At 66.4% G+C, this 115,343-nt stretch carries 101 protein-coding genes, 4 tRNA genes and 2 pseudogenes (1 of these 107 running past the window's edge); 49 read left to right on the forward strand and 58 right to left on the reverse strand.

Annotated features, from left to right (window positions below):
- Positions 1-57: 57 nt before the first annotated feature.
- The 5 genes from guaD to CV023_RS16195 form a co-directional block, all read right to left on the reverse strand.
- The gene (guaD, locus tag CV023_RS16175) at positions 58-1,341 is read right to left on the reverse strand and encodes a guanine deaminase (RefSeq protein ID WP_230747760.1); all 1,284 of its coding nucleotides are present in this window, start codon (positions 1,339-1,341) and stop codon (positions 58-60) included.
- Between the two features lie 41 nt (positions 1,342-1,382).
- The gene (gene xdhC, locus CV023_RS16180; RefSeq protein WP_230747762.1) at positions 1,383-2,168 is read right to left on the reverse strand and encodes a xanthine dehydrogenase accessory protein XdhC; all 786 of its coding nucleotides are present in this window, start codon (positions 2,166-2,168) and stop codon (positions 1,383-1,385) included.
- Complete coding sequence (xdhB, locus tag CV023_RS16185) at positions 2,165-4,540, reverse strand: xanthine dehydrogenase molybdopterin binding subunit (protein ID WP_230747765.1); 2,376 nt, start codon at positions 4,538-4,540, stop codon at positions 2,165-2,167. Before xdhB ends, xdhC begins: the two co-directional genes overlap by 4 nt.
- Positions 4,537-6,021 (reverse strand): xanthine dehydrogenase small subunit, encoded by a 1,485-nt coding sequence (locus tag CV023_RS16190; protein ID WP_230747768.1) that lies wholly within the window; start codon positions 6,019-6,021, stop codon positions 4,537-4,539. The genes xdhB and CV023_RS16190 overlap by 4 nt, the downstream gene beginning before the upstream one ends.
- 211 nt (positions 6,022-6,232) lie before the next feature.
- Positions 6,233-7,708, reverse strand: coding sequence for an NCS2 family permease (locus CV023_RS16195; protein WP_230747770.1), 1,476 nt, complete (start codon positions 7,706-7,708; stop codon positions 6,233-6,235).
- A 321-nt stretch (positions 7,709-8,029) separates the two neighbouring features.
- Between CV023_RS16195 and CV023_RS16200 the strand changes: the two genes are divergently transcribed.
- Together CV023_RS16200 and CV023_RS16205 are read left to right on the forward strand one after the other, a co-directional pair.
- Positions 8,030-9,727 carry a sodium:solute symporter family protein gene (locus CV023_RS16200; protein ID WP_230747772.1) on the forward strand — a complete coding sequence of 566 codons (1,698 nt, stop codon included), beginning with the start codon at positions 8,030-8,032 and terminating at the stop codon, positions 9,725-9,727.
- Positions 9,728-9,744: 17 nt separating this feature from the next.
- A complete protein-coding gene (locus tag CV023_RS16205) occupies positions 9,745-10,065 on the forward strand; it encodes a hypothetical protein (protein ID WP_230747774.1) in 321 nt (106 codons plus the stop codon).
- A 232-nt stretch (positions 10,066-10,297) separates the two neighbouring features.
- Here CV023_RS16205 and CV023_RS16210 read toward each other — a convergent pair.
- Positions 10,298-10,388: transfer RNA gene (locus CV023_RS16210), tRNA-Ser, on the reverse strand.
- Between the two features lie 42 nt (positions 10,389-10,430).
- The gene (locus tag CV023_RS16215; protein ID WP_230747775.1) at positions 10,431-11,888 is read right to left on the reverse strand and encodes a serine hydrolase domain-containing protein; all 1,458 of its coding nucleotides are present in this window, start codon (positions 11,886-11,888) and stop codon (positions 10,431-10,433) included.
- A 35-nt stretch (positions 11,889-11,923) separates the two neighbouring features.
- Here CV023_RS16215 and CV023_RS19055 point away from each other — a divergent pair, with 35 nt between their 5' ends.
- Positions 11,924-12,553 (forward strand): TetR/AcrR family transcriptional regulator, encoded by a 630-nt coding sequence (locus tag CV023_RS19055; RefSeq protein WP_230747777.1) that lies wholly within the window; start codon positions 11,924-11,926, stop codon positions 12,551-12,553.
- Here CV023_RS19055 and CV023_RS16225 read toward each other — a convergent pair.
- Positions 12,550-12,984 carry a nucleoside deaminase gene (locus CV023_RS16225; protein WP_230747780.1) on the reverse strand — a complete coding sequence of 145 codons (435 nt, stop codon included), beginning with the start codon at positions 12,982-12,984 and terminating at the stop codon, positions 12,550-12,552. The two genes, CV023_RS19055 and CV023_RS16225, sit on opposite strands and share 4 nt — an antisense overlap.
- A 14-nt stretch (positions 12,985-12,998) precedes the next feature.
- On the reverse strand, positions 12,999-13,553 hold the full coding sequence (locus CV023_RS16230) for a tRNA adenosine deaminase-associated protein (RefSeq protein WP_230747781.1): 555 nt from the start codon (positions 13,551-13,553) through the stop codon (positions 12,999-13,001).
- An 80-nt stretch (positions 13,554-13,633) separates the two neighbouring features.
- Between CV023_RS16230 and upp the strand changes: the two genes are divergently transcribed.
- The 3 genes from upp to CV023_RS16245 all read left to right on the forward strand — a co-directional run bounded on the left by upp (position 13,634) and on the right by CV023_RS16245 (position 16,436).
- Positions 13,634-14,272, forward strand: a complete 639-nt coding sequence (gene upp, locus CV023_RS16235; protein WP_230747784.1) for a uracil phosphoribosyltransferase — start codon at positions 13,634-13,636, stop codon at positions 14,270-14,272.
- A 364-nt stretch (positions 14,273-14,636) separates the two neighbouring features.
- Positions 14,637-15,404 (forward strand): winged helix-turn-helix transcriptional regulator, encoded by a 768-nt coding sequence (locus tag CV023_RS16240; RefSeq protein WP_230747794.1) that lies wholly within the window; start codon positions 14,637-14,639, stop codon positions 15,402-15,404.
- Positions 15,405-15,494: 90 nt separating this feature from the next.
- Entirely contained in the window at positions 15,495-16,436 is a 942-nt protein-coding gene (locus CV023_RS16245) for an endonuclease/exonuclease/phosphatase family protein (RefSeq protein ID WP_230747799.1), read from the forward strand.
- A gap of 39 nt (positions 16,437-16,475) precedes the next feature.
- Here CV023_RS16245 and CV023_RS16250 read toward each other — a convergent pair whose 3' ends face one another.
- On the reverse strand, positions 16,476-17,663 hold the full coding sequence (locus CV023_RS16250; RefSeq protein ID WP_230747806.1) for a MarP family serine protease: 1,188 nt from the start codon (positions 17,661-17,663) through the stop codon (positions 16,476-16,478).
- An 8-nt stretch (positions 17,664-17,671) separates the two neighbouring features.
- A complete protein-coding gene (locus CV023_RS16255; protein ID WP_230747808.1) occupies positions 17,672-18,997 on the reverse strand; it encodes a PrsW family intramembrane metalloprotease in 1,326 nt (441 codons plus the stop codon).
- A gap of 841 nt (positions 18,998-19,838) precedes the next feature.
- Here CV023_RS16255 and CV023_RS16260 point away from each other — a divergent pair.
- Positions 19,839-21,818 carry an LPXTG cell wall anchor domain-containing protein gene (locus tag CV023_RS16260; protein WP_230747810.1) on the forward strand — a complete coding sequence of 660 codons (1,980 nt, stop codon included), beginning with the start codon at positions 19,839-19,841 and terminating at the stop codon, positions 21,816-21,818.
- Between the two features lie 3 nt (positions 21,819-21,821).
- Here CV023_RS16260 and CV023_RS16265 read toward each other — a convergent pair whose 3' ends face one another.
- The 6 genes from CV023_RS16265 to CV023_RS16290 are packed head-to-tail and all read right to left on the reverse strand — an operon-like array spanning position 21,822 to position 28,224.
- On the reverse strand, positions 21,822-22,610 hold the full coding sequence (locus CV023_RS16265) for an HpcH/HpaI aldolase family protein (RefSeq protein WP_230747812.1): 789 nt from the start codon (positions 22,608-22,610) through the stop codon (positions 21,822-21,824).
- Positions 22,595-23,380, reverse strand: coding sequence for a fumarylacetoacetate hydrolase family protein (locus tag CV023_RS16270; protein WP_230747817.1), 786 nt, complete (start codon positions 23,378-23,380; stop codon positions 22,595-22,597). Before CV023_RS16270 ends, CV023_RS16265 begins: the two co-directional genes overlap by 16 nt.
- Positions 23,381-23,392: 12 nt before the next feature.
- Complete coding sequence (gene hpaD / locus CV023_RS16275; protein ID WP_230747822.1) at positions 23,393-24,505, reverse strand: 3,4-dihydroxyphenylacetate 2,3-dioxygenase; 1,113 nt, start codon at positions 24,503-24,505, stop codon at positions 23,393-23,395.
- A gap of 13 nt (positions 24,506-24,518) precedes the next feature.
- Positions 24,519-26,024, reverse strand: a complete 1,506-nt coding sequence (gene hpaE / locus CV023_RS16280) for a 5-carboxymethyl-2-hydroxymuconate semialdehyde dehydrogenase (protein WP_230747829.1) — start codon at positions 26,022-26,024, stop codon at positions 24,519-24,521.
- Positions 26,021-26,743 (reverse strand): GntR family transcriptional regulator, encoded by a 723-nt coding sequence (locus CV023_RS16285; protein WP_442859947.1) that lies wholly within the window; start codon positions 26,741-26,743, stop codon positions 26,021-26,023. The genes hpaE and CV023_RS16285 overlap by 4 nt, the downstream gene beginning before the upstream one ends.
- Positions 26,740-28,224, reverse strand: coding sequence for a fumarylacetoacetate hydrolase family protein (locus CV023_RS16290; protein ID WP_230747833.1), 1,485 nt, complete (start codon positions 28,222-28,224; stop codon positions 26,740-26,742). The genes CV023_RS16285 and CV023_RS16290 overlap by 4 nt, the downstream gene beginning before the upstream one ends.
- Before the next feature lie 148 nt (positions 28,225-28,372).
- Here CV023_RS16290 and CV023_RS16295 point away from each other — a divergent pair, with 148 nt between their 5' ends.
- Positions 28,373-29,713, forward strand: coding sequence for an MFS transporter (locus tag CV023_RS16295; protein WP_230747835.1), 1,341 nt, complete (start codon positions 28,373-28,375; stop codon positions 29,711-29,713).
- A 76-nt stretch (positions 29,714-29,789) separates the two neighbouring features.
- Positions 29,790-31,745: an FAD-binding monooxygenase gene (locus CV023_RS16300; protein WP_230747836.1), complete on the forward strand. Its 1,956-nt coding sequence runs from the start codon at positions 29,790-29,792 to the stop codon at positions 31,743-31,745.
- A 19-nt stretch (positions 31,746-31,764) separates the two neighbouring features.
- Here the strand turns inward: CV023_RS16300 and CV023_RS16305 are convergent, their stop codons facing one another.
- The 5 genes from CV023_RS16305 to CV023_RS16325 form a co-directional block, all read right to left on the reverse strand.
- Positions 31,765-32,316, reverse strand: a complete 552-nt coding sequence (locus CV023_RS16305; RefSeq protein WP_230747838.1) for a hypothetical protein — start codon at positions 32,314-32,316, stop codon at positions 31,765-31,767.
- Positions 32,313-32,645 (reverse strand): hypothetical protein, encoded by a 333-nt coding sequence (locus tag CV023_RS16310; RefSeq protein WP_230747840.1) that lies wholly within the window; start codon positions 32,643-32,645, stop codon positions 32,313-32,315. The genes CV023_RS16305 and CV023_RS16310 overlap by 4 nt, the downstream gene beginning before the upstream one ends.
- Before the next feature lie 115 nt (positions 32,646-32,760).
- Positions 32,761-33,288, reverse strand: a complete 528-nt coding sequence (locus CV023_RS16315; RefSeq protein ID WP_230747842.1) for a hypothetical protein — start codon at positions 33,286-33,288, stop codon at positions 32,761-32,763.
- Positions 33,289-33,350: 62 nt separating this feature from the next.
- Entirely contained in the window at positions 33,351-33,899 is a 549-nt protein-coding gene (locus tag CV023_RS16320) for an HNH endonuclease (RefSeq protein ID WP_230747844.1), read from the reverse strand.
- Positions 33,900-33,908: 9 nt separating this feature from the next.
- The gene (locus CV023_RS16325) at positions 33,909-34,853 is read right to left on the reverse strand and encodes a DUF222 domain-containing protein (RefSeq protein ID WP_230747846.1); all 945 of its coding nucleotides are present in this window, start codon (positions 34,851-34,853) and stop codon (positions 33,909-33,911) included.
- Positions 34,854-35,118: 265 nt separating this feature from the next.
- On the opposite strand from CV023_RS16325, the gene CV023_RS16330 reads away from it, so the two are divergent.
- Entirely contained in the window at positions 35,119-36,315 is a 1,197-nt protein-coding gene (locus CV023_RS16330; protein WP_230747848.1) for an IS110 family transposase, read from the forward strand.
- 78 nt (positions 36,316-36,393) lie between these two features.
- Here the strand turns inward: CV023_RS16330 and udk are convergent, their stop codons facing one another.
- A complete protein-coding gene (gene udk, locus CV023_RS16335; RefSeq protein ID WP_230747850.1) occupies positions 36,394-37,005 on the reverse strand; it encodes a uridine kinase in 612 nt (203 codons plus the stop codon).
- Positions 37,006-37,090: 85 nt separating this feature from the next.
- Positions 37,091-38,629, reverse strand: a complete 1,539-nt coding sequence (locus CV023_RS16340) for an FCD domain-containing protein (RefSeq protein WP_230747852.1) — start codon at positions 38,627-38,629, stop codon at positions 37,091-37,093.
- A 151-nt stretch (positions 38,630-38,780) separates the two neighbouring features.
- Here CV023_RS16340 and CV023_RS16345 point away from each other — a divergent pair, with 151 nt between their 5' ends.
- Both CV023_RS16345 and CV023_RS16350 read left to right on the forward strand, forming a co-directional pair.
- Positions 38,781-42,233 (forward strand): proline dehydrogenase family protein, encoded by a 3,453-nt coding sequence (locus CV023_RS16345; RefSeq protein WP_230747853.1) that lies wholly within the window; start codon positions 38,781-38,783, stop codon positions 42,231-42,233.
- A gap of 260 nt (positions 42,234-42,493) precedes the next feature.
- Positions 42,494-45,379, forward strand: a complete 2,886-nt coding sequence (locus CV023_RS16350; protein WP_230747854.1) for an ExeM/NucH family extracellular endonuclease — start codon at positions 42,494-42,496, stop codon at positions 45,377-45,379.
- Positions 45,380-45,391: 12 nt separating this feature from the next.
- Here the strand turns inward: CV023_RS16350 and CV023_RS16355 are convergent, their stop codons facing one another.
- From CV023_RS16355 to mdlC, 4 genes are read right to left on the reverse strand one after another with little or no spacing between them, the layout of a single operon-like run.
- Complete coding sequence (locus CV023_RS16355) at positions 45,392-46,549, reverse strand: PrpF domain-containing protein (protein ID WP_230747858.1); 1,158 nt, start codon at positions 46,547-46,549, stop codon at positions 45,392-45,394.
- A gap of 23 nt (positions 46,550-46,572) precedes the next feature.
- Positions 46,573-47,862, reverse strand: coding sequence for an MFS transporter (locus CV023_RS16360; protein ID WP_230747859.1), 1,290 nt, complete (start codon positions 47,860-47,862; stop codon positions 46,573-46,575).
- A 10-nt stretch (positions 47,863-47,872) separates the two neighbouring features.
- Positions 47,873-49,336, reverse strand: a complete 1,464-nt coding sequence (locus CV023_RS16365) for a benzaldehyde dehydrogenase (protein WP_230747861.1) — start codon at positions 49,334-49,336, stop codon at positions 47,873-47,875.
- A gap of 8 nt (positions 49,337-49,344) precedes the next feature.
- A complete protein-coding gene (gene mdlC, locus CV023_RS16370) occupies positions 49,345-50,940 on the reverse strand; it encodes a benzoylformate decarboxylase (RefSeq protein WP_230747863.1) in 1,596 nt (531 codons plus the stop codon).
- Between the two features lie 151 nt (positions 50,941-51,091).
- On the opposite strand from mdlC, the gene CV023_RS16375 reads away from it, so the two are divergent.
- Positions 51,092-51,862, forward strand: coding sequence for an IclR family transcriptional regulator (locus tag CV023_RS16375; RefSeq protein WP_230747864.1), 771 nt, complete (start codon positions 51,092-51,094; stop codon positions 51,860-51,862).
- Between the two features lie 24 nt (positions 51,863-51,886).
- Here CV023_RS16375 and CV023_RS16380 read toward each other — a convergent pair whose 3' ends face one another.
- Both CV023_RS16380 and CV023_RS16385 read right to left on the reverse strand, forming a co-directional pair.
- Entirely contained in the window at positions 51,887-52,273 is a 387-nt protein-coding gene (locus CV023_RS16380; RefSeq protein WP_230747865.1) for a DUF1304 domain-containing protein, read from the reverse strand.
- Positions 52,270-52,533 carry a DUF2277 domain-containing protein gene (locus CV023_RS16385; protein ID WP_230747866.1) on the reverse strand — a complete coding sequence of 88 codons (264 nt, stop codon included), beginning with the start codon at positions 52,531-52,533 and terminating at the stop codon, positions 52,270-52,272. Before CV023_RS16385 ends, CV023_RS16380 begins: the two co-directional genes overlap by 4 nt.
- 103 nt (positions 52,534-52,636) lie before the next feature.
- Here CV023_RS16385 and CV023_RS16390 point away from each other — a divergent pair, with 103 nt between their 5' ends.
- Positions 52,637-53,380, forward strand: coding sequence for a GTP pyrophosphokinase (locus tag CV023_RS16390; protein ID WP_230747867.1), 744 nt, complete (start codon positions 52,637-52,639; stop codon positions 53,378-53,380).
- Between the two features lie 3 nt (positions 53,381-53,383).
- Here CV023_RS16390 and CV023_RS16395 read toward each other — a convergent pair whose 3' ends face one another.
- Positions 53,384-53,947, reverse strand: coding sequence for a dihydrofolate reductase family protein (locus CV023_RS16395; RefSeq protein ID WP_230747868.1), 564 nt, complete (start codon positions 53,945-53,947; stop codon positions 53,384-53,386).
- Positions 53,948-54,148: 201 nt separating this feature from the next.
- On the opposite strand from CV023_RS16395, the gene CV023_RS16400 reads away from it, so the two are divergent.
- A complete protein-coding gene (locus CV023_RS16400; protein WP_230747870.1) occupies positions 54,149-54,907 on the forward strand; it encodes an SDR family NAD(P)-dependent oxidoreductase in 759 nt (252 codons plus the stop codon).
- A gap of 2 nt (positions 54,908-54,909) precedes the next feature.
- Here CV023_RS16400 and CV023_RS16405 read toward each other — a convergent pair whose 3' ends face one another.
- The 3 genes from CV023_RS16405 to CV023_RS16415 all read right to left on the reverse strand — a co-directional run bounded on the left by CV023_RS16405 (position 54,910) and on the right by CV023_RS16415 (position 56,755).
- Entirely contained in the window at positions 54,910-55,272 is a 363-nt protein-coding gene (locus CV023_RS16405) for a VOC family protein (protein ID WP_230747872.1), read from the reverse strand.
- A gap of 11 nt (positions 55,273-55,283) precedes the next feature.
- Positions 55,284-55,817, reverse strand: a complete 534-nt coding sequence (locus CV023_RS16410) for an O-acetyl-ADP-ribose deacetylase (protein WP_230747875.1) — start codon at positions 55,815-55,817, stop codon at positions 55,284-55,286.
- A 25-nt stretch (positions 55,818-55,842) separates the two neighbouring features.
- Positions 55,843-56,755 (reverse strand): IS5 family transposase gene (locus CV023_RS16415; protein ID WP_230747877.1). Its coding sequence is split into 2 segments (ribosomal slippage): positions 55,843-56,382 and positions 56,384-56,755, totalling 912 coding nucleotides; the frame shifts between segments, so codons are not numbered across the junction.
- A 140-nt stretch (positions 56,756-56,895) separates the two neighbouring features.
- Here CV023_RS16415 and CV023_RS16420 point away from each other — a divergent pair.
- Entirely contained in the window at positions 56,896-57,675 is a 780-nt protein-coding gene (locus CV023_RS16420) for a class II glutamine amidotransferase (RefSeq protein ID WP_230747878.1), read from the forward strand.
- Between the two features lie 3 nt (positions 57,676-57,678).
- Here the strand turns inward: CV023_RS16420 and CV023_RS16425 are convergent, their stop codons facing one another.
- The 3 genes and pseudogenes from CV023_RS16425 to CV023_RS18895 form a co-directional block, all read right to left on the reverse strand.
- A complete protein-coding gene (locus CV023_RS16425; protein WP_230747882.1) occupies positions 57,679-57,903 on the reverse strand; it encodes a sulfurtransferase TusA family protein in 225 nt (74 codons plus the stop codon).
- Positions 57,900-58,400 carry a YeeE/YedE family protein gene (locus tag CV023_RS18890; protein WP_284934818.1) on the reverse strand — a complete coding sequence of 167 codons (501 nt, stop codon included), beginning with the start codon at positions 58,398-58,400 and terminating at the stop codon, positions 57,900-57,902. Before CV023_RS18890 ends, CV023_RS16425 begins: the two co-directional genes overlap by 4 nt.
- 56 nt (positions 58,401-58,456) lie before the next feature.
- Positions 58,457-59,005: pseudogene (locus tag CV023_RS18895) on the reverse strand (YeeE/YedE family protein); the annotation flags it as partial.
- A 149-nt stretch (positions 59,006-59,154) separates the two neighbouring features.
- On the opposite strand from CV023_RS18895, the gene CV023_RS16435 reads away from it, so the two are divergent.
- Together CV023_RS16435 and CV023_RS16440 are read left to right on the forward strand one after the other, a co-directional pair.
- Entirely contained in the window at positions 59,155-60,558 is a 1,404-nt protein-coding gene (locus CV023_RS16435) for an MmgE/PrpD family protein (RefSeq protein WP_230747883.1), read from the forward strand.
- A gap of 70 nt (positions 60,559-60,628) precedes the next feature.
- A complete protein-coding gene (locus CV023_RS16440; RefSeq protein WP_230747885.1) occupies positions 60,629-61,471 on the forward strand; it encodes a phosphosulfolactate synthase in 843 nt (280 codons plus the stop codon).
- Between the two features lie 131 nt (positions 61,472-61,602).
- Here CV023_RS16440 and CV023_RS16445 read toward each other — a convergent pair whose 3' ends face one another.
- Genes CV023_RS16445 through CV023_RS16460 form a run of 4 tightly spaced genes read right to left on the reverse strand, consistent with a single transcriptional unit; the run spans position 61,603 to position 64,939 of the window.
- Positions 61,603-62,148 (reverse strand): hypothetical protein, encoded by a 546-nt coding sequence (locus CV023_RS16445; RefSeq protein ID WP_230747887.1) that lies wholly within the window; start codon positions 62,146-62,148, stop codon positions 61,603-61,605.
- On the reverse strand, positions 62,145-63,455 hold the full coding sequence (locus CV023_RS16450; protein ID WP_230747889.1) for a signal peptidase I: 1,311 nt from the start codon (positions 63,453-63,455) through the stop codon (positions 62,145-62,147). Before CV023_RS16450 ends, CV023_RS16445 begins: the two co-directional genes overlap by 4 nt.
- Positions 63,452-64,168, reverse strand: a complete 717-nt coding sequence (locus tag CV023_RS16455; protein WP_230747891.1) for a SipW-dependent-type signal peptide-containing protein — start codon at positions 64,166-64,168, stop codon at positions 63,452-63,454. The genes CV023_RS16450 and CV023_RS16455 overlap by 4 nt, the downstream gene beginning before the upstream one ends.
- A gap of 15 nt (positions 64,169-64,183) precedes the next feature.
- Positions 64,184-64,939: a SipW-dependent-type signal peptide-containing protein gene (locus CV023_RS16460; protein WP_230747893.1), complete on the reverse strand. Its 756-nt coding sequence runs from the start codon at positions 64,937-64,939 to the stop codon at positions 64,184-64,186.
- Positions 64,940-65,070: 131 nt separating this feature from the next.
- On the opposite strand from CV023_RS16460, the gene CV023_RS16465 reads away from it, so the two are divergent.
- The 12 genes from CV023_RS16465 to CV023_RS16525 all read left to right on the forward strand — a co-directional run bounded on the left by CV023_RS16465 (position 65,071) and on the right by CV023_RS16525 (position 77,634).
- On the forward strand, positions 65,071-66,255 hold the full coding sequence (locus CV023_RS16465) for a 4-hydroxybenzoate 3-monooxygenase (RefSeq protein ID WP_230747895.1): 1,185 nt from the start codon (positions 65,071-65,073) through the stop codon (positions 66,253-66,255).
- A 60-nt stretch (positions 66,256-66,315) separates the two neighbouring features.
- Positions 66,316-67,176: a protocatechuate 3,4-dioxygenase subunit beta gene (gene pcaH, locus CV023_RS16470; protein WP_230747897.1), complete on the forward strand. Its 861-nt coding sequence runs from the start codon at positions 66,316-66,318 to the stop codon at positions 67,174-67,176.
- Positions 67,169-67,753: a protocatechuate 3,4-dioxygenase subunit alpha gene (gene pcaG, locus CV023_RS16475; protein WP_230747898.1), complete on the forward strand. Its 585-nt coding sequence runs from the start codon at positions 67,169-67,171 to the stop codon at positions 67,751-67,753. The genes pcaH and pcaG overlap by 8 nt, the downstream gene beginning before the upstream one ends.
- A gap of 25 nt (positions 67,754-67,778) precedes the next feature.
- The gene (locus CV023_RS16480) at positions 67,779-69,152 is read left to right on the forward strand and encodes a lyase family protein (protein ID WP_230747901.1); all 1,374 of its coding nucleotides are present in this window, start codon (positions 67,779-67,781) and stop codon (positions 69,150-69,152) included.
- A gap of 34 nt (positions 69,153-69,186) precedes the next feature.
- The gene (pcaDC, locus tag CV023_RS19185) at positions 69,187-70,479 is read left to right on the forward strand and encodes a bifunctional 3-oxoadipate enol-lactonase/4-carboxymuconolactone decarboxylase PcaDC (RefSeq protein ID WP_442859948.1); all 1,293 of its coding nucleotides are present in this window, start codon (positions 69,187-69,189) and stop codon (positions 70,477-70,479) included.
- Between the two features lie 144 nt (positions 70,480-70,623).
- Positions 70,624-71,832: an MFS transporter gene (locus CV023_RS16495; protein WP_230747903.1), complete on the forward strand. Its 1,209-nt coding sequence runs from the start codon at positions 70,624-70,626 to the stop codon at positions 71,830-71,832.
- A gap of 34 nt (positions 71,833-71,866) precedes the next feature.
- On the forward strand, positions 71,867-72,589 hold the full coding sequence (locus CV023_RS16500; protein WP_230747905.1) for a peptidylprolyl isomerase: 723 nt from the start codon (positions 71,867-71,869) through the stop codon (positions 72,587-72,589).
- A gap of 234 nt (positions 72,590-72,823) precedes the next feature.
- Complete coding sequence (locus CV023_RS16505) at positions 72,824-74,260, forward strand: MFS transporter (RefSeq protein ID WP_330166666.1); 1,437 nt, start codon at positions 72,824-72,826, stop codon at positions 74,258-74,260.
- A 232-nt stretch (positions 74,261-74,492) separates the two neighbouring features.
- On the forward strand, positions 74,493-75,290 hold the full coding sequence (locus CV023_RS16510; RefSeq protein WP_230747906.1) for a transporter substrate-binding domain-containing protein: 798 nt from the start codon (positions 74,493-74,495) through the stop codon (positions 75,288-75,290).
- A gap of 240 nt (positions 75,291-75,530) precedes the next feature.
- Complete coding sequence (locus tag CV023_RS16515) at positions 75,531-76,325, forward strand: amino acid ABC transporter permease (protein WP_230748049.1); 795 nt, start codon at positions 75,531-75,533, stop codon at positions 76,323-76,325.
- Positions 76,322-77,104, forward strand: a complete 783-nt coding sequence (locus tag CV023_RS16520; protein ID WP_284934816.1) for an amino acid ABC transporter ATP-binding protein — start codon at positions 76,322-76,324, stop codon at positions 77,102-77,104. Before CV023_RS16515 ends, CV023_RS16520 begins: the two co-directional genes overlap by 4 nt.
- 53 nt (positions 77,105-77,157) lie before the next feature.
- Entirely contained in the window at positions 77,158-77,634 is a 477-nt protein-coding gene (locus CV023_RS16525) for a phosphatase domain-containing protein (RefSeq protein WP_230747908.1), read from the forward strand.
- A 97-nt stretch (positions 77,635-77,731) separates the two neighbouring features.
- Here CV023_RS16525 and CV023_RS16530 read toward each other — a convergent pair.
- Together CV023_RS16530 and CV023_RS16535 are read right to left on the reverse strand one after the other, a co-directional pair.
- Positions 77,732-78,730, reverse strand: a pseudogene (locus CV023_RS16530) (proline racemase family protein).
- Positions 78,731-78,736: 6 nt separating this feature from the next.
- The gene (locus CV023_RS16535) at positions 78,737-81,598 is read right to left on the reverse strand and encodes an aminotransferase class I/II-fold pyridoxal phosphate-dependent enzyme (protein ID WP_230747911.1); all 2,862 of its coding nucleotides are present in this window, start codon (positions 81,596-81,598) and stop codon (positions 78,737-78,739) included.
- Between the two features lie 140 nt (positions 81,599-81,738).
- Between CV023_RS16535 and CV023_RS16540 the strand changes: the two genes are divergently transcribed.
- The gene (locus CV023_RS16540) at positions 81,739-83,451 is read left to right on the forward strand and encodes a thiamine pyrophosphate-dependent enzyme (RefSeq protein ID WP_230747912.1); all 1,713 of its coding nucleotides are present in this window, start codon (positions 81,739-81,741) and stop codon (positions 83,449-83,451) included.
- Between the two features lie 24 nt (positions 83,452-83,475).
- On the forward strand, positions 83,476-85,107 hold the full coding sequence (locus CV023_RS16545) for an amidohydrolase (protein WP_230747914.1): 1,632 nt from the start codon (positions 83,476-83,478) through the stop codon (positions 85,105-85,107).
- 82 nt (positions 85,108-85,189) lie between these two features.
- Here CV023_RS16545 and CV023_RS16550 read toward each other — a convergent pair whose 3' ends face one another.
- The gene (locus tag CV023_RS16550) at positions 85,190-86,551 is read right to left on the reverse strand and encodes an aspartate aminotransferase family protein (RefSeq protein ID WP_230748053.1); all 1,362 of its coding nucleotides are present in this window, start codon (positions 86,549-86,551) and stop codon (positions 85,190-85,192) included.
- A 92-nt stretch (positions 86,552-86,643) separates the two neighbouring features.
- Here CV023_RS16550 and CV023_RS16555 point away from each other — a divergent pair, with 92 nt between their 5' ends.
- Complete coding sequence (locus tag CV023_RS16555; RefSeq protein WP_230747916.1) at positions 86,644-87,255, forward strand: IMPACT family protein; 612 nt, start codon at positions 86,644-86,646, stop codon at positions 87,253-87,255.
- A 22-nt stretch (positions 87,256-87,277) separates the two neighbouring features.
- Here CV023_RS16555 and ybaK read toward each other — a convergent pair whose 3' ends face one another.
- Both ybaK and CV023_RS16565 read right to left on the reverse strand, forming a co-directional pair.
- Positions 87,278-87,781 carry a Cys-tRNA(Pro) deacylase gene (gene ybaK / locus CV023_RS16560; protein ID WP_230747917.1) on the reverse strand — a complete coding sequence of 168 codons (504 nt, stop codon included), beginning with the start codon at positions 87,779-87,781 and terminating at the stop codon, positions 87,278-87,280.
- Positions 87,782-88,012: 231 nt separating this feature from the next.
- On the reverse strand, positions 88,013-88,360 hold the full coding sequence (locus CV023_RS16565; protein WP_230747918.1) for a metallopeptidase family protein: 348 nt from the start codon (positions 88,358-88,360) through the stop codon (positions 88,013-88,015).
- 162 nt (positions 88,361-88,522) lie between these two features.
- Between CV023_RS16565 and CV023_RS16570 the strand changes: the two genes are divergently transcribed.
- The 8 genes from CV023_RS16570 to CV023_RS16600 all read left to right on the forward strand — a co-directional run bounded on the left by CV023_RS16570 (position 88,523) and on the right by CV023_RS16600 (position 91,893).
- Positions 88,523-88,595: transfer RNA gene (locus CV023_RS16570), tRNA-Glu, on the forward strand.
- Positions 88,596-88,635: 40 nt separating this feature from the next.
- Positions 88,636-88,709 (forward strand) — tRNA-Asp (locus CV023_RS16575).
- A 68-nt stretch (positions 88,710-88,777) separates the two neighbouring features.
- Positions 88,778-88,853 (forward strand) — tRNA-Phe (locus tag CV023_RS16580).
- A gap of 95 nt (positions 88,854-88,948) precedes the next feature.
- Positions 88,949-89,149, forward strand: a complete 201-nt coding sequence (locus CV023_RS19190) for a hypothetical protein (protein ID WP_442859949.1) — start codon at positions 88,949-88,951, stop codon at positions 89,147-89,149.
- Positions 89,150-89,509: a dihydrofolate reductase family protein gene (locus tag CV023_RS19195; protein ID WP_442859950.1), complete on the forward strand. Its 360-nt coding sequence runs from the start codon at positions 89,150-89,152 to the stop codon at positions 89,507-89,509.
- 104 nt (positions 89,510-89,613) lie between these two features.
- A complete protein-coding gene (locus CV023_RS16590; protein ID WP_230747919.1) occupies positions 89,614-90,498 on the forward strand; it encodes an SDR family oxidoreductase in 885 nt (294 codons plus the stop codon).
- Between the two features lie 98 nt (positions 90,499-90,596).
- On the forward strand, positions 90,597-91,340 hold the full coding sequence (locus CV023_RS16595; protein ID WP_230747920.1) for a TSUP family transporter: 744 nt from the start codon (positions 90,597-90,599) through the stop codon (positions 91,338-91,340).
- Between the two features lie 97 nt (positions 91,341-91,437).
- Entirely contained in the window at positions 91,438-91,893 is a 456-nt protein-coding gene (locus CV023_RS16600) for a hypothetical protein (protein WP_230747921.1), read from the forward strand.
- 10 nt (positions 91,894-91,903) lie between these two features.
- Here the strand turns inward: CV023_RS16600 and CV023_RS16605 are convergent, their stop codons facing one another.
- Together CV023_RS16605 and CV023_RS16610 are read right to left on the reverse strand one after the other, a co-directional pair.
- The gene (locus CV023_RS16605; RefSeq protein WP_230747922.1) at positions 91,904-92,710 is read right to left on the reverse strand and encodes an isocitrate lyase/PEP mutase family protein; all 807 of its coding nucleotides are present in this window, start codon (positions 92,708-92,710) and stop codon (positions 91,904-91,906) included.
- The gene (locus tag CV023_RS16610; protein WP_230747923.1) at positions 92,707-93,417 is read right to left on the reverse strand and encodes an ArsR/SmtB family transcription factor; all 711 of its coding nucleotides are present in this window, start codon (positions 93,415-93,417) and stop codon (positions 92,707-92,709) included. Before CV023_RS16610 ends, CV023_RS16605 begins: the two co-directional genes overlap by 4 nt.
- Positions 93,418-93,490: 73 nt before the next feature.
- Here CV023_RS16610 and CV023_RS16615 point away from each other — a divergent pair, with 73 nt between their 5' ends.
- The 4 genes from CV023_RS16615 (at position 93,491) to CV023_RS16630 (ending at position 98,082) form a co-directional block, all read left to right on the forward strand.
- A complete protein-coding gene (locus CV023_RS16615; protein WP_230747925.1) occupies positions 93,491-94,918 on the forward strand; it encodes a sugar porter family MFS transporter in 1,428 nt (475 codons plus the stop codon).
- Positions 94,919-94,934: 16 nt separating this feature from the next.
- A complete protein-coding gene (locus CV023_RS16620) occupies positions 94,935-95,309 on the forward strand; it encodes a universal stress protein (RefSeq protein ID WP_230747927.1) in 375 nt (124 codons plus the stop codon).
- Between the two features lie 70 nt (positions 95,310-95,379).
- Positions 95,380-96,747: a magnesium transporter gene (gene mgtE, locus CV023_RS16625; protein ID WP_230747929.1), complete on the forward strand. Its 1,368-nt coding sequence runs from the start codon at positions 95,380-95,382 to the stop codon at positions 96,745-96,747.
- Positions 96,748-96,813: 66 nt separating this feature from the next.
- Positions 96,814-98,082 carry a C45 family autoproteolytic acyltransferase/hydolase gene (locus CV023_RS16630; RefSeq protein ID WP_230747931.1) on the forward strand — a complete coding sequence of 423 codons (1,269 nt, stop codon included), beginning with the start codon at positions 96,814-96,816 and terminating at the stop codon, positions 98,080-98,082.
- 28 nt (positions 98,083-98,110) lie between these two features.
- On the opposite strand, the gene CV023_RS16635 is transcribed toward CV023_RS16630, so the two are convergent.
- Positions 98,111-99,886: an ABC transporter ATP-binding protein gene (locus CV023_RS16635; RefSeq protein ID WP_230747933.1), complete on the reverse strand. Its 1,776-nt coding sequence runs from the start codon at positions 99,884-99,886 to the stop codon at positions 98,111-98,113.
- Positions 99,883-101,580: an ABC transporter transmembrane domain-containing protein gene (locus tag CV023_RS16640; protein WP_230747935.1), complete on the reverse strand. Its 1,698-nt coding sequence runs from the start codon at positions 101,578-101,580 to the stop codon at positions 99,883-99,885. Before CV023_RS16640 ends, CV023_RS16635 begins: the two co-directional genes overlap by 4 nt.
- 49 nt (positions 101,581-101,629) lie before the next feature.
- Here CV023_RS16640 and CV023_RS16645 point away from each other — a divergent pair, with 49 nt between their 5' ends.
- The gene (locus CV023_RS16645) at positions 101,630-102,529 is read left to right on the forward strand and encodes an oxidoreductase (protein ID WP_230747937.1); all 900 of its coding nucleotides are present in this window, start codon (positions 101,630-101,632) and stop codon (positions 102,527-102,529) included.
- Positions 102,530-102,568: 39 nt separating this feature from the next.
- On the forward strand, positions 102,569-103,639 hold the full coding sequence (locus CV023_RS16650) for an amidohydrolase family protein (RefSeq protein WP_230747939.1): 1,071 nt from the start codon (positions 102,569-102,571) through the stop codon (positions 103,637-103,639).
- Here the strand turns inward: CV023_RS16650 and CV023_RS16655 are convergent.
- From CV023_RS16655 to CV023_RS16670, 4 genes are read right to left on the reverse strand one after another with little or no spacing between them, the layout of a single operon-like run.
- Positions 103,632-104,828: an acyl-CoA dehydrogenase family protein gene (locus CV023_RS16655; RefSeq protein WP_230747942.1), complete on the reverse strand. Its 1,197-nt coding sequence runs from the start codon at positions 104,826-104,828 to the stop codon at positions 103,632-103,634. The two genes, CV023_RS16650 and CV023_RS16655, sit on opposite strands and share 8 nt — an antisense overlap.
- A gap of 1 nt (position 104,829) precedes the next feature.
- Positions 104,830-106,083 (reverse strand): CaiB/BaiF CoA transferase family protein, encoded by a 1,254-nt coding sequence (locus tag CV023_RS16660; protein ID WP_230747944.1) that lies wholly within the window; start codon positions 106,081-106,083, stop codon positions 104,830-104,832.
- A gap of 26 nt (positions 106,084-106,109) precedes the next feature.
- Entirely contained in the window at positions 106,110-107,813 is a 1,704-nt protein-coding gene (locus tag CV023_RS16665; protein WP_230747945.1) for an acyl-CoA dehydrogenase family protein, read from the reverse strand.
- Positions 107,814-107,848: 35 nt separating this feature from the next.
- Positions 107,849-109,219, reverse strand: a complete 1,371-nt coding sequence (locus tag CV023_RS16670; protein ID WP_230747947.1) for an MFS transporter — start codon at positions 109,217-109,219, stop codon at positions 107,849-107,851.
- Positions 109,220-109,387: 168 nt separating this feature from the next.
- Between CV023_RS16670 and CV023_RS16675 the strand changes: the two genes are divergently transcribed.
- On the forward strand, positions 109,388-110,290 hold the full coding sequence (locus tag CV023_RS16675; protein ID WP_230747949.1) for a LysR family transcriptional regulator: 903 nt from the start codon (positions 109,388-109,390) through the stop codon (positions 110,288-110,290).
- Between the two features lie 61 nt (positions 110,291-110,351).
- Here the strand turns inward: CV023_RS16675 and CV023_RS16680 are convergent, their stop codons facing one another.
- From CV023_RS16680 to CV023_RS16695, 4 genes are all read right to left on the reverse strand, one after another.
- A complete protein-coding gene (locus tag CV023_RS16680) occupies positions 110,352-111,767 on the reverse strand; it encodes an aldehyde dehydrogenase family protein (RefSeq protein WP_230747951.1) in 1,416 nt (471 codons plus the stop codon).
- A gap of 91 nt (positions 111,768-111,858) precedes the next feature.
- Entirely contained in the window at positions 111,859-113,358 is a 1,500-nt protein-coding gene (locus CV023_RS16685) for an APC family permease (RefSeq protein WP_230747953.1), read from the reverse strand.
- 109 nt (positions 113,359-113,467) lie between these two features.
- Positions 113,468-114,496, reverse strand: coding sequence for a helix-turn-helix domain-containing protein (locus CV023_RS16690; protein WP_230747955.1), 1,029 nt, complete (start codon positions 114,494-114,496; stop codon positions 113,468-113,470).
- 34 nt (positions 114,497-114,530) lie between these two features.
- On the reverse strand, positions 114,531-115,160 hold the full coding sequence (locus tag CV023_RS16695) for a TetR/AcrR family transcriptional regulator (RefSeq protein ID WP_230747964.1): 630 nt from the start codon (positions 115,158-115,160) through the stop codon (positions 114,531-114,533).
- A 101-nt stretch (positions 115,161-115,261) separates the two neighbouring features.
- Between CV023_RS16695 and CV023_RS16700 the strand changes: the two genes are divergently transcribed.
- Positions 115,262-115,343, forward strand: partial view of a primary-amine oxidase gene (locus tag CV023_RS16700; RefSeq protein WP_230747965.1) — the start only. It continues 1,868 nt past the right edge of the window; only the first 82 of its 1,950 coding nucleotides appear in the window; it begins with the start codon at positions 115,262-115,264; the stop codon falls past the right edge of the window.

Below are 115,343 nucleotides of genomic sequence, written 5' to 3' on the forward strand. Positions count from 1 at the left end.
CCCAGCACCCTCGCGCGAGGGTGCTGGGCCGCCGTCAGGTAGCAGTGGGGTGGGCGGTCAGGCCTTGACGAGGGCTCCGTCGATCCAGACCTGGGTGATGTCGGCCGGGGTGCCGAGGGCGAAGATCTTCGCCAGCGCATCCTCGTCGGAGGCCGCATGGGTCAGGCCCACGTCGAGCGGCTGACCTTCGGTCGGACGCAGATAGGCGGCGTCGAAGCGCTTGCCGACCGACAGATCGCCGACCTCGTCGAGTTCGAGCGCCTCGGCGCCGGCGGCGGTGGCCAGGTGCAGCAGGTGGGCCCCGGAGAGCGGGACTCCCCCGGCGGGATCGAGCTGCTGCATGAAGTAGGCCTGCGCCCCCTCCTTGAGCAGGGAGAATCCGGTTCCCGCACCGACGTCGGAGCCCAACGCCACGCGCACGCCCGCCTCGATGTGTCTGCGCAGCGGGAAGAATCCGCTGGCCAGGGCCGAGTTCGAGGTCGGGCAGTGCGCCGCGGCGGCTCCCGCTTCGGCCATCCGCGCGAGCTCTCGGCCCCCGGGGTGGACATTGTGGGCGAGGATCGTGCGCCGGCCCAGCAGCCCGGCCCGGTCGTAGGTGTCGAGGTAGTCCTGGGACTCGGGGTGGAGCTCGGCGACGCCGGCGATCTCGTCGCGGTTCTCGTTCAGGTGCGAGGTGACCCAGATGCCCGGGTTCTCGGCCACGAGCTGCCCGCCCGCGGCGAGCAGCTCAGGTCCCGCGGAGAAGGAGAAGCGCGGGGTCACGGCATAGCGCAGCCGCCCCACGCCGTGCCAGCGGTCGATGAGCGCCTGGCCTTCGGCGTGCGAGCGCTCCACGTTCGTCAGCAGCGCCTCCGGGAGGTTGACGTCGCTGGTGACGAGGCCGGAGGTCACGCGCAGCCCCACCTCGGCGGCGCGGGAGAAGAGGACGTCCATGGCGGTCGCGAAGTGGGAGCCGAAGACCATCGCCGAGGTGGTCCCCGCCGAGGTCAGTCCGGTGAGGAATTCGCCGGCCACGGCCCGGGCGTAGGTCTCCTCGGCCAGCTTCGCCTCCTCGGGCAGGGCACTGTGGTCGAGCCATTCGAGCAGGGGTTTGCCGAGATGCCCGATCGCCCTGACCTGCGGGTAGTGGACATGGGTGTCGACGAGGCCGGGAATGAGGACTCCCGCGCGCAGGTCGACGACCTCGGCCTCGGGATGGGCCGCCGTCGCGGAGGCGAAGTCGGTGCGGTCGGTGATGAGACCGTCGTCGACGACGAGGGCGACATCTGACTCCGCGCGCAGCTCACCGCCGGTGAAGGGACTCTCGGGGGTGTCGAACACGCGGGCGCGGTAGATGATCATGGTGATGCTCCTGTTTGCAGTGAAATTCGTGGCTGGGCTGCTCAGCCCATGGTGGAGATGAGTTTGGCGGCGACGCTGAGCGCGATCGTGGCCGGGCTCTTGCCCGTGAGTTCGGGCAGGCCGATGGGGCAGTCGATTGTGTCGACGAGAGCGGGTTCGTGGCCGTCGGCGATGAGGTTCTTCCGGAAGCGCTGCCATTTGGCGCTCGAGCCGATGAGTCCGATCGAGCCGAGGTCTCCCCGCCGCAGGGCCGCATCGCACAGATGCAGGTCCTCGGCATGGTCGTGGGTCATGATGAGCACGTGGGTGCCGGCCGGCAGTCCCACGAGCACCTCTTCGCCGACCATGGAGAAGGACCTCGCGATGTTCGCCACGCCGGCCTCGAGGCGGTCGAGTTCGGCGAGGAGCTCGGGCCGGGAATCGGACAGGTGGAGGTCGATGTCGTGGCGGCTGAGTATCCGCGCGAGTTCGAGCCCGATATTGCCGACGCCGAAGATCGCCACCGCTGCGGGCACCGGCAGGGGTTCGAGCAGCAGGTTGACCTCTCCCCCGCAGCATTGGCGGCCGTACTTCGCCGGAGCCTTGTCGTTGAGTCGCAGGGTCAGCATCTCCGGGGCCCGAGCCTCGGCATCGAGTAATTCGCGGGCGCGGGTGAGGGCCGTCATCTCGAGATTGCCTCCGCCGATGGTTCCATGCAGCCCATCGGCGGTGACGATCATCTTCGCTCCGGCCTCACGCGGGGCGTGCCCGCGCACGGAGGCAAGAGTGACGAGGACGGCCGGCACCCGAGCCCCGCGGAGCTCGGCTGCGGTGTCCATCCAGGTCATGACGGTACTCGTTCGCCTTCCCGGTGGTCGGCTGTCGCGGGCGAGGCGGCACGCACCGACTCGATCGCCCAGAACACCTGCTCCGGGGTCGCAGGTGAGGCCAGCTCCACGCCGGCTCCGCCCGGCCCGAAGGCGGCGACGGCCTCCCGCAGGGCTTCGCGCACGGAGAAGGCGAGCATCAGCGGGGGCTCACCGACGGCCTTGGACCCGTAGACGGCTCCCTCTTCGTGGGCTTTGTCCAGCAGCGAGACGTTGAAGACCTCCGGTGCTTCGGAGAAGCTCGGGATCTTATACGTGCTCGCCGCCTGGGTGGCCAGGCGTCCGCGACTGGGCCGGTCGGAGTCATCCCAGCGCAGATCCTCCAGGGTCAGCCAGCCGGCACCCTGGACGAAGCCGCCCTCGATCTGGCCGAGGTCGATGAGCGGGGACAGCGAGTCTCCGACGTCGTGGACGATGTCGACCCGACGCAGCGAGTAGGAGCCGTCGAAGCGGCTGACCTCGACCTCGGAGGCCGCCACCCCGTAGGCGAAGTACTTGAAGGGCTCCCCGGTCATCGTCGACAGGTCCCAGTGCAGTCCCTCGGTCCGATAGAACCCGGAGGCCGAGAGCTGGATCCGCTGGAAGTACGCGGTGTTGATCAGCTCTTCCCAGGTCACGGTCTTCTTCGACGACAGCGCGGAGACGATCCCGCGGTTGACGCTGACCTCGTGTGCCGGGGCCCCGAGCAGACCGGCCGCGACCTGCCGCAGGCGGCCGAGGATCTGCTCGCAGGCGTCCTTGACAGCGCCGCCGTTGAGGTCGGAGCCGGAGCTCGCCGCCGTCGCCGAGGTGTTGGGGACCTTGTCCGTGCGGGTGGGCGCGAGCCGCACCGTCGACAGGGGCACCCCGAGGGTGGTGGCCGCGACCTGCAGCATCTTCATGTGCAGGCCCTGGCCCATCTCGGTCCCGCCGTGGGTGATGAGGACGGATCCGTCCTTGTACACGAGCACGAGCGCCCCGCCCTGGTTGAAGGCGGTGAGGTTGAAGGAGATCCCGAACTTCACCGGGGTCAGCGCCAGGGCGCGTTTGACGTCGGGGCTGCCGGCGTTGAACTCGGCGATCTCGGCTTCCCGGGCCGCCACCTCGGCGTCGGTGAGGACCTGGTCCCAGGCCGCACCCATCCGCTCGGGATGGCGCACCGGCTGATAGTAGGGCGTGTCCTGACCCGCGGAGTAGAAGTTGCGGCGGCGCAGCTCGCGGGCGCTGAGCCCCAGTTTCGGAGCGACCCGACCGAGGATGTCCTCCATGACGAGCATGCCCTGCGGTCCGCCGAATCCGCGGAAGGCCGTCTGCGAGGTCTTGTTGCACTTGGCGATGCGGCCGTGGACGCGGATGTTGGGCACCCAGTAGGCGTTGTCGATGTGACACATCGCGCGGGTGAGCACGGGCTCGGACAGGTCGAGGCTCCAGCCGCCGTCGGCGGTCAGGGTCGCATCGAGGGCGAGGATCTTCCCCTCCTCGGTGAACCCGATCTTCCACGTCGAATGAAAGCCGTGGCGCTTGCCGGTCATGGTGATGTCGAGGGTCCGGTTGAGCCGCAGCCGCACCGGTCGACCGGTCAGCTTCGCGCCGAGGGCGGCGAGCGCGGCATAGCCGTGGGGCTGCATCTCCTTGCCGCCGAATCCGCCGCCCATCCGCAGGCACTGCACGGTCACCTCGTGGGCGGGCACCCCGAGGACATGGGAGACGATGTCCTGGGTCTCGGTCGGATGCTGGGTCGAACATTGGATGAAGATCTGGTCGTTCTCGTCGACGTGGGCCAGGGAGGCCTGCGTCTCGAGGTAGAAGTGCTCCTGCCCGGCGAACTCGAATTCGCCTTCGAAGACGTGAGCGGCATCGGCGAAGGCATCGTCGACCTGCCCCTTGTCGATGACCGGTTGGACGCCGTGGAAGCTGTTCGCTGCGATCGCCTCGGGCACGGTGACCAGGGAGGGCAGCTCTTCGGTTGCGACGACGACGGCGGCGGCTCCGGCCTTCGCGGCCTCGAGGTCCTCACCGAGCACCCAGGCGATGGGCTGGCCGAAGAACATGATCTCGTCGACAGGCAGCATCGGCTCATCGTGCTTGACGCCCTGGTCGTTGACGCCGGGGATGTCCGCGGCGGTGATCACCCGGACGACGCCGGGCACCGCGTAGGCGGGGTCGACGTCGATCGCCTCCAGCTTCGCATGCGCCTGGGTCGACTGCACGGGGAAGGCATGGAGGACGCCGGTGAGACGACCGACGAGGTCATCGGTGTAGAGGGCCTTGCCGGTGACATGGCCGAAGGCGCTTTCGTGGTGGTGGCTCTCGCCGACGATCGGGTCGACGGGGCGTTGGGAGAGCTGGCTCATCGCGTGGCCTCCTGGTTCATCGCGCCGAGCTGCTCGGCGAAGAAGCGTTCCAGGGAGGACCGCAGCATCGCGGTCCGATACTTGGCACTGGCCCGGTGGTCGTCCATCGGGGTGCCTTCGGCGGCGAGGGTCTCGGCCGCGGCGTGCACGGTCTCGAGCGTCCAGGGCCGCCCCTCGAGCATCGCCTCGGTGGCGCGTGCCCGCAGGGGGGTGGCCGCGACCCCTCCGAGGCCGATCCGCGCCTTGGCTACGGTTCCGTCCACGACGTCCACGGCGTAGCCGATGGCGACCGAGGAGATGTCGTCGAAGCGGCGTTTGGCGATCTTCTGGAAGGAGGTCAGAGGGGCCAGGGGCAGCGGGATGCGGATCGCTGAGATGAGCTCACCCGCTTCGCGCACCGTCTGCCGGTAGCCGGTGAAGTAGTCGGCCAGTTCGACCGTGCGACTCCCCCGCGCCGAGGTGAGCACGAGCTCGGCCTCGAGCGCGAGCAGAGCCGGCGGGGTGTCCCCGATCGGTGAGCCCGTGCCGAGGTTGCCCCCGATGGTCGCGGCGTTGCGGATGAGGCGGGAGGCGAACTGCGGGAACAGCTTGCCCAGCAGCGGGATCGACCCGCCGAGTTCGCGTTCGAGTTCGCTCAGGGTGCTCGCGGCGCCGAGTTCGATGTGCTCGTCGGTGCGGGTGATGCCGCGCAGTTCGGGCAGCCGGTCGAGCGCGAGCAGGGATTTGGCGCGGGCGCCTTTGATGTTGACCTCGACGCCCCAGTCGGTGGTCCCGGCCACGGGGACGACCTCGGGTTCGGCGGCGAGGATCTCGCCCGCCTCGGCGAGGGTGGCGGGACGACGGTACCGTCCCATTTGACCGGTCGCGGTGTCGGCGCGGTGGATGTCCGTGGTCGCCGAGGCGGGGGCGGGTCGGTCTCGACGCTGGGCGAGCACGTCGCCGGGTTCGGGCTGGCCGAGGGCGTAGGCGGCATCGCGGATCGGGCGGTAGCCGGTGCAGCGGCAGAGATTGCCGGACAGGGAGTGGATGTCGAAGCCGTTGGGACCGCAGTGCTCGCCCGGGTCGACGGCGTCGCCGGCGCGTTCGGGGCGGTAGTATTCGGCGGCCATGGAGGAGATGAATCCGGGGGTGCAGTATCCGCATTGGGAGCCGCCGCGCACTGCCATCTCCTCTTGGACGGGATGGATGTGTTCGTCGGCGGCGAGGCCTTCGGCGGTGACGACCTCCTGACCGTCGAGTGCGGCGGCCGGCAGCAGGCACGAGTTGACCGAGGTCCAGCGTGTGGAGTCCTCGGTGTCGGGGCGGGCGACGAGAATCGCGCAGGCCCCGCATTCGCCTTCGGCACAGCCTTCCTTGGAGCCGGTCAGGCCCTGCCCGCGGAGAAAGTCAAGGGCGTTGGTGTGAGGCGGGCCGTGGAATTCATGGGCCCGTCCGTTCACAGAGATCTCGGCGGTGGCCCGTTGTGTTGTCGGTGCGGACATTGCACTTACCTCCTGCGCCTCGTCGATGTGGCGCACAGTGCATGGTTGGAGCAGTTGCTTCGTTCTTCGTACTTCTGGTTATCCATGCGAACAGCAGCGAAGAACGTGGTGTCGGCTCGGGATCGGTTCGGATCCGGCATCGACTGTGCAGCTACTCAGTCGCCGTGGGCGATCCGGCCCTTTCCCCAAGCTGTGATCTCAGACATATTCGTCATGCTCCCAAGATAGCCGAAATCGGTCCGCGAACGAAGTAGAGGATGAATCCGGCGGAGACGACCCACAGCAGCCAGTGGACGTCCTTGCCGCGGCGGCTCATCGAGTGGATGAGGGTCCAGGTGATGAATCCGACGCCGATGCCGTTGGCGATCGAGTACGTCAGCGGCATCGTCACCATCGTCAGGAACACCGGCAGGGAGGTGCGGAAATCGCTGAGATCGATCTCGCGGATCTCGGCGACCATCATCGCGCCGACGACCACGAGGGCGGCGGCACCGGCCTCCATCGGAATGACGGCGATGAGCGGGGCGAAGAACATCGAGAGCAGGAACAGGATGCCGGTGACGATGGCCGCCAGCCCCGTTCTCGCACCCTCCGCGATGCCCGCTGCGGAGTCGACGAAGACCGTGTTCGACGACGCCGAGGCGCCACCGCCGGCCACGGCCCCCAGGCCTTCGACGATGAAGGCGCCGCGGATGCGGGGGAACATTCCGTCGGAGGTCTGCAGACCCGCGTTGCGGGCCAGGCCGGTCATCGCACCCATCGCGTCGAAGAAGTTCGTGAACACGAGGGTGAACACGAGCATCGTCGCGGCCAGGACGCCGATGCGCTCGAAGGAGCCGACGAGGTCGAAGGCGCCGATGAGCGAGAAGTCGGGCACGGCCACGAGCTGGCTGGGGATCTCGGGAGCCGAGAGGTTCCAGCCCTTCGGATCCGGGCTGACCGGGTCGCCGACCGTGCCGAGCTTCGTGATGGCCTGCACGATGATCGCGGCGATAGTAGCCACGATGATGCCGATGAGGATGGCGCCGGGGACCTTCCGGGACACGAGCACACCGATGAGGATGAGCGCGAAGAGGAAGATCACCGTCGGCAGGGAGGCGATCGAGCCGTCCTGGCCCAGCTGGACGGGCGGGCCGGACGGGGTGCGGGTGACGAATCCGGAGTTGACGAATCCGATGAATGCGATGAACAGGCCGATGCCGACCGTGATCGCGATCTTCAGCGCGTGCGGAACCGCGTGGAAGATAGCCGTGCGGATGCCGGTGGCGCCGAGCACGACGATGATGATGCCGTTGATCACCACGAGGCCCATCGCCTCGGCCCAGGTGACTTCCTGGACGACGGCGACGGCGAGGAAGCTGTTCATGCCGAGTCCGGCGGCGAGGCCGAAGGGCAGTCGGGCGACGACGCCGAAGAGGATCGTGATGGTACCGGCGACGAGGCCGGTGACCGCCGTCAGCTGGGCGAAGTCGAGGGCGCCGCCGACGACGTCCTGCGAGCCTCCGAGGATGAGCGGATTGAGCACGACGATGTAGGCCATCGCCACGAAGGCCACGAGGCCGCCGCGGATCTCCTGTTTGATCGTCGAGCCGCGACGAGTGATCTCGAAGAACCGGTCGAGCACGCCGTGGCCGCCCGTCTCCTCCGAGGCGGGACTCTTCTCCCGCTGTTGATTGTTGTCAGCCATTTTCATGGACCACCTCAGGTTGTTCGATTTGATCGGTCGGGAACATCGTCGTTCCGACCCCGCGCCTTGAACCTGCGCAATGAAATTCGACCGATCTCCGCAGCGCAATCCTCCCACACGGGGATGATTTCGCTATACGGAAAAAGGTTTCTGATTTCATCAGCACAGTTTCGCCGCTCCGTGCGAACGTGTCAAACATCACAATCGATCAAAACTTTTCATGTTCGTTCACTAGCTATCATTCACACAGTCATCTAGAGTGTCCGACTGTGGTGCACGACACCACCGAAGGACCATTCACCGAAGAAGTTGGAGTTACCCGTGGAAGACATCCGCCTGGACGCCCAGTGGGTCGATTATCTGCTGATCGCGATCTACTTCGCCTTCGTCCTCGGCATCGGCTGGTTCGCCAAACGCGGGATCTCGTCGAGCATCGAATTCCTGCTGTCCGGACGGAGCCTTCCCGCCTGGGTCACCGGTCTCGCCTTCGTCTCGGCCAACCTCGGCGCCGTCGAGATCATGGGCATGTCGGCCACGGGCGCCCAGTACGGCATGCCGACGATGCACTACTTCTGGATCGGTGCGATCCCGGCGATGCTCTTCCTCGGCGTGGTGATGATGCCCTTCTACTACGGGTCGAAGGTCAGATCCGTCCCGGAATTCATGCGCAAGCGCTTCGGCACAGGGGCCCACCTGGTCAACGCCCTGTCCTTCGCCATCGCGCAGATCCTCATCGCCGGCGTCAACCTGTTCCTGCTCGGCACGATCGTCAACCGGCTGCTCGGCTGGCCACTGTGGGTGGCACTCATCGTGGCCGCGGCGATCGTCCTGTCCTACATCACCCTCGGCGGTCTGAGCGCCGCGATCTACAACGAGGTCCTTCAGTTCTTCGTCATCGTCGCCGCACTGCTGCCACTGACGCTCATCGGCCTCCACCGCGTGGGCGGCTGGGACGGACTCGTCGAGCGGGTCAGCGGGGACGGGATGCTCGGTGCAGAGCAGCTCAACAGCTGGCCCGGTCAGCAGCTCTCCGGATTCGACAACCCCGTGCTCTCCGTCGTCGGCATCGTCTTCGGCCTCGGCTTCGTGCTCTCCTTCGGCTACTGGACGACGAACTTCGTCGAGGTGCAGCGAGCGATGGCCTCGAAGAGCATCAACGCCGCCCGCCTGACCCCGATCATCGGCGCCTTCCCGAAGATGTTCATCCCCTTCATCGTCGTCATTCCCGGCATGATCGCCGCCGTGCTGGTCTCCCAGCTCTCCGAGTTCAAGCAGATCTCGAGCACCGCCGGCGAGGCGGCCGCGCAGGCTCAGACGGGCGTGAACTACAACGACGCCCTCCTTCTGCTCATGCGCGAAGTCCTGCCCAACGGTCTCCTCGGCATCGCGATCGCCGGCCTGCTCGCGGCCTTCATGGCGGGCATGGCCGCCAACATCTCCGCGTTCAACACCGTCTTCAGCTACGACCTGTGGCAGCAGTACGTGGTCAAGGACCGCCCGGACGACTACTACCTCAAGGTCGGCCGCTTCGCCACGGTCGGCGCCTGCATCGTCGCAATCTTCACCGCGCTCATCGCCGGGAACTTCTCCAACCTCATGGACTACCTGCAGACGCTGTTCGGTTTCTTCAACGCGCCGCTGTTCGCGACCTTCATCCTCGGCATGTTCTGGAAGCGGATGTCCGCGACCGCCGGTTGGGTCGGCCTCGTCGGCGGAACCCTGTCCGCGGTCATCGTCTTCATCCTCGCCGAGACCGGAGTCCTCGACCTGCCGGGCCAGGGCGCGGCGTTCCTCGCCGCCAGCACCGCCTTCGTCGTCGACATCGTGCTCTCGGTCATCGTCACCTTCATGACCACGCCGAAGCCGGCCGCCGAGCTGCGCGGCCTCGTGTACTCGGAGACGCCGAAAACCGACTTCGATGATCCAAACGAACCGAAGCCCCCGATCTGGAAGCGCCCGGCCCCGGTGGCCGGCGTGGCGCTGATCATGGTCATCATCCTCAACGTGGTCTTCAGCTGAAGGAGCAACCGAGAACAATGAGCAGAAGCAACGAACTCACCAAGACCGCCGGCGCCTTCGACATCCGCAATGTCATCGGGGTGCTGCTGGGCATCTTCGGCATCATCCTGACCATCGCCGGCATCATCGGCCTGTCCCCCGACGAGGCGGAGCGGACCGGAGGCATCGATGCGAACCTGTGGACGGGGATCGGCTTGGTCGTCGCGGCGCTCGTCTTCCTCGTGTGGGCCCGCCTGCGCCCGATCCGCATCGTCGATGACGCCGCGGCCTCAGGCTCCGTCGGCAGCAGCGGAAGCGGAAGCGGAAGCGGCAGCGGCAGCGGCGCTGAGGCGGACTGACCGCCGCTGCTGACGTCCGGCGTCAGTCAACACTTAGCTCGAAAACATCGTCTCGTGCGACGTTGTTGTCGAGCTAAGTGTTGATCGACAGTACTGAGCACCGAGCAAAGGCGACATTTTCGGAATTCGCGTTGATCGAGCGCTTCCCTGACCGGTTCGATGTTGTGATCCTCCGGACGATAGAGAAAGCCCCGGAACTCTTGATTCATCAAGGATTCCGGGGCTTTTTCGCTGGCGGTGGCGGTGGGATTTGAACCCACGGTACGGGGTTACCGTACACAACATTTCGAGTGTTGCACCTTCGGCCGCTCGGACACGCCACCGCCGACAACTGTACAGTCTGGCGCACTCGGCGGCCAAATCGCTCAGGGGTGAGCTGAGCCACTCCCGACCGCTCCCCTCCGCTGCTGCCCACGCCCGGTTCGAGCCCGTGGCCGACCCCTTTCTCTGGACCGAAATGCCGACCAGACGCCGACGCCGAACAAGGCGATCGGAATGAGAGTGAAAGCGATCGCCACCTCCGGGACCCACAGCCAGAGGTAACGGGCGGGAACCTCGAGCAGGGCCGGGAGCAGCCACCACCCACACAAGCCGACGCCGAGCGACCCCACCAGCCAGAATGCCGCACGGACTCGACCTCCTCGCAGCCGAATGCCGAGCCCGACCACCACGAGTACGACTACCGCGACACCGAGGAGGATCAGCAGCCCCACCGGCGAGCTCCCGAAGTCCCCGCCGTCGCCCTCGTTCCCTCGGACCTCCTCGAACAGGCCCTCGGTGATGCCGAGAAGCTGTTCCTCATGCAGCAGCCCCGAGGCATTCATCGTCACCACCACAGCGACCTGCCGCTCACGATCAATATGGACGGCGCTGAAATAGCCGGGAACCGTGCCGGTATGCCAGACGACTCCGTCGCCCCGCACGCGCCACCCGAGTCCCATCGATCCTCCCCCGCCGGAATCGACCGGCTCTTCGATCATCTCGTCGATGCCGCCGGCGCCCCCCTCCCCGAAGGAGTCCTGGACGAAGCCGGCCAGAGCCCCGACCGACCCGCCCTGATAGCCGTAGCCCAGACCGGCGCCATCGCGCGGAGTCCGCCACGACAGCGCTCGGTTCCCCACGAACCGCGCACCCGGACTCACGTCATCGAGTTCTCCCACACCGGGGAAGAGCCTCGACTCCACTTCGGCCAGACCTTCGCCTTCCACCTCCTCGATGACGGCTTGGACGAAGACGAACCCCACACTGCTGTACGAATACGCACCGCCCGGATCACCGACGAGCTCAAGATCCTCCATCGCCGCAATGACGTCGCTCGCACGTCTTCCGGGGGCGTCGACGTCGAGGAATTCGGCACCGAAGGGCAATCCGCTCGTGTGAGTGAGAAGCTGCCGAATGGTGACCGACCGCAATCTAGGGTCCGTCGCCGGCATCTCCTGCAGATACTCCGACACCGGATCATCGAGCGCGAGGCGGCCCTCCTCGACCAGCCTCATCACCACCGTCGCGGCTATCGGCTTCGACACGGACCCCCAGAGCATCGCGGCATCGGGCTCGAGTGCCTCTCCCGCGGCATCCTCACCGACCGCGCGCACATCCACAGACTCGGGCGTCACCACGGCGACGGTCGCCCCCGGCACCCCCGCCTCGTCTATCGCCTCCGCCAGATCCCCTTCGATCCGGTCACAGGCCGCCTGAGCCCCGGGTTCGCCGTTGCGCAGCTCGGCAACCGCCGGCGCCGCCCACAGCTGGCCGGCAGCTACGACCGCCAGGGCCGCAGTGAGGATTCGACGGAGCGCGCTCGAAGATTCCCGTATATCCATACGGTTATTAAACCATATGCTGATACGGTAATGCCGTGCCACGAACCTCAGACCACGCCCAGCGACGCGAGCAGATCGTCGACGCCGTCCTGCGCACCGCCACGGAGTCCGGACTCGGTGCCGTCACGATCGCCCGCGTGGCCTCCACCGCGCAGGTCTCGGTCGGACTCGTCCAGCACTACTTCGACTCCAAGGACGCACTTCTGCGATCCTCCTACGAGGCCTGCCTCGACCGAATCGGCGCACGAGTCGAAGCCCTGGTCGAGCAGGGGGAACATGCGAGACTGCCGATCCGTGACATGATCGCCGCAGGCCTCGCCCAGCTCCTCCCCCTCGACGCGGAACGAGAGGCCGAGTGCCGCCTCCGTCAGGAGTTCCTCGGCATGGCGGCGCGAAACCCGCAGCTCACTACGACAGCGCGAGACCGCGAAGCCGAACTCGTCCACCAGGTGGAGACCGCTGTCACCAACGGAAAGGAATGCGGGGAGGTCGCGCCCGATCGCGATGCCGCCGCCTCCGCACGAGCGATTCTCGCTCTCTGCCACGGGATCATGGTCCGCTCCGCTCTCGGGATGACACCCGACCCGGCCCCGCTCGAGGCCGCGATCGACTCGGTCTTCGACGGGGACTGCTCGAGGAGCGTCTCCTCCGAGCGATCCGGCTAGCCGCGCTTGGCCGCGAAGAACTCGCCCAGCAGCGCACGGCATTCATCCGCGCGCACCCCGGAGACGACCTCCGGGTGGTGGAGGGCCGCGCGGTCGCGCAGCAGATCCCAGACCGAACCGGCCGCCCCGGCCTTCTCATCGAAGGCCCCATAGACGACCCGGGCGACCCGGGCTCCGACGATGGCCCCGGCGCACATCGCACAGGGCTCAAGGGTGACCACGAGGGTCGCGTCCTCGAGCCGCCAACGGCCGAGCGCCTCGGCGGCGGACCGCAGCGCGATGAGCTCGGCATGGCCGACGGGATCCCGATCGACCTCACGGCGATTGTGACCGCGCCCGATCACCCGCCCCGCGGCATCGAGGACCACGGCTCCGACGGGAACGTCGTCATGCGCGGGGGCCAGGACCGCCTCGGCGAGGGCGAGGTCCATCCAGGTCTGCTCGTTCAGCGGGCCGCCTCGAGCTGATCGGCGAAGCCGACGGCTTCACCGACATGGGCGACGACGCGCGCCGGGTCGGAGCGGTAGGACTCGACCTGGTCGATGAGGGTTGCGGCAGTGACCCCGCGGTCGGCGTAGATATCGGCATCACCGCCCCATTCGGCGTCGGGATCGAATTCGAGCATCTCGACCTCGTCGTCATCCTCCTCGTCATCGTCCTGGCCGTCCTCGTCCTCGTCGATCCCGAATTCCTCCTCGGGTTCGGACTCGTAGGCATCGGGCTGGGAGTCGAGGAAGTCGGAGAAGATATCGGCGAAGGGACTGAGCTCGACCGCCCTGAGGTCGGAAAGGAAGACCTTGACCTCATTGTCGGCGCACAGTCGGACGAGGCCGAACCACTCGTCCTCGTGTTCGATCACGGCCACGGCCTCCCCGTCCTCGGAGCCAGACGAGCGCATCATGTCGACGAGGCTGTCGAGGTCGGAGGCGTCCCGGACGTCGACATCGAGGGCACGGAAGCCGTCGGCGGATTCGGCAAGGATCTCAGTGAAGTACGACATGCCTCCATTGTGAACTCTCCCCCGGTCGTTGACCACAGTTGGACACGCGAAGTCGGAAACTTCTCCCGTACCATTTGGGTATGCGACTTCACGTAGCCGATCACCCGCTCATCGCCCACAAACTCAGCGTCCTGCGCGATCGCGACACCGACTCCGCCCGCTTCCGCCAGCTCACCGAAGAGCTCGTGATGCTCTTGGCCTATGAGGCCACACGCTCGGTCGCCGTCGAGGACAAGGAGGTCACGACCCCGGTCTCGACTTTCACCGGCACCACCCTGGCCGAACCCCGCCCGATCGTCGTCCCGATCCTGCGCGCCGGCCTGGGCATGCTCGACGGGATGCTGCGCATCCTCCCCACAGCCGAGGTGGGCTTCCTCGGCATGGTCCGCGATGAGGAGACGTTCCAACCCAGCGCCTATGCCGATCGCCTGCCCGATGATCTGCGCGGTCGTCAGATCTTCGTCGTCGACCCGATGCTGGCCACGGGCGGCACCCTGGCCATGGCCATCGACTTCCTGCTCGCGCGCGGTGCCCGCGACGTCACCGCCGTCTGCCTCGTCTCCGCCCCCGAGGGCGTCCAGCGCATCGAGGCCGACTACGGGGACTCGGCCGACGTCGAGATCTACACCGCCGCCCTCGACGAGAAGCTCAATGAGAAGGGCTACATCGTTCCGGGCCTCGGCGATGCCGGGGACCGCATGTACGGAATCGTGGACTAGAGGCTCACCGACCAGAAGCTCACCAGGGACGCGGCACCTCGGCGTGTGACGTCATATTTCGTCACAGTCGTCTCATTTTCGCGTCCATCATTGCAGTTCGACTTTTGTGTGACGAATAATGAAGCCATGACTTCTTCGACTCACTCGCTGCGAATGCGCATGGCACAGATGTGTATGCCCTGCGTTCGTGGCCGGTGATCGCCCTCCCGCTGTTCGGCCTCGAACGAGTACACGCCCATTCCGCAGCGGACTCTTCCAGTCACATCGGCCTCGAAGGTCGGAGCAAAGGACAGTCATGTCGAACCCAGAACCCGCGTACGTTCACCCCCGCAGTGCAGTCGCCGTCCGTCGCGCAGGAGCTCGCTTGAGCGCAGTCGATCCGCAGAATCCCCCGCATACCTACGGTCCCGCCGGTGTGGTCCCCTCACCGAAGGCCGCCCGCGGCATCATCGTCTACATCGGACTCGATGAGTCCAAGGCCGCCGCCGACGGCACCAATCTCTCGGCGATCGCCGGGGAACTCCAGGCCTATGCGAAGGAACTCGCCAGTCAGGCCGAGACCCAGGCCGTCATCGCCCTGGCCCCCGAAGGCCGCGGCAGCGACATCGATGCCGTCCGGGCCGTCGCCACCGGCTCCCCCGCCGCCACCGGAACACCGGCAGGAACACACGGCCCTGTGCGTTCGCGCATTCCCAACCGCATCCACCCTCCTGCACTCCGCGAAGAGGGCGAAGCGGCCGGCGCTCAGCGCGCCGGTGGCGGGCCCACGGGGGCCTTCGGCTCCCGTCTGGGTGAGAGCTTCCAGGGAACTGCGACCGAACGCCTGCGCATCGACATCCCTCGTCGCGAGGTCCGCATCGACGGCGAGCTCGTCGATGTGACGACGAAGGAGTTTGACCTGCTCGCCACCCTCGTCTCCCACGCCGACACCACCCTGCCGCGCGAAGACCTCATCGACGCCGTCTGGTCCGGAGGCGAAGTCCCCGATGAGCGGACCGTCGACGTGCACATCCGACGTCTGCGCCGCCGCCTCGGCGAATACGCTTCGGTGGTGCGCACAATGAGGGGATCGGGCTACCGCTACGACACCCACCCGGACGTCACCGTGTGGAGTGCCACCGCCCATCGCTGAGCCGGACCGCCTCGGCGAATCCGGGGTGTGAGGCGCATCGCAGGCCCCACCCAGCCCGGAGCCAGACTTCACGGTTAAGATTCTTAATCGATGAACCAGGCATATCCGCGCGCCCGACGAGCGCACAGTCCCGCGAAGGGAATCACCGCACTGATCTTCGGGATCCTCTATGCGGCATTCCTCCTGCTCCACGACCTGCTGCCCAACAGAATGGGCATCGCACTCCTCGTTGAGTCGATCCTGCCGTGGACCGGAGTATTCCTCGCCCTCGTGCTGCTCATGCTCCTCTTCCGGTTCTCGATCCTCTCGCTCATCGGCTTCCTCGTCCCCACGGTCGTCTGGGCCGCGATGTTCGGCGGCGCACTGCTGCCCTCGAGCGACGAATCCGATCCGGACCTCACGGTCGCCACCCACAATGTCGGCGCCCGCATGCCCGAGCCCACCGCCGCGGCGAAGAACCTCGTGGCCGCGGACCCGGACATCGTCACGATCCAAGAGCTCGAGTCCCTGTCGGGAAAGATCATCCACAAGGAGCTCGACAGCTCCTTCGAGCATTCGCAGGTCGTCGATACGATCGGCGTCTGGTCGAAGTGGCCGATCTCGAACGCCGAGGAGGTCGATCTGGGGCTGCAGTGGCCACGTGCCTTCGCCGCCACCATCTCAACCGACCACGGCGACATCCGGTTCTATGCCGTGCACATGCCCTCGGTGCGCCCCGGGCATGAGGCGATGCGCAATGCGGCGATCCGCCGCCTGGCCACGGAGGTCTCCACCGACGAAGCCGACCACGTCATCGTCGCCGGTGACTTCAACACCGCGTCGACCGATTCCAACATGTCCGCCCTGGTGCCCCCGCTCGAGGATTCGCGTGCAGAGGCCCACGGAGGCTTCGGCTACACCTGGCCGGCACGATTCCCGGTCACCCGGCTCGACCACATCCTCTACCGCGGCTTCGACGCCACCTCCGACGAGGTGCTCAACCGCGGATCGAGCGACCATCGTGCTGTCATCGCCGGCCTCGACCTGAAGTAGTCTTCAGTTCGTGCACGCATCTCAGCTCGTGCTCGCGTCTCAGCTCGTGCACTGACCCGTCGGCTGCGGGGTGTTGGTGTTCGCTCCGGCTTCCAGCTCATCGGCGATCTCGGCGCGGGTGAGCGCATAGCCGGTCTCGCCGTCTGTGGCCGAACGCGCGAAGACCATGCCGACGACATCGCCGTTCGCGTCGATGAGCGGGCCGCCCGAATTGCCCTCCCGAACGATTCCGCGCAGCGAGTAGACCTCGCGCACTACAGAATTCTCGTCATAGATATCGAGGCCGCGGGCATCGATCTTGTCCCGCACTCGCGAGGGTGAGATTGTGTAGGGGCCGTTGGCGGGGAATCCGACGACCACGGAGTCGTCGCCGGTGGCCAGCCCATCACCGAAGTCCAGGGCAGGGGCACTGAGCTCCGGAACTCGCAGCACGGCCACGTCGGCCTGCTCGTCGAATTCGACCACCTCGGCGGCGTAGGGCCTGCCCTTGCCTCCGACCTGCACGGCGAGTTCGGTGGATCCGGCGACCACATGGGCGTTCGTGGCCACGAGGCCGTCACGGTAGACGAAGCCCGACCCCTCGGATCCGGCCGGGCAGGTAGTGGCGGTGGTCGTGATCTTGACGACCGAGTCCTCGACCTTGCGGCCGACATCGACCATCGCCGAATCCGGTTCGCCGACTCCCCGGATCTGCTCCGTCTGACCGGAGAACACCTGCGGGAACCCCGTCGCCTTGAGTCCCTGGGAGATATCGCCGAGGGCGAGCTGCGAGGAATACGGGATCGTCCGGTCGACGGCGGCGATGATCGTCGAGTCGGCGACCCACCGGTTCGGTTCGACCCAGGGCGTGGTGCGGATGAACCCGGCGGCCAGCCAGATGACGAGGACGCAGACGATGCCCCCGGTGACGGTTCCGCCGATCGCGTCGATGCCCTGCCCGAGCTCGGAGTCCATCGACTTCTTGATCCACGCGCCGATGCCGCTGCCGGCGAAGGCGAAGAGCACGCTGAGGACCAGCGGCATCGACGCCAGCAGCATCACCACACCGGGGTTGTCCATCGCGGAGGTGCCCTCGCTCAGGGATTCCACCAGCGGCGAGAGCAGCCGTCCCAGGATCCATCCGACGACGAAGCCTGCGGCGGTGCCGAGGCCGGTGATGAATCCCTGCCGGAATCCGGTGAAGAGCGCGGCGATTCCGACGAGGACGATGATGATGTCGACGAGCATGGTGGCGGCTATCCGGCCGTTCGTCTCGAGGCGGCGAGCAGACGGTCGCGGGCGGAGGAGAACTTCTTCAGCTGGAAGCGCTCGAGCGCGCGTTCGGTCTCCCCGCCGAGGCCGGCCAGCAGCCGCATGCGGGTGGTCGAGAGCTCACCCGAGGTGCGGATCATCGTGCGCATCTCCTGCTTGCCACCGGGGAAGGAATCCGCCCATTGACGGCCGAACTTCCGGCCCTTCCAGGTGCCGAGCATGTCGACCTCGGCATGGGTGAGCCATCCGGTGTTCGCATAGTCGCCGAGCATGTTCAGAGTATGCAGCCGCTCGCTGCGGCGCAGAATCAGGCCGAGTGTGACCCAGCAGCCGGTGAGAATGAAGCTGAGTACGATGAGGCCCGCGATCTGGGCAAACGGATGGATCTGTCCGAGCCCGGTCATTGTGCCGTTCCAGACTCCGTGCAGAATCATGCCGACGATCAGTCCCGGGAACCACATGAGGACGACGGCCCACCACGGCCATTTGCGGGCGGCGAGACCGATCGTCACACCGGCACAGGTGGAGAATGTGGTGTGCAGGAGAGGCGAACCGATGCAGCGCATTGCGAAGGTCAGGAACAGTCCTCCCAGCTGTCCGCTGTCCCAGGCCTGTGCGAGATAGAGGACGTTCTCTGTAAAGGCGAAGCCGGCACCGATGAGCGCCCCGTAGACGAGCCCGTCGAGGGGGCCTTCGAAGTGCCGTCTGGCGGCGAGGACGATGACGACGAGGAGGACGGTCTTCGTCGTCTCCTCGACGATCGGGGCTTGGATGACGGCGCCGACCGTACTGGGCATCCCGCCGACTCCGATCATATAGAGCGCGACCTCACCGACCAATGAGACGAACAGGGTGAGGATGACCGCGGCGACGGCGCCCCAGAGCAGACAGATGCCGAGCAGGAGCTTCGGCTGGGGTTTCCACCGGTCGAGCCAGAGGACGTAGGCGATGATTCCGATCAGTGGGATCGCGGAGAGTCCGATCAGGGCGAAGAGTCGCACGCCGAAGGCGATCCCGCCGATCAGGGCGAGGAGCAGAAGCCCGCCGACCAGGGCGACGAGCACGACGATGGCAAGGACGAGGCGGATGATATTGCCGGTCGAATCCGGAGCTTCCTCGACCGGCTGGGACTGGCGCACGGCCCCGGTCCACGGCGTCTCGGTGACCATCTGCTGGGGAGCCTGGACGCCGGCCCGGGTCCGCATCTCCTGGGTGACCGTGGGAGCGAAGCGCGGCTGAGCGTACACGCGCGGCTGCATCGGCGGGGCGTACAACTGCGGCTGGGCGGGCACCTGCGGTTGACCATACATCTGTGGTCCGCCGGGCATCGGCTGGCCCTGCATCGGTTGGCCCTGCAACGGAGGTTGTCCGGGGCCGTTCCCCATTCCCCCGCCGAGGTGGTTCTGCGCAGCCGTCCCCGGCTGAGGGATCGGGCGCTGGGGCTGCTGGGTTCCCGGACCGGGCCCCTGTTGCGGCCGCGGACGGAACCGATCGTTGCTCGGCTGCTGCGGCGGAATCGGCTGTTGATGCGGGGGCATTCCCTGTTGGGGCGGGCGTTGCATCGGCGGCTGCTGGGACGGCATTCCCGACTGCTGCGGTGGTCCCTGCGGCCGGACCTGCTGAGGTGGTCCCTGCTGCGGTCCGGGCTGCGGTACTCCCGACTGCTGGCCGTTGGGCTGCCTCGTGTCCGCGACTTTCGGAGGCTGCGCGCGGTGGGGTCCGGGGTTGTTCGGACCCTGCGAGCCAGGGCCGTTCTGTGCCGACATAGAGCTATCGTCCTTCTTTGTGGGGAATGACCGCAGTGCCAAGTTTACGGTCGAACGCTGACATCCCGCGCAGAATGATGTATCTGTCCAGCAACAGTTGAGTACTTCGAAAACTCACTCGCGCTCGATTCCCTGTGGACAACCCGCCGACTCAGCGGCCACCTCGGCGGGCAGATTTGGATCGTCGAAACCCGGGTCCAAAACGAACCGCGCTCGCACTGCTCTCACCTCGTCTTTCGTCAAGGACCGTGCGCCGACTTCGCTCCACAGCTCCGACGCGCTGCATTTCGACTCGCGTGCGATTTCCTGTGGACGGCGACAGGTGAATTCACAGGCACATTTTCGACCCTGGTCAGACTCACCCGGCCCAGCGTGAAATCGTGCCATGACTACTCACAGACGAATCGCGCTCCGCTCAGCCCTCCTCCTCATCGTCGTGGCTCTGGCCTCGCTCATCGGTCTCGGCCCGGCTATGGCCGCGGGACCGCCGGCGGCACTCGGCGAGGTCCCGATGCTCAAGTCCTCGGACACGTACGGTCCGGGAATCTGGCACCATGCCAAGGAAGGCAAGACCTGGTACGGCGCCTACCGGACGTTCAAGGACCGGCCCGCATACTGCATCGATGCGGGCAAGCAGTCGCCGCTGCCGAAGTACTTCACGAACGCGAAATCGACGGCGGTCACAAGTCCGGAGACCGCATGGGCGCTGCACACCCACTCCGGGTCGAAGTCCGATGACGTCCAAGCTGCGCTGAGCGCGCTGGCCAGGCTCGACAAGAAGGTCCCCCACGATCACACCGTTCCCGCGGAGAAGCCGAGCGATCTCGGCAAGAAGTTCGCCGGAGCGGCGAAGGAGTACTCTCGGATCTCAGCCGAGGCGAAGAAGTTCGCCGGGCCCTATTCTCTCGATGTCGCCCTCGAACCGGTGCTCGACCTGCCCGTGCTTGAACCCTATGACCAGGCGCAGAAGTCCGCCCCGGTGCCCGATCCTTCTCCTGGCCCCGGTGATGGTGACTTCGCGAAAGTCGAGGACCCCGGATCCGATGACGATTCGACATTGCGCATTCCCCGCACCGGGGAAGTGACAATGACGGTGACTCTCACCAGCGCCTCCGGTGCCCGAGTCCCCGACGTCCCGATCGGTCTGAAGATCAGCGGGGTCGAGGATGCCCCGAAGTCCCTGACCACCGGAACGAAGGCCACGGTGAAGAGGCTCAAGCTCACGGAACCGGGAACGGTCAGTGTGAAGGCGTCCGCGCAGGTGGCACCGGAGTCGGTGCTCCTCTACAAGCCGAACACATCGAAGCGGGTCCAACGGGTGATCACTCCGGACAAGCCCGACGCTCTCGAGGCGAAGGCTTCGGTGGACATGACCTCACAGCCGCGGGTGACCACCGAGATCTCGAACCAGAAACCTCAGCCCGGGGAATCGGTGACCGATGAGTTCACGGTCTCCGGTCTCATCGGCGACCACAAAGTCACCGTCGAACACGAGCTGTGGCAGACCGCGTCGAAACCCGAGCTGGGCAAGAAGAACGACGACGCCCGCGTCATCGGCTCGGTGACCTCGAAGAACATCGGCAACGGCACGCATACCTCCGAGGCGATCACTGTGCCCGATGACTTCCGCGGATGGATGTACTTCACGGAGACCATCACCGGAGACAAGGCGACGAAGGAGTGGAAGGGCGTCCACGGCCAGCCCCGGGAGACCGGATTCACCCCGTGGACGCCGAGTGCCGACACCGAGGCGGTCTACGAAGGCAGCACCACCCACGACGAGGTGCGGGTGTCGGGCCTGCGACCCGGGGCCGAAGCCGTGATCACCGTGACCGCCTACCACGTCGAGGAGGAGCCGAAGCAGTCCGCGGAGCCCTCGGGTGAGGAACTGTCGAGCCAGGACGTCACCGTCGTCGCCGACCAGGAAGGCACCGCGGAGATCGCGACCGAACCGGTGGAGATGCCGGTCGGCTGGGTCACCTACGTGACCTCGATCGCCGAAAGCGACGTGCACACGGCCTGGACGAGCGAGTGGGGCATCCCCGCCGAGACCGTGCATCGTCCGCCGGAGGAGAAGCCGAGCACGCCGCCGGCCCCGCCCGAAGAGCCGAGTGCACCGCCCGAGCAACCGAGCACACCGCCTGCCCCGCCGGAGCAGCCCAGCGCCCCACCGGCTCCTCCGGAACAGCCCGAGACCCCGCCGGTCGCACCCGTCGCCGAGGCGCCTGAGGCTCCCGCTCCCCCGGCCGAGCTGCCGCGGACCGGAGCCACCGGCAACGGGATGCTCATCGGAGCCGGCATCGTCCTCGTCGGTCTCGGCACCACGGTGCTGCTGATCACCGGTCGACGCCGCGGCGAAGAGTGATCCTCAGTCGTGCACCCAGGTCTGCGCCCACGCCCGGGCCCCGTTCATCATCAGTCCGACATCGGCGCCGACGAGGACGAACGAGGCTCCAGCATCGAGGTACTTCCGTGCCTGTTCAGGGTCGAAGGCGTTGACACCGACAGGCTTGCCGGCGGCCCTGACCGCCTCGAAGGTGGCCAGCACCGCCTCGGTGACCTCAGGATGGGTCTGCTGACCGAGCAGACCCATCGAGGCGGCCAGGTCCGAGGGACCGACGAACACGGCATCGATCCCGTCGACCGCAGCGATCTCAGCGGCATTCTCGACGGCGGTAGCCGACTCGATCTGCACTGTCAGGGACACGAGTTCCTCGGCCCGACCGAGATAGTTCTCCACGGCGTTCCACCGCGAAGCCCTGGACAGAGCCGATCCGACCCCGCGCACACCCCGCGGTGGGTAGCGCACGGCACGCACGGCCGCCTCGGCGTCGGCTTTCGTGTCGACCATCGGCACGAGCAGATTCTGTGCGCCGAGGTCGAGGTGCTGTTTGATGAGCACCTGGTCGTTGACGGGCACCCGGACCACAGGAGTCGCCGGGTAGCCATTCATCGCCCGGAGCAGGCTCGTCGTGGTCTCGAGACCGATCGGCGAGTGCTCGGCGTCGATGAGGACCCATTGCATCCCCGAGGATGCGGCGATCTCCGCGGCCACGGGCGATCCGGAACACACCCACATTCCGGTCAGGTACTCCTCCGCGCCCAACTCAGCCACCCGGTCGGTGAAGGTCTGCGGCAGGTCTACTCGAAACGGCATGTGATGACTCCCAACTCTCCGTAGTCGGCGTGGACGGTGTCTCCCGGGCTCACCCACATGGGTCGGGTGAACGATCCGGCCAGGACGGTCTCCCCTGCCTGCAGCACGTCGCCGTGTTCGGCGAGTTTGTTCGCCAGCCAGACGATGCCGCGGGCCGGATGGTCGAGCACGGCGGCGGCCAGCCCCGAGTCCTCGACGGACTCATTGCGGTAGAGCAGCGCCCCGACCCGGCGCAGGTCGAGAGCATCCACGGCCACGGGACGACCGCCGAGGACCATCGCCCCCAGGGCCGCATTGTCCGAGATCGTATCGACGATGGTCCGACCCTCCATTTCGATCCGCGAGGACAGCACCTCGAGCGCGGGCACCACGTATTCGGTGGCCCGCAGAACGTCGAAGAGGCTGACGTCGGGCCCGCGCAGCTCGTCCTTGAGCACAAAGGCGAGCTCGACCTCGACCCGAACACCCGAATACCGGGAGTGGTCGATGACCGAACCGGTGTCATAGACCTGGTCGGCGAAGATCGTCCCGTAGTCGGGTTCGGTGATGCCGGTGGCCTGCTGCATCGGCTTCGAGGTCAGGCCGATCTTGTGTCCGAAGAGTCGGCGGCCGGCCGCCTCACCTCGCCGGCGCCATTCGTTCTGCACGGCGTAGGAGTCCTCGACGGTCATCTCGGGGTACTTCGCGGTGAGCAGGCCGATCTTCGACCGGTTCTTCTCCGCGGTCGCCAGATCGTCGGCGATCGCTGCGATCGTTGTCTCATCGAGCATGTCTGCTCCTCCTCAGAGCTGGTGACCCAGCTTGAACTCGTCTTCGCCGTCGTCGGCACCCGAGTGCTCGCCGAACCGGCTGGAGGCATCCTCGCGCCGGGTGTAGGAGAACCCGTCGGCGCCGATCGTGACATCCATTTCGGAGGTGTCGGTGCGGGTGACGATCGGCACCGGGTTGCCGTCGAGGTCGAGGACGGTGGAGGCGTCGGTGTACCAGGAGGGCACGACCGGGTTGCCCCACCAGTCGCGGCGCTGATTGTCGTGGACGTCCCAGGTTACGCGCGGGTTGTCCGGGTCGCCGGTGTAGTAGTCCTGGGTGTAGACCTCGATCCGGTGGCCGTCGGGGTCGCGCAGGTAGAGGTAGAAGGCGTTCGAGACGCCGTGCCGTCCGGGCCCGCGTTCGATCGTGTCGGAGAGGCGCAGTGCGCCGAGCTTGTCGCAGATGGCGAGGATGTTGTGCTTCTCGTGCGTGGCGAAGGCGACATGGTGCATGCGCGGTCCGTCCCCGCCGGTCATCGCCGTATCGTGGACGGTCGGTTTGCGGCGCATCCAGGCGGCGTAGACGGTGCCTTCGGCATCTTGGATGTCCTCGGTGACGCGGAAGCCGAGGTTCTCCATGTAGTCCACGGCCTTCGGCACGTCAGGGGTGACCTGGTTGAAGTGATCGAGACGCACAAGTGCGCCCGGCGAGTAGAGGTCGTAGCGCCAGGCGAGACGTTCGACGTGCTCGACCTCGTAGAAGAACTCGTAGGGGAAGCCGAGCGGATCCTGGACGCGCACCGAGTCGCCGATGCCGCGCACGAACCCGTCCTTCTTCCGCACGACCGGGCAGCCGAGCTCGCGGTAGTAGGCTTCCGCACGGTCGACGTCCTCGGGAGTGCGCACCCGGTAGGCGAATGTGGCCGCCGCGGCCACGGGCCCCTGCCGCAGCACGAGGTTGTGGTGGATGAACTCCTCCATCGACCGCAGGTAGACGGTGGACTCGTCCTCCTCGGTGACCTGCAGGTCGAGCACATCGACGTAGAAGTCACGCGACTTCTTCAGGTCCGTGACGACGAGTTCCATATAGGCGCAGCGCAGAACGTCCGGAGCCGGGACGGAGGGAGTTGGGATTGTCTGAGTCATGGGTGAAGACCTTTCACTGCTTCCCGAAGACGGGATTGTGGACCTCGCCGAGGTTGATGTGCACGGACTGCTGTTCCGTGTAGAAGTCGATCGACCGGTAGCCGCCCTCGTGGCCGAGGCCCGAGGCCTTGACGCCGCCGAAGGGGGTCCGCAGATCGCGGACGTTGTTCGAGTTCAGCCACACCATTCCGGATTCCACGGCCTGCGAGAAGTTGTGTGCGCGTTTGAGGTCGGAGGTCCAGATGTAGGCGGCGAGACCGTACTTGGTGTCATTCGCGAGCTGCAGCGCTTCCGCATCGGACTTGAACGGGGTGATCGCGACGACGGGACCGAAGATCTCCTCCTGGAAGATCCGGGCGTCGGGGGCGACATCGGCGAAGACGGTCGGAGCGACGAAGTTGCCGGTCTCGAATCCCTCGGGACGTCCGCCTCCGGCGACGAGGCGAGCCTCCTCCTTGCCGATCTCGACGTAGGACATGACCTTCTCGAAGTGCTCGGGGTGGACCAGCGCGGCCACCTCGGTGTCGGGATCCGAAGGCAGACCGACCTTCACGCGCTTGGCCTGGGCGGCGTAGCGTTCGACGAATTCGTCATAGACGGATTCCTCGACGAGGATGCGCGAACCCGCGGTGCAGCGTTCCCCGTTGAGGGAGAAGACGCCGAAGATCGTGGCGTTGATCGCCGCGTCGAGATCGGCATCGGCGAAGACGACGGCCGGGGATTTGCCGCCGAGCTCCATCGACAGGCCTTTGAGCCAGGGAGCGGCGTTCGCGAAGATCGTCTGACCGGTGCTCGATTCGCCGGTGAAGGAGATGAGCGGAACGTCGGGATGTTTGACCAGCGAATCCCCGGCGAAGCCCTCCTCGCCGAAGCCGTTGACCATGTTGAACACGCCCGTGGGCAGTCCGGCCTCCTCGAAGATTCCCGGCCACAGGGAGGCCGAGAGCGGGGTGAACTCGGCGGGTTTGAGGACCACGGTGTTGCCGGTCGCGATCGCCGGGGCGAGCTTCCAGGACTCGAGCATGAACGGGGTGTTCCAGGGGGTGATGAGTCCGGCCACGCCGATCGGCTTGCGGTTGACGTAGTTGGCCTGGCGGCCGGGAACTTTGAACGCATCGTCGACCTGGGCGACGATGAGGTCGGCGAAGAACCGGAAGTTCTCCGCGGCGCGGGCGGCCTGCCCCCGGGCCTGGGTGATCGGCAGACCGGAATCGAAGGACTCCATCTCCGCGAGCTCCTGATTCCGGGATTCGGCGATATCGGCGATCTTATTCAGCACGCGTGCCCGCTCACGTGGCAGCATCCTCGGCCAGGGGCCTTCGTCGAAGGCCTGCTTCGCCGAGGCGACTGCCGAGTCGATGTCGGCCTTCTTTCCCGAGGCGGCCTTGATATAGGGCCGGTTGTCCACGGGGTTGATGACGTCGAATTCATCGCCGTCGATGGAGTCGACGAATTCGCCGCCTATGTAGTGGCGGATCTTCTCCGGAATTCCGGTGGGAGCAGCGGTGGTGTCAGTCATGACTTGTCCTCTTCTCTCTCTGTGGTCTTGGCTTGGGCTTCTTGATAGCTGTGCAGGGTCGCGGACCGATGGCCGCGCACCACCCGTTCGATCTCGTCCGCCGAGGCGCGGGCCCGGATCAGGGCGACGATGCGGGCGTGCTCGTCGACCGAGCCCAGTGCCCTTTCGGGCACGAAGGAGAAGGTCGAGTTCCGCAGATGGGCCAGCCGGTCCCATTCCACGGCGACCAGCGAGTGGAGCCGCTCGTTGGGGCAACGCCGGAAGAGCGCTGCGTGGAACTCGTGGTTGAGGCGGGTGAACTCCGTGGCGTCGAAGTCGTCCAGGAGCGCGCGCATGCGTTCGTTGATCGCTTCGGCCTCGGCGAGGTCGTCCTCGGTGAGGAACTCCAGCGCCTGGGCGGTTGCGGCTCCTTCGAGAATGGCCACGGCCTCCATGGACTGGGCGTAGGAGCTCTGATCGACCATGGCCACCCGGGCTCCGACATTGCGTTCGAAGGTGACGAGCCCGTCGGCCTCGAGACGCCGGATCGCCTCGCGGACCGGGACGACGGAGGTGTCGAGCTCGAGCGCGATCTGGGCGAGGACCAGCTTGTGGCCGGGGTCGAAGGTCTGGTCGGCGATGCGTCGGCGAAGCCAGCGGTAGGCCGTCTCCGCTTTGCTCAGCGAACCGGATTCTGCCGAGAGCTCGGCCTCGGAGGTCTCCCCGTCTGCGGTCTTCACTGAGTGTCCTTCCATGCCTCGAACTTCTCTTTCCATTCGCCCTTGGGTGGGAACAGGTTCTCGATGGGGTTGCCGGCCGCGACCTGCTCGGCGACCCAGCCGTCCTCGGTCTCCTTGGCCAATGCGGCGTCGACGACGTCCTCGACGAGGTCGCGGGGGATGACGATGACTCCGTCGTCGTCGCCGACGATCACATCGCCGGGCAGAACGGTGGCGTTTCCGCAGGCCACGGCCACTTCGGACTCCCAGGGCACGTGCTTGCGCCCGAGCACGGCGGGGTTGCGGGAGGTCGCGAACACGGGGAGGATCTCGGCCACCTCGGCGGAGTCGCGGACTCCCCCGTCGGTGATGACTCCGGTCGCGCCCAGGGCCTTGGCTCGCAGGGCCAGCACATCGCCGAGGGTTCCCGATCCGGCCTCGCCGCGGGCTTCGATGACGATGACCTCACCGTTCGAGATCGAATCGAAGGCCCGCTTCTGGGCGTTGTAGCCGCCGCCGTGGGATGTGAACAGATCCTCGCGGTTGGGTACGAATCGCAGGGTCTTCGCGGTGCCGACGATCTTGCTGCCGGGTTTCAGAGGTGCGACTCCCTCGATGACGACGTTGTTCAGCCCCCGGGAGCGCAGCTGCGCGGACAGGCCCGCGGTCGGGGCTGCGGTGAGTTTGGCACGCAGCTCCTCGCTCAGTGATGCGCTCGCGTCGGTCTCGGCTTCCGGCGGCAGGCCCGCTTCCTCACGCGATCCCCAGGCGTCGATGGCCAGAGCCTCGTTCACGGCGGGGGTGCTGCCGAGAGTTTCGTCGAAGTCGCCCGGGCCTTCGATCACAGTGGTGACGAGTCGTCCCGAACTGAGTTCGGAACCGCTCGCCGAGGTGGCCGTGACCTTGACCTCGACAGTGTCCCCGGGGGCGACGACGCTCGAGCCCGCCGGGGTTCCGGTGAGGATGACATCTCCGGGTTCGAGGGTCATGTGCTGGCTGAGATCGGCGACGATCTGGGTCAAGGGGAAGATCAGCTGCTCGGCTGACGTACCGTCGTCCTGCTTGACCTCGCCGTTGACCCAGGTGCGGATGCGCAGGGACTGCGGGTCCGCCTCGGCGGCGGGGATGATGTTCGGCCCCAGCGGGGTGTAGCCGTCGCGGCTCTTCGACCGCAGGTTCGAACCCTTGTCGGGCGTCTTCATGTCGTAGAGACCGAAGTCGTTGGATGCGGTCACGCCCTCGACGTGGTTCCAGGCGTCCTCCATGCTCACGCGGTGTGCGAGGGTGCCGATGACGACGGCGATCTCACCTTCGAAGGCGAGCAGCGAGGTGCCGGCGGGACGTTCGATGGTCTCCCCTGTGCCGGCGATGGAGCTGGCGGCCTTGAGGAAGTAGGACGGCTGGTCGGGCCGCTTGCCGCGCTGGGCGGAACGGGATTCGTAGGCCACATGGACGGCGATGACTTTGCCCGGTCGGGCCGGAGCACCAGCTGGAGTCGACATCGATCTCACACCTCATTTCGGTTGAACTTCACTCAGATCGTATATGATACGGTTCCGGAGGACAAGTAGTCCGCGTCACATCCTCGGAGCCGAGTTGACGGTGACGGCAGGACTCGGACACACGCCGAATTGCGACAGAGGAGTCATGATGAGCAGACCGCACACCCAGGGCCGAGTGGCCTTCGCAACCGTCGTGGGGACCAGCATCGAGTGGTACGACTACTTCCTCTACGCGGCAGCCTCCGGACTGATCTTCAACCAGCTGTTCTTCGGCCCACTGGGACCGACGATGTCGACCATGGTCGCCTTCGCCACGGTCGGCATCAGCTTCCTGTTCCGCCCTCTGGGAGCGTTCCTCGCCGGACATTTCGGGGACAAACTCGGGCGCCGCGTCATCCTCATCATCACCCTCATCGCGATGGGCGCCGCCACGGCGCTGATCGGCTTCCTGCCGACCTTCGATTCGATCGGCATCGCCGCCCCGATCCTCCTCATCGTCCTGCGCATCATCCAGGGCATCTCGGCCGGCGGCGAATGGGGTGGCGCGGTCCTCCTCGCCGTCGAGCACGCCGAACCGAGACGCCGCGGACTGCGCGGGTCCTACCCGCAGATCGGCGTGTCCATCGGGCTCATCCTGTCCTCGGGCGTCCTCGCCCTGATGACCGCGATCGCACCGGGCGACGCCTTCCTCGAATGGGGCTGGCGCGTGCCGTTCTTCCTCTCGATCCTCCTCGTCGCGGTCGGCTACTGGATCCGCCGCGGAGTCGAGGAATCGCCCGTCTTCCATGAGATCGCCGAGCGCAAGGAGCAGGTCAGCAATCCACTGGGCAAGCTCTTCCGGAACCACTGGCTGCTCGTCATCCTCGCCTCCCTCGTCTTCGTCGGCAACAACGCCGCCGGCTACATGACCACCGGCGGCTACATCCAGAACTATGCCACCGACCCCACCGGACCGATCGGACTCGACCGCGGCCCCGTCCTCTGGGCGGTGTCCGCCTCGGCAGTCTCCTGGCTGATCTTCACGATCGTCGCCGGAGCAGTCTCGGACAGGATCGGCCGGAAGAACACCTATCTGCTCGGGTGGGCCCTGCTGCTCATCGGCATCTTCTCCCTCTTCCCGCTGGTCAACACCGGCAGCATCTGGCTGCTCTTCACCGCACTGGTCGTCCTCAGCGTCGGCCTCGGCTTCACCTACGGCCAGCAGCCGGCGATGTACGCCGAGCTCTTCCCCTCCAGCGTGCGCTTCTCCGGAGTCTCGGTCTCGTATGCGATCGGATCGATCCTCGGCGGGGCCTTCGCCCCGACCATCGCGAAGGCGCTCGTGTCCGCGACCGGCACGACCACCTCGGTGGCCGCCTATCTGGCGCTGATGACGCTGATCGCTCTGGTCGCGACCCTGTGCCTCAAGGATCGCTCCGGCATCCCGCTGGGACCCGACCACGAGGAGGAGCAGTCCGTCAGCCCCCTTGTCGGACATCACACCAGATGAGCCGAGCAACACCAGATCGTATATGAACTGTTAGTATTGAGAAGTCACGAAGACGTGTGATGGACCGGAGGTTGACATGCATTTTCACCAGCACGGCTATGTGTCCGCGGACCCGCGGATCGAAGCAGCGGCAGGCTGCGGAATCGATCGTCCTGAGGAGCTGCCCGATGAGGTCGATGTCCTCATCGTCGGCAGCGGCCCTGCGGGCATGATCGCGGCGGCACAGCTGTCCCAGTACCCGGAGGTGAACACCCGCCTCATCGAGAAGCGCGATTCACGCCTGGTCATCGGTCAGGCCGACGGCATTCAGGCCCGCTCGGTGGAGACCTTCCAGGCGTTCGGCTTCGCCGAGGAGATCATGCGCGAGGGATACCACATCGTCGACATGTCCTTCTGGAATCCCGACCCGGAGAACCCCGAGCACATCATCCGCACGGGGCGGCCGAAGGACGACGAAGCCGGCATCAGCGAATTCCCGCACCTTATCGTCAACCAGGCTCGGGTCCTCGACTACTTCGCCCAGTTCGCGAAGCAGTCCCCCGGCCGCATCACTCCCGACTACGGCATCGAGTTCGTCGACCTTGCAGTCGACAGGGACTCCGGCTCAGAGCATCCCGTTGCTGTCACCGTCCGTTACACCTCAGGTGAGCGTGCAGGTGAGGAGCGCACCATCCGCGCGGGCTACGTCGTCGGCTGCGACGGTGCCCGTTCCGGTGTGCGCAGATCGATCGGCCGCACGATGACCGGCGATCAGGCCAACCACGCCTGGGGGGTCATGGACGTGCTCGCGAACTCGGACTTCCCCGATATCCGCACGAAGTGCGCCATCTCCTCTAAGCACGGCAACATCCTCCACATCCCCCGCGAGGGCGGGCATCTCTTCCGCATGTACGTCGACCTCGGCGAGGTGCCGGAGGGCGATCAGCGCAAAGTGCGCCAGACGAGCATCGACGACATCATCGCCAAGGCCAACGCGATCATCACGCCCTACAGCCTCGACGTGAAGAACGTCGCCTGGCACAGCGTCTACGAGGTCGGCCACCGACTCACCGATGCCTTCGACGACGCCGACGACACGACTCCCGGTGCACCCTCCCCGCGGGTGTTCATCACCGGCGACGCCTGCCACACGCACTCGGCCAAGGCCGGTCAGGGCATGAACGTCTCGATGCAGGACGGCTTCAACATTGCGTGGAAGCTCGGGCAGGTACTCTCCGGCCGCTCCTCGCAGGAGCTGCTGCGCACCTATTCTGCCGAACGGCAGGTGGCGGCGAAGAACCTCATCGACTTCGACAAGGAATGGTCGACGCTGATGGCGACTCCGCAGGAGGAGCTGCCGGATGCGAGCTATCTCGAAGACTTCTACGTCAAGACCGCCGAATTCCCCGCCGGGTTCATGACCGAGTACGCCGAGTCGATGATCACCACGTCGACCGAACACCAGGAGCTGTCGACCGGATTCCCGGTGGGCAAGCGATTCAAATCGGCCAGGGTTCAGCGCAATTGCGATGGCAACTTCATCCACCTCGGGCATGAGGCGCGCGCCGACGGCCGCTGGCGGGTCTATGTCTTCGCCGATGCCGCGGCACCGACGCTCGCCGGGACAGACGCCGACGGTGCGGACACGGCGGGCGCTGCGGACGAGACGGACGCGACGCCGTCGAAGGTCGCGGCCCTCGCTGCCTGGCTCGAGTCCGATCCGGCTTCCCCTCTGGTGAAGTTCCGCCGTGAGGGCGAGGATCTCGACAGCCTTCTCGAACTCAGCGTCATCTACCAGCAGGGCCACACCGAGTTCTCCTTCCCCGATGTGCCGACGGCCTTCCGCCCGCACGTGGGAGAGTTCGGACTCGAGTATGTGGAGAAGATCTACGCGACGCTTGACGAGGAGGACATCTTCGAAGCCCGCGGCATCAGCCGCGACGGAGCGGTCGTCGTGGTCCGTCCGGACCAGTACGTCTCGGGCGTCTTCCCTCTGGACGCACACGAAGAGATCGGCCGCTTCTTCGACGGAGTGTTCTTACCCGAGCAGTGAGCTTCTGCCCTCGGTCCGGTCAGACGTCCGGGTCGAGGGCACCTCTGTGTCGCAGCGCTGCCGTACTCCCAGACGAAGAGATCCACCCGCAGATGCCCGCTGCCGTGAGGGCGAGAGCTCCGATGGCGTACACAGCAAAGCCGGGTGCCGGGCGGCCGACCTCCATGCCGCCCGTCGGCGTTCCGTCCTCGGTCTGACCGTCCCACATCATGATCGGCGGCGTGATGAGATACGAGCTCAGCATCCACAGGAGGGCGGCACCGAACAGGACTGCAGCAGCCGACCACCACTTCGAAGCGCCCACCAACCAGGGCAGGATCGCCAGGGTGAGGATGCCGATCCAGATGCTGATGGCCTCATGATCGAGGTATTCCAGCAGCACCGGTGAGTGTCCCAGGGAGGTGATGGTGAGGCTCGGACCTTCCTCGTTGCCGCCGTCACTGGTGTTGCTGTCGATGATGGGAACGACGATCGTGATGATCCACGCGACGACCGTTGCCAACGGCAGGAGTCTGGCCGCCAGCAGGAGCTTGTGTCGGCTTCGGGCCTTACGTTGGTCGACTGTGCTCACGGCTGATCTCCACTGCCGTCGACCGATAGCCGGTTGTGCCAGTTGTGCCGCCGGCGATTCCGCCGGCGCTGTTCGACAAGACCGCAGATGCCGGCCGCGATCAGGCAGAGGCTGCCTGCGGTCCACAGCAGAGCACCGGGAGCGGGCACAGCGACGACCTCGGCGGAAGCCCGACTGCCGTCATCGGCGGCGCCGTCCCACATGATCCTCGGCGGATCGCCGATCATCGTGATCAGACGGATGAGGGCGAGGGCTCCGAGCGCGGTGACGGCCGCGGACCAGATGACGAGCGACCGGACCAGCCACACGGTTACCGCGGCCGTGAGCACCCCGATCCAGATGTGCAGGAACGCCGGTCGGGCCGACTCGAGGTCGAGGACGTTCCCGCCGAGCGAGGTGATGACGATGCCGACCCGGACGCCGTCACCAACGGCAGCAGCCGGGTCATGTCCCTGTCTTCACACACCGCGAGGCTGCGGCTTCCCGGTCTTCGGCGATGAGGCCGCAGAAGCCGGCCGTTCCGAGTGCTCCGACTCCCAAGATCCAGAAGATGAAGCCCGGCCCCGGATAGGCAACCTCCATGCCTCCCGTGGGCCGACCGCCCGGAGTCTGCCCGTCCCACATGAGAAACGGTGGTTCGACGACCAGATACATCAGACAGATGAGCAGCAGCGCGGCAACGATGATAGCCACCCCGGACCACCACTTCGGGGCGCGGAAGACCCACGCCAGAGCGGCGATCGCGAGGATGATGAGCCACAGGGCCGCGAATCCGGGATTCTCAGTGACCCTGCCCCCGCTGTCCGCATCCCCCAAAGAGGTGATGACGATTCCGGGTCCCGTGGACGTGCGACTGTCGAGCACGGGCACGAAGATCGTGATGATCCACGCGGCGACCGTCACCAGTGGCAGCACCTGCGCGAGCAGTCTCAACCGTCGATGCTCTGCCGACAGAGCTCTCTTCGTGTCCATACGAAGAATTCTTCGCCGCGCGGCTGCCCCGCCGGTATCAGCGATGTGTCAGACTCGACACCTCATCCGACCTCGGCAAGGGCTTGGCGCAGGCACGCTTCGATCGCACTGTCCACAGCCTCCGCCGATACGGCGACCTGTTCCTCCCAGTCCCTGGCCTCGGCGGAGGTCAGCGGCAGGTACGGGAGCTCGACCTCTGTCTCCGGAGGCGATTCGTCCGGTTCAGCCCTGGACGGTTCAAGCAGTCCGGCCAGCTGCAGTCGCCAATCGTCCTCTCTCGGCGATGCCCGTGAACCTCCCTCGGCCCGGGGGTAGCGCATGCGCTTCATCAACGGCGGAGACACAGTCTCATAGGTGCTTCCGCTCGGCGTGGTGACGCTCAGTCCTTCGGCAGTGGCCTCGTGTTTCCAGCCGGGGTGCTCTTTTGTGTAGTTGCAGGCCGCGCACAGTCCCGAGCCGTTCTCCCACGAGGTGTCTCCGCCCGCCGCGTGAGGGTCCGCGTGATCGGCGTGCCGGATCGGGGCATCGCACCAGGGTGTCCGGCAGACATCGTCGCGGAAGACCACCATCTGTCGCAGCTGCCCGGTGAAGGCGCGTCCGCGCGCTTCCATTCCCACCAGCTACCCGTCGGCGGCCCTGGTGAAGAGGCGTCGGATGAGCACCTTCGCCTCGGTGGCGGCGAGGAAGTTCCGAGCCGTCTTCGCCGGGAGCGGTCCGAACCCGGGCAGCCAGGCAGGAACGAGTCCGTCGGCGAGCAGAGATTCGGCTTCCATGACGATATGCACCTTGGCGGGCACAGCCTGGGCAGAGTCCTGCCCGGTCAGCCGTTCGACGAAGGCATCGGCGAGCACCTGCCGTCGGCCCCGCCCATTGGCCCCGCCGGCGGCGATCACGGCCTCGGCCGCGGCAGTCAGCCCTTCGAAGACGGCGACGGCCTGCGGCAGAGGCAGGATCGCGGAGACTCGTCCCATGCCGTCGGCGATCGGGGTCATCGTCACCCGCCGATTCGCCGCGGCCTTCTCGGCTCGCTCGGCGGCGGACCGGGCGTCCATCTCCTCGGCCAGTGCCCGTGCCTCAGCGCGCAGACTGCGCAGCCCGGCCGGCCCGAGGCTGCCGCGCATACGGGTGTCGACCTTCCGACGGTCTTCGGGCTCGAGTACCGCGGTCTCCTCGACCATGATGCGGGCCTTGTCCTCGGAGATCTCGCCCGAGTTCAGCGCCTTGAGCGTGTTGGGCATGTCGGTCACGACCGCCCGGGCCGTGGTCAGGAACTTCCGCCCGGCGGCCGGTGAGACCTTCTTCGCGAGTCCGATCTCCTCACCGGAGCGGACGCCGCAGTCGCGTTCGGGAATCTGGTTCGCCCGATCCCTGGCTCGGCGAAGCTCGGCGAAAGCGACGGATTCCCGGGCCTGGGCCGCGACCACTGTCGCCTTCAGCTCTTCGAGCGCCGCGATCCGTGCGAGCGTCCCCGCCTCCGTCCACCCCACCTCGGCGTGACGGAGCATGTCTGAGAACCGAGCCAGCTCAGTCAGCAGATCGGGTTCCGCATCGACATCGGTGTCCATGCTCAACAGACTACGACTCGCCCCTGACGTAGAGAATGATAGGGACGAGTTTCCCGGTGTGACTCAGCCCCTGACTGACCCTCTCAGTGATGTCTTTTTCGTGATCTGTCCACCGGGGTCCTCGTCGTCCATCGAAGGAACCAGCCGGTGGGGACATGACCTCATAGGAGCGTGACTCCGTAGCACCGAAGTCTCGTCTACGTCCTGTCTGCCCGACCGACTGGCCCTTACCCCACCCAATCCAAGGGAAGAGGCAGTCACCATCATGACACCAACACAGGCGAATGTGTACGTCGGCATCGACACCCACCAGAACACGAACCACGTCGGCATCATCAACGAAGTCGGCAAGAAGCTCGGCGACAAAGAGTTTCCCACCACCAGCACCGGCTACCAAGCCCTCCTGACCTTCATCCTGTCCTTCGGCACCCTCCTCGCAGTCGGCATCGAGGGAACCGCTTCGTACGGCGCAGGCATCACCGCGTATCTGCGATCCCAGGAGGTACTCGTCAAGGAAGTCATCCGCCCCAACCGACAAACCCGCCGCGGCGGGAAATCCGACCCCATCGATGCCTACGCAGCGGCAAAAACCGTCGCCGCTGACCTCGATGACCTCCCGATACCCAAACTCCTCGGTGGAGCCATCGATGGACTCCGCATGACATTGAAAGCCCGAGCCTCCGCGCTGAAGGCCCGCACAGCTGCGATTTGCCAGATCAAGAACTTCCTCACCACCGCCCCAGCTCAGCTCCGGGAGACATATGCGCGCTACAGTGACACTGAACTGGTCCCTGCTCTGGCACGAATACACCCCTCTGGCGAGGACGACCTCGGTATAGTGCTGCGCCGCCTGGCGTTGAGGATCGAATTCCTCACCGACGAGATCGACGAAGCACAATCCCGCCTCGATGACCAGACCACCGCAATAGCTCCAGCCCTACGAGCAACGAAGGGCGTTGGTTCCATCACAGCGGCCAGACTACTCAACACCGTGGGCGAGAATCCCGAACGGATCACGTCGAAAGAAGCATTCGCGGCACTGTGCGGGACCAGCCCATTGCAGGCGTCATCTGGTAAGACCAGTCGACACCGATTGAACAAAGGCGGGGACAGGCAAGCCAACTCAGCCTTGTACGACATCGTCAAGAACAGACTAAATTGGGACCCGCGAACCCGGGCCTACAAAGCGAAACGAGAAGCCCAGGGCAAGAACACGAAAGAAATCATGCGATGTCTCAAACGCTACGTCGCGAACGAGATATTCACCCTGATCACCAGGCCACCCGCTGTTCCTGCTGTCGATGATCTGCGGCCCTTACGACAATCAAAGAAGATCACCCTGCAACTCGTGGCCCAACATTTCGGCATCTGGCCGATGAAGGTCTCAACCATCGAGCGTGGGAAATCCCGCGATGACGAATTTGCCTTGGCCTATCGAGAATTTCTCCTTCAAGCGGCTTGACAACCTATAGGAGCATCACGAGATTCTCACCGGCCTGACACGAGGCCCGTCACAAGGCTTCCGACAAAGAGAGTCGGCCTAGCTCACACCCCGTTGGATCCGGTTGAGGATCATGTCCATGGCGACGATATTGTGCCCGCCATCAGGGATGATGAGGTCCGCATTGCGCTTCGAGGGTTCGACGTAGAGTTCGTGCATCGGCTTGACCGTGCCCAGATACTGGTCTTCCACCGACTGCAGGGTCCGACCTCGTTCGACGACATCGCGCTTGATCCGCCGCAGCAGCCGGACATCGGCATCGGTGTCGACGAAGAGCTTGATGTCGAGCAGATCGCAGATCCGCGGTTCGGCGAAGATGAGGATGCCTTCGACGATGATCACCGGCGCCGGTTCGACGAGGGTCGTCTCGTCGCTGCGGTTGTGGATCGAGAAGTCGTAGACCGGGCTGTCGACGGGCTCGGAGGCCCGCAGCGCCGTGAGATGATCGACGAACAGGTCGTTGTCGAAGGCGTCGAGGTCGTCGTAGTTGACCTTCTCCCGCTCCTCATAGGTCAGCTCGTCGCGCCTGCGGTAGTAGTTGTCGTGGAACAGCACCGAGGGCGGCCCTGCGCATTTGTCGAGCAGCGCCTGGGTCAGCGTCGTCTTCCCGCTGCCGGTTCCGCCGGCCACTCCCACAACCAATGTCTCCACTGTTCGTTCTTCCTTCTCGGCGTCGACCTCCCTCAAATCTATACCACCCACCCGCGCCGAGGCGGTCCCCCGTGACCGTCGACACTCAGTCGAGGCGTCGGGTCAGCTGGGTCCACAGCTCCTGGTCGAAACGACGCCGTCCGAGCAATCCGGACATGTGCCGGACCGCATTGTCGACCTTCGCCCGCCACGGTTCGATGGCGGCTCGGGCGTCCCCGCGGCTCAGGGCGGCGAACATCGCTCGATCATCGCTGAGGATGCGGTCGCTGGCCGGGGAGTAGTCGAGTTGGAGGACGGAGATGAACAGACGCAGACGCAGGGTCAGGGATTCGAAGGTCCGTGCGGACTCGCGCAGCCCGGAGGCGCGTGCGAGCTCCTGCTGGAAGTGGAGGTCGGCATCCTCGACGTCGATGCCGCTCTTCGTCGCGGCCGAGGCTTCGACCTGTCGCAGAGCGATCCCGACGGAGACGAGATAGCGCTTCGGCCGCAGGGCCAGAGACCGCAGCACGACTTCGCCCACGGCCATGCGCGCGGCATAGAGATCGAGGACGTCGACGGTGGTGATGAGCGGGATCCGGGCACCGCCGCGGGAGCCGTCGAGGAGTTTGTCATCGACCATCCGGCGCAGGGCCGCGTCCACAGAGGCGCGTGGGACCTGCATCCGGGCCGAGAGCAGCCGGGGGTTGATCCTGTCCCCGGGCTGGTAGCCGGAGTCGATGATCTCCTCGCGCAGCGCGATCGCGAGGTGCTCGGTGATCGAGCGGGTCTCCTTCGGAAGCCAGGACGAGATCTCCATTGAGTCAGAAGTATTGGAACTTCTCGGACTCTCACCCTGCGACGTCGACCGCCACATGACCCCTTCGAGACCGTGGCGGACGCGCGCGGCGAGCAGGTCGAGCAGCGAGCCCGGGATGTCCCGGCAGGAAGCCAGATCGGCTCGCAACGCGGAAGTGAACTCGGCGAAGTCCCGATGCACCTCGACGGAGCTCACCGTGGAGGGCACCTCGGACAGGGGGTCGAAGACGAGGAAGCGCGTGCGGGCGCCTGTCCCGGCCGAAGTGTCATGGAGAAGTGCGAGCAGTTCGCCCGGATCCGCCTGCCGGTGCTCGCTGCCGAAGCGCTGGGGCCAGTTCCGGACTCCTGCGGAGCGCAGCGCCGCAACCACACCGGCGATGCGACGTTGGATGCGCCGAGGCGGGACCGCCTGCCGTGAGGCCGACTCCGCACCGCCGTCGGCCGTCCGGAACCCGACGACGATGAGCGGGAAGCCGGCGGCCACGACCGTGACCTCGTCACCTCCGGCCACCTCGGCGGTGGGGACAGTCATCCCCCGCACGGCCCGCGAGACGATGCTCTGACTCAGCCCCGTCGCCTCGGCGAGCGCCCGGGTCGAGTAGTCGCTTCCGGAGATGCGCGCACCCGCCGTGCCCACGAGCGCTTCGATCACTTGATCGGCCGTGGACTGGATCGGCGGACGTCCGTTGCGGGGACGATCGGCCAGGTCGTTCCTGCCCACCCAGCGCCGCAGACTCGACGCGGACACACCGAAGTCGACGGCCGCCTCGGCGATGGACGACTCACCCGCCGCGGCCACCGCCGCACGCCTCGTCTCTGTCGAATACATCACTCAATTCTATTACTTCTGACTCATGGTGTCTTCGCCGGGAACATCGACTCTTCACCGCCGAAAACCTGCGGCGCATACTGAGGGGAACGAATTCCGCGGCGGTTCGACGACGACGCTGCGGTCCGACCTACCGAAGGGGAACGAGCACGTGCTGCACACCGACACCGACCTCGACCAGCTGACCACCCGCTCGATCGACACGGTCCGCCGCTGGCTGCGCGTGGCGACGACGATGAGCGGGGCGAAGAACCCCGCCGCGGAACGCCTCTCCGCGGTCCTCTCGGATCCCAACGGCCTCGACTTCACGGTCGGCTTCGTCGACCGCGTCGTGCGCACCGATGACGTGCACGCCGCCGCCGATGCCCTGGCGGAGGTCGGCAAGCTCGCACCCGAGACCATGTCCGCCCTCGACCGGGCGCAGATCAAGACCGGCGCTGCCCTGGCGAAGATCGCCCCGCAGGTCGTCGTGCCCGCCGCCCGCACCCGACTGCGCCAGATGGTCGGGCACATGGTCGTCGACGCCCGCGACAAGCAGTTCGGCAAGGCCGTGTCGACGCTGACCGCCGACGGTCACCGCCTCAACATCAATCTCCTCGGTGAGGCCGTGCTCGGTGACGGGGAGGCCGACCACCACCTCGAGGAGACCCACCGTCTGCTCGCCCGCGAGGACGTCGACTATGTCTCCGTCAAGGTCTCCTCGGTCGCTTCGCAGATCTCGATGTGGGCCTTCGACGAGACCGTCGACTACGTCGTCGAGCGCCTCCGCCCCCTCTACAGCCAAGCTGCGAAGGCCCCGACCGGGGCGAAGTTCGTCAACCTCGACATGGAGGAGTACCAGGACCTCGAGCTTACGATCGCGGTGTTCACGCGCCTGCTCTCCGAACCGGAGTTCGCTGACCTCGAGGCCGGCATCGTCATTCAGGCCTACCAGCCCGATGCGCTCGGGGCGATCCAGCGGCTGAGCGAATTCGCCGCCCGCCGGGTCGAGAACGGCGGAGTCGGGCTCAAGGTCCGCCTCGTCAAGGGCGCGAACCTCGCCCTCGAGACCGTTCATGCCGAGATCGCCGGCTGGCCCGCCACGACCTGCGACTCGAAGCAGTCGACGGATGCCAACTACAAGCGCGTGCTGCACTGGCTGTTCACCCCTGAGCGGATGAAGGGCCTGCGCATCGGCGTGGCCGGCCACAATCTCTTCGACATCGCCTTCGCCCACCACCTCTCCGTCGACCGGGCCGTGACCGACCGGGTCGAGTTCGAGATGCTGCAGGGCATGGCCAGCGAGCAGGCCGCCGCCGTGACCGAGGACGTCGGGGACCTCCTGCTCTACGTTCCCGCCGTCCATCCGAAGGAGTTCGACGTCGCGATCTCCTACCTCGTGCGCCGCCTCGAGGAGAACTCCGCTTCGGAGAACTTCATGTCCGGCATCTTCGACCTCGCCAACGGCAATGAGGTCTTCACGCGCGAAGCCGATCGCTTCACCGCCGCCGTGCACCAGCTCGAGGGCATCCTCGCCGAGGACGGGGAAAGTGCACCGCGGCCGAACCGGAAGCAGGACCGGGCCGCCGAGGCTGATTCCTCATCTGCCGCGGCCGAGACCGTCGTGCCCACCGAGTTCCGCAACGAACCCGACACCGATCCGTCGCTGCCGGCCAACCAAGCCTGGGTGCGGAAGATCATCGCCGAGGCGACCGCCCCCGGATACCTCGATGACCGCCCGCAGACGCCGACGATCGAATCGACCGCGCAGCTCGATGGGATGATCGCCGCGGGTCGCGCCGCAGCCAAGGACTGGCGCGCACTCGGTGCCGCCGGCCGCGCCGAGATCCTCCACCGGGCCGCCGACATCTTCGCGGCCCGCCGCGGCGAGTTCATCGCCGTCGAGGCCGCCGAGGTCGGCAAGATGCCCTCCCAGTCGGATCCCGAGGTCTCCGAGGCCATCGACTTCATCCGCTACTACGCGCTCAACTCCCTCGAACTCGAGAACCTCGAGGGAGCCACGTTCACACCCGACGAGATGGTCGTCATCACTCCCCCGTGGAACTTCCCCATCGCCATCCCGACGGGCGGAACGGTGGCCGCGCTGGCGGCCGGTTCGGCCGTGATCCACAAGCCGTCGAAGCCGACACCGTACTGCTCGGCACTCATCATCGACTGCCTCTGGGAAGCCGGCGTCCCCCGCGAGGTGCTGCAGCTGTGCGCACCGATCGAACGGGAACTCGGCCAGCACCTGGTCTCCCATCCCGATGTCGACCGCGTCATCCTCACCGGCGCTTCGGAGACTGCGACCCTGTTCAAGTCCTTCCGCCCCGAACTCCACGTCAATGCGGAGACCTCGGGAAAGAACGCGCTGGTCATCACCCCCGCGGCCGACCGCGACCTGGCCGTGGCCGACCTCGTCCACTCGGCCTTCGGCCACGCCGGGCAGAAGTGCTCTGCGGCATCCCTGGGCATCATGGTCGGCTCCACCTACGACTCCGAGCGCTACCGTCGTCAGCTCATCGATGCCGCCGCCTCGATGGTCGTGGACTGGCCGGCCAACCTCTCTGCCACGATGGGGCCGCTGACCGAGGATCCCTCGGACAAGCTGCGCCGAGCCCTGACCAGCCTGGAGCCCGGCGAGTCCTGGCTGCTCGAGCCCAAGCAGCTCGACGACACCGGACGCCTGTGGAGCCCGGGCATCAAGGACGGGGTCAAGCCCGGTTCGTTCTTCCACCTCACCGAGGTCTTCGGACCCGTCCTCGGGCTCATGCATGCTGATGATCTCGATGAGGCGATCGAGTTCCAGAACGCCGTGGACTTCGGTCTGACCGGCGGCATCCACTCCCTCGACCCCGACGAGGTCGAGACCTGGCTCGACCGGGTCCAGGTCGGCAACGCCTACGTCAACCGCGGCATCACCGGAGCGATCGTGCGTCGGCAGTCCTTCGGAGGTTGGAAGCAGTCCTCGGTCGGTCTGGGCTCGAAGGCCGGCGGACCGAACTACCTCATGCTCTTCGGCCACTACTCCGATGATCCGGCTTCCCTGCCGGGCGTCTCTGGTGAGCAGGCCCAGAGCCTCGAGGCCGCGCAGGCCGATGATCGGCGCTGGCTCGAGCGCGAATTCGGCGCGGCCAAGGACCACACCGGTCTGCGCTCGGAGGCGAACATCTTCCGCTACCGTCCGCGTCCGGTGACTCTGCGCGTGACTTCGGCTGCGAGCCTCTTCGACCTCGAACGTTCGCTGCATGCCGCACGGACCGCAGGATCGACGGTGCAGCTCTCCGTCGCCGAGGATGTGCCCGCCGAGGTGAAGATCGCCGTGACGAACGCCGGTGTGGCCGCCCGCACCGAGTCCGCCGAGACCTTCGCCGAGATGGTCGCCGGGGGCAGCTACGACGACACCGTCGGCGCCCGCATCCGCGTGCTCGGGGAGCAGGAACCGGAGCTGCTGGCGGTCGCCGCGAAGCGTCCCGAGGTCGCGGTCATCGATGAGCCGGTGACCTCCTCGGGTCGGGTCGAGCTGCGCTACTACGTGCAGGAGCAGGCGGTGTCGATGACTCTGCACCGCTTCGGCAACCCCAGCCGCGACTTCCACGACCTAGCGGCCCGCCTCAGGTCCTGAGGCTTCCCCTCCCACTGCTACCTGGCGGCGGCCCAGCAACCTTGCGCAAGGGTGCTGGGCCGCCGCCAGGTGTTTGGGGGCGTGTCCGGGGTGACGTGTAAGCTCGGTCACATCTGCATCGCACAGCGGACTGCTCGAGTGTTCACAACGTGTTCACATCTTCGCCGCCGTGGCCGTCGCTCGCGAGGCTAGGGTGGATTGCGTTCTTGCCTGGGTGCGCTCGATGCGTGTGCCCGAATCGGACCTTTCGAAAGGCCTTCATGAAAGTCACGCCCACCCTCTCCTCGGCCGCCGCCCTCAGCCTCGTGACCGCTCTCGGTCTCGCCGCACCGGCGACGGCCGCCACCATCTCGGATGCCGCAGACGCCGTCCGGATCAGCGAGATCGCCTACACCCTCGATACCGACTTCATCGAGATCGCCGCCGACCCCGGCACCGACGTCTCCGGGTGGACGATCGGTTCGGTCACCCGCGGCGGCAGCGTGCAGGCCGAAGAGAACACGACGACTCTGCCGGAGAACACTACCGTCGGCGACTCCGGGGCGCTGGCTGTCGAGGTGCCGATCACGAATTCCGTGAAGTCCGGCAATGCCGCCGACGGGGACTACGGATCCAGCGCCTACGCGATCGACTCCGAGGACAGCCTCGTCGACTTCGAGCAGATCGGCGGAACGGTCGGCGGCAAGGGTGTCACGGGGACAAAAGGGAAGCACACCCCCGAGCCTGTCGTCGGTCAGGAGGCCGAACCCACCGGAACCACCGCCTCGACGGGTCAGTCGATCCAGCTCATCAACGGAGTCTGGAAGTCCCAGGCACCGACCCCAAATGCGCTTCCCGGCGATGACGGCGACGATGATGACAACGACGGTGACACCCCGGACGATGTCACCCCGATCGCCGAGATCCAGGGAACCGGCGCGGAGAGCCCGCTGCAGGGTGAGAGCGTCCGCACCCGCGGCGTCATCACCGCCGCCTATCCCGAGGGCGGGCTGAACGGCTACTACATCCAGACCCCGGGCACCGGCGGTGCGGAGGATGAGACCCCAGGCGCCTCGGACGGCGTCTTCGTCTACTCCCCCGACACCGTCGACGAGGTGAACATCGACGATCACGTCGAGGTCACCGGCACCGTGTCCGAGCGCTACGGCCAGACTCAGATGTCGGTGAGTGCGAAGAACTTCGAGGTCCTCAGTGAACCCGCCGAGGCGGTCAAGCCCGTCGAGGATGAGTTCCCCACCGATGCTGCCGAGCGGGAAGCCCTCGAAGGCATGCTCCTGCAGCCCGGCGGCGAGCTGACCGTGGCCGACAACTACAACACGAACACCTACGGCGAGGTGGTCCTGGCTCCCGGCGAGGGCACGCTGCCGCAGGCTACCGATGTCGCTCGCCCCGGCACCGAGGAGGCTAAGGCCATCGAGGCCGAAAACCTCGAGCGTGAGGTCGTCCTCGACGACGGTGCGACCGTGAACTTCCTCAACGACGACAAGGACGTTCCCCTCCCCTACGTCTCCAAGGATGAGCCCGTGCGGGTCGGTGCCACCGCGACCATCACCTCACCGGTCGTGCTCGGGTTCGATCATGAGAAGTGGCGGTTCCAGCCGACCACCCGCCTGACCGGTGAGAACGCCGAGGCGATCCAGCCGGCGAGCTTCTCCGACACCCGCACCGAGGCTCCCGAGGAGATCGGCGGGCAGGTCAGCCTCGCCAGCTTCAACGTCCTCAACTACTTCACCACCACCGGTGATCAGCTCGAGGGCTGCCAGTACTACGACGATCGCGAGGGCAACCACATCACCGTCCGCGGCGGCTGCGATGCCCGCGGCGCGGCGAACGCGGAGAGCCTCAAACGTCAGGAGACGAAGATCGTCACGGCGATCAACAAGCTCGACACCTCCGTCGTCTCCCTCATGGAGATCGAGAACTCGGCGGCCTTCGACGAGGACCGCGATGCCGCCCTGGCCACCCTGGTCGAGCGACTCAACCAGGCGGCCGGGTCCGAGAAGTGGGACTTCGTGCCCTCGCCCGCCGAGGTGCCTGCCGATGAGGACGTCATCCAAGGCGCGCTGATCTACCAGCCCGCCGAGGTGGCCCCGCAGGAGGACTCGACGATCCTTGACGATGAGGACGCGTTCTCGAATGCGCGCGAACCTCTGTCACAGGCCTTCGCTCCGAAGGATGAGGCCGGTGAGGTCGAGGAGGAGAAGACCTTCGTCACCCTGTCGAACCACTTCAAGTCCAAGGGATCGGGCGAAGGTCCGGGCAATGAGGACAACGGCGACGGTCAGGGCGCCTCGAACGCCGACCGCGTCAAGCAGGCGAAGTCCCTCGTGAAGTTCGCCGGCGAGCAGCAGAAGGCCGCGGACAGCGACTATGTCTTCATGCTCGGCGACTTCAACTCGTACACGCAGGAGGACCCGATGCAGGTCTTCTACGAGGCCGGGTTCAAGGATGTCGCCGCGGAGAAGACCGAGAAGTCGACCTATGTGTATCAGAGTCGGACCGGCAGCCTCGACCATGTGCTCGCCCTCGACACCTCCGGCGGCCGGAGTCAGGCGACCGGCGCCGAGGCAGACCTGCCGACGAGCGCGTTCGACGCGATCACGGGTGCCGATGTGTGGAACATCAACTCGGTGGAGTCCCTCGCTCTCGAGTACAGCCGTTTCAACTACAACGTCGCCGATCTCTACGCTCCGGATCAGTTCCGGGCCTCGGATCATGACCCGGTGGTCGTCGGACTCTTCGACGACGACTCGGACGGCGGAGACGACGAAGGTTCGGAGAACGCTGGCGGCTCGGATGACGCTGACGGGGCCGAGGGGTCCGCGGATTCCGCGGGCTCGGACGACGCTGATGGCGTCGAAGCCGATGCCGATGTTGGGGATTCCGGCAGCAGCTCGGCCGGCAGCGGCTCCGATGCTGACAGTGCTGGCTCCGACGGTGGAGATTCCAGCGGCAGCAACGCTGACAGCGGCTCGTCCTCGTCCGACGGATCGTCTGCATCGAGCGACGGCTCCTCGGACAGTGAGGCCGGAGGAGATCTGCCCCGGACGGGCACCGATCTGACGATCATGATGGCGATCGCTGCAGGCCTCATCGCGATTGGCGCGACCGTCGTCCTCATCGTGCGCCGACGCCGCCTGAGCTGACCAGCAGGCCGGCTACCGGGCCTCGACGGCGACCTTTCCCTGCATGAGCACCCGCGCGGTGCGGAACAGGGAGGTCGCCGTCGCTGTCTTCTGCGACGAGTCCCAGACGGCCGAGGCGGTGACCACGCCCGAGGGAGTCCCCAGGCGCACCTCGGGGCCGGTCCAGTCCGGGTTGTTCCGTGTGATGATGGCCCGCACGTACGAATCGTCGCTCGGTATGAGCGCCGCCGCGGCCAGGCACATCGCCGCGGTTCCCGGCACCGCTCTGTGTGCCTGCCCCATCGAGATGACGCGGACGAGCAGGTGGACGTCGCCGGCGGGAAGCTCGGTGCCGTCGAGCAGCGCGCTCGACTGCGGTTGGCTGACGACCGCGACTTTGGGCACGACCTGCGGCGCCGTCTCCGGGGTCTCGCACAGCCCCATGCGCACGGCGGCCTTACGCCGCAGTTCCTCGATGTGGCGCAGCGAATGGGCATTCGCGTCGATGGCCTCCGGAGATTCCGTGTCCTTGAGCGAGACCAATGTCGACGGCACGATGACCAGCGGCAGGGTCGCATCGACGAGTGAAGCTTCGAATCTCTGTCCGTCCACGTCGAAGTCATCGCGCGCCGCTGCCGTCGGCAGCAGCGCACCGGTTCGGCTGCCGGCAGGGTCGGGGTAGATGAGTTCGATCGGTGCACCTCGCCCGCTGACTCCGGGCAGTTCGAAGTCCCCCTCGACGGCCGCGCGCCCGTCGATGACGGTCAGCCCCACGTCGACGAGCTTGCCTGTGTTCGTATTGAACAGCCGGAACACGTGCCAGCCGTCGGAGGCCGAGAGCAATCCCGCCTCCAACGCGAAGGGAACGACACCCGAGGACAGATTTCCGCAGTTGCCCGAGTAGTCGACGACCGCCTCGGCGACGGCGACCTGCCCGAAGGTGTAGTCGAGGTCCACGCCCTCCCGCGCCGAGGCGGACACCACCATCACCTTCGACAGGGAGGAGATGCCGCCGCCCATTCCGTCGAGCTGACGAGCGAAGGAGTCCGGTGACCCCATCGCCGAGCTGAAGACGGAGTCCCTCGCGGACGTGTCCCCATCGTCGCCGAGCGGCGGCAGCGCGTCGGCACGGAAGAAGAGGCCTTTGCTTGTCCCGCCGCGCACGAAGGCGGCGTCGATCCAGCGAGTCATGATCCCGCCCTAGCGAGCGGAGTTCACCGTCCGGCGGCGCTGACCGCCTTCGGCACGATCGCCATCGCTGCGAAGCCGAGCACGGCGACGACTGCGAAGAGGTAGAAGCCCCACGGGTAGGCGATGCCGGCGGTGACCAGGGTGCCGGTGATGAAGGGGCCGAGGATCGCGCCGAGGCGGCCGACCGCAGAGGCCATGCCGAGTGCCGAACCGCGGACCTGAGCGGGGTAGATCGCGGAGACGAAGGCATAGACGAGGACCTGGGCGGAGAACACGAAGACTCCGGTGATGAACACGGCGATGTTGAGCAGGACCTGGCTGGTCATCGGAATCGAGAGCGCGGCGAGGAACACGGCGGCGAGGATGAACCACATGAGCACGATCGGCTTCGTCCCGTGCTTGTCCGCCAGCCAACCGGCGATGATGAGCCCGACCACGGCCCCGACGTTGAGGACGAAGAGCATGACGAGAGAGTCGGAGACCTCGTACCCGGCATCGGCCATAATCTTCGGCAGCCAGGTGTTGAGTCCGTAGACCAGCAGCAGGCCCATGAAGCTCGCCGCCCAGACGCCGATGGTCACGAGTGCGAAGCGGCCGACGAAGAGGCCGGCCAACCCGGTCTTCTCGGCGACTTCGGTGTTCGTGACCGCATCCACGGCCCCGGCCTCGGCATTCGCCGGGGCACCGATCTCGGCCTGCCCGGCGGCCTTCGCGGCCTGCGCGTCGAGGAAGGCCTGGGATTCGGGGAGCTTCCACCACAGCAGGGGAACCATGAGCAGGCCGGCGATGCCTCCGGCGGCGAAGAGCAGGTGCCAGTTGTGGGAGTAGAAGACCGCGAGCAGGGAGATCGCCACGGCACCTGCGTGGTAGCCGGTCATCGTCAGCGTCGTCGCCTTGCCGGTCTTGCCGGACTTGTTGTACTCGCTGATGTAGGCCAGGCAGCTGGGCATGACAGCGCCGAGGGCGAGGCCGGCGATGAAGCGGAAGATCGTGAACAGTGCGACGTTCGGGGTGAAGGCCACAAGCAGGGTGAAGATGCTGAAGACGAGCACGCAGATGATGATCGACCAGCGCCGCCCGAAGCGGTCGACGACCGGTCCGACGGCGGCCGCGCCGAGGCCGACGCCGACGAGGCTCATCGTCGCCACGAGCGTGGCGGCTTCAGGGGTGAATCCGATGGCGCCGGTGGCGATGAGTTCGGGGATCACCGCCCCGAGGACGACGAGGTCGAAGCCTTCGAGGGCGACGGCGAGCCAGCAGAGTACGGCAGGCCAGCGGGTGGTGGCCGCGCGTGCGGCGGTGGAAGCGGACATGGGTGTCTCCTCAGAAGGGGTACGGTGCGATCGTCGAGCGCATCGTGATCCATTGGGTCTCGGTGAAGGCCTCGATGTTCGCCTCGGCCCCGCCGAAGCGAGAGCCGTTGCCCGAGTCCTTCATGCCCCCGAAGGGCACGTTCGCCTCATCGGAGACGGTCTGTTCGTTGATGTGGACCTTGCCGGTGTCGATGAGGTCGGCGAGTTCGAGGGCCATGCCGACATCGCCGAGGATGCCCAGGGACAGCCCGTATTCGCTGGCGTTGACGAGTTCCGCGGCTTCTTCGAGGCTCGAGAATCGGCTCACCGGGGCGACAGGTCCGAAGATCTCCTGAGTCCAGGCAGGGTTCGAGGGGCTGAGATCGGCGAGCACGGTGGGCGGTACGAATGCTCCCTCGCCCACTCCCCCGGCGACGACGCGTGCCCCGTCGGCGGCTGCCTTGTCGATGATGTCACGGACGCGGGTGCGCTGGGTCTCATCGATGATCGGACCCAACGCGACCTCCTCGGCGGCGGGGTTCCCGACCGGCAGGTTCCGGGCACGCTCGGCCAACTGGTCGACATACTCCTCGTAGATCGATTCGTGGACGAGGTGACGGCCGGTGGTCATGCAGATCTGACCCTGATGCATCCAGGATCCGAAGGCCCCCGCCGAGGTGGCCGGACCGACCTCGGCCCCGGGCAGGACGACGAGTGCGTTGTTTCCACCGAGTTCGAGGTGGCAGCGTTTGAGCAGCCGTCCGGCGGCCTCTCCGACCTTGCGGCCCGCTGCGGTCGATCCGGTGAAGGAGATGACCGAGACTTCGGGAGCGGCGACGACGGCTTCGCCGGCGTCCCGGCCGCCGGGCAGGACCTGGAGGAGTCCTTCGGGCAGTCCCGCCTCGGCGAAGATCTTCGCCAGCGCCACTCCGCCGCAGACCGCGGTGCGTGGGTCGGGTTTGAGCAGGACCGCGTTGCCCAGGGCCAGCGCGGGGGCGACCGAGCGGATGGAGAGGATGAGCGGGAAGTTGAACGGGGCGATGACGGAGACCACGCCGGCGGGCACGCGGCGGGAGAAGGACCAGCGGGGTTCGTTCGAGGTCAGCACCTGCCCCTTGGGGTGGCTGGGCAGGGCGGAGGATTCAAAGCAGATCGCTTCGGCGCTGCTGACTTCGAGGCCGGCCTTGGCGGGGATGGCACCGGATTCGCGGACGATCCAGTCCGAGATCTCCTCGGCGTGTTCGGCCCACAGGGCTCCGGCCCGGCGCAGCACCGCGGCACGCTCGGCCGGGGTCTGCTTCACCCAGGCTTTCTGGGCTGCGGCGGCTCGGGTGGCGGCGGCGTTGACGTCGTCGGCGCTCGCGGCTCCGAGCCTGCCGAGGACGTTCCCTGTGGCGGGTTCGATCACCTCATAGGATTCGCCTTCGCCGGCGGTCCAGTCGCCGGTGAAGATCAACTCGTGCCAATCGGTGCCGAGGAAACTGTGCTCACTCATGATGATTCCTACTTCTTCTCGGGTCGGGTCTTCTCGGTGCTGATCTCGATGAGCATCGGCTCTCCGCGGTCGCGGGCACGCTCGGCCGCCTCGGCGAGCAGTCGCTCCAGTTCCTCTCGCGAGTCCGCATGCTCGGCGGACATTCCGTAGCCGCGGGCGATCGAGACGAAGTCGACCTCGCCGAGGTCGAGTCCGGGTGCCTTGTCCACGCCGAGCATTCCGGCGAACCAGTCGAGGGCACCGTAGGTGCCGTTGCGCAGCAGCACGATGACCACGCCGATGTTCTCCTCCACTGCGGTGCGCAGCGCAGAGATCGAGTAGTGGGCGGAGCCGTCGCCGATGATGGCGAGGACCGGACGGTCCGGGTCGGCCAGGGCCACGCCCAGCGAGGCGGGCAGTCCCCAGCCGAGGCCGCCCGAGGCCGGGAAGAAGTAGGAGCCGGGGTGGCGGAGGTCCATCTGCGACCAGAAGGCGGCGTTCGTCGAGGTCGATTCGACGACGAAGCGTGTGTCGGCGGGCATGGTCTCCCGCAGGCTCGCGAAGACCTCCTCCGGGTGGAGGAAGCCCTCCGTCGCCGAGGCGGTCGGGGGTTCGATCTGCGTGTGGGCCTCGCGTGGGGCGGGGTTCAGGCCAGCGGCCAGGGCGATGATCGTCTCGACGGGGTCGGCGATGAGCGCATCGCCGAAGGGAGCACGGGCCGCGGCGGCGGTGTCCTCACCGATCTGGATGAGTTCGGTGCTCGGCGGCAGATATTCGCCGGGCTGCCACTGGTGGTAGCGGAAGACCGGTGCGCCGATGACGAGGGCGAGGTCGTGGGCACCGAGGATCTCGCCGATCGGGGCGATGCCGGCGGGCAGGACGCCGCGGAAGTTCGGGTGCTGGTTGGGAAACGGCAGGCGGGGCAGGGACGGTGCCGCCCAGACCGGGAGGTCATACGCCTCGGCGAGGGCGATCGAGAAGTCCCAGGCGCGTTCGTCGTCGACGTCGGGGCCGAGCACGAGGACGGGTGATTGCGCGGTGCGCAGCTTCTCGGTGAGTTCGGTGATGATCTCGAGGTCGACTCTCTGTGCCGGCCGCACGGTTCGGGAGAGTTGGTCGATCAGGCTCGCGGGCACCTCGACGTCCCAGTCGTCGTAGGGCACGGAGAGGTAGACGGGCCCGTGCTCGGCGGCGAAGACCGATTGGGAGAAGGCACGAGGGACGTCGGCGGCGGACAGCGGTTCGAGCGATTGGTGGACGAGCGGTTTGGCCAGGGCCGTGGCTTCGACGTTGGCGAGCATGACCTCGGGCCCGACCATGTCGCGGATCTGCTGGCCCGCGGTGATGACGAGCTTCGAGCGCGAGATCGTCGAGTTCGTCAGCGCGCCGAGGCCGTTGCCTGTCCCAGAGGCGGCGTGGAGGTTGATCAGGGTCGGCCGGTCGGTGATCTGCGAATAGCCGTCGGCCATGGCGACGACCGTGGATTCGCCCAGGCCGAGGATGTAGCGGGCGGGCAGATCCCTGAGGAACGGGAGTTCGTTGGAGCCGGGGTTGCCGAACATCGTCGTCATGCCGTGGAAGGCCATGAGTTCGTGGACCGCCCGACGGACGGAGATCGCTGTCATTGGCTCCCGCTTCTTTGAGGTCGACCGTTTCCGGCACTGATCTTGCACGTGGTGGCCACGCCTTCTCGAAAGAATAGTGATCGGGAACACGGTGTGCCATCGGTGATCCATTGATTGAGAAATCTCAGTGTCGGCGGCTACGATTGCGGCCATGGCGAACTCTCAATCGGGCGATTCGATGATCGATCGGCTGGTGCGTGTGCTCGGCTCGTTCGATCCCGAGCATCCGAGCCTGAGCACCGAGGAGATCGCCGACCGGGCGCAGCTGCCGAAGTCCACGGCCTACCGGCTGATCTCCGATATGACGCGCCACGATCTGCTTCAGCGCGACCCGAGCGGTCGGATTCGCATCGGCGTGGGAATGTGGGAGTTATCGAACCGAGCTTCGGACGCGGTCGATCTCGCATCGGTGGCCAGGCCGCACATGACGGCCGTCCACGACTTCGTCGGGGAGAACACGCAACTGGGGATCCTTCGTGAGCGCGAAGTCCTCATCATCGAGCGGATGTCGAAGCCGAGTGCGGTCATCCACCGCTCGAAGACCGCGGGGCGACTGCCGGCGCACGCGTCCTCGTGCGGGCTGGTGCTGCTCGCCCATGCGCCGAAGCATGTGCGGGAGGCCTATCTGCGAGGACCGCTGGCGGCGATCACGGAGCGGACGACGACGGATCCGACCGAGCTGCGCAGGATGCTCGCGACGATTCGGACCTATCATTTCGCGGAGCTCGTCGGCCATATCGATGACGGCACGACCGGCATCGCCGTCCCCGTCTTCGACGGTTCGGGGCTGACGATCGCCGGCCTCGGGGTCGTCGTCGACTCCGAACATCACGTCGGGGTGCCGGCGATCATGCAGGCTCTGCGGACCGCCTCGGCGGGGATCACCCGCGATCTCGAGGCGCAGGGACGCACCGTAGTCTGAGAGTGCCGACGACCCGCCCCGTTATCAGAGAGCCAACCCGATGAGAAGGGCGGCGACAGCGAGGAGAGGCAGAGTTCCCTGTTTGATCGCCGAGGCGCGCAGCGCGCGACTCGAGAGCAGCAGGACGAGGGCGGCGGCGAGCATCGATCCGGTGCCGGTGAGCACGAGGGTGAGGCCGACCGCGGTCGAGCTCGTCGCATAGACGATGATGCCGATGAATGCCGCGAGGGCGAGGAACAGGTTGTAGAAGCCCTGGTTGAAGGCCAGCGACTTCGTGGCCTCGGCTTCCTCTGCGGTGGTTCCGAAGGTGGCGCGCGCCCGTGGGCTGGTCCACGCGATCGATTCCATGAAGAAGATGAATACGTGGAGGGCAGCGGCGAGGCCGGCGAGGATGAGTCCGACGACCGTCATGCGCGGGCCGCGTATCTGGCACGTCGCTTCTCGGCTTCGACCTCACGGTTCTTCGGCGGGGCGTTCGTCACCAGGGCATCGAGCAGATGCTGAGTAACATGCGCGATCTCGTCGACGGCGGTGTCGAAGGCTTCCTGGTTGGCCTGGGACGGCTTCGTCGTTCCGGCGATCTTGCGCACGTACTGCAATGCCGCGGCATTGACTTCGTCCGAGGTGGCCTGGGGTTCGAAATTATGAAGGGTTCTGATGTTCCTGCACATGATCAAACGGTACCCCGCGGTCCTGACATGAGGTAGGGGGTGGCGCGGTGCGGCCGTCGATAGAATGACCGAGCACCCCTCAGCCTCACTCTCCTGGAGAACCATGACCGACGAACCGCAGCCTCAGGGCCTCCCCCTGTCGCCGAAGCAGATGGCGAGCGTCCGGTCCCTGCGGAATGACTTCTCACGTCTGCTCATGGAGCATCGCTTCGTCATCGATGAGCTGCTGACGAAGATCTCGATCCTGCGCGAAGAGTCCCTGCACACGCACAGCTACAATCCGATCGAACACATCACCTCACGGGTGAAGTCGCCGCGGAGCCTGCTCGAGAAGGTCAATCGGCGAGGTCTGCCCCTCGACATCGACGTCATCCGGCAGTCGATCACCGACATCGCCGGAATCCGCATCACCTGCAGCTTCATCGCCGACACCTATCACGTGCTTGAGACGCTCACCTCGCAGGACGATGTGCGGGTCGTGGAGATCAAGGACTACATCGCCCAGCCGAAGCCGAACGGCTACAAGAGCCTGCACGCGATCCTCGAGGTGCCGATCTTCCTCAGCCAGGGTCCGACGCCGGTGATCTGCGAGGTTCAGATCCGCACCATCGCGATGGATTTCTGGGCGAGCCTCGAGCACAAGATCAACTACAAGTTCGCCGGCGAAGTTCCCGACCGGCTCCTCGAGGAGCTCACGCAGACCGCCGAGGTGGCCAGCCAGCTCGATCGTCGGATGGAGCAGCTCCATGCCGAAGTCCACGACGGTGAACCCGACGATCAGTCCGATGAGGACTTCGATGGCGAGTCCCTGCGCATCCTGTGGGAGCTGAGCGCTCGCGAGAGCTGAGTCCTAGTGTGTTGTCGGTCTGAACCGACGGAACCAGGCGCCGGTGTTCGCCTCGTCGACTTCCGTAAGTTCCCAGTCGACGCGTCTGCCGCCGGGGACGTCGAAGATCCGTGTCCCGTCCCCGAGGAAGACCGGTACGACGAAGATCTGCAGCTCGTCGATGAGGTCGACCTCGAGGGCCTGCCGGGCGATGTCGGCACTGATGATCTGGATGTCCCGGTCTCCGGCGATGGACCGGGCACGGTCGACCGCCTCGGCGATGGAGCAGTTGAGGGCGGTCACGGAGGTGTCATCGGCCAATTCCTCGGGACGGTGGGTGAGGATGAACTCGGTGCCCGACCACGCTCCCCCGTAGGCTTCGGAGGTGAGTTCGTCACGGTCGGCAGCCTGGGCCTTGGCGGCGTCGTAGCCACGCCGGCCGGAGATGATGACGTCGACCTGGGAGGCCAGGTCCTCGACGGTTCCCTCGGCCAACGATCCGAGGCCGGACATCCAGGACATGTCGTGGTTCGGGCCGGTGATGAATCCGTCGAGTGATGCCGTGAAACCCCATGTGACTCGTGCCATCGCGCCCCCTTGAGCCTCAGTGGTTGCAGATTGCAACTGCAATGATTTAAGCATCACGCATCACGATGCGCAAGGCCCCAGCCGCACCGGGCTGTGAGCGAGGGAACCGATTCGGCCGGAATGGACCGCGCGATGACAACGTTGTCCCTGATGAGGGCCGGAGAGTCCGACCCGAACTCGGACAGGAAGCAGGTCATCTCAATGTCAGATTTCACCGGCAAGGTCGCACTCGTCACCGGCGGCGGCTCGGGACTCGGCGAGGCCATCAGCAAGGATCTCGCAGCCAAGGGCGCGAAGGTCGTCGTCACGGACATCAACCTCGACGCCGCCGAGCGGGTCGTCGGCGAGATCACCGGAAACGGCGGAACCGCCTCGGCGATCAAGCAGGACACGAGTAGCAAGGACGACTCGGAGAAGGTCGTGCAGTTCGCGGTCGACACCTACGGCGCACTCAACTACGCGATCAACAATGCCGGCATCGGGGGCAAGCAGCTGCCGGTCGGCGAGACCGACCTCGATTCGTGGGACAAGGTCATCGACGTCAATCTCAACGGCGTCCTCTACGGCATGCGCTATCAGATCCCGGCCATGCTGGAGGCTGGCGCGTCGGAGTCGGCGATCGTCAATATGGCCTCCGTCCACGGTTCGGTCGCCGCGATCAACAACGGCGCCTACACCGCAGCCAAGCACGGCGTCGTCGGCATCACGAAGAACGCCGCCGCCGAATACGGCGCTCAGGGACTGCGCATCAACGCCGTCGGCCCCGGCTACATCACCACCCCACTGCTTGAATCGAGCCTCGACGCCGACACCCTTGAGGGCCTCAAGGCCAAGCACCCGCTGGGTCGCCTCGGCACCGCCGAGGAGGTCGCCAAGGTCGTGAGCTTCCTGCTCTCGGGTGACGCATCCTTCGTCACCGGCGCCTACTACCTCATCGACGGCGGCTACACCGCGGTGTGACGTCAGTCCACCGGCTCCCGATGTGCAGCGATATTGATGACGTTGCCATCGGGGTCACGGACGAAGAATCGTCGGACGCCCCACGGTTCCGTGGTGAGCGGATGGACGATGTCGAGCCCGCGCCCGACCGCCTCGGCGAAGGCGGCATCGACATCGTCGACCTTGATCGAGACGACAGGGCTCTCCGGGGCCGCCGCATCCTCAGTGACGAGTTGGACGTGGGCACCGGTCTCCGGTGAGGTGAAGCGGGCGACCCAACCGAGGTTGAACTCTTCGGTTCCGAGTCCGAGGAAGCCTTCGTAGAAGTCCCTGGCTCCCTCGAGGTCGGAAACATGGATGTCGGCAATGACCTCATGGACCTTCACTATTCTTCCTCTCACCACTGATCGTGGTCGAAAACCTGGCAGAACACACTCGTCATCGAGTCGCTGAAGAGGACGAAGACCACCTCGGCGATGGTCTCCCAGCGCCCACGCTCCCGGCCGTCGACGATGACCGCATGGGCCGCCTCGGCGACATCCCTCGCCGACCACCCATAGACTCCCCCGCCGATGGCAGGGAAGGCCACCGAGGTGGCGCCGAGCTCCTCGGCCAAGTTGAGGCTCGACTCGAAGCAGGATTCGAGCACCTCGGGATCCGCCTCACCCTGGTAACGGTTCGGTCCGACGGTATGGATGACCCACCTCGCCTCAAGGTCACCGGCCGAAGTTGCCGCCGCCTGACCTGCGGGAAGACCGCGCGGATGGCTCGTGCGCCGGACCTCGCGGCACGCCTCGAGCAGTGTGGGCCCTGCCGCGCGGTGGATCGCCCCGTCGACGCCGCCTCCGCCGAGCAGACTCGAATTCGCGGCATTGACGATCGCGTCCACGACCGCCTCGGTGATGTCTCCCTCGAGTACCGTGATCTTCATGGTGCGAGTCTAGGGCATGTCTCCTTTATTGACGTAGCCACGTCAGGATCGCGCTGATCACGACAGCCGCTCGATAGGTGATCGCGAGTTTGTCATACCTCGTGGCCAATCCTCGCCATTGCTTGACGTAGGCAAACGAACGCTCCACGACGTTGCGGTTGCGATACGTAGTGGCGTCGAATGCGGGCCGACGCCCACCTTTGCTGCCGCGCTTCTTTCGAGTCGCGATCTGGTTCTTCTTTTCCGGAACGACCGCCCGAATGCCACGCGAACGCAGGTATTCACGATTGGTCTTGGACCCGTAAGCGCGATCGGCCAAGACGGTATCCGGACACGTGCGGGGGCGACCACTGCCAGCCCGCGGCACTCGAATATCGGCCAGCACCTGCGGCAGGATCACCCCGTCGTGGCGCTGTCCACCGGTGACTACCACCGCCAGGGGACGACCGCGTCCGTCGACGGCGTGGTGGATCTTCGTCGTCAGCCCACCACGTGAGCGACCGATCCCGTGCCCGGCCGGCTCAACCTGCGAATCGGGCAGATTCTTGTAATTCGACGTAGCCCCCTGTGTGCTGATCAGGGCGCGTCGTGTTCGTCGCGTGCTGGTGGGCACGGCTGATGGTGCCATCGACGGAGACGTTCCAATCGATATCACCGGCAGCATCAGCATTCGAAAGCACCTGGGCCAGGACGCGGTCCCAGGTGCCGTCAGCGGCGTAGCGGCGATGGCGTTTCCATACCGTTTGCCAGGGCCCGAACTGCTCACGAGGCAGGTCACGCCAGGCAATGCCGGCACGGTAGCGGTAGACGATTCCCTCGACGATTCGACGGTTGTTCTCAAACGGCCGGGCTCTCTTGCCCGTATTCGAGGGCAACAGGGGCTCGATCCGTGCCCATTCCTCATCGGTGAATACTTGATAGCGGTCTTGCGTAGTCACCCAACCAGCGTGTCAGCTCCACGACCTCGAATAAAGGAGACATGCCCTAGTCAGCGGAAGTCGGCTCTAACAGGGGTGGTGCGTTCGACCTCAGTAAGTCCGACCGGACGTACTCCGGGATTGAGAAGGGAAGGGGAAACATGTGCCGACTGCTCGGCTACACCTCCCCCACATCGCCGAGCGCGGCGGACCTCATCGGTGCCGATGAGTGCCGGCAGTGGCAGAATCTGGGGCGGCTCCATGCGGATGGATGGGGCACGGCGTGGATCGATGACGACCCCACCGGCACCGAGGTGGTCCAGCGGTTCCGCACGCCCCATGAAGGTGCCGATAATCCGCGGTTGACCGAGGCTCTCGACGCCGATGCCAGCACCGGGCGGACCGCTCACCTGCGGATTGTGACGACAGGGATGGCCGATCTCGAAGAGAACACTCACCCGTTTCTCGCCTCGGACATCGCGCTGGCCCACAACGGCTCGGTCCACCCCGTCGAGCGGCTGCGTGAGTATGTGACGACCGCCGAGGTCGAGCGTATCGGCGGGACGACGGACAGCGCGATCATCTTCGCGCTGATTCTGCGCAGGATGGACGAGGGCGAGAATCTCTTCGATGCGACTGTGGCGACGGTGCGGATGCTGCGCACCGACTTCGACCACCCGGGGATCAACCTGCTCGTCCTCTCGCCCGAGGAGATGATCGTCGTCCACGCGACGGCGGGCACGCCGATTCCCTATCTCGACGGAGACCTGCCGCCCGACCATCATGATCACTACTACCGGATGAGCTGGCAGCGCTTCGACGACGGCGCGACGATCGTCTCGTCCTCGGGCCTCGAGCACAGAGGGTGGAGTCTCATCGAGCAGAACACCGCGATGCGGCTGACCGTGGCCGATGGGGCGGAGAATGTGGTGCGGGTGTGAGACTCAGGCCTTCTGGACGGTGATCGTCCAGCTCGCGTCGGTGACCCGGTCGAAGTGCGTGACGGGATAGCCGTTCTCGGCCGCCCACTGCGGGATCGCCTCGGTGGCCTGGGTGCAGTCGAAGTTGATGACGAGTTCATTGCCGATCTCGAGGCCGCTGATCGCGTCCTTCGCCTCAACGAGGGGGAACGGGCAGACGAGTCCGTCGGTTTCGAGTACCTGCTTCACGCTGACCTGCTTTCTGTCGTCGGCACCGCGGCCGCCGACTGCTTGGGTTTGATGGTGGCCTTCGCGGCAACACCGGCGCCGACGATCATGAACAGCGTCGCCACCCAGCCCTGATACTCGAACTGAGCGGTCGAGACCATGGCGTTGCCGACGGTGCAGCCGCCGGCGATGGCCGCGCCCACTCTCATGCCGATGCCGCCGAGGATCGACTTGATGATGGTGGCCTGATCGCGCACACGGATTCGGAACTCGCCGGAGGCCTTTGCCGCGATGAAGGAGCCGACGAGGATGCCGATGACGAGCATGACGCCCCAGTCGATGAGCTCGGTGTCCCCGGTGGCGAGGTACCCGGTGAGATTCGCCGAGGGTGTCGTGATTCCCAGCCCGGAGTTGCGTCCCGTGGCCGCCGAGAGAGGCCAGGCGATCGTGGCGATGATGCCGATGACGACCGCAGTGGCGAAGGGGTTCCACCACCTCTCGGTGAGCAGGTGGGCCACAGTCCCTTCTTCCGCGGCGGCAGGGTCGCCAGCGGAGCCTTGAGCTTACGCTGGTGGTGGACGGTCACCCAGATCGCCACGGCCGAGATGATGACGACGAAGACCCACGGACTCAGCCCCGTGCTCGCCTGCACGCTTCCGCTCTCGAGGGTGATTCCGCGAATCCCCTCGGTGAATCCGGCGGCAGGGCCGAGCTTCATCACTGCCGAGAACAGGGCGTAGAAGATGAGGGCGAACCAGCTGCCGACTAGCCCCTCACCGGCACGGTAGTAGGTGCCGGTCGCGCATCCGCCGGCGAGCACCATCGCGAATCCGAAGATCAGGCCGCCGACGATCGAGGCGAGCCATGGGAAGGGCGAGGCCTCAAGAGTGATGACGCCGAAGCTGTTGAACAGGAACAGACCGATCGAATGCACAGCGATGAGCACGATGAGCGCGGAGAACCAGCGCGTGTTCCCGGTCAGCGTGAGATCGCGGAAGGCTCCCGTGACACAGAAACGCCCTCTCTGGAACACGAATCCGAGGACCAGTCCGACGAGAAGTCCGGTGAAAATCATGAATCTGCTCTCTGTAGTTGAGGGGTACCGAGCGATGGCAACAGCCATCCATATTGCTCAACAATTTCATGACCGTCAAGGAGGCATCGACCACTCCACATAGCCTCATGTGACTCAGATCTCACGAAAAGTATCTTGACGTCAAGATACTTTAATCGGCATAATTAGGGATACCTAACCTAACTAGGAGAGGCACGATGAAAGACATTCAGACATCTGACACCCAGACACTCACCGACGTTCAGGCACTTGCCGAATTCGTCGACAAGGCCTCGCTGGACATGCTCAGCGAACAGGCACTCGAACAGCTGAAGATCCGCGTTCTCGACACGATCGGCGTCGCCATCGGCGCCCTCGATGCCGAACCGCTCAAGGAGATCAGGGCACTCATCGAAGATCTCGATGCCGGCCAGGGAGCCACGCTGATCGGCGGCGGACACGCCAGCCCGGACCACGCTGCCTTCTACAACTCGGCCCTGAGCAGGTATCTCGACTTCATGGATGCCTACCTCGCCAAGGGCGAGACCAACCACCCCTCGGACAATATGGGCGCAGTCCTCGCCGCGGCCGAGCACGCAGACGCGTCGGGGAAGGACTTCCTCACGGCCTTCGCCGTCGCCTACCAGATCCACGCCCGCCTCTCGGACGTTGCCCCGGTTCGTGACCTGGGCTTCGACCACACGACGCAGGGTGCGTTCGCTGCGGGCGCCGCCTCGGCGAAGGCACTGGGACTCAACGCCGAGCAGATCGCTCATGCGGCCGCCATGGCCGGGACCGCGAACGTCGCCCTGCGGGTGACGCGCACCGGGAGCTTGAGCCATTGGAAGGGCCTGGCCTACCCGCACGTGTCGAAGGAGGGAGTCTTCGACGCCCTGCTCGCCGCGCACGGCATCACCGGCCCCGCCCAGGTCTTCGAGGGCAACAAGGGCTTCAAGGCCCTGGCCGGGGACTTCGATCTCGATTGGTCAGCCGAGGATCTGGAGAAGGTCACCGGCACGATCATCAAGAAGCACAACGCCGAGATCCACTCCCAGTCCGCACTCGATGCCGCCCAAGACATCCGCAGTCAGGAGGGATTCCGCGCCGACGCCATCGCCAGTGTGGAACTGACGACCTTCGACGTCGCCTACTCGATCATCGGCGGCGGCGAAGAGGGTGACAAGCGCTCCATCCGGACCAAGGAGGAAGCCGACCACTCACTGCCGTGGATGGTCGCCGTCGTCCTCCTCGACGGGGAGCTCAACCCGGCGCAGTACGAGCCCGAGCGCATCATCGACGATGATGTGCAGGACCTCATGCGCAAGGTCACGATCACTCCCTCCAAGGAGTTCAGCGACCGGTTCCCCGAGCACATGTGCGCCGACCTCGTCGTCACTCTCGGCGACGGCAAGCAGTTCCGGGCGAGCACCGACGACTACGAGGGCTTCACCACCCACCCGCTCGACTGGGCGGGCGCAAGGAAGAAGTTCGACGCGCTGACCTCCCCATTCGCCGAGGCGGGGCTGCGTGACGAGATCGCCGACCTCGTCCACGACCTCGAGAATCACCGAATCAAAGAGCTCACCGCCGTCCTCGCGCAAGTTCCCCTCGCGCGCAGCTGACCAAGCCTCCCCTGCCGGAGACCCCGGCACCCCGCCGACACAGTGTCGGCACCTGAAGAAAGGAAACACAATGTCGAACGCCATCGATTTCGATGTGTCCATGAATTTCGTCCCCCGCGCCTGGCGCCCGGCCAAGCCCCGCACGATCGGGATGACCGAGATCCGCGCCCCGTACTACTCGACCTTCGGCACCCGCCACCTCCAGGACGTCTTCGACGTCGCCGGTCAGTGGGTCGACGGCATCAAGTGGGCGGGCGGATCCTTCTCCCTCGTCCCCGCCGAGCAGGTCAAGGCGATGAGCGACATCGCCCATGACAACGGCTCGTACGTCTCCTCCGGTGGCTGGATCGAGACCGTGCTGCGCTACGGCGATGACGCGGTCGACCAGTACCTCAAGGAGGCCAAGGAGGTCGGCTTCGACGTCATCGAGATCTCGACCGGCTTCATCATGCTGCCGACCTCGGGCCTGGAGCGTCTGGTGGAGAAGGTCGTCAAGACCGGGCTCAAGGCCAAGCCGGAACTGGGCATCCAGATCGGCTCCGGCGGCGATTCCGGTGAGGCCGAGCTGGCTGCCGAGTCCGCCAAGGACATCGGTGACCTCGTCGATCGCGGACAGCGGGCCCTGGATGCCGGAGCCTCGATCATCATGATCGAGTCCGAAGGCATCACGGAGAACGTCGATGAGTGGAACACCGCTGCGGCGGCGTCGATCATCAACGGCCTGGGCCTCGAGAACGTCATGTTCGAAGCCGCGGACGGGCCAGTCTTCGAGTGGTACATCAAGAACTACGGCAACGAATGCAACCTGTTCGTCGACCACTCGCAGATCCTCCAGCTCGAGGGACTGCGCCAGAACATCTGGGGCAACAAGTCCACCTGGGGACGCGTGATCAACCCGGCTCCGGCGAAGTGAGGTAGCAGACGACGCTGGTGGAGAGCTCGGGCTGCACCGTCTAGAAGACGCCCCGAGCTCTCCTCATTGTCTATGATCCCAATCGCCCGTATCCGCGAACAGTCGCTCTCACCGGAGCCCGCCGTAACGGCTCACGTGAGGTTGCGGCAATTTCCGCCGAGTCCGGCAAGCAGCCCGGCGTTGCTCGCAACGGAGGCTGGCACCGATAGCCACCCGCTTGCGTGTTTGACTTGGAAAGCAATCTCCAGTTCCGATCCGAGTCCCAGCAATCCGCCGAGGAGGTTGGTGGGGACGTCTGTCGTGTATGAACCGTCGCCATTCGACGTGGTGTTCGAAGCAAGGCTGAACCCGGTGATAGGTGCCAGAACAGATCCGAGCCCACTGGTCGATGCAGTCACGACGATGTCGCCGAGTTGATAGCCTGCAGGCGGTTTCCAGAAGATCCGAACGCGAGCACCGACGCCGAGCACCCCAGGTTGGAACACGCAGGTCTTCGTCAATAACGGTGCGGGCACTGTTCCTGCTTGAAACGTCCCCCGGCTAGTCTCGGAATCGGTCCAGCCGGCGAGTGTTCCGTTGACTGCCGCAGGCCCGAGGACGAGGGCCAGGAAAGCGACTGAGGCGAGAACGGCTCGGCTTCTTATCCACCATGGCTTGGAGCGACGGATAGCTGTCATGACGACACCTTCCCGCGCTTCGTTCGCGTAACAACTGCCGAGCCGATCGCGATGAGCACGAACGCCGCGAGCAGGAACCACAGCCAGCCCTCGACACCGGTCCGCGGGAGGTCGCCGCCCCCACCAGGTTGATCCGGCCCCGGATCACCAGGACCGGCTGAGATCTCTTCGCCGTGACCGATCGCGGTGAGACGCACGCCGCTTGTCAGCCCGGCAACATCTCCCCCGTCAGCATTCGAGGCAAGAGTGACCGTCACCTGAATCCTCTGCTCCTCGTCACTGGTCATCTCTAACAACGAACGATTGCCGTTCGGGGCCTGCCCGAGATCGGCGATCGGAATGTCGGCGAGCAGAGGACGTGTCCCGCTCGGGCACTCCTGCGAGGCAGCCGTCCGCGGACAGGTGCGCACATCGACCAGCAGCGCCGAGGCTATCGGCTCCGACAACTGCCCGGCTCCGATTTCGAGTTTCACCGTGCCTTCGTCCGGCGCATCGGTCCACACGTCGACCGACCAGTTCGCCGAGGCGCCCGGACTGAGATTGCGCATCTGTGCTTCGTCGCCGAAGGTCTCCATTCTCAGATACTGGCCGTGGACCTCATTGGACGTCGCTTGCTGTGATTCGGCGGCGATCACACCGCTTGGGGCGAAGAGTTCTCCGCCAAGGAACATCGCCGCGATGATCGGCGTCGCTACCGCGTACTTCGGGGAACGGGCGGGTGTGCGAAGGGCTTCCACTTCGGAGCGCCGGTCATCAGTTGGGCCCTCAGGCGACTCTTCCTCATCTGTTCGGCGCGGCCAAAAGGCCCAGACGACGAGCAGGCTGGCTGCGATGGTGATGCCGCCGAGCAGGAAGGGATTGCGCCAGGACTGGATGATCGGTGCGACACCCGGAATCGAGAACATCACCTTCCGCACGGACTCCGCAGTGTAAGGCTCGGGATCCTTCACATCATTGGCGTCGCCCTGCATCTCGAAGGTCACCGGACCTGAGGACTCGTCCGGATTGTCGATGACGATCACTCGGTGTGTGACCGGCAACGTATCCTCACCGCGATCGACCGTGACGACGTCACCGACCTCCATCTCGGTCGCCGGGATCTCGCGGACGAAGGCGATCGATCCTGCCGGGATCGTCGGACCCATTGAACCGGTCTTGAACATCATGATCGAGATGTTGAAGATGAAGCTGAGAATGACCAGAACGATGCAGACCACCCCGAGGACGGCGAGGACGTTGAGCAGAGCGGCGCCGAGCCAGGCGCCGACTCGGCCCCGTTTCGCGGTGCCCTGTCGTGGATTCATCATCCGCCCTGAACAGACGTGGCTTTCCACGTCCACGTATGGTCGGCCGTTGAGCCCTGCGCGTCGTTGGGTGTGGTGTCGGGGAGGGCGACCTCGAAGCAGTACGCCTGAACCGATGCCGCGGCGGAGCTCAGGGACTGCGTCGAACCCGATTCGACTCCGGTTTTGAGTGGGATCCGCGACGCCCCGCCGAGAACGTACTGGGGTGAGCCCGTGAATGAAGCCTCACCGCATGTGAAACCGTTCATACCGCCGACCGTTGTCGCCTGAGTGACTGCGCGGTATGCGAGGCTGTTTCCGATACCGGTCCCAGGACTGCCGATGCCGCCACCGGACACCTTGACGTCGCCCTTCATCGTCGTGTTCGACGTCGTCTTCACGAACACCTTCGCATAGACCTTCGACCCGGGATACATATTCCCGGCGTTGAAGACCATCGAAGGGTTGCTCGTCCACGCCGTCCCGTCGACCGAGAGCTCGATGTTGAATCGCCCCGCCGCGAACGACCCGTTCGCCGTCTCCGTGTCGGTCCACGCGGCGACGGTGGCGGTCGCACCCACCCCGAACACCAATCCGCCGGCCAAGATCGCCTTGATCCGGCGGTTGCGCAGGCGTTTCCGGTTCTCTCGGATCCGGCGTCTACTCGCCGGGCGGGCCGACCTGTCGACCCGCCTCGACGAGAGGATGTCGCGCAGCGACGCGAGGAGATTGCGCATGGAACTCCCGCCGGACTACTCGGCCGAGGCCGCTGTGAACTGCCACTGGGCAGTCGCGGCGTCGCCCTCGGCGAGGTCATCACCCGCGGTGACGGTGAAGCACAGTGTGACTGGTGCGCCTGCAGCGCCGTCGGCTCCGGCCGCGAGGTTGAAGCCCTGCTTGCCCGTCGTCGCAGTGAGCGCGGTGCCGGAAGGCACGATCTGTGTGCCGGTCGCACCGACCTCGCAGGCGCCTGCATTGGCAACCTGAACGATCCCGTAGGTCAGGTTGGAAGCGTTGTCTCCCGTTCCAGCCGCGCTGGTGAGATCGACGGTCGCGTCATAGGTGGTCGCCTCGTCCAAACGCAGGACGAATGGCGCGGCCACCGCGTCGCCGGGTGACAGGTTGTCACTGGCCGGAAGTTCAAAGCTCAGAGAGGCTGCGCCGTCGGAACTCGTGTGGTCGCTGAAACTGTCTTCAGCTCCCGTCGTGCTGCCTTCGACGTTGAAGTCGCCGGCGCCGAAGACACCTTCGGCCCATTCCTGATCGGTCCATGCCGCGAGCGTGACTGCAGCTCCGACACCGGGGACGATGCCACCGGCGAGGATGGCCTTGAACTTGCGAGAGCGGGTGGATGGTTTCGCCACGATGGACTCCTTGATGCGGACGCGGGTGCGTGAGAGGCGGAAGTGATGACTCAATAATGACCGTTGAATTACTTTGATAACACTTTTATTCACCACGGACGTCTTTTGTTCCCAAAATGTTATATATCCGGCGCGGAGCGTCAACCCGCAGACCCGGCGCCGTCCGAACCTGATCCCCTCTACCCGAAGCGCTGATCCCATTCAATGAAAACTGCCTCGCCTCGTGTCAGTGACCAGGCGCACACTGTGAAGACAGACAAGGCAAGGAGGCAACGGTGCCGGAATTTCAGACAGACGTGGCGATCGTGGGTGCAGGCCCGGCCGGGCTCATGCTCGCCCATCTGCTCCACATCGCGGGCATCGATTCCGTCGTCATCGACAACCGCAGCCACGACGAGATCGCACACACCCACCGCGCCGGCATCCTCGAGGCCGGCTCCGTGCGCATGCTCGAATCCGCAGGCATCGAGTCACGTGTCCACACCGAAGGCCACCGCCACGACGGCATCGACATCCGTGTCAACGGCATCAGCCACTCCTTCGACTTCCCCGAACTCGTCGACGACTCCGTCTGGCTCTACCCGCAGAACGAGATCTTCGTCGACCTCGCCGCGGCCAGGGCCCACACCGGCCGGCCCACCTTCTACTCGGTCACCGACACCCGCCTCGGCGATGTCGAAACTGAGCGCCCCTGGGTCAGCGCGACCACCGAGGACGGCGAGAATCTCCAGATCAGCGCCCACTACGTCGTCGGCGCCGACGGCTCCCGCGGCCCCTGCCGGTCGATGATCCCCGACGACACCAGGCAGCGCTTCTTCCACGAATACCCCTTCGCCTGGTTCGGGATCCTTTGCGAAGCCCCGCCCAGCCACGAAGTCCTCATCTACTCCCGCTCCGAACGCGGTTTCGCGCTCATCTCCCAGCGCAGCGCGAATGTCCAGCGCATGTACTTCCAGACTTCCCCCGACACCGAGGTGACCGACTGGTCCGATGACCGCATCTGGTCCGAGCTCCAATCCAGGGTGGATGGTCCCGACGGATTCCAGCTCAAGACCGGACCGATCATCGACAAGACGGTCCTGCCCTTCCGCTCGGCCGTGACCGAACCGATGCAGCACGGTTCCCTGTTCCTCGCCGGAGACAGCGCCCACACCGTGCCCCCGACCGGCGCGAAGGGCCTCAACCTCGCCTTCGCCGACGTCTCCGTGCTCGCCCCGGCTCTGATCGCAGCCCTCAGGGACTCCGACGCCGAGGCGCTGGCCGGGTACTCGCAGACCGCGACGAAACGCGTGTGGAAGGCCCAGAACTTCTCCTACCAGATGACACGGATGCTCCACACCGATCCTGGCGCGGATGCCTTCGAAACGAAGCGCAGCCTCGGCGAGTTGGGATCCATCCTCGATTCCGACCACGGTCGCCGCTACCTGGCCGAATGCTATACGGGCTGGCCCCACGGCTGAGCCGCCCGCGAAGCACCCCACAGATTGCACACACGTACACACCGTCAGAGAGGGACGACAATGAGCGAACAGCAGCTCACCGAACCCGATGCGGTCGACGAGACGTTCCCGTCCTCGACCGTCATCGCCGAACCCGTGAAGGGACCGGACGACGCCGCCGAATCCCAGGCCACGCTCTCGGCCGAAATCAAGCAGATCGAAGCCGAGCACAAGGCCGCCGTCACGGCCGGCACACCCGCAGAGACGCAGCCGCGTCTGAACTACCCTCCCTACCGCTCCTCCCTGCTGCGTCACCCGACGAAGGACCCCCGCCACACCGACCCCGAGACGATCGAACTCTTCTCCCCCGCCTTCGGCCACCGGGACATCGGGACCCTCGAATCGGACCTGACGATCCAGGCCGGCGGCGAACCGATCGGCGAGCGCATCCGCGTCACCGGCCGCGTCCTCGACGGCAACGGCCGACCTGTGCGCAACCAACTCGTCGAGATCTGGCAGGCGAACTCCGCCGGACGTTACATCCACAAACGCGATCAGCACCCGGCCCCGATCGACCCGAACTTCACCGGAGTGGGACGGACCCTGACCGGCGATGACGGTTCGTATTCGTTCACGACGATCAAGCCGGGTCCGTATCCGTGGAAGAACCACCACAACGCCTGGCGCCCGGCCCACATCCACTTCTCGCTCTTCGGCACCGAGTTCACCCAGCGGATGATCACCCAGATGTACTTCCCCAGCGACCCCCTGTTCGCACTCGACCCGATCTACCAGTCGATCACCGACCAGAAGGCTCGCGACCGCCTGGTCGCGACCTACAACCACGACATCACCGAACACGAATTCCTCATGGGCTACAACTGGGACATCGTGCTCACCGGAGCGAACCGCACCTGGATGGAAGAGGACGACGATGACTGAGCAGACCACCACCCCCGATCTCACCCCGACACCGGGTCAGACCGTCGGCCCGTTCTACGGCTACGCCCTGCCCTATGAGCACGACAGCGAACTCGTCCCACCGGGATCGGCGAATGCCGTGCGCCTGCACGGAGTCGTCTACGACGGCGCCGGAGCCGTGGTACCCGATGCGATCCTCGAGATCTGGCAGCCCGACGAGACCGGCGAGGTGCCCCGAGCGACAGGCTCCCTGCGCCGCAACGGCTTCACCTTCACCGGCTTCGGCCGGGCCGCGGTCGACCCCGAGGGCGCCTTCAGCTTCTCCACTATCAATCCCGGACCCACCGAGGCGGGCAAGGCCCCCTTCATCAGCGTCGTGATCTTCGCCCGCGGCCTCCTCAACAGGCTCTTCACCAGGATCTACCTGCCCGAGGACACCGAGGCGCTGGCTGCAGATCCCCTGCTGTCATCCTTGGAGCCCGAGGAGCGCGGACGCCTCATCGCCAGCCGAGAGGCTGACGGATCACTGCGTTTCGACATACGGTTGCAGGGTGAGCAGGAAACACCCTTCCTCCGCTTCCCCGGACACGAGGACTGAGCCGCCGCCGACAGTGAGGACACACATGACCGAGAACGCCCCGCACACCCGCTTCCTCTTCGCCCCCGGCGATCTGCGCGGGGCCGAGGCCATCGACGATGTCGCCCTCGTGTCCGCGATCGGCAATGTCGAATCCGCGTGGGTCGAGGCGCAGGCACGCGTCGGGCTGATCTCCTCGGACATCCGCGCCGAGGCGACCGCCGGCATCGAAGCCGCGATCCGCACCCTGCAGGACAACCCCGGCGAGCTCGAGACCCTGGGCGAGAACGCTGAGGCAGGGGGCAACCCGGTCATTCCGTTCCTCGCCCACGTCCGCACCGGACTCGGCCCCGAGGCCGCTCGCGCCCTGCACCGGGGGCTGACCAGTCAGGACGTGATGGATTCGGCTCTCGGACTCCTCGTCTGGCGAGTCGTCCGGCAGATGCGGGCCCGCCTCGAGGTCATCGCCGAGACCCTCGTCTCACTCTCTGACGCCCAGGCGAGCACGCTGTGCCTGGCCCGTACCCTGACCCAACCGGCGCTGCCGACGACCTTCGGACTCAAGGCGGCGACCTGGGCCGCCGAAGTCCACGAGGTCAAGACCGAAGCCCCCTTCGTCGACTATGTGCAGGTCGGCGGGGCGGCCGGAACTCGGGCGGCGATCCGCCAGATGGCCGGGGACTCTACGGACTCCCTGCTGCGGGAGTTCCACGTCCAGCTCCGCGGCCCCGATGCGGCCATCACCCACGTCCCCGTGCCCTGGCACACCGACCGGGTCCGCATCCTCAACTGGGGCTCCCACCTGGCCCAGTGCGTGACCGTCGGAGCCTCGATCGCCCGCGACGTCCTCATCGGTGTCCGCCCCGAGATCGGGGAGCTGGCACTGGCCTCGACCGGCGGATCCTCGGCGATGCCGCACAAATCGAACCCCACCTCGGCGGTGCTGCTCCATCGCAACGGCATGCGCGTCCCGGGCGCCCTGTCGACCCTGACCACGGCCGCGGCCGAAGCCGTCGAGGAACGCTCCGACGGGGCCTGGCATGCGGAATGGCCGGCCCTGTCCGAGCTGATGACCCTGGCCATCTCCTCCCTCATCATCCTCGACGAGATGATCGAGGGCCTGAGCGTCAGCCCCGAAGCGATGCGCGCCAACCTCGAAGCGGCCAGCCCCGGAATCTACGGCGAGAAGCTCAACATCGTCTTCGGCGACCGGCTGTCCAAGGAGCAGCGAACCGCGATCCTCGCCCCGGGAGCCGATCCGCTCACCCAGCTGCGATCGGCCCTCGGCGACGAACCGGGGCTCGAGGATTTCTTCACCCCGGAGTCGAGCCTCGGCGACGCCGAGGACATCCGCCGCAGCATCCTCGCCGCTATCGACGAGACAGGCCAGCCGGAACCCGACCTGCCCTATTTCGACTGATCGACCGACCCAGCAGACTCAGAAAGAGACTTTCGTGGACCTCACCGCCTCCGTACTCGCCGCCCCGACGATCCCCTCCGCCGAGGCCCGCGCCCTCATCGTCCTCCCCTCGCTCGGCACCTCCGCGGCGGCCCTGTGGCAGCAGACCGCCAGCGCACTGTCGGAACTGAGCCCGGAGACGACGGTCATCGGCGTCGACCTGCCGGGCCACGGCCGCTCACCCCACGTCCCCGCGGGGACGTCAGAGGCCCCGCGGTGGTCGATGACGGACCTCGCCGAGGCGGTGCTGGCCACCCTCGACCGTGTCCTGCCCGATGCTGTGGACCCCGGTACCCCGGTCGATCTGGCCGGAGATTCCATCGGCGGGGCCATCGCGCTGCAGCTGGCCCTCGACCATCCCGAGCGGTTCGGCCGCGTCGCCGTCTTCTGCACGGGCGCGAAGATCGGCGAGGCCTCCGCCTGGGTCGAACGAGCCGAGACGGTGGCGACCTCGGGGACGCCGACGCAGATCATCGGCTCCGCCCAACGATGGTTCGGCGAAGGGTTCATGGACCGCGAACCCGAAGCCTCGGCCGCGCTGCTCCATTCGCTCCAGGACGCCGACCGCTTCTCCTACGCCGGACTCTGCCACGCCCTGGCCGGCTTCGATGTCCGTGAGCGCCTGTCGGAGATCTCGCTGCCGCTGCTCGCCGTCGCCGGTTCCGAAGACCAGCCCACCCCGCCGACGAAGCTCGTCGAGATCGCCAACGGCGTGCCCGGCGCCCTGCTCGAGGTCATCGAGGGCGCCGCCCACCTGGTGCCGGCCGAGGCACCCGACGTGGTCGCCGGACTGCTCAGTGACTTCCTCGCCGGGAAGGCCGGGAACGGCGGAACGACCGGTGCGATCGGGGACCCGGCGGCCTCCTCGGCGAACCTGCCCACCGCATCGGGACCGCGCGAAGCCAGCCGGGACGAGGTGCGGGAAGCGGGCATGAGCGTGCGCCGGGAGGTCCTCTCCGACGCCCACGTCGACCGCGCGAACGCGAAGATCGACGACTTCACCGCCGACTTCCAAGACCTCATCACCCGCTATGCCTGGGGTGAGATCTGGACACGACCCGGACTCGACCGGCGCATGCGCTCGGCCATCACACTCACGGCGATGATCGCCGGCGGCCACGAAGCCGAGCTCGCGATGCACGTCAAGGCAGCACTGCGCAACGGCCTGAGCCGCGAAGAGATCAAGGAGGTGCTGCTGCAGTCGGCCATCTACTGCTCGGTGCCGAGTGCGAACACCGCGTTCTCGGTGGCCTCGCAGGCACTGGCCGAGGTCGATGCGGAGGGCTGACGGCCCTGTTCGAATCGTCACATTGTGACCATCGGGCTTTCGGCCCGTGACCATGGGCAATAGGCTGGTGCGGTTGCGGTGCGCCGAGCGAGAGCTGCCGTGCCGCCGATCTCCCTGACCAACCCATCCCAGCGAAGGACCCTCATGAGCGACGCTCCAGTGCCACGTCGAGTCTACAAATTCGCTGTCTTCGCCCTGGCCATCGGTGCATTCGCGATCGGCGTCACCGAATTCGCGACGATGGGACTGCTGCCGCACATCGCCCGGGAGCTGGGCATCACGGTGCCGCAGGCCGGACATGCGGTCTCCTTCTATGCGATCGGCGTCGTCATCGGCGCCCCGCTGATCACCACGATCGCCGCGCACATGGATCGCAAGATCCTGCTGCTGTGCCTCATGGGTCTCTTCGCGCTCGGCAACTTCGCCTCGATGCTCGCCCCCGACGCCACCCTGTTCAACATCGCCCGTTTCGTCTCCGGCCTGCCCCACGGCGCCTACCTGGGCATCGGGGCGATCGTCGCCTCCTCCCTGGTTCCGGCAAATCGCCGCGGCCGGGCCATGTCGAGGGTCATGCTCGGCCTGACGATCGCGAACATCTTCGGAGTTCCCTTCGCCGCGGCCTTGGGCAACATGCTCGGCTGGCGCAGCGCATACGCCCTGGTCGCGGCCCTGGGCATCCTCACCGTCATCATGGTCGCCATCGCCGTGCCCCGGGTGAAGCTCGGCCAGGCACCCTCGGCCCGCGGCGAGCTCAAGGCACTCGCCCGCCCGCAGATCATCCTCACCCTGCTGGCCGGATCGGTCGGCTTCGGCGGCATGTTCGCCGTCTACACCTACGTCACCCCGACGATGACCGACGTCGCCGGCGTCCCCGAGACGGCCATCCCCTGGGTGCTCGCGGTCTACGGCCTCGGCATGACCGCCGGTTCGCTGATCGCCGGTCCGCTGGTCGACAAGTCCATCGAGCGCTCGGGGATCGGCGGCATGATCCTCTCCGCCCTCGTGCTCGCGACCTTCGGCGCGTTCACCCACATCGCGGCGATCGCGATCATCGCCCTCTTCCTCATCGGCATCGCCGGATCGATGATCACCACGGCCCTGCAGATGCGACTGCTCCGCGAATCCACGGATGCGCCGAGCCTGTCGGCGGCGATGAACCATGCCGCCTTCAACCTCGCCAACGCCCTCGGAGCCTGGCTCGGCGGCATCGTCATCACCGCCGGACTCGGCTACCGGGCTCCGGCCTGGGTGGGTGTGGGCCTGTGCCTGGCCGGACTCATCGTCATCCTCATTGCGATCGCCCTGCGCCGAGGCGGTTCCGCCGAGCACGCGAACCGCACCGTCGTCGACTGAGCTGGCTGTCGCCGGAGCTGGCTAGGATGGGGGCATGGATCTCCTCGCGCGGCTGCGCTCCCACGACCTGACCCACCGCCGACTCCCGGCCTTCGCCGTTCTCGCCGCACTGGCGATCCTCGCCCTCCTCGCGCTGAGCGCGTGCGGGTCCGGCGAGTCCGGTGATGATTCGGCGGAATCGGGGTCGGCCGACGGTGCCGGCTCGACCGCCTGCGCTTACCCGGCCGATTCCGACGGCGCGGCCAAAGAGGTCACGCCCCCACCGGAGTCCCCGGAAGCCTCCGGCGAGGTTGCGGCCACCGTGTCGACGAACGTCGGCGACCTGGCCGTCACCCTCGATGCCGATGGCGCCCCCTGCACCGTCAACAGCTTCCTCTCCCTGGCCGAGCAGAAGTACTTCGATGACACCGACTGCCACCGCCTGACCACCGAGGGCATCTTCGTCCTCCAGTGCGGCGACCCTTCGGGCACGGGCAGCGGAGGCCCCGGCTACTCCTTCGCCGATGAGGTCGACGGCTCCGAGAAGTATCCGGCGGGCACCTTGGCGATGGCCAATGCCGGACCGGATACCAACGGCTCCCAGTTCTTCGTCGTCTACGACGACAGCTCGCTGCCCCCGGACTACACGGTGTTCGGCCAGCTCGACGAGGACAGCACGAAGACCGTCGCTGACATTGCGGCCAAAGGCACGGACACCGGTGCAGGAGACGGAGCCCCGAAGGAGACCGTGACCATCACCGGTGTGAGTACGAAGTAGAAGAGTCTCGGGAAAATGCATCGAGGCCGCTGCCTCATGTGCTCTGAAACACTCGGATATTCAACTGATCTCATAGCCTGAGATCCGATTCGTGCGAATACTGAGACAAGCGTAGTGTCTTCTCGTTGCAGTTCGCTCGGTGCCCAAAAGCACCGGGCGAACTCATTGACACCGACACGAGCACCACCGAGCCCGTGCCTTCGTAATCACTTCAACAGCGGAGCACACACCACCATGTCCACCGAAACCCAGCACAACGGTCCCGGGGCAGCACCCGGAGCCGATTCCGACGCCATCGCCGCCACTCGGAAGAACAACACCCGCGGCAAGGTCCTCACCGCGTCGATGGTCGGCACGACGATCGAATTCTTCGACTTCTACGCCTACGCGACCGCCTCGTCGCTGGTCTTCCCGGCTCTCTTCTTCCCCAATCAGACCTCGACGACTCAACTGCTGAGCTCGTTCGCGATCTTCGGCGTCGCCTTCGTCGCCCGCCCCCTCGGCTCGATCATCTTCGGTCACTTCGGTGACCGTGTGGGCCGGAAGAAGACCCTCATCGCCTCCCTGCTCATCATGGGCATCGGCACCTTCCTCATCGGCCTGCTGCCGACCGCCTCGGCGCCGGGCTGGGCAGTCCTCGCTCCGGCCATGCTCGTCCTCCTCCGTTTCTGCCAGGGCGTGGGCCTCGGCGGCGAATGGTCGGGCGCGGCACTGCTGGCCACCGAGAATGCACCGAAGGGCAAACGCGCGATCTGGGGCACGTTCCCGCAGCTGGGCGCTCCCGTGGGCTTCATCATCGCCAACCTGCTCTTCGTCGGCCTCAACTCCTGGACCTCTCCCGAGGCGTTCCTCGCCTGGGGCTGGCGCATCCCGTTCCTGCTCTCGGCGCTGCTCGTCGCCGTCGGACTCTATGTCCGCCTCTCGCTCATGGAGACCCCGGCCTTCCAGCTCGTCGCCCAGAAGCAGCAGATCTCCAAGGCCCCCATCGGCCGCGTGTTCGCGACGAGCTGGAAGCCGCTCATCCTCGGCACGTTCATCATGCTCGCGACCTACGTGATCTTCTACTTCATGACCGCGTTCACGCTGACCTACGGCACCTCCCCGGCCACGACCGATCAGGCCAAGTCCGTCGCCGAGGCGGCAGGCAAGGACTTCGATCCCGCCGGGTTCGTCGCGGGGCTCGGCTATGAGAAGAGCGAGTTCCTCACCTATCTCATCATCGGCGTCGTCTTCTTCGGCATCTTCACCGTCGTCTCCGGTCCGCTGGCCGAGAGGCTGGGCCGGCGGAAGATGCTGCTGGGCGTCACGGTGCTCATCGCCGCCTATGGGCTCGTCGTCAACACCCTGTTCAATGCCGGCACCGCCGGTGTGGTCACCGGTCTCATCGTCGGGTTCATCCTGATGGGACTGACCTTCGGTCCGATGGCCGCGTACCTGCCGGAGCTGTTCCCGGCCAATGTCCGCTACACCGGCTCGGCCGTGTCCTACAACATGTCCAGCGTCATCGGCGCCGGGCCTGCGCCCTTCGCGATGGTCGCCCTGTGGCAGACCGAGGGAGGAACGATCTTCTGGTGCGGCCTCTACATCGTCGCCGCCGCGATCCTCACCTTCGTAGCCCTCTGGCTGGCCAAGGACACTCGGGATCTCGACATGGAGGATCAGCTGAGCTGACACCCCTTGCCTGACTGCTCCGCAGTCGTGATCGGCCAGGCGGCCGTCGTCCTCCGGGACGGCGGCCGCCTCTGTCAACACTACGATTTGGCAACGACCACCTCGGCGGCGTGATGTCGGTTACAGGTGTGACTCAGGACACGGTACGATTCCTTTCAGACGTTGCTCAGGTACGACCACCGGGCGACCCGCGATTGCGCGACGCAACCGTTACCGACTCACTGGAGGAACCATGAAACGACGCTTGACCCTGGCCACTGTGGCCGTCGGCGCCATGCTCGCCCTGTCCGCCTGCGGCGGTGGCGGCGATTCCGAACCCGCAGCGACGGCCGAGGGCGGTGTCCCCCTCGTCAAGGAAGGCAAGCTGACGACCTGCACGCACCTGTCGTATCAGCCGTTCCAGTTCGAGAAGGACGGCGAGGTTGTCGGCTTCGACGTCGACATCGTCGATGCGGTGGCGAAGAAGCTCGGTGTCGAGCAGGAGATCATCAACACCTCGTTCGAGACGATCACCTCGGGCGCCGAGTTCAACCAGGACAAATGTGATGTCGCCGCGGCTGCGACGACGATCACTCCCGAGCGCGAGGAAGCCACCGACTTCTCCGAACCCTATTTCGATGCGAACCAGGCGATCCTCACGAAGGCCGATAAGACCGCAGGGGACGCCTCCGCACTCAAGGGCTTCAAGATCGGTGCACAGGCCGGAACCACCGGCCTCGACTATGCGACCGAGAACTTCACGGACTCGGAGGTCATCACCTACGAGGACCTGCCGCTGTCCCTCGAGGCGCTCAAGACCGGTCAGGTCGACGCCGTCATCAACGACAACGGCGTGCTCTACAACTACAACACCGAGAACGAGGGCTTCGCGATCGGCTTCGAGATCAAGACCGATGAGCACTATGGCATCTCGATGAAGAAGGGCAACACGGAGATGAAGAAGGCCGTCGACGACACCCTTGCCGAGATCAAGGACAACGGCGAGTACGACGAGATCTACAAGAAGTGGTTCGGCGACGCTCCCAAGTGATTGCTGACAGGTCGGCCGGTCGAGGCTTTCGAGTCGCGGCCGGCCGTCTTCTCGCCTGAGTGCGACCAGCGACTCGTCTCCGCCGACCCGAGCAGCAGGTTCCACCGGCACCAGCACAGGTTCGCGACCATCCGACACATCCGTTGAAGGACTCCACCCATGTCAGCACCATCAGCAACCGGCAGCGGCGGCCCGACCGGCCCGGCCGTCCCACTCGCCACGGAGACCCCGAAGGCGAAGATGAGCAAGCGCCAGAAGGCCAAGCTCTCCCGCGGCATCCAATATGCGATCCTCATCATCATCGCGATTCTCCTCGTGCTCTTCGCCGATTGGCCGAAGCTCATCGACGCCTTCGGTCGCGTCGACATCGCCGCGGGCATGTTCCCCGAGGTCATCACGATGGCCTTGAAGAACACCGTGATCTACACCTTCTTAGGCTTCGCCCTCGGCCTGGCGATCGCCCTCGTCGTCGCCCTTATGCGCCTGTCCTCGGTGGGCGTCTACCGGTGGTTGGCCACGATCTACATCGAGTTCTTCCGCGGTCTGCCTGCCCTCGTCGTCTTCCTCGTCATGGGCTTCGGACTGCCCGTCGCATTCGACAACTTCAACCTCCCGCAGCTTGTCATCATCATGATCGCCCTCGGCCTCGTGTCCTCGGCCTATATGGCAGAGACGATCCGTGCCGGCATCCAGGCCGTGCCGAAGGGACAGGTCGAGGCGGCCAGGTCGCTGGGCATGTCCTCGTCCCGGGCGATGTTCACCATTGTCCTCCCACAGGCGATGCGCATCATCCTGCCGCCGCTGACGAACGAGCTCATCCTGCTCGCCAAGGACTCCTCACTGGCCTATATCCTCGGGTCCTCGGTCGATGGACGCGAACTCGCGGCACTGGGCCGGGCGGAGATCGTCAACACCGCAAACCTCACCCCCTTCATCGTCATCGCGCTGGCCTACCTCATCATCACGATCCCGCTGTCCTATCTCTCGCGAGTGCTCGAGCGCAAGTACGGTTCCGCAGATTCAGGAGTGAAATGATGAACGTCCCCACCACCTCGGCGAGCACCTCGACCCCGATCATCGCGATTCGGAACCTGCAGAAGAGCTTCGGCGAGAACCGGGTCCTCACCGATATCAGCCTCGACGTCGACAAGGGCGAGGTCGTCTGTGTCATCGGACCCTCGGGATCGGGCAAGTCGACGATGCTGCGCTGCATCAATACGCTCGAGACACCGACCGGCGGATCCGTCGTCGTCGACGGCATGGACATGACCGATCTCGATCTCGACATCGACGCCGCGCGGACGCGCATCGGCATGGTCTTCCAGTCCTTCAACCTCTTCGCCCATCTCACGGTCCGTGAGAACCTCACCATCGCCCAGACGAAGGTGCTGCGCCGGTCGAAGGCCGAAGCGAACAGGGCCGCCGAGGCGAACCTCGCGAAGGTGGGTCTGTCCGAGAAGATGGACGCCAAGCCGGGATCGCTCTCCGGCGGCCAGCAGCAGCGCGTGGCCATCGCCCGTGCGCTGAGCATGGATCCCGATGTCATGCTCTTCGACGAGCCCACCTCGGCGCTCGACCCCGAGACCGTGGGCGACGTCCTCCAAGTCATGCGCAACCTCGCCGAGGCCGGAATGACGATGGTCGTCGTCACCCATGAGATGGAGTTCGCCCGTCAGGTCGCCGACCGCGTACTGTTCATGGACGGCGGAGTCGTCGTCGAGGCCGGTCCGGCCAAAGAGGTCATCGGCAACCCGCAGGAGCAGCGGACGAAGGACTTCCTCTCCCGCGTGCTTAACCCCGGCCAGCTGGGGTAGGGGCTCGCGTGCACGGGACGTCCCCGCGGGGACGTTTCACTTAGGCTCATCACATGAGCACTTGGGACGCGACAGCAGCGAACGTCCTCGAACTGCCCTCTGGGCGGCTTGTTCGAGGGCGTTCTCTGCGTGGGTCGACTGCCGCAGATGCTGCGGCGGAGTTTGAGCTGGTGCTCCTCGGATCCCGCCGGCAATTCACCGACGTGGCCGAAGGCGCGCATTCCGCTGAGCAGTCCCGATGGGTGAAATGGCCCGACTTCCTGCTGCCGAGCGACCGTCACGATGCGGCCGCGGCCATGCTCGACCTGTGGACACGCGCCGAGTCATCGCGGGTGGGCGTCGCCTGCGGCGGCGGTCGCGGCAGGACCGGAACCGCACTCGCCTGCATTGCGATCATCGACGGAGTTGCGGCCGAGAAAGCGGTCGAGTTCGTCCGCGAAGGCTATGACCCGAAGGCCGTCGAAACCCCCTGGCAGAGACGTTTCGTCACCCGCTTCCCCGCACTCTTGGCACGTATCGCGCGGGGCTGAGCCCGACTATTCGTCGAGCGCAGGGTGGAGCGTCGAGAGTTGGCTTCAGGAAGTCGGCTTTCGGCGCTCCGGTCTGCTTTCGACACTCAGCCGCGCCTCAGAGCGTGAACCCCGCGGGGAACGGATCCGACGGGTCGAGCATGAACTGCGAAGTGGCCGTCAGCCAGGAGCGACCGGTGATCGTAGGAATCACCGCCGTATGCTCTCCGACGGTGGTCTCCTCGACGAGTCGACCGGTGAACGAGGTGCCGATGAAGGACTCGTTGACGAAGTCCGTGTTCAGCCCCAGCTGGCCACGGGCGTGGCGGACGGCCATGAGGGCGCTGGTGCCGGTGCCTCCGGGCGAGCGGTCGAGCCAACCGGGATGGTTTATGAGCACATGGCGAGCGTCGGAGGCACCCGAGTCCGGGGCGAGGAACACCACGTGCTCACAGCCGCGGAACCCGGAGTCCGGATGCACGGGTTCGATCTGCTCATTGACCGCGGCCATGATCTCTCGCCCAGCGGCGATGAACTCCTCGGAGCGGTTCCGCTCGAAGGGGATGCCGACCTCCTCGGCCGAGACGAACGCATAGAAGTTCCCACCGAAGGCGATGTCGCACGCCACGGCCCCGAACCCGGGCACCTCGACGGTCTGGTCGAGGGCATGGGCATAGGAAGCGACGTTGACGATGGTCACCGCCTCGGCCTTGCCATCGGCAACGGCCACCTAGGCGGTGATGAGTCCGATCGGAGCATCGAGGCGCACCGTCGTCACGGGCTCCATGACCGGGACCATCCCGGTCTCCACGAGCACCGTGGCCACGGCGATGGTGCCGGCACCGCACATCGGCAGCACCCCGGTGACCTCGATGAACAGCACACCCCAGTCGGCATCGTCGCGGGTCGGCGGCTGCAGGATCGCCCCGGACAGCCATCCGTGTCCGCGCGGTTCGCACATCAGCAGGGTGCGCAGGTCATCGGAGTTCTCGATGAACCACTCGCGTCGCTCGGCCATGGTCGTCCCGGAGAAGACTCCTGCTCCCCCGGTAACGACCCGCACGGGCAGGCCTTCGGTGTGGGCTTCGACGGTCTGCAGAAGACGGTTGCTGCGCATGCTCGCTCAGCTCTTCTCCGCCTCGGCGGCTTTGGCTTCGATCACATCCTGCGGCAGGATCACCCGGTACCCGAGCCTCGCCTCGTAGCCGTGGATCTCCCGGGTGTCGAGCGCGGACATGAAGTCGAGCACCTCGGCGGTGATGACCTGCCCGGGCACGAGGACCGGGAATCCGGGCGGATACGGGGTGACGAAGCCGGCCGACACCGGCCGCTGACCCGCCTCGACCCGACGGCGCAGCTCATGGGGCAGGACGTGTTCGATGTTCCACCGGCGCAGACCCGCATAGTAGGCGGTGCGCAGGTCACCATCGGGCAGCTGCTTCGAGGGATCCTCTGCCGGAACCTCGGCGGCATATTCCGGGGCGAAGGCGCTGAAGTCCGGCAGCGGCGGCATCACCGCGGCCGGTTCGTTCCGGGCGTCCGGAGTGTCGAGTTCGTGCGGATCGGTGAACTTCTGCGCCAGCTTGACGAGGACCTCGATGAGGTAGGCCACCGCCGACCGCGAGGTGCCGATGTTCGTCATGAACAGCACCGTATTGCGGCTCGTCTTATTCACCTGGATGCCGTAGCGGTCCATCAGGTGCTCGTGCTTGAACGTGTCCCCATCGACCCCGGTGCCGCTGATCTCGACGGTGATGCGACTGGGATCGACGACGAACTCGTCGGTCGCCCAGGCCTTCCAGAAGGTCGCCAGACCGTCACGCAGCGGCATCGTCCGCTCGGTCTCCCGGTACTCCGAGGGAATGAGATCGGCGGCGGTGAGCACGCGGAAGGTCTTCTTCAGCAGGGGGTGCCGGGCCACCGCCGAGGCGAGGCTCATCGCCAGGTCGAGCTGCTTCTGCACGAGGGCGAAGCCCTCCATCTCGACCTGCCGGCGGCCCAGGTCCAAGGAAGCGAGGATCTGATAGTTCGGGGACGTCGAGGTGTGCGTCATGTACGCCTCGTGGAAGGATTCCTCGGCCCCATGGGCGAAGTCCTGATCGTAGACGTGGACCATCGACCCCTGCCGCAGCGAGGTCAGGGTCTTGTGCGTCGACTGGGTCGCGTACACCCGGATCCTGGCGTCCGGCGGCGGCAGCAGCGATTCGTTCAGCCACACCTCGTCCGGTGCCGGCTGCCCGGTCTCGGGGTCGAAGAGCCTGCGCTGCTGCTCACGATAGGCGGTGGCGTGCGCGCTGGTGCCGATGACCTCTTCAAGGCGTTCGGCCGCGACCATCGCGGTGCGCTTGCGGGTGACCGGGTGGAAGCGGGCGAAGGCGAACCAGGCCTCGTCCCACAGGAACACGAGATCCGGTTTGATCGCGAGGCATTCGGCCATCACCGTGTACGGGTCGTAGACGATGCCGTCGAAGGTGCAGTTGGTCAGGGTGATCATCCGCACCTCGTCGAGGCGGCCGGCGGCACGGTAGTCGAGCAGGAGCTGCTTGATCCTATCGAGCGGCACGGCCCCGTAGAAGGCGACGTCGTTGAGCGGGTAGGCCTCGAGGTACGCGGTCCTGGCACCGGTGAGCATGAGCGCATGGTGATGCGATTTGTGGCAGTTGCGGTCGACCATGACGACCTCGTCGGGTGAGACCACGGCCTGGTGGACGATCTTGTTGGCCGTCGAGGTGCCGTTCGTGACGAAGTAGGTCCGCTTGGCGCCGAAGGCACGGGCCGCCAAGGACTGCGCCTTCTTGATCGTGCCCACCGGGGCGAGCAGCGAATCCAACTCACCCGAGGTCGCCGAGGTCTCCGCGAGCAGCAGGTTGAGGCCGTAGAAGTCGACGAAGTCGCTGATCCACTTCGAGCCGACGACCGATCCGCCGCGGGAGACGGGCAGGGCGTGGAAGACACCGGCGGGACGGCGGGCGTGTTCGCGGATCGCGGTGAAGAACGGCGTGTCGTAGAGGTGCTGGACGCGGCGCAGCAGGGACAGGTGGAGTTCGAACTGGTCCTCGCGGCGGAAGACGCGACGGAATCGGTGGGTCAGGGCACCGGCCAGGTTCTCGATATGGGCGCCGGCCATAAGGTAGAGGTCGAGCTCCGGGCGCAGACCGGCCAGCGTGTCGGCCAGGCGCAGCACCCGGCGAACCGAGTTGAGCGGACTCATCGGCGTCGTCGGCGAGGTGGCCGTGCCCTCGTGGGCGAGCGCCACCGCATTGCGCAGGTCCCGGCTGAGCACCTCCCGGGTCCGGTCGGTGAAGCCGGGACGGATGACGCAGGCGAGCAGGTTCGGGTTCGTCAGGGCCGCGACCACCGCATCGTCGGCGGTCGGGACGATGACGTAGTCGTAGATGAACTGGTCGGAGGCGTTGCGCAGCTTGAGCAGGTCGGTGTGCAGCTCATCGCGGCCGCCTTCGGTGGTCTCGTCGACGATGAGGACTTCGAAGCGAGGACGCGGGTCCTGCCGGTCCTTGTGCTCGGCGCGTTCCTCCTCGGTGAGGTCTTCGTCCATGACGTCGGGCACGGTCGTCCCACGCAGTCGGTTGACGGCTCGGGTGATCATGTCGTGGGCCCTGTCGAACTCCCCGTCGGAGAGCAGTTCGGCGATCTCCTCAACGTAGCGCTGACCGAATCCGCCCCAGTAGAGTTCGATGGTCTTCAGCGACCGCAGCGAGCGCCAGACCTCCCCGTCCTCGGCGATCATCGAGAAGTCCCCACCGCTCATCGCCAGGCGTTTGATCGCGAACTTGAGGTACTCCCAGGCATCGGAGCGCAGCCGCCAGGTGCTTGCCGGCATTCCCGGATCGCGTTCGAGCTTGGCCTTCCGCGGTCGGGACAGGAACCCGGAGCCGGCGTGCGTTCGAGGCGCTGCTCCGGCGGCGGATCGATCCGGCCCGAACGAAGTCGGTGCCGGATGGTCGTCGGAGTCGATGCCGGTCATGCGTAAGCCTCCTGGCTGTCAATCTTCTCGCTGGGACGGCGTCCCCCTGCGGATTCCGTTGTGCACAGATCATACGACCTCCCGCGACCGAATGGTCAACGGTGTGCCCATATGAGACGAAAGAATGATAAGCATGAAGCATGGGCAATTCAGAGCCGAAATCCGCCGGTCATCTTCTCGTCCGTGAGCTCGAGGCGCACGGAGTCCAACGCGCATACCTGGTCCCGGGCGAGTCCTATCTCGATGTTCTCGACGGCCTCCACGACTCGTCCATCCGTGCGATCGTCTGCCGCCAGGAGGGCGGAGCCGGCTACATGGCCGTGGCCGAGGGCCGGATGACCGGGGTGCCCGGCATCGCCATGGTCACCCGCGGCCCCGGGGCCTCGAACGTCATGGTCGCCGTGCACACCGCCTTCCAGGACGCGACGCCGATGGTCGTGTTCGTCGGTCTCATCCCCACCGCGCAGCGCGGTCGGGAGGCCTTCCAGGAGTTCGACCTGTCCGGCTGGTTCTCCACGACCGCGAAGAAGGTCCTCACCCTCGATGCCCCCGACAAGGCCGCCGAGGTGGTCGCCGACGCCATGCACACCGCCGTAGCCGGGCGGCCGGGTCCCGTCATCGTCGGTCTCCCCGAGGAGGTCCTCGTCCGGGAGACCACCGCCCGGACCCTTCCGCCGCGCACCCTCGGCTCCCCTGCTCCGTACAGCGGGGACCTCACCGAGCTGCGCGCCCGGATCCTTCAGGCCGACCGTCCCGTGCTCGTCATCGGCGGCGAGGACTGGTCACCGAGCACCTCGAAGCGCATCGCCCAATGGTCCCGCGACCGCGGCCTCGGCGTGATCGGCACCTTCCGCGCCTATGACGGCATCGACCATGCCGGCCCCAATTTCCTCGGCATCCTCGGCTACGGGGCCTCCGAGGTGGCGAAGAGGACCTTCGCCGAGGCTGACCTGCACATCTTCCTCGGCTGTGTCCGCACCGATGTGTCCACCGCCGGCTTCACCATCGGCACCGAGCAGAAGACCGTCGTCATCGGCCCCGATGCCGATGCCCACGGTCACTTCGGCCCCCTCGACCAGCACATCGTCACCTCGGTGGGTCGCTTCGCCCAATCGCTGTTCACCGAAGACGGGTCCCGCGCCTACTCGGTGTCCTCGGACGGGTCGATCGACGAACCCGCCGCCGAGGACTCCTCCCTGACCCCCACCGAGGCGGCCGTGCCGCTGCCCGAATGGATCCGTCGCGCCCGGGCCGAGTTCGAGGACTGGCGTGAACCACGGGTGGGCACAACCACCTCGGCGCCGGAGTTCGTCGACATGGACGAGGCCTTCGTCCACGTCCGCGAGCTCCTTCCGGACAACGCGATCATCACCTACGGGGCGGGGAACTTCTCCGGCTGGGCGACACGGTTCCTGCCCGCCCACGGATTCCCCTCGGCTCTGGGACCGCGGAACGGATCGATGGGCTTCGGGCTGCCGGCCGCCGTCGCCGCGGGTCTCGTCCATCCGGAACGGGCCGTGTTCTGCATCGCCGGGGACGGGGACTTCCTCATGAACGGTCAGGAGCTCGCCACCGCCGCCCAATACGGGATCGACCTCACCGTCGTCGTCAACGACAACTCCGTCTACGGCACGATCCGCGGCCACCAGGACCGCGAATACCCGGGCCGGGCGACGGGCACGACGCTGGTCAATCCCGATTTCGCGGGCATGGCTCAGGCCTTCGGCGGGCTCGGCATCAGGGTCGAGTCCACCTCGGAGTTCAGGGAGGCCTTCGCCGCGGTACTCGCCCACGAGGGACCGGCCCTCGTCCACTGCATCACCGATCCCGCGATCCGCGGTGCCCGGGCCTGAGCCTGAGCATGAAAGAGTGAGCTCATGAGAATCGACGCGATCTTCACCGACCTCGACGCCCGCACCCTCGATCCCGCACGGCCGCGGGCGACGAAGATCGGGGTCTTCGGCGGGCGGATCATCGGCTTCGACGAGGAGCTCGAGGGCATCGATGCCGACCGCGTCGAATCCCTCGGCGGTGCCACCGTTCTGCCGGGCTTCAACGACGTCCACTGCCACACCGCCTGGTTCGGACTCACCCTCGCCTCGATCGACGTCACCGCCCTGCCCGGCGGGCTGGACGAGGTCTACGCGGCCCTCGAGACCGCCGCGGCCACGACACCGGCCGGCGAATGGATCAACGCCACCGGCTACGCCCACCGAGACTACGACGGGCAGTACCCGGATCTGGCCCGGCTCGACGAGATCACCGGGGATCGGCCGCTGTTCATGCGCCAGACCTCGGGGCATGCCGCGATCGTCAACACCGAAGCGATGCGGCGGGCCGGGATCCTCGCACCGGACTTCACCGAACCCGTCGGCGGCAAGGTCGTCCGCGATGCCGCCGGGCATCCGACCGGACTGCTCGAGGAGACCGCTCAAGAACTCGTGCAGAACCTCATCCGGCCGTACTCGATCGACACGATCGTCGACGCCCTCGACCTCGCGACCGCACACTATGCGAAAGAGGGGATCACCTCCTTCGGCGAATGCGGCATCGCCTACGGCTGGATCGGCCACTCCCCCATCGAGATCTCCGCCTACCTCGCTGCCCGCGAGCAGGGGAAGCTGCGGGCCCGCGCCCAGCTGCTGCCGCAGGCCGACGGCCTCCATGCGATCGCGGCGAACTCCGCCGACGGCTTCGGCATCGGCCTCGATGCGGGACTGCGCACCGGCCTCGGCGATGAGCTCCTCTCGATCGGCCCGGTCAAATTCTTCATGGACGGGGCGATGAGCGGGGAGACCGCGGCGCTGCGTGAGAACTACGCGGGCAAGGATCACCCCGGGTATCTGCAGGCCGACGCCGCGGAGCTGCGCCGGCAGATCCTCGACACCTACGCCTCCGGGTGGTCGCTGGCCGTCCATGCGATCGGCGACGCGGCAGTGGACGCGGCCGTGGCCAATATCGTCGACGCGCAGAACCGCTATGGCAGGCGTGCGGTGCCCAACCGGATCGAACACGCCGGACTCGTCCACGAGGAACATCTGCGCACACTGGCCGAGAACGGCATCGTCGTCACCCCGCAGGCGGCCTTCGCCGAAGGCATCGGCGACGGGATGAACCGGTCGGTGGGCCCCGACCGGCGGCAGCTGATCTACCGCGCGAAGTCCTTCATCGACGCCGGGGTGATCCTCGCCGGCAGCTCGGATCGGCCCTGCGCCGATGGGAATGTGCTGCGCGGCATCGAAGCCTTCGTCACCCGGGCGACGCGCGAGGGCGACGTGATGGGCTCGGCCGCCGAATGCCTGTCACCGGACGAGGCGATCGCCGCGTACACGAAGGTCGCGGCGATCGGCTCCGGGCAGGGAGCGGACAAGGGGACGCTGAGTCGCGGCAAGCTCGCCGACTTCGTCGCCCTCGACGCTCATCCCGCCGAGGTGGCCCCGACCGAGATCGCGCAGATCCCGGTGCGGGCGACCGTCCTCGGCGGCGAGTTCACCCACGACGCCCGCTGACAACTACCTGACGGGGTCCCAACAACGTGGCGCGAGGTGTCTGGGACCCCGTCAGGTAGTCTTGGGAGGAGATTCGGGGTGGTCAGCGGGAGAAGTCAAGGTCGGTGAGGACCTTCTCGAAGACGCCGAGGCCGCGCTCGAGGTCCTCGTCGCTGATGTTGATCGGCGGGACCACATGGAGTCGGTGGTAGTTGTTGAACGGGATGACGCCGTGCTCCTTGAGCGCCCCGAGCACCGAGGCGACCTCGGGTGAGCCGCCGCCGTAGGGTGCCAGCGGCTCCCGCGTCTCCTTGTCCCAGACGAGTTCGATCGCCCAGAACGCACCGACTCCGCGGACCTCGCCGACGTGCTTGGAGTTCTCAGCGATCTGACGCAGCCGGGGCCCGATGATGTCCTCGCCGATGCGCGCGGCGTGGTCGATCATGCCTTCGGAATCCATCGCGGTCAGCGTCGCCACCGCCGCCGCGCAGGCCAGCGGGTGCCCGGAGTAAGTCAGTCCGCCGGGGTAGGCGCGTTCGCCGAAGGAGTCATAGATCGCCTCGTTCATGATCACCCCGCCCAGGGGCACATACCCGGAGTTCACGCCCTTGGCGAAGGTGATGATGTCGGGCACGATGTCGAAGTGTTCGAAGGCGAACCATTTCCCGGACCGGCCGAACCCGGCCATCACCTCGTCGGCGATGTAGACGATGCCGTGCTTGTCGCACAGCTGTCGCACTCCCTGCATGTAGTCGGCGCTGGGGATCATGATTCCGGCGGTGCCGGGGATCGACTCGAGGACGATCGCGGCGATCGTCGAGGGTCCTTCGAGTTCGATGGTCCGTTCGAGGTGGCGCAGGGCCCGCTCGGTCTCCTCCGCCCCGGTAGTCGCAGAGAACTCCGACCGGTAGAGGAAGGGGCCGAAGAAGTGGACGACTCCGGAGTCGCCGTTGTCGTTCGACCAGCGGCGCGGGTCGCCGGTGACGTTGATCGCCGTCTCGGTGCCGCCGTGATACGAGCGGTAGCGGGAGAGGACCTTGCGTTTGCCGGTGTGCAGTCGGGCCATCCGGATCGCGTGTTCGTTCGCGTCGGCACCGCCGTTGGTGAAGAAGACGTGGTCGAGTCCGGCCGGAGTGCGTTCGGTGATCAGCCGGGCCGCCTCGGAGCGGGCGGCGTTGACGTGGGCGGGGCTGATCGTGCACAGCAGGTCGGCCTGGTCCTTGATCGCCTGGACGACGGCCGGATGCTGGTGCCCGATGTTCGTGTTGACCAGCTGGGAGGAGAAGTCGAGGAACGACTGTCCCTGACCGTCGACGACGGTCGAGCCCGAGGCCCGGGAGATGGTCATCGGATCGTTGAGGCGCTGCGCCGACCACGAGTGGAAGACGTGGGCCCGATCGAGGTCGTAGGCGCGAGCCGATTCGTCCCTGATCGCTGTGATCTCGTCATCGCTGAGCTGCTGCATCTGCATCACCCTTTCACCACGGAGGAGGCTGTCCGCGCGCGTGATCTGCGCGTGTCCGCTCATCGTAGATCAGATTCGATAGAGTGACGAGCATGCCCTACCGGACCATCAGACGGACCGCCGAGGCGGAGGTCGAGATCAAGCGCTCACGGTTCCTCGCGCTTCTGGCTCCGGTCGTCGACGAGGCGGCCGCCCGCGAGGTCATCGCCGAGCGCCGGAGCGCCCATCCCAAGGCCCGCCACCACTGCACGGCGTTCATCCTCGACCCGGATTCGCGGACCCAGCGCTTCAATGACGATGGGGAGCCCGCGGGCACGGCCGGTGCCCCGATCCTCGATGTCCTGGCCGGGCACGAACTCACCTATGTCGTCGCCGTGGTGACCCGGTATTTCGGGGGAACCCTGCTGGGTGCGGGCGGACTCGTGCGCGCCTACGGTCAGGCCACCTCGGCGGCGGTGGGAACGGCGTCGATTGTGACGAAGCATGAGCTGGTGCCGGTGCGTGCCGGCGTCGACTACGCGCAGGCCAATGCGCTCGAACGCGGCGCCGAGGTGCGGGGCTGGTCGACGCGGGCCGAGTACGGCGCGCGTGTCGACGTGGATGTCCTCGTCCCCGTCGCCGAGGCGGAGGCGGCGATTGCGATGTACGCCGACCTCACGGCCGGTCGGGCCGAACCCGAGATCGGCGAGATCGAATGGATCTAGCCGCGGGGACGGTCGGTCACGGTCAGTCCAGAGCGGCGATCTTGCCGACCTGGGCGTTGGTGAGCATGACGAGGTCTTCGGGGCGGATCTCGATCTCGAGCCCGCGGCGTCCGGCGGAGACGAAGACCGAGGAATGCTCGAGGGCCGTGCGATCGATGACGACCGGGGCCGCATGGCGCTGCCCGAACGGGGAGACTCCCCCGACAGGGTAGCCGGTGCGGCGTTCGGTCTCGGCGACGCCGGCCAGCTGGGCCTTCTTCGCACCGCGGGCAGAGGCGAGACCTTTGAGGTCGAGCTGCCCGGACACGGGAACCAGTGCGGTCACGGGGGCGCCGTCGACCTGGATCATCAGGGTCTTGAACACCTGGTCGGAGCCGACGCCGAGCTTGTCGGCGGCTTCGGAGCCATAGCGACGAGTGCTCGGATCATGATCGAAGCTGTGCAGGCTGTATTCGATGCCTGCCAGGTTGAGCACTCGAACGGCCGGGGTAGCCGCGCTTGTCGTCTTGGTGGATGCAACTGTCATAAAGGGGTCGTGCCTCCTGCCCGTGGTGCGTCGGGACACGGCGGGCACTGGGCCCGAAGCTTCGCAGCTCCTGTGTTCCCGCCTCGACACGGACGGAATGTTGTATCGATGCTGATGGGTACCCGCCCACAATAGGCGAAGTGGAGGGCCGAGCGCCAATCAAAGACCCTGCGTGAAACGACAGTTCGACTTTTCACGTGCACGCGTCCTCGCTGGTGGTCGGTGCGCAACTCAGCCCCAGCCGAGTTCGTGGAGGCGATCGTCGTCGATGCCATAGAAGTGCGCGATCTCGTGGACGATGGTGATGACGATTTCGTCCTTGAGGTGATCGCGGTCGCGGGAGAAGGCGATGAGGTTGTCGCGGTAGAGGAAGATGGTGTCCGGCATCTCCAGACCTGAGATGCCGCGTTCGCCGACCGGTGTGCCGTCGTAGAGTCCGAGCAGGTTGGTGCTGCCGTCCTCGGGGCGGTCCTCGACGAAGAGGGCAACGTTGTCGAGTTCGTCGGTCACGCCCGCGGGCAGCTCGTCCAGCGCCTCGTCGAGGATCGCTTCGAACTCGTCGTCGCTGAGGTATTCCATGCCTACAACTCTAGCTTTCGCGCTCTGGAGTTCCCCTCGCCGAGGCGGGCCCCGGGTGGCCGAAATTCTGTGACCGAGGACACCCGTCTTCGTTTTGCATTCCGGGAAACCCTTGGGATAAGCTTAACGTCGTTGCCCACGGGGAATCCGAGAGCAAACTAGGCCCCCATCGTCTAGAGGCCTAGGACACCGCCCTTTCACGGCGGCGACACGGGTTCGAATCCCGTTGGGGGTACGGTGTAGGATCGAGAGGTTCCACATCGCAACAACAGCAAGGCCCTGTGGCGCAGTTGGTTAGCGCGCCGCCCTGTCACGGCGGAGGTCGCGGGTTCGAGTCCCGTCAGGGTCGCGGAGCATAAGGCTCTTCTTCGGAAGAGCCTTTGTTTCTCTCGGCATACTTCGGTATGCCGGCGACCAGGCTCTGTAGCTCAGTTGGTAGAGCGTTCGACTGAAAATCGAAAGGTCACCGGATCGACGCCGGTCGGAGCCACCACTTAGGAAGAACCCTCGCGATGATCGCGGGGGTTCTTCTCGTTCCGCGGCCCCTCCGCCATCGCACCCGCGGGCCTGCCGCAGTAGCATCTGCGCATGGGACTCCTTCGCTACTCGATCGACCTCACCCACGACGGCAGTTGCCACCACGAGGCCGGCATCCCGCCCGACGAAGAGTCGCTGCGCTACTGGGCCGCGGAGATGGAACGCGCCGACGGCCTCCTCCTCGGCCGGATCACCTACGAGATGATGGAGTCTGCGTGGCGGAGGCCGAACACGGGGGTGTGGCCGGAGTGAATGGAGGACTGGGAGAACCCCCTCGCCGAGGCCATCGATCGCGCGCACAAGTTCGTCATGTCGGGCACGCTCAGCAGGGTCGATTGGAACGCCGAATTGGTCGACGGTCCTGCGGCAGAGGGGGTCGAACGGCTCAAGGCAGAGCCGGGTGAGCGCCTATGGGTCGGCGGGGTGACCCTGCCGAAGGCCTTGGCGGACCTGGGGCCGATCGACGAATACGAATTCCTCGTCCAGCCGATGATCGCCGGACACGGACCGTCCCTGCCCGCGGGGCTGAGCGAACGTCTCCGGCTCGAACTGGTGGATCACCGTGCGCTGAGATCGGGGACGATGGTGCTGCGCTACCGCATTGCGCACTGAGGGCGTTCACCGCCTCCACCGTACCGAACCCAGGGATCGTACTGTACAGTAACTTACACCGATGGGAAGACCGTCGAACCTCGATGGTGCAAAGGAGCATACAGATGACACGTGGAACCCGAATTGCCGGAGCCCGGGTGCTGATCACCGGTGCCGGCAACGGAATCGGACGACTTATGGCCCTCGATGCGGCTGCGCGCGGGGCCGCGGAGGTTCTCATCTGGGATCTGTCGACCGAGAGCGGACAGAGAGTGCGCGAGGAGATCGTGGCTGCGGGCTCACGCGCCCGATCCTTTGCGGTCAATGTCGCCGATTCCGCGCAGGTCGCGGCAGCGGCCGAGGACACCGGGCCGGTTGACATCCTCATCAACTGCGCCGGGATCGTCACCGGCGAGAAGCTGCTGGAGGCCGACGAGAAGGCGATCCGCCGCGTCTACGACGTCAACACCCTCGCTCTGTACTGGGTCACCCGCGCCTTCCTGCCCGGAATGCTCGAACGCGACCGCGGCACGGTGGTCACCATCGCCAGCGCCGCAGGATTCACCGGCGTGGCGCGGCAGACCGACTACTCGGCGAGCAAATTCGCCGCCGTCGGATTCACCGAGTCCCTGCGTGCGGAGCTGCGCGCCGAAGGCAGCAAGGTCTCGACCCTCGTCGTCTGCCCGTACTACATCAACACCGGCATGTTCGAGGGTGTGACCACCAAATTCCCTCGCCTGCTGCCTATCCTCGAAGAGACCGACGTTTCGACCAAGGTCCTCGACTCCATCGCGTCCGGGCGCGAACAGCTGGTCATGCCCTCGCTGGTTCGCATCCTGCCCGGAGCACGACTGCTGCCCACGCGGATGTTCGACAAAGCGATGGACTTCCTCGGCGTGAATAAGACGATGGACCACTTCACCGGCCGCCGTCCCGTGGTCGCGGAAGCGAACACCGCCGCACCTGCCGAAGAGCTCAGCTCCGCCGACTCCTCCCCCGCGACTCGCTGACTCCTCACCCTTCGGACCGGAACTGACCGGCAAGGACTCCCGTGCTAGCGTGACCTATCTGCTGACACCGCTGACACACGAGGAGACTCTGCTTGGACATGGTGACCATCGCCCTCGTCGCGGCAATGCTTGTCGGCGCCACCCTGCAGCGCATCGCCGGAATGGGTTTCGCCATGGTCGTCGCCCCGCTGGCTCTGCTTCTCCTCCCCGGGCAAGAAGGCGTGGTCCTCGCCAATGTCTGGGGAATGGTCGCCTCACTCATCCTGATCTGGCCGGTGCGCAAGGACGTCGAATGGCCGAAGGTGTCCGTGCTTGTGAGCACCAGTCTGGTCGGCGCGCTCCTCGGGGCCGTGGTGATCCGCGCCTTGGACGCGAGCACCTTCAAGATCGTCGTCGGCCTCATCCTCATCGTCGCCATCCTCGTCTCCCTGGTCATCGCCGGTACGAGTTGGATGGCCAAACTCTGGCCGGCGACGACCATGGCGGGAACCGGCACCGGAATGCTCATTACGATGTCCGGCATCGGCGGACCGGTGATGACCGTGTACTCGGTCGTCACGCGATGGGAGCACCGCAAGTTCGCCGCATCGATGCAGCCTTTCGTCGCCGTCGTCTCCGGCATCGGAGCGGTCGCCGCCCTGCTGGCCTCCCCCGGATCGTTCCCGACGTTCGCCCTGCCCGAATGGTCTCTCATGGCCGCGGCTCTGCTGGCTGGTCTCTTCGGTGCCCGTTATCTGGAGCCCTTCATCACCCCGAAGGCAGGCCGGATCATCGTCGTCATCCTCGGCCTGCTCGGTGCGGTCTCGGCCGTGATCAGCGGCATCGGCATGCGCACGGCCTGAGCCTGAACAGGCCCGACCCATGCGTGGACGCGGCGGTCCGTGCAACAATGGCCGCGTCGACATGCGACTCGCATCGACCCCCAGCGAAGGAGCGATCATGAGTGACGAATCCACCGATCCCACACAGTGGCAGGACGAAGCGGAGTTGGATGAGCCCACCCTCGACGAACCCACGGCCGACGAGCTCGGCGCGGTCGAGGACACCGCAGCACTTGCCGAGGCCGAGGCCGAAGACAACGACCTCGAGCCTGATCCCGATGACGAGGATCCCTTCGTCGAGCCCGGAGCCGACGGCCCGGAAGGGACCGGCATCGAAGGTGCCGACGACGCCCTCATCGAGGATGCCGGCTGGGAGGACGAGAACGACGCCCCCGACCTCGACGGAGAGTTCGACACCGACCCGATCGCCGCGGCTGAGCAGGGCAACCGCCCCGGCGATGAGATGGTCAGCGATGACGACGACAATGACGAGGTGGCCGAACTCGCCGGGGACGACCTCGACGCCGATGCACTCTCCGAGGATGGCCTGGACACCGTGCTCGACGAGGACTGAGCCGCTCAGGTCATTCGCCCAGCTCCGACACCGTCCGGTAGGACAGCACGCCAGTCGTCTGCGCCGGGCGGTCGACGTTGAGCCTGCCGAGACTCTCCACCGCAGCTGAGACCGCGGCTCGGTAGAGCAGCGAACCCGTGCTGATCCGCGCCACCCCCGCCTCGGCCAGCTGCCGGCGGCTGAAACGCGGGCTGGCGAGGACGTTGAGCGGCAGCGTCGAGGCCGTGACGATCTGCTCGATGATGTCCACATCGAGATCGCCGGGCACGAAGACCCCGTCCGCCCCGGCATCGGCATAGATACGGAGCCGTTGCACAACCTCGCCGAGGTTGTCCTGCCCAACCCAGTACGTGTCGATCCGTGCGTTGACGAAGAGGTCGGGGAACGCGTCCTTGATCGCGGTGATCTTCGCGGCGAGCACTACGGGTTCGACGAGGCGGCCGCGGGTCGAATCTTCGATGTTGATTCCGGCGACGGCCAGGCCTGTGCCGCTCGGTGCGCCGGGACGGACGAATCGCTCCGCCAGGATGTCGACGACCTCGGCGGGAGTGTCACCGTACCCGTCTTCGAAGTCGCAGGTGAGCAGCCTCTCGGGCAGTACTGTCGCAATCCGGCCGATGAGATCGGCCATGGCTTCAAGGGTCTCGCGGTCCTCATCGACGGTACCGATTCCCGCCGCCACACCGAGACTCGTCGTGCCGACGGCACGGTGACCCGCCTCGACGAACAATCGGGCACTGGCGATGTCCCAGGCGCACGGCAGGATGAACGGCGCCCCGTGGACGTGGAGACGGTGGAATTCCGGGGTCGAGTTCACAGCTGGGTCACCTTTGCGGTCAGGATCCAGTCGAGCTCGTCCCGACCGGTCGGTGTGAGTGCGAGTGCGCGGCTGCTCGACCGCCGGGAGATCCAGGCCCTGTCGAGAAAGACTCGGCAGAGTTCATCACCGAGCCACCCGCCGAGGTGGGTCCGCCGTTCCGTCCAGTCCAGGCAGGGGCGTGCGACCGAGCGCGCCGATGCCGGAGAGGAAGGAAGATGGATTCCCCACACCTCGGCGAGGCCTGCGCGACCGGAGTCGGTCACGGTCACGGTGTCGTCGATCCACTGCCGGTCGGACAGCGCGGCGAAGATCTGGACGCCGAGGCGACCGGCGATGTGTCTGTAGCAGGTACGGGCCTCGAGGAGGTGACGGTCGCGGGTCTTCCCGGCCAGGGACGGTGCGGAGTCGACGCTGCGCCCGGCCAGAGCTCCCGTGTGTTCGAGCCACTCGGCGATGTCGTTCGAGGCCAGCTGGACATAGCGGTGGCGTCCCTGCCTGCGTTCGGCGAGGATGCCGCGGTCGACGAGCATGCTCACGTGTTCCGACATCGACGACAGCGGAATGGACAGGGCCCGGGAGAGCTCCGTGAGCGTCCAGGCCCTGCCGTCGAGGACGCTGATGCAGATCATCACGCGCGTGGGATCGGCGAGTGCCGAGGCGAGGGCGGCGATGTCCGGCGCCGATTCCGGGTAGCTCCTGCTCATGGCTCCATGCTAGAACCCGCTTGCTTCGGCGCGGATCGAAGTGTGTTAGAACGAGAGAGGAAAGGAGGCGTTCGTGTCTTCATCGCCTTATCCCCATCGACAGCGGTTCGACCTGCCGCATGCCGGGTCCGGTCGGCCGGTCCACCGCCTCGGCGTCATCGCCACAGTCGCCACCTTCGGCGGTCTCCTCTTCGGCTACGACACCGGTGTCGTCAACGGTGCACTCGAACCGCTGAGTCAGGACTTCGGTCTCACCGCCCTCTCCGAAGGAATGGTCGTCGCCAGTCTCATGATCGGCGCCGCCTTCGGTGCGGTCTTCGGCGGTCGCGTCGCCGATGCCTCCGGCAGACGCCGCACAATTCTCCTGCTCGCCGGGATCTTCATCATCGGCACCCTCGGCTGTGTGCTCGCCCCGGGCGCGGAGTTCCTCATCGGTTCGCGTTTCGTCCTCGGCCTCGCGGTCGGCGGCGCCTCGGCGACCGTGCCCGTCTATCTCGGTGAGATCGCCCCTTCGGAGAAGCGCGGCTCCTTCGTCACCCGCAACGAGCTGATGATCGTCGCCGGCCAGCTCGCCGCGTTCATCATCAACGCCGTGATCTTCAACGTCTGGGGCCACGTCGACTCCATCTGGCGCTGGATGCTCCTCGTCGCCTTACTTCCCGCGATCGCCCTGCTCGTGGGCATGATCTTCCAGCCCGAGAGCCCCCGCTGGCTGATCTCCAAGGGCCGCACCGAGGAGGCGCTCGCGGTGCTGAAGAAGGTCCGCTCCCCCGAACGTGCCGAGGCCGAAGTCGCCGAGGTCACCCACCTCGCCTCCGAGGACGCGAAGCAGTCCACCGGCGGACTGACCGACCTCGGCACCCGGTGGGTGCTGCGGCTGGTCATCATCGGTGCCGGTCTCGGCTTCTTCCAGCAGCTGACCGGCATCAATTCGGTCATGTACTACGGCACGCAGCTGCTCACCAACGCCGGACTCGACTCCGGTGTCGCAATCATCGGCAACATCGCCAACGGCGTCTTCTCCCTGGCCGGCATCTCACTGGGCATGTTCCTGCTCAACAAGCTGCCGCGCCGCGTCATGTTCCTCACCGGCTACGGGCTCATCGCGGTCTTCCACACCCTCATCGCGCTCACCGCGGTCGTCGTCCCGCCGGGACCGGGGCAGGCGTGGACGGTGCTCGTCTTCCTCGTCCTCTTCGTGTTCTCGATGCAGGGCACGGTCGGTCCGCTGACCTGGCTGATGCTCTCGGAGATCTTCCCGATGAAGATCCGCAGCTTCGCAATGGGCATCTGCGTGTTCGTGCTGTGGATCATGAACGCCGTCGTCGCCCAGTTCTTCCCGCCGCTCATCGAGGCGATGGGCATGACCGCGACCTTCGGCATGTTCGCCGGCTTCGCCGTCATCGCCTTCATCTTCCTCTACACACTCCTGCCCGAGACCAAGGACAAGGACCTCGCGGAGTTCGAGCGGGAGTTCAAAGCGAAGTACGGACGGAAGTAGAGAGTAAGGAGTCAGAATGTCAGTCGCAGTTGCCGTCACCGACAGCCCCGAAGGCCGCACGGCTCTCGAGAGCGCCGTGGCCGAGGCGCGCGCCCTGAAGACGGGCCTGCTGCTCGTCAACCTCACCCTCCACGACTTCGCCGACGAGGAGATCCCCCGCGACCTTGAGGTCACACTCATCAATCGCTCCGGCCGCCGGGACCGTGATCCGGTCACCGCGGTCCTCGATGAGCTGGCCGACCACGCCGAGGTGGACCGGCTCGTCCTCGGCGTACGTTCCCGCTCGCGGGTGGGCAAGGTCCTCCTGGGATCCGTGACCCAACGCCTCATCCTCCGCTCCCCCGTCCCGGTACTTACCGTGCGGGTACCGGAGTCCGCGAAGAGGGGCTGAGTCGATCATTGCCCTCGTGGCATAGGGTGGAGGGCGATCACAGTGGCGGCAGGGATGTCAGGAGGCAGTCGTGGCAGATGCGATGGTAGAGAGGTCGGCGGCGGACCGGCTCGAATCCGCACTCTCCGGCCGGGTCGACCGGACCGCGATGGACTCGGTCGCCGATCTCGCCGGGCAGGTCCCCCTCCCGGAACTCACCCGGCTCGTCCACACCACCACTCCCCTGCAGTCGGCCGTCCTCTTCCGCGTGCTCAACAAGGACGAGGCCCTCGCGGTCTTTGAGAATCTGACCCCGGGCTACCAGGCCGAGCTGATCCAGAATCTCCGCGAACCGGAGGTCGCCGACATCGTCGACGGTCTCGACCCCGATGATCGTGCCGAACTCTTCGGTGAGCTGCCCGCGAGCGTTGCCTCCCGCCTGATGAAGGGCCTCGACGCCGAGGAACGAGAGATGACGACGGCGGTCCTCGGCTATCCGAAGTCCGCGATCGGCCGGTACATGTCCCCGGAGGTGCTCAGTCTCCACGAAGATTGGACCTCCGCCGAGGCGATGGAGGTCGTCCGTGCCCGCATCGACGGTCCGGAGACCGTCTACCTGCTGCCTGTCGTCGGTTCCGGACGCGTCCTCCTCGGGGTGATCTCCCTGCGCAACCTCATCGCCGCCGCCGACGAGACGATCATCGGTGAGATGGTGCGCGAATCGATCACGACTCATGCCCAGACCGACCGTGAGGAAGCATCCCGCACGTTCCTCTCCCACCGCCTCATCGCGATGCCGGTCGTCGATGAGGAGAACCGCCTTGTCGGGATCCTCACCATGGATGACGTGCTCGACATCGTCGACGAAGAGGACGCCGAGGACATCGCCCGCTCCAGCGGCTCCGAACCCCTCGACCGCTCCTACCTCTCCTCGAGCATCGTCCGGTTGGTCAAGAGCCGCATCGTGTGGCTCCTCGTCCTCGCGGTCTCGGCGATCTTCACCGTCCAAGTCCTCGAGGTCTACGAGGACCGCCTCGATCAGGTCGTCATCCTCGCCCTGTTCATCCCCCTGCTCACCGGCACGGGCGGCAACACCGGCAACCAGGCCGCGACCACCGTGACCCGGGCTCTGGCCGTGGGCGAGGTCCGCATCCGTGACCTGGGAAAGGTCATCTGGCGCGAACTGCGCGTCGGTGCGCTGCTCGGTGCCGTGCTCGGCTGCCTCGGCTTCGCCATCGCCGGACTCGTCTACGGCTGGGCGATCGGCCTGGTCATCGGCCTGACCCTGCTCTCGGTGTGCATGATGGCCGCCACCGTGGGCGGGCTGATGCCGATCATCGCGAAGCGGCTCGGAGCCGACCCGGCTGTGTTCTCCAACCCGTTCATCTCCACGTTCTGCGACGCCACCGGACTGATCATCTACTTCACGATCGCCACTACGGTGCTCGGACTGAGCTGAGTCCAGCTCCACAACCACTGTCAAGTTTTTATTGACACCCGATGAGTGTCAACCTAGCCTTGACAAATGACCTCATTCAACTTTTTCGGAATCACCGAAGAACTCCCCTCCACCCGCTGGCAGGCACTGTTCGATACCGTCTGGCCCGCCTATCGGTCGTGGTATCTCCGTGACGGAGATGCCGCTCGACCCAGCCTCGCGGAAGCCGAGGCCCGACTGCGCGAGCACATGCCCGAGCTCGTCCCCACCTGGCGGCGGCTCGTCGAGCTGGCGGGCGGGGACGAGACCGCGGCCCGCATGCTCACCCTGTGGAATCCTCCCCGCTTCCTGCCCGGGTGCTCACAGGTCGCCCTGCAGTCTCCCGAGCCTGCCCTGCTGCGCAACTACGACTACGGGCTCGAGCTGTTCGAGCAGGTCCACGCCTCGACCCGATTCGGCTCCCGCCGGGTGATCGGAACGTCCGACTGCCTGTGGGGTCTGCTCGACGGCATGAACGAGGACGGGCTTGCCGTGTCGCTTGCCTTCGGTGGGCGCCCCGGCGACGGTGACGGATTCGCCGCCCCGCTGGTCGTGCGCTTCCTCCTCGAGGTCGCCGAATCCGTGCCCGAGGCTCTGCGCAGGCTCCAGACGATCCCCGTCTCCATGTACTACAACCTGACCATGATCGACTCCACGGGCACCGCGGCGACCGCCTACGTCGGTCCCGCAATGACCCCGGAGATCATCGAGGATCCGGTCGCGACGAACCACCGCGGACGGCATCCGGAGTTCCCCGACCATGCCCGCCGCTTCCGCAGCGTGGAGCGTCAGGATCTGCTCACCGAGGCGGTGGACCAGGGCTGCGATGTCCAGGAGATGACCGCGAGGATGCTCGGTCCGGGGGTCTTCAGTGCGGACTACGACAACGCATTCGGCACCCTGTACACCGCCGTCTATCTGCCGCTGCGCGGCGAGGTCGAATATCATTGGCACAACCGCACCTGGACCCGCAGCCTGAGCTCGCCCGAGGAGGAGATCATCGTGACCCTCGATGAAGACAGCCCCGAACCGATAGACGTGACCGGACCGTCCGCCGAATCCGATTTCACGGGGCCACCCACGGGCGCGAGCGAGACCTCCGCCGTGGCCGACACGCTGGGCACCGCACGGCAGGCGATCCACGACCTGTCCCATTCGCCGGACCCGGCGGCATTCTCGGCGCTGCTCAGCCTCTCCGCGGAAATCGGCGAGGCCATGGGCACGAGTGCGCGCACGATGGCCGAGCACAATTCCTGGGCCAGGGTGGCCGAGATGGCCGATATCAGCCGTCAGGCGGCCTGGCAGCGCTGGCGCTGAGCGCCGCTGACCGCCGGTGCCGGAGGCCTCAGGCCGACCACGCCGCCCAGAGTTCGGCATAGCGGCCACCGGCGGCGACGAGTTCGGTATGACTGCCCTCTTCGACGACCTCACCGTGTTCCATCACGAGCACCCGGTCGGCGGTCTCCGCCTGGCTGAGGCGGTGGGCCACAATCAACGCCCCGCGTCCGGACAGGGCCGCCCGCGCAGAGCCTTCGAGGACATGGGCACCGGCGGATCCCGCCTCGGCGGTGGCCTCATCGAGGATCGCGAAATCGGGATCTGCGAGCACGAGTCGGGCCAGGGCGATCATCTGCTCCTGCACCGCGCTCAGGCGCATCCCCCCATCGCCGAGCTCCGTGTCCAGACCGTTCGGCAGTGATCGCACCCAGTCCGCACCGACGGTTTCGAGGGCAATGCTGACCGCCTCGGCGGTGGCCGCGGGAACGGGCAGGGAGACGTTCTCCCGCAGGGCGCCGGCGAAGGTGTGGACCTCCTGAGCGACCATCGAGATGTGGGATCGGAGGACGGGTTCGGCCAGTGCTGTCAGCTCCCCCGCCGAGGCGGCCCCGTCGTCGACGAGCGCCGCACGTCCGCGTGTCGGCGCCGAGAGTCCCGCGGCGATCCTCGCCAGCGTCGATTTTCCGGCACCGGTGGTGCCGACCACGGCAACGACCTCACCGGGATCGATGCGCAGGCTCACGCCCTTGAGGACATGGTTGTCCGAGTGCGGGTCGGCATCGTAGGTGAACCACAGGTCCTCGAGCAGCAGCGTAGGGGAACTCGAGTCGATATCGATCGAGCGCCTCGGCGAGGTCTGGGCCTCATCGATGACGCCGACCATCCGGGTCAGCGAGGCTCCGGCCGATTGGATCTGGTCGAAGAGGCCGACGAGCGCCCCGATGGGGTTGAACAGGCGGTGGAAGACCAGGGCGGCGGTAGTCACTGCACCGGCGGTGGTCTCACCGAAGTAGACGAGGGCGAACCCCGCGGCCAGAAGCAGGGAGAGGACGACCGCCTCGGCGCGATTGTTGCGACCGAAGGCGCGGGTGAGGAATCTGAACACATTGATCGACAGGTCCCGGGCCTGCCCGGACGCGGAGTCGATGCGGGTCATCTCGCCGCCCTCGGCGCGGTAGGCGCGCAGCGTCTGGGCACCGGTGAGTCCGCCCAGCAGCCGTCCGGCTCGCCTGCCGAAGGCCGCGCGCTCCTCCTTGTAGATGGGTTCCGACCTGGGCAGATACCAGCGCAGGGTGAGCCAGTACATCGGCAGTGCGACGAGGCCGACGATGCCCAGTCGCCAATCGATCGCGGCCAGTCCGAACGCGGAGACGATGACGACGAGGAGGGATTCGACGACGAGCGGCAGCACCTGGGCGGCGGCTTCGCTGATCTTGCGGGAGTCGTCGGCGACGCGGGAGACGAGGTCGCCGGTGCCGGTCGCTTCAATTCGCTGGGAGGGCAGAGACATGGCCGAATCGACGACCTGGGTGCGCAGTTCGGCGACGACGGGCATGGCGATGTGTGCCAGCGCCCAGGCTCCGATCCAGGTGCCGAGGGCCATGACGATACCGGCGACGGCGACCGCGATCGCGCAGGTCCACACGAGTTCGGAGCCGGCACCGGCGGGCAGCTCGTCGACGAGGCGACCGATCGCCCAGGGTCCGACGAGGCCGGCTCCGGCGTTGGCCATGCCGGCGATGACGAGGAGGACGATCCAGCCGGACCGTGCCCGCAGCAGCGGGGCGAGGTGGGAGAAGGCGCGGCGCCGGGTGGCGATGCTCAGGATGGTGTGGGCGCTCATCGGGTCACCGCCTGCCGGTAGGTCTCGGACGCTTGGTCGGCGGCGGTGAGCAGCTCCGCGTGGCGGCCGATGAGGACCGGACCGGTCTCGGGTACGAACACCACGGAGTCCGCAGCGGCGAGGAAGGCGGGCGAGCTGGTGAGGATGATCGTTGCGGCGGACTCGGCGGTGCCTCGCAGACGGGTCACCCCCTCGGCGATGCGCGCCTCGGTGACGGCGTCGACGGCGGTCGTCGGTTCGTGGAGGACGAGGATCGACGGGTCGGCGTCGAGTGCTCGAGCGAGCGCCACGCGCTGCCGCTGACCGCCGGAGAGGTTGCCGCCGAGTTCCTGGATCCGGTGGTCGAGGCCGCCGTCGACGAGGCCGAGGAGTTCATCGGTGCCCGAAGCGGTGAGCACCTCCTCGGTGACCGGGTGGTCGGTGGTGCCGACGATCATCGTGATGTTCGACCGGATCGTGCCTTCGAACATGTCGACGGTGTGCGGGGACACGATCATCGTGTCCGGCCCCGCGCCCCGGGCATGGGTGGCCAGAGCGCCGAGGAGGTTCGCCGCTGGTTCGGAGGCTTCGGTGACGATGCAGGTCAGGGCCCCGAAATCGGTGGTGAAGTCGACGATGCGCTCGGCTCCGACGGCCCAGTCGCGCACGGTCAGTGCGGTGTCGTCGAGTCCGATGCGCGGGGTCGGCGTCGCTTCGTTCGAGGAGCCGTCGGTGGTATCGCTGGCTTCGGCGGAATCGATGTCGACGAGCAGTCGGGCGATCCGGCCGGCCGCACCGTGGGATTGGGCGAAGAGTCCGACGATGTCGGCGAGCGCCCGCATGGGTTCGGTGAGGAAGGCGGTCATGCCGAGGATGCCGATGAGGGCGCCGACGCTCATCTGGCCCTCGATGAGGCGCAGGCTCGCGACGATGAGCACGGCGGCGAGCACGATCGACATGACCAGGGCGCCGAGTCCGGCGAGTCGCCCGGTGCGCTCGCCGGTGGCGATGCCGGCGGTGGCCGCCTCGTCGGAGGTGACCCGGTAACGGTCGACGGCCCAGGGTTCGCCGCCCATGGCTTTGATCACGCGGAGTCCGTGCATGAGGTCGGAGGCAGAGCGTCCGGCCCGGGCGACGGCCTCGAGCTGGGTGCCGGCCTTCGCGGAGACGGAGCGGCCGGGCAGGGCGACGATGATCAGTCCGATGGGCACGGCGATGAGGACGACGAGTCCGGTGACAGGGTCGGCGATGAGGAGGAAGACGGCGGCGGTGATCATGCCCAACACCGAGGCGATGCCGCGCCCGGCCTGGGCGAAGGACTGGGCGGCGGTGTCGGCATCGGCCGAAGCGATCGAGAGGACCTCTCCGGAGGCACGGTCGGCGGGCAGGTTCGCCGAGGTCAGCGCCGCATGGGTGATCTCGACCCGCAGGGCATGGGCTTCGTGTTCGCGGGCGGCATTGCAGAAGCGGGAACCGAAGCGGTATCCGAGGCTGAGCACGGTGAAGAGCAGACCGACGCCGATGATCGTGACGATGAGCATCGGCAGCGACAGGGGGATGATCGCCCGGTCGACGACGATGCCGATGGCCACGGGAACGAGCGCTTCACAGACCTGCCACAGCGAGAGCGTGGCCGCCCCGGGGAGCAGGAGTGAAAGGCGTCGCCGAGCGGCTCTGCGGAGGAGTTTCGAACCTGATGAAGGAGTCTGCGGCACGAAGGCTACCCTAACAGTTCGTGCATCTTCAGGGTCTACACTGCCCACTATGCTGCCGATCACCTCTGACCTCGAACACGGATTCCGCGACCTGACAGGGCAGACCTTCGTCATCACCGGGGCCAACAGCGGCCTCGGTCGAGTCAGCGCCCGTGCCCTCGCCGCGCATGGGGCCCACGTCATTCTGGCGGTGCGCAACGTGGAGAAGGGAGCTGCCGCGGCGGCAACCATGAGCGGATCCGTCGAGGTCAGTGAGCTCGATCTGGCCGATCTCGGCTCCGTGCGCGCCTTCGCCGCGGCGCTGGAGACGCCGGTCGACGTCCTCATCAACAATGCGGGCATCATGACCCCTCCCCTGGGCTACACCGTCGATGGCTTCGAATCCCAGTTCGGGACCAACCACCTCGGGCACTTCGCGCTGACAAATCTGCTTCTGCCGCAGATCAGGGCTCGGGTGGTCACGGTCTCTTCGCTGGCCCACCGGCAGGGGTCGATCGATTTCGCCGATCTCAATTGGCAGCGCCGCAGGTACCGGGCGATGAGCGCCTATGCACAGTCGAAGCTCGCGAATCTGCTCTTCACCACCGAGCTCGAACGCCGGCTGACACTCCAGGATTCCGCAGTGATCGCGACGGCGGCTCACCCTGGTCTCGCGGCGACCAATTTGTTCCGATCCGGTGAGCGGCGACGCGTGCGCGACAGTCTCGGCAAGGCACTCACCCGCCTGTTCACCCAACCCGAGGCCGCCGGTGCCGCGCCGGCGCTCAACGCCGCGATCGCCGATGTCCCAGGCAATTCCTACCTGGGCCCAGGCAGCTGGCTCGAGACGCGGGGCGCCCCGGCCTTCGCCGGTCGCGGAGCGGCATCCCTCGACGAGGACGTGGCGCGCCGCCTGTGGAAGGTCTCCGAGGAGCTGACGGGAGTGACCTTTCCCGATTCGCTTCGGTGATTCGACGGGTTTCACAAGCTCGCTGAGTATCGTGGCGTCATGACTGCTCTGCACAATGTTCGTATCTTCGACGTCGATTCTGCCGTCTCCAGTGAGCCCGTCGACATCGAGTTCTCCGAGACAATCACCGCGATCCACCCGGCCGCGGATCCGGATCCGACGTCGGCGGCCACGCTCTTCTCCGGCCTCATCGACACCCACGTCCATCTGAAGTCCCGGGAGCCTCTCGTCGCCGCCGGGGCCGCGGGGTTGACGACGATCGTCGACTTGGGCACGCACCCGGATTCGCTCGTCGCCGATTTCCGGGCCGACGCTGGGATCCCTGCGATCCTCAGTGCCGGTTCGGCCGCCTCGGCGCCGGGCAGCACACAGACCACCGCCATGGGCTCCCCCGCGGAATCCGGGGTCTCCGGACCCGAGGATGCGCAGCGGTTCCTCGACTGGCGGACCGAGAACAACGTCGATCTCATCAGGATCATCATCGAGGATCCCGAGGCCACCGAGGTGCCTGCCCTCGACATTCCGACCCTGCGGGCGCTGGTCGATGGCGCTCACGAGCGCGGACTGCTCACCGTTGCCCACGCAGTCACGGCCGCCGCCTTCGACCGCGGCCTCGACGCGGGGGTCGACGTCCTCACCCACATCCCCTTCGACGGCCCGTTGCGGCCGGAGACGATCGAGCGGATCGTTGAGACGAACACCCTCGTCTCCCCGACCCTGGTGATGATGCGCGCGATCGCCGAGGCCCGCCTCGGCGAGCATGCCGATGCGGCCTTCGGAATGGCCCTGGCGAATGTCCGTGCCCTCCACGAGGCCGGGGTGAAGATCATCGCGGGCACCGATGCGAATGAGACGCCGTTCGCTCCGGTGCCGCACGGGCCATCGCTGCACGACGAATTCGACTATCTCATCGAGGCCGGAATGACCGTAGCCGAGGTGGTCCGGTCGGCCACCCCGGGTGCTCCGGATGCGCTGAGGCTGGGCGATCGCGGACGCATCGTCGAGGGGGCTCGCGCTGATCTGCTGGTCGCAGGCGGAGATCCGCTGGGCGACGTCTCTGCACTGCGCTCCCCCGCCGAGGTGTGGGTGGCGGGAACTCAGCTCATCTGAAGGCCTGCTCCCCGGTGATGTGGCGGCCGAGGATGAGGGTGTGGACTTCGTCGGTGCCCTCATAGGTGCGCACGGACTCGAGGTTGTTCGCATGCCGCAGCGGTGAGAATTCGAGGGTGATTCCGTTGCCGCCGAGCATCGTGCGAGCTTCCCGGCAGATGGCGATCGCCTCACGGCAGTTGTTGAGCTTGCCGACCGAGATCTGGACCGGGTCGAGCGTCCCGGCGTCCTTGAGACGTCCGGTCTGGACGGCGACGAGGATCCCCTTCTGAATCTCGAGGACCATGTTCACCAGCTTCTGCTGGGTGATCTGGTAGCCGGCGAGAGGCTTGTCGAACTGGAGACGTTCCTGCGAATACTTCAGCGCGACCTCGTAGGAGTCACGCGCGGCGCCCATGGCGCCCCACATGATTCCGTAACGAGCCTCGTTGAGGCAGGAGAACGGTCCTCTGAGTCCCGTCACTTCGGGCAGGACCGCATCGGCGGGCAGCTGCACCTGCTCGAGGGTGATGTCGCATTGGATGGAGGCGCGCATCGACAGCTTCTGCTCGATCGGAGTGGCGGTGAACCCGGCGGTGTCCGTGGGAACCAGGAAGCCGCGGATGCCCTCATCGGTGGCCGCCCAGATGACGGCGACATCGGCGATCGAGGCCAGACCGATCCAACGCTTGGCACCGTTGAGGGTCCAGGATCCGTCGTCACTGCGGATCGCGGTGGTGGCCATGGACCCGGGGTCGGATCCGGCGGTGGGTTCGGTCAGACCGAAGCAGCCGATGATCTCGCCCTTGGCCATGCCGGGCAGGTAGCGGTTCTTCTGTTCCTCGGAGCCGAACTTGTGGATCGCCGACATCGCCAGCGATCCCTGCACCGAGACGAAGGTGCGCAGACCGGAGTCCCCGGCTTCGAGCTCGAGTGCGGCGAGTCCGTACTCGACGGCCGAGCGGCCGGGGCAGCCGTAGCCGTGCAAGTGCATACCCAGCAGCCCGAGTTCGCCCATCTCGGCCACGATCTCTCGCGGGAAGACCGCGTTCTCATACCAGTCGGCGATGTTCGGGCGGAAGCGCTCATCGACGAAGGCTCGGACTGTGTCGCGCAGGGCGATCTCGGACTCGCTGAAGAGTCCCTCGAGGTTGAGCAGGTCGGAGTTCTCGCTGCTGGAGTTCGCGCGAGTGGAAGCGGTCGTAGTCATGTCAGGCTCCTGTGGTGGTGGCGATCGTCTGCGGTCCTGCTGCGCCGAGGTGGTCGTCCCTGTCGCGACCGAGGATCTCGTCCGTATCGGCGCCGAGCTCGGGTGGTGCCGAGCGCACGGGTGGGCGAACTCCGTTGAAATTCACGGGGAAGGCCACCTGGCGCATCGGCCCGGCAGTGGGGTGGTCGACGGTCTGAACCATGCCCAGAGCCTCGGTCTGCGGATCGGCGTAGACCTCATCGAGGTGCTTGATCGGCGCCGCCGGGACCCCCGCTGCAGAGAACAGTTCGCACCACTCGTCGACCGACCTCGTCCGCAGCGTCTTCGACAGCTCCTCGTTGACATAGTCGCGGTGGACCAGCCTGCCCGCATTGGCGGCGATCCGCTCGTCCTCGCCGAGGTCAGAGCGGTCGATGGCGGTGCAGAGACGCTGCCACAGGGAGTCGTTGCCGATGGCGATGACGAAGTAGTCATCGGCGGCCGGATACGCCTGATAGGGCACGAGGTTGGGGTGGCCCGAACCGAGAGCATGAGGGCGTCTGCCATCGGCGAAGTAGTTCGTCGCCCAGTTCACGTGCAGCGCCAGCTGCCCCTCATAGAGAGAGGTCGTCAGGTACTGTCCTCTGCCGGTGCGGCTGCGCTCGAAGAGAGCGGAGACCACACCGATGATCCCGAACAGACCGGCACCGAGGTCGCCCATCGCGAATCCGGCCTTCATCGGCGGCCCGCCGGGCTCACCGGTCAGAGACATCAGTCCCCCGCGTGCCTGGGCGACCATGTCATAGCCGGGTTCGTCGCGCATCGGTCCGTGATCCCCATACGCGGAGATGTGGAGGATGACGAGATGCGGGAACTTCGCCGACAGCTCCTGATAGTCGAAGATCGTCTGCAGTGAGCTGCCGGGTCGGAAGTTCTCGACGAGCACATCGGCCTCGGCAAGCAGTTCGTGCACCTGTGCCTGTCCCCGTTCGGATTTGAGGTCGATGGTCACAGACTTCTTGCTGTGGTTGGCCGCATGGAAGTACGTGGCGTCGGCACCGACCATCGGCGGGCCCCAGGCCCGCGTGGGGTCCCCGCCGTTCGGATGTTCGACCTTGATGACCTCGGCGCCGAGGTCGGCCAGCGACATGGTGGCGTAGGGGCCGGCGAGGATCTTCGAGAGGTCGATGACGCGCACTCCGGACAGCGGGCCTTCGAAGGTGGCCGCAGCGGAGTTCGCTGTCTCCCGTGTGGATTCGGATTCTGTGGTTCTCACGATGTGCTCCAGACTTTCGTGTGGCCTCATGCCTCAGGCGTCAGTGTGGTCGAGGCTGCGACCTCGCGGGACACTGCCACTCCGTCGACGATGTCCTCGAAATGGGACAGGAGACGCGCCACAGCGGTGTCATCGCGGGCGATGGCGCCCGCGATGAAGGCCTTGGCGACGAGAAGTGTGCGATAGTTCTCCTCGCGAGCGACCTCGGCGCCGGCCTGTTCGAGCAGCAGCGTCGCCATGATGAGCTGTGCCAGGTCGTCGGCGTAGTTGCCGATGAGTGCCTCGGCCTCAGACTGTGCGGCGGCCAACAGCGCGTCTCCACGGGAGACGATGGCCTCCCACCGACTCAGCAGCTCACGGATCTCGGAGTCCGCCTCGGCGAGGGTGCTGTCGTTGAGCTTCGCGGTCATCGACTGCGCCAACAGGCGGTGCGTGTTCTGCTTGCGCAGGCAGCGCAGCACGTCGAGGGCAATGACGTTGCTCGAGCCCTCCCAGATGGAGCCGAGGTGGGAATCGCGGACGAGGCGGGCGTCGGGCCATTCCTCGATGTAGCCGCGGCCGCCGCGGACTTCCATCGCCTCCCCGGCGACGAAGCGCACGCGTTTGCAGATGTAATGCTTGGCCAGCGGAGTGAGCACGCGGATCTGAGCCGCGGCGTCCGCATCTCCGGCATCGCCGCGCTGCAGCATGTCACCGGAGTGGAAGACGAGCCCCAGGGCGGCCTCGGCCTCGGCCTGCAGCGGCAGCAGGGTCATGCGCATGAGCGGCGCTTTGACGAGCGGCTCGCCGAAGACGACGCGGGTGCGGGCGTGGGCGAGCGCCTCGTTGATGGACCTGCGCATGAGTGCCGTGGCTCGCATCGCATTGGACAGGCGAGAGGTGTTGACCATCTCCGCCATCTGCCGGAAGCCGCGCTCGAGCGCCCCGACCTGGACGGCGTAGGCTCCGTTGAGCGTGACCTCTCCGCTGGGCATCGACCGGGTGCCGAGTTTGTCCTTGAGACGGTCGATGACATAGGAGTTCTTCGTCCCGTCCGGGCGCCGCTTGGGCAGCATGAACAGTCCGACGCCGCGGGTGGAGTCCTCTCCTCCGGGGAAGCGGGCGAGAGTGAGGATGATGTCGGCGTCGGGGTTGGAGGCGAACCATTTGCGGCCGGACAGCGTCCAGTTCTCACCGTCGCGTTCGGCGACGGTCGATGTCTGGGCGATGTCGGTGCCGGCTTGGATCTCGGTCATGAACATGGCCCCGGTGAATCGGTGCTCGGGATCGGTCGAGATCAGACGCTCGACCGCCTCGGCGATCTGCTCGCCTTCGCCGAACTTCCGCAGGGTCCGTGCGGCGGCGTCGGTCATGGACACCGGGCAGGCGAGACCGAACTCGGCCTGCACGAAGACGTAGGAGAGGATGTACTTGATCAGATGCGGAGGCGCCTCGTCCCAGCCGTGCAGTCCACGGTGGGACAGCGCGGAGAGCCCGTACTCCTCGTAGGCGGCCTTCTGCAGCTCCTGGTAGCTCGCGTGGTAGTCGATGGCATCGACCCGGTCGCCCTCCCGATCGAACTGGGCCAGGGTCGGCGGGTTCTTGTCCGCGACATCGGCGAGCGGGGCCAGGCGCTCGGCCGCGTCGGTGCCAAGCGCGCTGAGCACTGGGGCAAGCAGTGCGCGGTCGGCCGGGTCGAGGTAGGACTCGATAAGCGGTGCGAGGGCGGGGTCGAGATCGACGTAGTTCATGTGTCCTTCTGTGTTCTTCTCTTCTGCGGTGGTCGTCAGCGGCTGACGCGGGGTTTCGGCTCCGCCTCGGCGAGGTGGCCCGGTTCTCCTTCACGGCCCGTCCACGCCTTTGCCCGCAGGAGCAGAGACATGCACACCGCGGAGATGAGGACGTAGCCGAGGCCGAGGCCGACAACGACCCAGATCGAACCGGTCGCGCCCAGCAGAGCCTGGCTGAGGAACGGGGCGGTGCCGGCGAACAGTGCCGTCGAGACCTGATAGGCCACGGAGATGCCGGTGTAGCGGATGGTCGTCGGGAACAGCTGGGCGAGCACCCCGGCCAGGGCTGCGTAATACATGGCGTGCGGGGCGGTGGCCAGCACCATGCCGAGCATTGCGAGTCCGTAGCTGCCGGTCTGGATGAGCACGAACATCAGCGGCAGCAGCACGAGCTCGGGCAGAAGCATGATGAGGATCGCCTTGCGGGCGTCGATCTTCGAGGCGAGGATTGCGCCGAATGGCTGCACGATCACCTGCGCGATCAGGGCCACGGTGATGACCTGCAGGAACTCTGTGCGCCCGAATCCGAGGTCGGTCGTCGCCCAGGACAGGGCGAAGGTGGTCTTGACGTAGGTGATCGCGACTCCCGTCACCACCGCTCCGATGGCCAGAGACACGACCTTCCAATGATCGCGGAGCAGTTCGACCAGAGGAGTGCGCTGCTGCGGTTCCTTCTGGGTCGCCGCGATCATCTCCGGCGATTCGGTGATCTTGAGTCGGATGTAGAGACCGACGATGATGAGCACTGCCGAAGCGAGGAACGGGATCCGCCAGCCCCAGTCGCCGAAGTTCTCCGCACTCATGTAGGTCAGACCGAGGAAGGCGACCGTGGCGAGGAGGTTGCCCACCGGTGAGCCCTGCTGGGCGAAGGCACCGTAGAGGATCTTCTTCCCCGGTGGCGCGAATTCGGTGGCGATGAGGACCGCTCCGCCCCATTCGCCGCCCATGGCCACGCCCTGGATGATCCGCAGGGCCACGAGGAGGATCGGTGCCATGAAGCCGATCTGCTCATAGGTGGGCAGGAGGCCGACTCCGACTGTGGCCAGCCCCATGAGCATGAGGGTCGTGATGACGGTGTTCTTGCGACCGAACTTGTCACCGAAGTGGCCGAAGATGACGCCGCCGAGCGGGCGGGCGATGAAGCCGACGGCGAAGGTGGCGAAAGCGGCGAGCGTGCCCATTGCGGGGCTGACATCGGGGAAGAATAGGGGCCCGAGGACGAGCGCCGAGGCGGTGCCGTAGATGTAGAAGTCGAACCATTCGATGGTGGTGCCGACGAAGGCGGCCACGCCTGCGCGACGTCCCTGCTTGGGGTCGATCGCCGCTGGAGTGGGCTCTGGGATCGACGCTGATCCGGTGCTGCTCATGTGTGGTCTCCCGAGGTGGAGGTGGGTGTGCTTCATTGCCGGAAGCCACTCTTCCACTTCCATTACCGGGTGTCCAAGACTTAATATCTAGGTGATCATTATTGATTCTTTATCAATTGGTCGACCCGTGCAATCGGTGCGGCCGGGCCGGCCACAGGAGGCGATCCGATGGAACTGCGACACCTCTCGGCATTCGTCGCTGTCGCCGAGGAACTCCACTTCGGACGCGCCGCCGAGAAGCTCCACATCGCCCAGCCGGCCCTGAGCCAGATGATCCGGGCCCTGGAGAAGGACCTCGGGGTGCCGCTGTTCGAACGCACCACTCGACGGGTCAGGCTGACCCCCTCGGGAGAGGCCCTGCTCGACCCTGCCCGCACCATCGGCGACCAGGTCGCAGGTGCCAGGCGCATCGCCCGAGCGGCCCAGGAGGGGACGGTGGGCCGGGTCAGGGTCGGCTTCGGCGGCACGAGCGGCTATTCGATCCTCTCGCTGCTCTCAAGAGAAGTCGCGGACCGCCATCCGGGCATCGGCCTCGAGCTCCACCCGCAGACCTACTCGGGCGAAGCCGCCCTGGCCGTTCGCGACGGAGAGATGGATCTCGCCGTGATCAGCCCTCCGGCTCCGGCCGGCGTGAATGTCCATGTCATCAGGCAGGAGACCGTCATGGCCGCGGTCCCGAGCACTCATCGGCTCGCCGAACGGGAACGCGTGTCGATGACCGAGCTCGCCGACGAACCTTTCATCTCCTACGCACCCTCCCATGGTTCTCAGGTGCGCGAAGTGATGATGCGCCTGGCCGACGAGGCCGGGTTCCTGCCCCGCATCGCCCAGGAAGCACCGGATCCCTACAGCCTGCTCGCGCTCGTCGGGGCGCAGGTCGGCATCGCGCTCGTCGTCGAATCCTCCGACCACATTCGCATCGACGGGGTCAGCTACGTTCCGCTCGCCGAGGGCACCGAGGCCTTCACCCTGGCCTTGGGCTGGCGGCACAACAACCCCTCCGAGGCACTGGCCCGAGTCCTCGACATCATCCGCGAGATCCTCCCCGAAGCCCCCCTGACTGCTGCCTGACGGCGGCCCAGATACCTGGCGCGAGGTGGCTGGGCCGCCGTCAGGTAGCAGTTGGGGAGGGTTACCAGCTGATGACGTGGGGGACGCTGACCTGCTTGAGCCCTTCGAGACCGAACTCGAGACCGAAGCCGGACTTCTTCACTCCGCCGAAGGGCACACGCGGGTCGACGGCCCCGTGCTTGTTGATCCAGGTCGAGCCCGCCTGCAGACGGGCCGCCACGCTCTTACAGGCGTCGAGGTCGCTGCCCCACACCGAGGAGCCGAGTCCGACCTCGAGCTCATTGGCCCAGGCGATGGCTTGGTCGAGGTCGCTGTACCTGATGATCGGCAGGGCGGGCCCGAACTGCTCCTCGGCAACGAGCGGGTTGTCGTTGTCAATGTCGGCGACCAGGGTCGTCGGGTAGAAGTAGCCGGGCTGGTCGGCCACCGGGTCTCCCCCGGTGAGGACTCGGGCACCGGAGTCCTTCGCCGCCTGCACGAGTCGGGCGACGATGTCGTACTGCTGCTTGTTCTGCAGGGGACCGAGGACGTTCTCCTCCTTCAGCCCCACACCCATCGGAGACTGTGCGGCCACTTCGACGAGGGCGTCGCAGACCTGATCGTAGAGGGAATCGGGAACATAGAGGCGCTTCATCGCCGCACAGGTCTGGCCGGTGTTGATGAAGGCACCCCAGAACAGGTCGCCGGCGATCGCGGCCGGGTCGGCGTCCTCGAGCACGATCCCGGCATCGTTGCCGCCGAGTTCGAGTGTGATCCGAGCGAGCTTGTCCGCGGCGGTGTGCATGATCGCCTGACCTGTCTTCGTCGACCCGGTGAACATGATCTTGTCGACACCATCGTGGCTGGTCAGGGCCGCTCCGACGGCACCGTCGCCGGGGACGACGGTGAGGACATCGGCCGGCAGCACCTGGTTGACGACAGCGACGAGCGCCTGGACCGAGAGCGGCGTGTACTCCGAGGGTTTGAGGACGACGGTGTTGCCCATCTTCAATGACGGCGCGAACTGCCAGACGGAGATCATCATCGGCCAGTTCCATGGGCCGACCGCTCCGACGACGCCGACGGGATCGTAGTGGAGCTCGGCGTGGGTCTCACCGTCGTCGACGAGGACTTCGGGGTCGAGTTCGAAGGCGGCGTTGGCGCGCAGCCAGGCCGCACAGGCCCCGACCTCGAAGCGGGCATTGGGTCCGTTGAGCGGCTTGCCCTGTTCGCGGGAGAGCAGTTCGGCCAGCGCCTCGGCGGAGGCTTCGACGGCGTCGGCGGCCCTGTTCAGCAGGTCGCTGCGCTCCTGGGCTGAGCGGGCCGCCCAGTCGGGCTGGGCCGCGCGGGCGGCGGTCACGGCCGTGACGATGTCGGCGACGCTGCCTTCGCGGGTGCGTCCGACGAGTTCGCCGGTGGCGGGATCGTGGATTTCGCGACCGCTCGGGTCATCGACTGCCCTGCGCAAGGCCTCGGTGGTGGTGAGATCGGTGGTCATGGGGTCTCTCCTTCGCTGCATGAGATGGTGAAGTCGGGTTAGGGATGGAGTCGGGGTCGGGGTGGGATTGGAATCGGGGTGGGCGGGCTTCTCATCCCAGCGAACCACCCGAACCGATTCCTGCATAGAGTCCCGGTCTGCTCGAGCGCAGTCGCAGGGCCCAGATGGTGCCGATGACGCCGGGGATGAGGACGATGGCCGGCAGCAGCCAGGACAGCACCGAGGCGCCCTCGAGTCCGATGAGGACGTTGAAGTTCACAACGATGGCGATGAAGAGCGCGGCCAGTCCGATCGCGGCGAGCCCTGGTGCGATGGCCCGGGTCCACAGGGAGTATTCGTCGGCACGAGTGCGGAGGAAGCCGATCACCGCGAGCGCGGTCAGCGCCATGAGCAGGACGAGGCCGAAGGCGCCCATGTTCGTCAGCCACGTGAAGAGGGTGACGACGGGAAACAGCGGATCCTCAGTGCCGGAGCCGACGATGGCGAAGACGACGATGACGACGAGCGCGAGCCCCGATTGGGCGAGGGATCCGGCCACCGGGGCACCCGACCGGCGCGATGTCCGGGCGAGGAAGGTCGGCAGCACGCGGTCGCGACCGAGGGCGAAGAAGTAGCGGGCGACGATGTTGTGGAAGGCGACGAGAGCGGCCAGCAGAGAGGTGAGGAAGAGCAGGTTCGCGAGATCGACGAACCACACGGGGGCGTGCTCGCCGAGGAAGACGAACATGAGGTCGGGCCCGAACTCCTGGGACCGGCCGATGACGTTCGAGGCCCCTTCGCCGACGACCATGGCCCAGGCGGAGAAGGCGTAGAACACGGCGATGATGGACACCGCGATGATCGTCGCCCGGCCCGCGGTGCGCTTGGGGTCCTTGACCTCCTCGTTGTAGATGGCACCGGATTCGAAGCCCATGAAGGCCGCGATCGAGAACGCCAGGGCCGCACCGACGCCCGGAGCGAAGAGCTCCCCTGGCAGCAGGCCGGCCGCGCTCACACCGGCCGGACTGTGACCGAGCCCGATGATGTCGAAGACGATGACGACGAGGAATTCGGTGCCGACGATGACGCCGAGGACCTTGGCGGAGAAGTCGACCCTCGAGACGCCCATGATCCCGACGATGACCCAGGCGATGAGTGCGCAGATCCACCAGTTCACCTCGATCGCGAACAGCGAGTCGAGGAATGAGGAGAAGACGAATCCGAACATTCCGGCGATGCCGATCTGCATCGCGTTGTAGGCCACGAGCGCGGTCAGTGCCGCGCCCATGCCTACGGGTTTGCCCAGGCCTTTCGAGATGTAGGCGAAGAAGGCTCCCGCGTTGTGCACGTGACGGCTCATCGCCGCGTATCCGATGGCGAAGAGGATCAGCACGATGCCGAGGACGACGAAGGACAGCGGGATCCCGGTCAGTCCGGTGACCGCGAAGTTGCTCGGCACTCCCCCGGCGACGACGGTCAGCGGCGCCGAGGCGGCGATGATCATGAAGACGAGTGCCGGGGTGCCGATGCGGCGGGCATCGAGGCCCGCGGTCACCGTGGTGTCCGGAGTGGCCGCGCTGTCTGCGGCCGGTTCCGATCCGAGAATGCTCATGAGATCCACCTGACGTCTGTGTCTGTGCACTCAGCATGGCCCTGAGCGGGCCTCCGCGTCTTGGCTTTGCAGGCAGAGAGCTTGACGATCGGTGCGGGAAGAGCGCCGGTCAGCCTCGGCGGGTCGATCCTTCGGCGGTCATACGACGGAATTCCGCGGGCGGGCGACCCACGGCCGCACGGAAGAGGCGAGAGAAGTGGGCAGGGTCGCTCAGTCCCCAGCGGGCCCCGATCGCTGAGACGGGGACCTGGCGCTGCAGCGGGTCGACGAGGTCCTGGCGGCAGCGGTCGATCCGGCGCCGGCGAATCTCCCCGGCGACGGTGTCCCCGCTGCCGGCGAAGATCTGGTGCAGGGTGCGCACCGACATGAAGTGGGCGGCCGCGATGGTCGATGGTGAGAGCCTGGGGTCGCCGAGGTTGGCCTCGATATGAGCGGTGATGTCCGACCACAGGCGGTGCCTCTCGTCCGCACCTTCGCCGGAGTCGGAGAGTTCGTCGGCCATCACGGTGGTGAGCAGGTCGACGACGTTGCCGGCCAGTCTGATGCCGACGGAGCGGCTGAGGGTTGGCAGCATCGCCCCGGCCTGGGTGATGATCTGGGTGGCGACGGCGCCGAGCTGGTGGTCGGCACCGATCGAGGTGGCGGTGAGCTGCCGGACGGTGTCGGTGGGCAGGTTGACCCGTGACTGCGGGAACATCATGACGTAGGAGGAGAAGTCGCAGTCGAAGCTGAGCGTATAGGGCCGGGAGGTGTCGTAGATCGCCAGCGATCCCGGGGCCAGGGACACCTCCCGACCGTCCTGGATGAGCAGTCCGTGCCCTTTGAGCTGGAGTGAGACCTTGTAGTAGTTCTGCGGTGGCGCCTTGCCGTCGGTGCCGCCGACACCTGCGGATATGAGCTCGGGGGTGCGCAGCACTGCGTGGGGATTGGCGGTGATGTGGGACATGACGACCGAGTCGTAGTCGCGGGCGCCGATGGTTCCGCGGAACCCGCCGCGGCGCTGGGGTTCGGTGTCCAAGGGCACGAACGAGTCCGAGACGAGTGACTGCCACCCGTCGAAGTCTGAGGCTGTGCTCTCGAGCAGCATCGACGTCCTCCACAGAAACGACCGACCGCCGACCTCTGCGTCGGCGATCACCTGGCGCTCACTCTAGCCGCAACCGTGCTGAGAGTCACGAGTTCGGCGCGGAATTACCGACCGATCGGTCATGTTCGGTCGAGATGCGGGAGAGAAGGAAGTCGAGCTGGGCTCGGAGGCCCGCGAAATCAACGACGTCCCCGCCGATGATCGCCGTCGTCTGGGCACCGAGGAGGTAGGTGAGCAGGACTTCGGCGCAGGGCTCGAGCACCACCTCGGCGGCCAACCGACCGTCCTCGCTGGCCTGGCGCAGCCAGCCGAGGATCCACCCCCTCCACAGGGTCATGGTCCCCCACGTCGAGCGGGCATGCTCGGGACTCTGCGCCACCTCGGCGAAGAAGGACAGGACGACCCTGGCCTCATCGTGTAGTTCGGGGGTGAGGGGGAGGACTTCGGAGGCAAATGCGCGCAGGGCGGGCAGGCCGCGCAGTCCGGCGGTTGTCAGTTCGACGCGCCGGTTCGTCGCCTCGAAGACGTAGAGGTAGGTGGCCGCGAGCAGTTCGGACTTCGAGGCGAAGTAGGACTTGATCGCACCATTGGCGAATCCCGCCTCCGCCGCGATGTCGCGCATCGTCGCCCCGGCCAGACCCTGGCGGACGATGATGCGCAGGGTCGCCCCGACGAGCTCGCTGCGACGCTGGTCGTGGTCGACGATCTTGGGCATGCGTCCTCCGTATCTCCGATGGCGGCACTCTTGACTTTATTTTCTACAAGCGTAGATTATTGCGTGAGTCAGCACACACATTACGTTGCAAAGGTGCACATATGTCCTGCCATTCCGGATCCGCCGAGGTGGCTGCTCCCACCGCTCTCACCGCGTTCTCCCTGCCCACCGAGTCCGAGATCG

This window comes from Brevibacterium sp. CCUG 69071 (assembly GCF_021023135.1).
GTDB lineage: Bacteria > Actinomycetota > Actinomycetes > Actinomycetales > Brevibacteriaceae > Brevibacterium.

Coding starts and splice junctions, on each gene's coding strand:
- guaD (WP_230747760.1), bottom strand. CDS start 1,341: ATGATCATCTACCGCGCCCGCGTGTTCGACACCCCCGAGAGTCCCTTC.
- xdhC (WP_230747762.1), bottom strand. CDS start 2,168: ATGACCTGGATGGACACCGCAGCCGAGCTCCGCGGGGCTCGGGTGCCG.
- xdhB (WP_230747765.1), bottom strand. CDS start 4,540: ATGAGCCAGCTCTCCCAACGCCCCGTCGACCCGATCGTCGGCGAGAGC.
- CV023_RS16190 (WP_230747768.1), bottom strand. CDS start 6,021: ATGTCCGCACCGACAACACAACGGGCCACCGCCGAGATCTCTGTGAAC.
- CV023_RS16195 (WP_230747770.1), bottom strand. CDS start 7,708: ATGGCTGACAACAATCAACAGCGGGAGAAGAGTCCCGCCTCGGAGGAG.
- CV023_RS16205 (WP_230747774.1), top strand. CDS start 9,745: ATGAGCAGAAGCAACGAACTCACCAAGACCGCCGGCGCCTTCGACATC.
- CV023_RS16215 (WP_230747775.1), bottom strand. CDS start 11,888: ATGGATATACGGGAATCTTCGAGCGCGCTCCGTCGAATCCTCACTGCG.
- CV023_RS16225 (WP_230747780.1), bottom strand. CDS start 12,984: ATGGACCTCGCCCTCGCCGAGGCGGTCCTGGCCCCCGCGCATGACGAC.
- CV023_RS16230 (WP_230747781.1), bottom strand. CDS start 13,553: ATGTCGTACTTCACTGAGATCCTTGCCGAATCCGCCGACGGCTTCCGT.
- upp (WP_230747784.1), top strand. CDS start 13,634: ATGCGACTTCACGTAGCCGATCACCCGCTCATCGCCCACAAACTCAGC.
- CV023_RS16245 (WP_230747799.1), top strand. CDS start 15,495: ATGAACCAGGCATATCCGCGCGCCCGACGAGCGCACAGTCCCGCGAAG.
- CV023_RS16250 (WP_230747806.1), bottom strand. CDS start 17,663: ATGCTCGTCGACATCATCATCGTCCTCGTCGGAATCGCCGCGCTCTTC.
- CV023_RS16255 (WP_230747808.1), bottom strand. CDS start 18,997: ATGTATGGTCAACCGCAGGTGCCCGCCCAGCCGCAGTTGTACGCCCCG.
- CV023_RS16260 (WP_230747810.1), top strand. CDS start 19,839: ATGACTACTCACAGACGAATCGCGCTCCGCTCAGCCCTCCTCCTCATC.
- CV023_RS16265 (WP_230747812.1), bottom strand. CDS start 22,610: ATGCCGTTTCGAGTAGACCTGCCGCAGACCTTCACCGACCGGGTGGCT.
- CV023_RS16270 (WP_230747817.1), bottom strand. CDS start 23,380: ATGCTCGATGAGACAACGATCGCAGCGATCGCCGACGATCTGGCGACC.
- hpaD (WP_230747822.1), bottom strand. CDS start 24,505: ATGACTCAGACAATCCCAACTCCCTCCGTCCCGGCTCCGGACGTTCTG.
- hpaE (WP_230747829.1), bottom strand. CDS start 26,024: ATGACTGACACCACCGCTGCTCCCACCGGAATTCCGGAGAAGATCCGC.
- CV023_RS16290 (WP_230747833.1), bottom strand. CDS start 28,224: ATGTCGACTCCAGCTGGTGCTCCGGCCCGACCGGGCAAAGTCATCGCC.
- CV023_RS16295 (WP_230747835.1), top strand. CDS start 28,373: ATGAGCAGACCGCACACCCAGGGCCGAGTGGCCTTCGCAACCGTCGTG.
- CV023_RS16300 (WP_230747836.1), top strand. CDS start 29,790: ATGCATTTTCACCAGCACGGCTATGTGTCCGCGGACCCGCGGATCGAA.
- CV023_RS16315 (WP_230747842.1), bottom strand. CDS start 33,288: ATGGACACGAAGAGAGCTCTGTCGGCAGAGCATCGACGGTTGAGACTG.
- CV023_RS16320 (WP_230747844.1), bottom strand. CDS start 33,899: ATGGAAGCGCGCGGACGCGCCTTCACCGGGCAGCTGCGACAGATGGTG.
- CV023_RS16325 (WP_230747846.1), bottom strand. CDS start 34,853: ATGGACACCGATGTCGATGCGGAACCCGATCTGCTGACTGAGCTGGCT.
- CV023_RS16330 (WP_230747848.1), top strand. CDS start 35,119: ATGACACCAACACAGGCGAATGTGTACGTCGGCATCGACACCCACCAG.
- CV023_RS16340 (WP_230747852.1), bottom strand. CDS start 38,629: ATGTATTCGACAGAGACGAGGCGTGCGGCGGTGGCCGCGGCGGGTGAG.
- CV023_RS16350 (WP_230747854.1), top strand. CDS start 42,494: ATGAAAGTCACGCCCACCCTCTCCTCGGCCGCCGCCCTCAGCCTCGTG.
- CV023_RS16355 (WP_230747858.1), bottom strand. CDS start 46,549: ATGACTCGCTGGATCGACGCCGCCTTCGTGCGCGGCGGGACAAGCAAA.
- CV023_RS16360 (WP_230747859.1), bottom strand. CDS start 47,862: ATGTCCGCTTCCACCGCCGCACGCGCGGCCACCACCCGCTGGCCTGCC.
- CV023_RS16365 (WP_230747861.1), bottom strand. CDS start 49,336: ATGAGTGAGCACAGTTTCCTCGGCACCGATTGGCACGAGTTGATCTTC.
- mdlC (WP_230747863.1), bottom strand. CDS start 50,940: ATGACAGCGATCTCCGTCCGTCGGGCGGTCCACGAACTCATGGCCTTC.
- CV023_RS16375 (WP_230747864.1), top strand. CDS start 51,092: ATGGCGAACTCTCAATCGGGCGATTCGATGATCGATCGGCTGGTGCGT.
- CV023_RS16380 (WP_230747865.1), bottom strand. CDS start 52,273: ATGACGGTCGTCGGACTCATCCTCGCCGGCCTCGCCGCTGCCCTCCAC.
- CV023_RS16385 (WP_230747866.1), bottom strand. CDS start 52,533: ATGTGCAGGAACATCAGAACCCTTCATAATTTCGAACCCCAGGCCACC.
- CV023_RS16390 (WP_230747867.1), top strand. CDS start 52,637: ATGACCGACGAACCGCAGCCTCAGGGCCTCCCCCTGTCGCCGAAGCAG.
- CV023_RS16395 (WP_230747868.1), bottom strand. CDS start 53,947: ATGGCACGAGTCACATGGGGTTTCACGGCATCACTCGACGGATTCATC.
- CV023_RS16400 (WP_230747870.1), top strand. CDS start 54,149: ATGTCAGATTTCACCGGCAAGGTCGCACTCGTCACCGGCGGCGGCTCG.
- CV023_RS16410 (WP_230747875.1), bottom strand. CDS start 55,817: ATGAAGATCACGGTACTCGAGGGAGACATCACCGAGGCGGTCGTGGAC.
- CV023_RS16420 (WP_230747878.1), top strand. CDS start 56,896: ATGTGCCGACTGCTCGGCTACACCTCCCCCACATCGCCGAGCGCGGCG.
- CV023_RS16435 (WP_230747883.1), top strand. CDS start 59,155: ATGAAAGACATTCAGACATCTGACACCCAGACACTCACCGACGTTCAG.
- CV023_RS16440 (WP_230747885.1), top strand. CDS start 60,629: ATGTCGAACGCCATCGATTTCGATGTGTCCATGAATTTCGTCCCCCGC.
- CV023_RS16445 (WP_230747887.1), bottom strand. CDS start 62,148: ATGACAGCTATCCGTCGCTCCAAGCCATGGTGGATAAGAAGCCGAGCC.
- CV023_RS16450 (WP_230747889.1), bottom strand. CDS start 63,455: ATGATGAATCCACGACAGGGCACCGCGAAACGGGGCCGAGTCGGCGCC.
- CV023_RS16455 (WP_230747891.1), bottom strand. CDS start 64,168: ATGCGCAATCTCCTCGCGTCGCTGCGCGACATCCTCTCGTCGAGGCGG.
- pcaH (WP_230747897.1), top strand. CDS start 66,316: ATGAGCGAACAGCAGCTCACCGAACCCGATGCGGTCGACGAGACGTTC.
- pcaG (WP_230747898.1), top strand. CDS start 67,169: ATGACTGAGCAGACCACCACCCCCGATCTCACCCCGACACCGGGTCAG.
- CV023_RS16480 (WP_230747901.1), top strand. CDS start 67,779: ATGACCGAGAACGCCCCGCACACCCGCTTCCTCTTCGCCCCCGGCGAT.
- CV023_RS16495 (WP_230747903.1), top strand. CDS start 70,624: ATGAGCGACGCTCCAGTGCCACGTCGAGTCTACAAATTCGCTGTCTTC.
- CV023_RS16500 (WP_230747905.1), top strand. CDS start 71,867: ATGGATCTCCTCGCGCGGCTGCGCTCCCACGACCTGACCCACCGCCGA.
- CV023_RS16505 (WP_330166666.1), top strand. CDS start 72,824: ATGTCCACCGAAACCCAGCACAACGGTCCCGGGGCAGCACCCGGAGCC.
- CV023_RS16510 (WP_230747906.1), top strand. CDS start 74,493: ATGAAACGACGCTTGACCCTGGCCACTGTGGCCGTCGGCGCCATGCTC.
- CV023_RS16515 (WP_230748049.1), top strand. CDS start 75,531: ATGAGCAAGCGCCAGAAGGCCAAGCTCTCCCGCGGCATCCAATATGCG.
- CV023_RS16520 (WP_284934816.1), top strand. CDS start 76,322: ATGATGAACGTCCCCACCACCTCGGCGAGCACCTCGACCCCGATCATC.
- CV023_RS16525 (WP_230747908.1), top strand. CDS start 77,158: ATGAGCACTTGGGACGCGACAGCAGCGAACGTCCTCGAACTGCCCTCT.
- CV023_RS16535 (WP_230747911.1), bottom strand. CDS start 81,598: ATGACCGGCATCGACTCCGACGACCATCCGGCACCGACTTCGTTCGGG.
- CV023_RS16540 (WP_230747912.1), top strand. CDS start 81,739: ATGGGCAATTCAGAGCCGAAATCCGCCGGTCATCTTCTCGTCCGTGAG.
- CV023_RS16545 (WP_230747914.1), top strand. CDS start 83,476: ATGAGAATCGACGCGATCTTCACCGACCTCGACGCCCGCACCCTCGAT.
- CV023_RS16550 (WP_230748053.1), bottom strand. CDS start 86,551: ATGCAGCAGCTCAGCGATGACGAGATCACAGCGATCAGGGACGAATCG.
- CV023_RS16555 (WP_230747916.1), top strand. CDS start 86,644: ATGCCCTACCGGACCATCAGACGGACCGCCGAGGCGGAGGTCGAGATC.
- ybaK (WP_230747917.1), bottom strand. CDS start 87,781: ATGACAGTTGCATCCACCAAGACGACAAGCGCGGCTACCCCGGCCGTT.
- CV023_RS16565 (WP_230747918.1), bottom strand. CDS start 88,360: ATGGAATACCTCAGCGACGACGAGTTCGAAGCGATCCTCGACGAGGCG.
- CV023_RS19190 (WP_442859949.1), top strand. CDS start 88,949: ATGGGACTCCTTCGCTACTCGATCGACCTCACCCACGACGGCAGTTGC.
- CV023_RS19195 (WP_442859950.1), top strand. CDS start 89,150: ATGGAGGACTGGGAGAACCCCCTCGCCGAGGCCATCGATCGCGCGCAC.
- CV023_RS16590 (WP_230747919.1), top strand. CDS start 89,614: ATGACACGTGGAACCCGAATTGCCGGAGCCCGGGTGCTGATCACCGGT.
- CV023_RS16595 (WP_230747920.1), top strand. CDS start 90,597: ATGGTGACCATCGCCCTCGTCGCGGCAATGCTTGTCGGCGCCACCCTG.
- CV023_RS16600 (WP_230747921.1), top strand. CDS start 91,438: ATGAGTGACGAATCCACCGATCCCACACAGTGGCAGGACGAAGCGGAG.
- CV023_RS16610 (WP_230747923.1), bottom strand. CDS start 93,417: ATGAGCAGGAGCTACCCGGAATCGGCGCCGGACATCGCCGCCCTCGCC.
- CV023_RS16620 (WP_230747927.1), top strand. CDS start 94,935: ATGTCAGTCGCAGTTGCCGTCACCGACAGCCCCGAAGGCCGCACGGCT.
- CV023_RS16630 (WP_230747931.1), top strand. CDS start 96,814: ATGACCTCATTCAACTTTTTCGGAATCACCGAAGAACTCCCCTCCACC.
- CV023_RS16635 (WP_230747933.1), bottom strand. CDS start 99,886: ATGAGCGCCCACACCATCCTGAGCATCGCCACCCGGCGCCGCGCCTTC.
- CV023_RS16645 (WP_230747937.1), top strand. CDS start 101,630: ATGCTGCCGATCACCTCTGACCTCGAACACGGATTCCGCGACCTGACA.
- CV023_RS16650 (WP_230747939.1), top strand. CDS start 102,569: ATGACTGCTCTGCACAATGTTCGTATCTTCGACGTCGATTCTGCCGTC.
- CV023_RS16655 (WP_230747942.1), bottom strand. CDS start 104,828: ATGACTACGACCGCTTCCACTCGCGCGAACTCCAGCAGCGAGAACTCC.
- CV023_RS16665 (WP_230747945.1), bottom strand. CDS start 107,813: ATGAACTACGTCGATCTCGACCCCGCCCTCGCACCGCTTATCGAGTCC.
- CV023_RS16670 (WP_230747947.1), bottom strand. CDS start 109,219: ATGAGCAGCACCGGATCAGCGTCGATCCCAGAGCCCACTCCAGCGGCG.
- CV023_RS16675 (WP_230747949.1), top strand. CDS start 109,388: ATGGAACTGCGACACCTCTCGGCATTCGTCGCTGTCGCCGAGGAACTC.
- CV023_RS16680 (WP_230747951.1), bottom strand. CDS start 111,767: ATGACCACCGATCTCACCACCACCGAGGCCTTGCGCAGGGCAGTCGAT.
- CV023_RS16685 (WP_230747953.1), bottom strand. CDS start 113,358: ATGAGCATTCTCGGATCGGAACCGGCCGCAGACAGCGCGGCCACTCCG.
- CV023_RS16695 (WP_230747964.1), bottom strand. CDS start 115,160: ATGCCCAAGATCGTCGACCACGACCAGCGTCGCAGCGAGCTCGTCGGG.